The 115055-nt window shown below is 62.9% G+C and carries 104 protein-coding genes, 2 tRNA genes and 1 pseudogene (1 of these 107 running past the window's edge); 54 read left to right on the forward strand and 53 right to left on the reverse strand.

Features of this window, described 5'->3' with window-relative positions; genetic code table 11:
• Nucleotides 1-26 precede the first annotated feature (26 nt).
• The 3 genes from AC1DTQ_RS17530 (at nt 27) to AC1DTQ_RS17540 (ending at nt 5114) form a co-directional block, all read left to right on the forward strand.
• A complete protein-coding gene (locus AC1DTQ_RS17530; RefSeq protein ID WP_477851244.1) occupies nt 27-3536 on the forward strand; it encodes a YadA family autotransporter adhesin in 3510 nt (1169 codons plus the stop codon).
• Nucleotides 3537-3621: 85 nt separating this feature from the next.
• A complete protein-coding gene (locus AC1DTQ_RS17535; RefSeq protein WP_477851246.1) occupies nt 3622-4446 on the forward strand; it encodes an OmpA family protein in 825 nt (274 codons plus the stop codon).
• A 155-nt stretch (nt 4447-4601) separates the two neighbouring features.
• Nucleotides 4602-5114, forward strand: coding sequence for a DUF4019 domain-containing protein (locus tag AC1DTQ_RS17540; protein ID WP_477851248.1), 513 nt, complete (start codon nt 4602-4604; stop codon nt 5112-5114).
• 63 nt (nt 5115-5177) lie between these two features.
• Here AC1DTQ_RS17540 and AC1DTQ_RS17545 read toward each other — a convergent pair whose 3' ends face one another.
• Together AC1DTQ_RS17545 and AC1DTQ_RS17550 are read right to left on the reverse strand one after the other, a co-directional pair.
• Nucleotides 5178-5531, reverse strand: a complete 354-nt coding sequence (locus AC1DTQ_RS17545; protein WP_477851250.1) for a hypothetical protein — start codon at nt 5529-5531, stop codon at nt 5178-5180.
• Between the two features lie 201 nt (nt 5532-5732).
• Nucleotides 5733-5945 carry a hypothetical protein gene (locus tag AC1DTQ_RS17550; protein WP_477851252.1) on the reverse strand — a complete coding sequence of 71 codons (213 nt, stop codon included), beginning with the start codon at nt 5943-5945 and terminating at the stop codon, nt 5733-5735.
• Nucleotides 5946-6072: 127 nt separating this feature from the next.
• Here AC1DTQ_RS17550 and AC1DTQ_RS17555 point away from each other — a divergent pair, with 127 nt between their 5' ends.
• Nucleotides 6073-6987, forward strand: a complete 915-nt coding sequence (locus AC1DTQ_RS17555; RefSeq protein ID WP_477851459.1) for an alpha/beta hydrolase — start codon at nt 6073-6075, stop codon at nt 6985-6987.
• Between the two features lie 44 nt (nt 6988-7031).
• On the forward strand, nt 7032-9416 hold the full coding sequence (locus AC1DTQ_RS17560; RefSeq protein WP_477851254.1) for a ligand-binding sensor domain-containing protein: 2385 nt from the start codon (nt 7032-7034) through the stop codon (nt 9414-9416).
• Here AC1DTQ_RS17560 and AC1DTQ_RS17565 read toward each other — a convergent pair.
• Nucleotides 9357-10538 (reverse strand): sensor histidine kinase, encoded by a 1182-nt coding sequence (locus tag AC1DTQ_RS17565; protein WP_477851255.1) that lies wholly within the window; start codon nt 10536-10538, stop codon nt 9357-9359. The two genes, AC1DTQ_RS17560 and AC1DTQ_RS17565, sit on opposite strands and share 60 nt — an antisense overlap.
• 230 nt (nt 10539-10768) lie before the next feature.
• Here AC1DTQ_RS17565 and AC1DTQ_RS17570 point away from each other — a divergent pair, with 230 nt between their 5' ends.
• Entirely contained in the window at nt 10769-11521 is a 753-nt protein-coding gene (locus tag AC1DTQ_RS17570) for a response regulator transcription factor (RefSeq protein WP_477851257.1), read from the forward strand.
• A 93-nt stretch (nt 11522-11614) separates the two neighbouring features.
• Here AC1DTQ_RS17570 and AC1DTQ_RS17575 read toward each other — a convergent pair.
• Nucleotides 11615-11690, reverse strand: a tRNA-Ala gene (locus AC1DTQ_RS17575).
• A 439-nt stretch (nt 11691-12129) separates the two neighbouring features.
• Between AC1DTQ_RS17575 and AC1DTQ_RS17580 the strand changes: the two genes are divergently transcribed.
• The 6 genes from AC1DTQ_RS17580 to AC1DTQ_RS17605 all read left to right on the forward strand — a co-directional run bounded on the left by AC1DTQ_RS17580 (nt 12130) and on the right by AC1DTQ_RS17605 (nt 20783).
• Entirely contained in the window at nt 12130-13275 is a 1146-nt protein-coding gene (locus tag AC1DTQ_RS17580; RefSeq protein WP_477851258.1) for an efflux RND transporter periplasmic adaptor subunit, read from the forward strand.
• Entirely contained in the window at nt 13272-16379 is a 3108-nt protein-coding gene (locus AC1DTQ_RS17585; RefSeq protein WP_477851260.1) for an efflux RND transporter permease subunit, read from the forward strand. The genes AC1DTQ_RS17580 and AC1DTQ_RS17585 overlap by 4 nt, the downstream gene beginning before the upstream one ends.
• A 158-nt stretch (nt 16380-16537) precedes the next feature.
• On the forward strand, nt 16538-17218 hold the full coding sequence (locus AC1DTQ_RS17590) for a response regulator transcription factor (protein WP_477851460.1): 681 nt from the start codon (nt 16538-16540) through the stop codon (nt 17216-17218).
• Nucleotides 17211-18578 (forward strand): sensor histidine kinase, encoded by a 1368-nt coding sequence (locus tag AC1DTQ_RS17595; RefSeq protein ID WP_477851262.1) that lies wholly within the window; start codon nt 17211-17213, stop codon nt 18576-18578. The genes AC1DTQ_RS17590 and AC1DTQ_RS17595 overlap by 8 nt, the downstream gene beginning before the upstream one ends.
• A gap of 155 nt (nt 18579-18733) precedes the next feature.
• Nucleotides 18734-19549, forward strand: a complete 816-nt coding sequence (locus AC1DTQ_RS17600; RefSeq protein ID WP_477851263.1) for a MipA/OmpV family protein — start codon at nt 18734-18736, stop codon at nt 19547-19549.
• Nucleotides 19550-19835: 286 nt separating this feature from the next.
• Nucleotides 19836-20783, forward strand: coding sequence for an MlaA family lipoprotein (locus tag AC1DTQ_RS17605; RefSeq protein ID WP_477851265.1), 948 nt, complete (start codon nt 19836-19838; stop codon nt 20781-20783).
• A 100-nt stretch (nt 20784-20883) separates the two neighbouring features.
• Here the strand turns inward: AC1DTQ_RS17605 and rnd are convergent, their stop codons facing one another.
• Nucleotides 20884-21978 (reverse strand): ribonuclease D, encoded by a 1095-nt coding sequence (gene rnd, locus AC1DTQ_RS17610; RefSeq protein WP_477851266.1) that lies wholly within the window; start codon nt 21976-21978, stop codon nt 20884-20886.
• A gap of 111 nt (nt 21979-22089) precedes the next feature.
• On the opposite strand from rnd, the gene AC1DTQ_RS17615 reads away from it, so the two are divergent.
• From AC1DTQ_RS17615 to AC1DTQ_RS17625, 3 genes are all read left to right on the forward strand, one after another.
• Nucleotides 22090-24009, forward strand: coding sequence for a formylglycine-generating enzyme family protein (locus tag AC1DTQ_RS17615; RefSeq protein WP_477851462.1), 1920 nt, complete (start codon nt 22090-22092; stop codon nt 24007-24009).
• Nucleotides 24010-24022: 13 nt separating this feature from the next.
• Nucleotides 24023-24958 carry a M48 family metallopeptidase gene (locus tag AC1DTQ_RS17620; RefSeq protein ID WP_477851268.1) on the forward strand — a complete coding sequence of 312 codons (936 nt, stop codon included), beginning with the start codon at nt 24023-24025 and terminating at the stop codon, nt 24956-24958.
• 69 nt (nt 24959-25027) lie between these two features.
• Nucleotides 25028-25165, forward strand: coding sequence for a hypothetical protein (locus AC1DTQ_RS17625; RefSeq protein ID WP_477851270.1), 138 nt, complete (start codon nt 25028-25030; stop codon nt 25163-25165).
• A gap of 821 nt (nt 25166-25986) precedes the next feature.
• Here AC1DTQ_RS17625 and AC1DTQ_RS17630 read toward each other — a convergent pair.
• The 6 genes from AC1DTQ_RS17630 to gluQRS form a co-directional block, all read right to left on the reverse strand.
• A complete protein-coding gene (locus tag AC1DTQ_RS17630; protein WP_477851271.1) occupies nt 25987-26376 on the reverse strand; it encodes a hypothetical protein in 390 nt (129 codons plus the stop codon).
• A gap of 14 nt (nt 26377-26390) precedes the next feature.
• On the reverse strand, nt 26391-27362 hold the full coding sequence (locus tag AC1DTQ_RS17635; RefSeq protein WP_477851273.1) for a hypothetical protein: 972 nt from the start codon (nt 27360-27362) through the stop codon (nt 26391-26393).
• A gap of 209 nt (nt 27363-27571) precedes the next feature.
• Nucleotides 27572-28312 carry an acetoacetyl-CoA reductase gene (phbB, locus tag AC1DTQ_RS17640; RefSeq protein ID WP_477851275.1) on the reverse strand — a complete coding sequence of 247 codons (741 nt, stop codon included), beginning with the start codon at nt 28310-28312 and terminating at the stop codon, nt 27572-27574.
• Between the two features lie 84 nt (nt 28313-28396).
• Nucleotides 28397-28897, reverse strand: a complete 501-nt coding sequence (gene phaR / locus AC1DTQ_RS17645; RefSeq protein WP_477851276.1) for a polyhydroxyalkanoate synthesis repressor PhaR — start codon at nt 28895-28897, stop codon at nt 28397-28399.
• 334 nt (nt 28898-29231) lie between these two features.
• Nucleotides 29232-29972, reverse strand: a complete 741-nt coding sequence (gene phbB, locus AC1DTQ_RS17650) for an acetoacetyl-CoA reductase (protein ID WP_477851278.1) — start codon at nt 29970-29972, stop codon at nt 29232-29234.
• Nucleotides 29973-30017: 45 nt separating this feature from the next.
• Entirely contained in the window at nt 30018-30929 is a 912-nt protein-coding gene (gene gluQRS / locus AC1DTQ_RS17655) for a tRNA glutamyl-Q(34) synthetase GluQRS (RefSeq protein WP_477851280.1), read from the reverse strand.
• A 129-nt stretch (nt 30930-31058) separates the two neighbouring features.
• On the opposite strand from gluQRS, the gene htpX reads away from it, so the two are divergent.
• The gene (htpX, locus tag AC1DTQ_RS17660; protein ID WP_477851282.1) at nt 31059-31940 is read left to right on the forward strand and encodes a protease HtpX; all 882 of its coding nucleotides are present in this window, start codon (nt 31059-31061) and stop codon (nt 31938-31940) included.
• 354 nt (nt 31941-32294) lie between these two features.
• Here htpX and AC1DTQ_RS17665 read toward each other — a convergent pair whose 3' ends face one another.
• Nucleotides 32295-34370 (reverse strand): EAL domain-containing protein, encoded by a 2076-nt coding sequence (locus tag AC1DTQ_RS17665; protein ID WP_477851284.1) that lies wholly within the window; start codon nt 34368-34370, stop codon nt 32295-32297.
• Between the two features lie 114 nt (nt 34371-34484).
• A complete protein-coding gene (gene epmB / locus AC1DTQ_RS17670; protein ID WP_477851286.1) occupies nt 34485-35522 on the reverse strand; it encodes an EF-P beta-lysylation protein EpmB in 1038 nt (345 codons plus the stop codon).
• A gap of 100 nt (nt 35523-35622) precedes the next feature.
• On the opposite strand from epmB, the gene efp reads away from it, so the two are divergent.
• The 6 genes from efp to folE2 all read left to right on the forward strand — a co-directional run bounded on the left by efp (nt 35623) and on the right by folE2 (nt 40856).
• Nucleotides 35623-36189, forward strand: coding sequence for an elongation factor P (efp, locus tag AC1DTQ_RS17675; protein ID WP_477851287.1), 567 nt, complete (start codon nt 35623-35625; stop codon nt 36187-36189).
• Between the two features lie 4 nt (nt 36190-36193).
• Nucleotides 36194-37531 carry a TRZ/ATZ family hydrolase gene (locus AC1DTQ_RS17680; protein WP_477851289.1) on the forward strand — a complete coding sequence of 446 codons (1338 nt, stop codon included), beginning with the start codon at nt 36194-36196 and terminating at the stop codon, nt 37529-37531.
• 24 nt (nt 37532-37555) lie between these two features.
• Complete coding sequence (gene ubiG, locus AC1DTQ_RS17685; protein WP_477851290.1) at nt 37556-38293, forward strand: bifunctional 2-polyprenyl-6-hydroxyphenol methylase/3-demethylubiquinol 3-O-methyltransferase UbiG; 738 nt, start codon at nt 37556-37558, stop codon at nt 38291-38293.
• Nucleotides 38283-38987, forward strand: coding sequence for a phosphoglycolate phosphatase (locus AC1DTQ_RS17690; RefSeq protein ID WP_477851291.1), 705 nt, complete (start codon nt 38283-38285; stop codon nt 38985-38987). The genes ubiG and AC1DTQ_RS17690 overlap by 11 nt, the downstream gene beginning before the upstream one ends.
• A gap of 128 nt (nt 38988-39115) precedes the next feature.
• Nucleotides 39116-39829: a phytoene/squalene synthase family protein gene (locus tag AC1DTQ_RS17695; RefSeq protein WP_477851292.1), complete on the forward strand. Its 714-nt coding sequence runs from the start codon at nt 39116-39118 to the stop codon at nt 39827-39829.
• Between the two features lie 79 nt (nt 39830-39908).
• Nucleotides 39909-40856, forward strand: a complete 948-nt coding sequence (gene folE2, locus AC1DTQ_RS17700; protein ID WP_477851293.1) for a GTP cyclohydrolase FolE2 — start codon at nt 39909-39911, stop codon at nt 40854-40856.
• A 78-nt stretch (nt 40857-40934) separates the two neighbouring features.
• On the opposite strand, the gene AC1DTQ_RS17705 is transcribed toward folE2, so the two are convergent.
• Genes AC1DTQ_RS17705 through yidD form a run of 3 tightly spaced genes read right to left on the reverse strand, consistent with a single transcriptional unit; the run spans nt 40935 to nt 43374 of the window.
• Nucleotides 40935-41780 carry a M23 family metallopeptidase gene (locus AC1DTQ_RS17705; RefSeq protein WP_477851294.1) on the reverse strand — a complete coding sequence of 282 codons (846 nt, stop codon included), beginning with the start codon at nt 41778-41780 and terminating at the stop codon, nt 40935-40937.
• Nucleotides 41777-43123: a dihydroorotase gene (locus AC1DTQ_RS17710; RefSeq protein ID WP_477851295.1), complete on the reverse strand. Its 1347-nt coding sequence runs from the start codon at nt 43121-43123 to the stop codon at nt 41777-41779. The genes AC1DTQ_RS17705 and AC1DTQ_RS17710 overlap by 4 nt, the downstream gene beginning before the upstream one ends.
• Nucleotides 43123-43374, reverse strand: coding sequence for a membrane protein insertion efficiency factor YidD (yidD, locus tag AC1DTQ_RS17715; RefSeq protein WP_093279813.1), 252 nt, complete (start codon nt 43372-43374; stop codon nt 43123-43125). Before yidD ends, AC1DTQ_RS17710 begins: the two co-directional genes overlap by 1 nt.
• Nucleotides 43375-43493: 119 nt before the next feature.
• Between yidD and dksA the strand changes: the two genes are divergently transcribed.
• Nucleotides 43494-44624 carry an RNA polymerase-binding protein DksA gene (gene dksA, locus AC1DTQ_RS17720; RefSeq protein WP_477851296.1) on the forward strand — a complete coding sequence of 377 codons (1131 nt, stop codon included), beginning with the start codon at nt 43494-43496 and terminating at the stop codon, nt 44622-44624.
• Nucleotides 44625-45100: 476 nt separating this feature from the next.
• On the opposite strand, the gene AC1DTQ_RS17725 is transcribed toward dksA, so the two are convergent.
• The 4 genes from AC1DTQ_RS17725 to cysS are packed head-to-tail and all read right to left on the reverse strand — an operon-like array spanning nt 45101 to nt 48858.
• On the reverse strand, nt 45101-45742 hold the full coding sequence (locus AC1DTQ_RS17725; protein ID WP_477851297.1) for a CDGSH iron-sulfur domain-containing protein: 642 nt from the start codon (nt 45740-45742) through the stop codon (nt 45101-45103).
• Between the two features lie 53 nt (nt 45743-45795).
• Nucleotides 45796-47034 carry an MFS transporter gene (locus AC1DTQ_RS17730; protein ID WP_477851299.1) on the reverse strand — a complete coding sequence of 413 codons (1239 nt, stop codon included), beginning with the start codon at nt 47032-47034 and terminating at the stop codon, nt 45796-45798.
• The gene (locus tag AC1DTQ_RS17735; protein WP_477851300.1) at nt 47031-47468 is read right to left on the reverse strand and encodes a SufE family protein; all 438 of its coding nucleotides are present in this window, start codon (nt 47466-47468) and stop codon (nt 47031-47033) included. Before AC1DTQ_RS17735 ends, AC1DTQ_RS17730 begins: the two co-directional genes overlap by 4 nt.
• A gap of 22 nt (nt 47469-47490) precedes the next feature.
• On the reverse strand, nt 47491-48858 hold the full coding sequence (cysS, locus tag AC1DTQ_RS17740) for a cysteine--tRNA ligase (RefSeq protein WP_477851302.1): 1368 nt from the start codon (nt 48856-48858) through the stop codon (nt 47491-47493).
• Between the two features lie 141 nt (nt 48859-48999).
• Here cysS and AC1DTQ_RS17745 point away from each other — a divergent pair, with 141 nt between their 5' ends.
• The 11 genes from AC1DTQ_RS17745 (at nt 49000) to AC1DTQ_RS17795 (ending at nt 60024) form a co-directional block, all read left to right on the forward strand.
• Nucleotides 49000-49494, forward strand: a complete 495-nt coding sequence (locus AC1DTQ_RS17745; RefSeq protein ID WP_477851463.1) for a hypothetical protein — start codon at nt 49000-49002, stop codon at nt 49492-49494.
• Nucleotides 49495-49709: 215 nt separating this feature from the next.
• Complete coding sequence (locus AC1DTQ_RS17750) at nt 49710-50726, forward strand: N-acetylornithine carbamoyltransferase (protein WP_477851303.1); 1017 nt, start codon at nt 49710-49712, stop codon at nt 50724-50726.
• Between the two features lie 23 nt (nt 50727-50749).
• Nucleotides 50750-51946, forward strand: a complete 1197-nt coding sequence (locus AC1DTQ_RS17755) for an argininosuccinate synthase (RefSeq protein WP_477851304.1) — start codon at nt 50750-50752, stop codon at nt 51944-51946.
• A 97-nt stretch (nt 51947-52043) separates the two neighbouring features.
• Nucleotides 52044-53147 (forward strand): acetylornithine deacetylase, encoded by a 1104-nt coding sequence (locus AC1DTQ_RS17760; RefSeq protein WP_477851464.1) that lies wholly within the window; start codon nt 52044-52046, stop codon nt 53145-53147.
• A gap of 4 nt (nt 53148-53151) precedes the next feature.
• On the forward strand, nt 53152-54468 hold the full coding sequence (locus AC1DTQ_RS17765) for an acetylglutamate kinase (protein ID WP_477851306.1): 1317 nt from the start codon (nt 53152-53154) through the stop codon (nt 54466-54468).
• Nucleotides 54469-54471: 3 nt separating this feature from the next.
• A complete protein-coding gene (locus AC1DTQ_RS17770; RefSeq protein ID WP_477851308.1) occupies nt 54472-55095 on the forward strand; it encodes a GNAT family N-acetyltransferase in 624 nt (207 codons plus the stop codon).
• A complete protein-coding gene (argC, locus tag AC1DTQ_RS17775; protein ID WP_477851309.1) occupies nt 55085-56044 on the forward strand; it encodes an N-acetyl-gamma-glutamyl-phosphate reductase in 960 nt (319 codons plus the stop codon). The genes AC1DTQ_RS17770 and argC overlap by 11 nt, the downstream gene beginning before the upstream one ends.
• Nucleotides 56041-57342 carry an argininosuccinate lyase gene (argH, locus tag AC1DTQ_RS17780; protein ID WP_477851311.1) on the forward strand — a complete coding sequence of 434 codons (1302 nt, stop codon included), beginning with the start codon at nt 56041-56043 and terminating at the stop codon, nt 57340-57342. Before argC ends, argH begins: the two co-directional genes overlap by 4 nt.
• 3 nt (nt 57343-57345) lie before the next feature.
• Nucleotides 57346-57600, forward strand: coding sequence for a YciI family protein (locus tag AC1DTQ_RS17785; RefSeq protein ID WP_477851312.1), 255 nt, complete (start codon nt 57346-57348; stop codon nt 57598-57600).
• A gap of 9 nt (nt 57601-57609) precedes the next feature.
• On the forward strand, nt 57610-58758 hold the full coding sequence (proB, locus tag AC1DTQ_RS17790; RefSeq protein WP_477851313.1) for a glutamate 5-kinase: 1149 nt from the start codon (nt 57610-57612) through the stop codon (nt 58756-58758).
• Between the two features lie 12 nt (nt 58759-58770).
• Nucleotides 58771-60024, forward strand: coding sequence for a glutamate-5-semialdehyde dehydrogenase (locus AC1DTQ_RS17795; protein ID WP_477851314.1), 1254 nt, complete (start codon nt 58771-58773; stop codon nt 60022-60024).
• Nucleotides 60025-60066: 42 nt separating this feature from the next.
• Here AC1DTQ_RS17795 and AC1DTQ_RS17800 read toward each other — a convergent pair.
• Nucleotides 60067-60143, reverse strand: a tRNA-Pro gene (locus AC1DTQ_RS17800).
• A 139-nt stretch (nt 60144-60282) separates the two neighbouring features.
• Here AC1DTQ_RS17800 and hisS point away from each other — a divergent pair.
• A complete protein-coding gene (gene hisS, locus AC1DTQ_RS17805) occupies nt 60283-61665 on the forward strand; it encodes a histidine--tRNA ligase (protein WP_477851315.1) in 1383 nt (460 codons plus the stop codon).
• Nucleotides 61665-63563, forward strand: coding sequence for an HAL/PAL/TAL family ammonia-lyase (locus tag AC1DTQ_RS17810; protein WP_477851316.1), 1899 nt, complete (start codon nt 61665-61667; stop codon nt 63561-63563). The genes hisS and AC1DTQ_RS17810 overlap by 1 nt, the downstream gene beginning before the upstream one ends.
• 17 nt (nt 63564-63580) lie before the next feature.
• Here AC1DTQ_RS17810 and AC1DTQ_RS17815 read toward each other — a convergent pair whose 3' ends face one another.
• Both AC1DTQ_RS17815 and AC1DTQ_RS17820 read right to left on the reverse strand, forming a co-directional pair.
• On the reverse strand, nt 63581-64000 hold the full coding sequence (locus tag AC1DTQ_RS17815; protein ID WP_477851317.1) for an LIC_13387 family protein: 420 nt from the start codon (nt 63998-64000) through the stop codon (nt 63581-63583).
• Between the two features lie 31 nt (nt 64001-64031).
• A complete protein-coding gene (locus AC1DTQ_RS17820; protein WP_477851318.1) occupies nt 64032-65810 on the reverse strand; it encodes a sensor domain-containing diguanylate cyclase in 1779 nt (592 codons plus the stop codon).
• A gap of 266 nt (nt 65811-66076) precedes the next feature.
• On the opposite strand from AC1DTQ_RS17820, the gene AC1DTQ_RS17825 reads away from it, so the two are divergent.
• From AC1DTQ_RS17825 to AC1DTQ_RS17875, 11 genes are all read left to right on the forward strand, one after another.
• Entirely contained in the window at nt 66077-66400 is a 324-nt protein-coding gene (locus AC1DTQ_RS17825; RefSeq protein WP_477851319.1) for a YerC/YecD family TrpR-related protein, read from the forward strand.
• Between the two features lie 29 nt (nt 66401-66429).
• Entirely contained in the window at nt 66430-67344 is a 915-nt protein-coding gene (gene hisG, locus AC1DTQ_RS17830) for an ATP phosphoribosyltransferase (RefSeq protein ID WP_477851320.1), read from the forward strand.
• Nucleotides 67341-68651, forward strand: coding sequence for a histidinol dehydrogenase (gene hisD, locus AC1DTQ_RS17835; protein WP_477851321.1), 1311 nt, complete (start codon nt 67341-67343; stop codon nt 68649-68651). Before hisG ends, hisD begins: the two co-directional genes overlap by 4 nt.
• Nucleotides 68648-69730, forward strand: a complete 1083-nt coding sequence (gene hisC / locus AC1DTQ_RS17840; RefSeq protein ID WP_477851322.1) for a histidinol-phosphate transaminase — start codon at nt 68648-68650, stop codon at nt 69728-69730. The genes hisD and hisC overlap by 4 nt, the downstream gene beginning before the upstream one ends.
• The gene (hisB, locus tag AC1DTQ_RS17845) at nt 69727-70800 is read left to right on the forward strand and encodes a bifunctional histidinol-phosphatase/imidazoleglycerol-phosphate dehydratase HisB (protein ID WP_477851324.1); all 1074 of its coding nucleotides are present in this window, start codon (nt 69727-69729) and stop codon (nt 70798-70800) included. The genes hisC and hisB overlap by 4 nt, the downstream gene beginning before the upstream one ends.
• The gene (hisH, locus tag AC1DTQ_RS17850) at nt 70800-71399 is read left to right on the forward strand and encodes an imidazole glycerol phosphate synthase subunit HisH (protein WP_477851325.1); all 600 of its coding nucleotides are present in this window, start codon (nt 70800-70802) and stop codon (nt 71397-71399) included. Before hisB ends, hisH begins: the two co-directional genes overlap by 1 nt.
• Nucleotides 71396-72133: a 1-(5-phosphoribosyl)-5-[(5-phosphoribosylamino)methylideneamino]imidazole-4-carboxamide isomerase gene (gene hisA / locus AC1DTQ_RS17855; RefSeq protein WP_477851326.1), complete on the forward strand. Its 738-nt coding sequence runs from the start codon at nt 71396-71398 to the stop codon at nt 72131-72133. Before hisH ends, hisA begins: the two co-directional genes overlap by 4 nt.
• Complete coding sequence (gene hisF / locus AC1DTQ_RS17860) at nt 72127-72903, forward strand: imidazole glycerol phosphate synthase subunit HisF (RefSeq protein WP_477851327.1); 777 nt, start codon at nt 72127-72129, stop codon at nt 72901-72903. The genes hisA and hisF overlap by 7 nt, the downstream gene beginning before the upstream one ends.
• Nucleotides 72893-73495, forward strand: a complete 603-nt coding sequence (gene hisIE, locus AC1DTQ_RS17865) for a bifunctional phosphoribosyl-AMP cyclohydrolase/phosphoribosyl-ATP diphosphatase HisIE (RefSeq protein ID WP_477851329.1) — start codon at nt 72893-72895, stop codon at nt 73493-73495. The genes hisF and hisIE overlap by 11 nt, the downstream gene beginning before the upstream one ends.
• A gap of 93 nt (nt 73496-73588) precedes the next feature.
• Entirely contained in the window at nt 73589-75175 is a 1587-nt protein-coding gene (locus AC1DTQ_RS17870) for a calcineurin-like phosphoesterase C-terminal domain-containing protein (RefSeq protein WP_477851330.1), read from the forward strand.
• Between the two features lie 3 nt (nt 75176-75178).
• Nucleotides 75179-75754, forward strand: a complete 576-nt coding sequence (locus tag AC1DTQ_RS17875; RefSeq protein ID WP_477851331.1) for a YdeI/OmpD-associated family protein — start codon at nt 75179-75181, stop codon at nt 75752-75754.
• Nucleotides 75755-75886: 132 nt separating this feature from the next.
• Here the strand turns inward: AC1DTQ_RS17875 and yddG are convergent, their stop codons facing one another.
• The 6 genes from yddG to AC1DTQ_RS17905 form a co-directional block, all read right to left on the reverse strand.
• On the reverse strand, nt 75887-76762 hold the full coding sequence (gene yddG / locus AC1DTQ_RS17880; protein ID WP_477851332.1) for an aromatic amino acid exporter YddG: 876 nt from the start codon (nt 76760-76762) through the stop codon (nt 75887-75889).
• Nucleotides 76763-76772: 10 nt separating this feature from the next.
• The gene (mtnC, locus tag AC1DTQ_RS17885; protein WP_477851466.1) at nt 76773-77477 is read right to left on the reverse strand and encodes an acireductone synthase; all 705 of its coding nucleotides are present in this window, start codon (nt 77475-77477) and stop codon (nt 76773-76775) included.
• Nucleotides 77474-78031, reverse strand: a complete 558-nt coding sequence (locus AC1DTQ_RS17890; RefSeq protein WP_477851334.1) for a 1,2-dihydroxy-3-keto-5-methylthiopentene dioxygenase — start codon at nt 78029-78031, stop codon at nt 77474-77476. Before AC1DTQ_RS17890 ends, mtnC begins: the two co-directional genes overlap by 4 nt.
• A 252-nt stretch (nt 78032-78283) precedes the next feature.
• Nucleotides 78284-78931 carry a methylthioribulose 1-phosphate dehydratase gene (locus AC1DTQ_RS17895; protein ID WP_477851335.1) on the reverse strand — a complete coding sequence of 216 codons (648 nt, stop codon included), beginning with the start codon at nt 78929-78931 and terminating at the stop codon, nt 78284-78286.
• Nucleotides 78932-78977: 46 nt separating this feature from the next.
• Nucleotides 78978-80405 carry an amino acid permease gene (locus AC1DTQ_RS17900; RefSeq protein ID WP_477851336.1) on the reverse strand — a complete coding sequence of 476 codons (1428 nt, stop codon included), beginning with the start codon at nt 80403-80405 and terminating at the stop codon, nt 78978-78980.
• 114 nt (nt 80406-80519) lie between these two features.
• A complete protein-coding gene (locus AC1DTQ_RS17905) occupies nt 80520-82091 on the reverse strand; it encodes an amino acid permease (protein ID WP_477851337.1) in 1572 nt (523 codons plus the stop codon).
• A gap of 160 nt (nt 82092-82251) precedes the next feature.
• Between AC1DTQ_RS17905 and AC1DTQ_RS17910 the strand changes: the two genes are divergently transcribed.
• Nucleotides 82252-82809, forward strand: a complete 558-nt coding sequence (locus AC1DTQ_RS17910; protein WP_477851338.1) for an NUDIX hydrolase — start codon at nt 82252-82254, stop codon at nt 82807-82809.
• 38 nt (nt 82810-82847) lie between these two features.
• Here the strand turns inward: AC1DTQ_RS17910 and serA are convergent.
• Nucleotides 82848-84086: pseudogene (serA, locus tag AC1DTQ_RS17915) on the reverse strand (phosphoglycerate dehydrogenase); the annotation flags it as partial.
• 130 nt (nt 84087-84216) lie between these two features.
• Here serA and AC1DTQ_RS17920 point away from each other — a divergent pair.
• The 3 genes from AC1DTQ_RS17920 (at nt 84217) to AC1DTQ_RS17930 (ending at nt 87883) form a co-directional block, all read left to right on the forward strand.
• Nucleotides 84217-85605, forward strand: coding sequence for an FAD-binding oxidoreductase (locus AC1DTQ_RS17920; RefSeq protein ID WP_477851340.1), 1389 nt, complete (start codon nt 84217-84219; stop codon nt 85603-85605).
• A 140-nt stretch (nt 85606-85745) separates the two neighbouring features.
• Nucleotides 85746-86045 (forward strand): DUF2388 domain-containing protein, encoded by a 300-nt coding sequence (locus tag AC1DTQ_RS17925; RefSeq protein WP_477851341.1) that lies wholly within the window; start codon nt 85746-85748, stop codon nt 86043-86045.
• Nucleotides 86042-87883: a DUF7844 domain-containing protein gene (locus AC1DTQ_RS17930; protein ID WP_477851342.1), complete on the forward strand. Its 1842-nt coding sequence runs from the start codon at nt 86042-86044 to the stop codon at nt 87881-87883. The genes AC1DTQ_RS17925 and AC1DTQ_RS17930 overlap by 4 nt, the downstream gene beginning before the upstream one ends.
• A gap of 257 nt (nt 87884-88140) precedes the next feature.
• On the opposite strand, the gene AC1DTQ_RS17935 is transcribed toward AC1DTQ_RS17930, so the two are convergent.
• From AC1DTQ_RS17935 to AC1DTQ_RS17980, 10 genes are all read right to left on the reverse strand, one after another.
• Nucleotides 88141-88473, reverse strand: coding sequence for a hypothetical protein (locus tag AC1DTQ_RS17935; RefSeq protein ID WP_477851343.1), 333 nt, complete (start codon nt 88471-88473; stop codon nt 88141-88143).
• Nucleotides 88474-88492: 19 nt separating this feature from the next.
• Complete coding sequence (gene yeiP, locus AC1DTQ_RS17940) at nt 88493-89059, reverse strand: elongation factor P-like protein YeiP (protein ID WP_477851344.1); 567 nt, start codon at nt 89057-89059, stop codon at nt 88493-88495.
• Nucleotides 89060-89106: 47 nt separating this feature from the next.
• On the reverse strand, nt 89107-89877 hold the full coding sequence (locus tag AC1DTQ_RS17945) for an SDR family NAD(P)-dependent oxidoreductase (protein WP_477851345.1): 771 nt from the start codon (nt 89875-89877) through the stop codon (nt 89107-89109).
• 186 nt (nt 89878-90063) lie between these two features.
• Nucleotides 90064-90558, reverse strand: a complete 495-nt coding sequence (locus tag AC1DTQ_RS17950; RefSeq protein ID WP_477851346.1) for a GNAT family N-acetyltransferase — start codon at nt 90556-90558, stop codon at nt 90064-90066.
• Nucleotides 90551-93160, reverse strand: a complete 2610-nt coding sequence (locus AC1DTQ_RS17955; protein ID WP_477851347.1) for a putative bifunctional diguanylate cyclase/phosphodiesterase — start codon at nt 93158-93160, stop codon at nt 90551-90553. The genes AC1DTQ_RS17950 and AC1DTQ_RS17955 overlap by 8 nt, the downstream gene beginning before the upstream one ends.
• Nucleotides 93157-94086 (reverse strand): hydroxymethylglutaryl-CoA lyase, encoded by a 930-nt coding sequence (locus AC1DTQ_RS17960; RefSeq protein WP_477851348.1) that lies wholly within the window; start codon nt 94084-94086, stop codon nt 93157-93159. Before AC1DTQ_RS17960 ends, AC1DTQ_RS17955 begins: the two co-directional genes overlap by 4 nt.
• Nucleotides 94083-94700, reverse strand: a complete 618-nt coding sequence (locus tag AC1DTQ_RS17965; protein WP_477851349.1) for a hypothetical protein — start codon at nt 94698-94700, stop codon at nt 94083-94085. Before AC1DTQ_RS17965 ends, AC1DTQ_RS17960 begins: the two co-directional genes overlap by 4 nt.
• Before the next feature lie 91 nt (nt 94701-94791).
• The gene (locus AC1DTQ_RS17970; RefSeq protein ID WP_477851350.1) at nt 94792-96789 is read right to left on the reverse strand and encodes an acetyl/propionyl/methylcrotonyl-CoA carboxylase subunit alpha; all 1998 of its coding nucleotides are present in this window, start codon (nt 96787-96789) and stop codon (nt 94792-94794) included.
• A 4-nt stretch (nt 96790-96793) separates the two neighbouring features.
• Nucleotides 96794-97186, reverse strand: a complete 393-nt coding sequence (locus AC1DTQ_RS17975) for a VOC family protein (RefSeq protein ID WP_477851352.1) — start codon at nt 97184-97186, stop codon at nt 96794-96796.
• Complete coding sequence (locus tag AC1DTQ_RS17980; protein ID WP_477851353.1) at nt 97183-97980, reverse strand: enoyl-CoA hydratase-related protein; 798 nt, start codon at nt 97978-97980, stop codon at nt 97183-97185. The genes AC1DTQ_RS17975 and AC1DTQ_RS17980 overlap by 4 nt, the downstream gene beginning before the upstream one ends.
• Before the next feature lie 108 nt (nt 97981-98088).
• Here AC1DTQ_RS17980 and AC1DTQ_RS17985 point away from each other — a divergent pair, with 108 nt between their 5' ends.
• The 3 genes from AC1DTQ_RS17985 to AC1DTQ_RS17995 are packed head-to-tail and all read left to right on the forward strand — an operon-like array spanning nt 98089 to nt 100452.
• Nucleotides 98089-98337: a FeoA family protein gene (locus tag AC1DTQ_RS17985; RefSeq protein ID WP_477851354.1), complete on the forward strand. Its 249-nt coding sequence runs from the start codon at nt 98089-98091 to the stop codon at nt 98335-98337.
• The gene (gene feoB / locus AC1DTQ_RS17990) at nt 98334-100196 is read left to right on the forward strand and encodes a ferrous iron transporter B (protein ID WP_477851355.1); all 1863 of its coding nucleotides are present in this window, start codon (nt 98334-98336) and stop codon (nt 100194-100196) included. Before AC1DTQ_RS17985 ends, feoB begins: the two co-directional genes overlap by 4 nt.
• A 4-nt stretch (nt 100197-100200) precedes the next feature.
• Nucleotides 100201-100452 carry a DUF6587 family protein gene (locus AC1DTQ_RS17995; protein ID WP_477851357.1) on the forward strand — a complete coding sequence of 84 codons (252 nt, stop codon included), beginning with the start codon at nt 100201-100203 and terminating at the stop codon, nt 100450-100452.
• A 139-nt stretch (nt 100453-100591) separates the two neighbouring features.
• On the opposite strand, the gene AC1DTQ_RS18000 is transcribed toward AC1DTQ_RS17995, so the two are convergent.
• The 13 genes from AC1DTQ_RS18000 to AC1DTQ_RS18060 all read right to left on the reverse strand — a co-directional run.
• Nucleotides 100592-100966 carry a hypothetical protein gene (locus AC1DTQ_RS18000; protein WP_477851358.1) on the reverse strand — a complete coding sequence of 125 codons (375 nt, stop codon included), beginning with the start codon at nt 100964-100966 and terminating at the stop codon, nt 100592-100594.
• Nucleotides 100963-101502, reverse strand: coding sequence for a bactofilin family protein (locus AC1DTQ_RS18005; protein WP_477851359.1), 540 nt, complete (start codon nt 101500-101502; stop codon nt 100963-100965). Before AC1DTQ_RS18005 ends, AC1DTQ_RS18000 begins: the two co-directional genes overlap by 4 nt.
• A gap of 158 nt (nt 101503-101660) precedes the next feature.
• The gene (locus AC1DTQ_RS18010) at nt 101661-103127 is read right to left on the reverse strand and encodes a J domain-containing protein (protein WP_477851360.1); all 1467 of its coding nucleotides are present in this window, start codon (nt 103125-103127) and stop codon (nt 101661-101663) included.
• 3 nt (nt 103128-103130) lie between these two features.
• Complete coding sequence (locus tag AC1DTQ_RS18015; protein ID WP_477851362.1) at nt 103131-103847, reverse strand: J domain-containing protein; 717 nt, start codon at nt 103845-103847, stop codon at nt 103131-103133.
• Nucleotides 103844-105538 carry an Hsp70 family protein gene (locus AC1DTQ_RS18020; RefSeq protein ID WP_477851363.1) on the reverse strand — a complete coding sequence of 565 codons (1695 nt, stop codon included), beginning with the start codon at nt 105536-105538 and terminating at the stop codon, nt 103844-103846. The genes AC1DTQ_RS18015 and AC1DTQ_RS18020 overlap by 4 nt, the downstream gene beginning before the upstream one ends.
• A gap of 88 nt (nt 105539-105626) precedes the next feature.
• Complete coding sequence (locus tag AC1DTQ_RS18025; protein ID WP_477851364.1) at nt 105627-106373, reverse strand: SDR family oxidoreductase; 747 nt, start codon at nt 106371-106373, stop codon at nt 105627-105629.
• Nucleotides 106374-106377: 4 nt separating this feature from the next.
• A complete protein-coding gene (locus AC1DTQ_RS18030; protein ID WP_477851365.1) occupies nt 106378-107985 on the reverse strand; it encodes a carboxyl transferase domain-containing protein in 1608 nt (535 codons plus the stop codon).
• Nucleotides 107986-108108: 123 nt separating this feature from the next.
• Nucleotides 108109-108465: a hypothetical protein gene (locus AC1DTQ_RS18035; RefSeq protein ID WP_477851366.1), complete on the reverse strand. Its 357-nt coding sequence runs from the start codon at nt 108463-108465 to the stop codon at nt 108109-108111.
• 165 nt (nt 108466-108630) lie between these two features.
• A complete protein-coding gene (locus tag AC1DTQ_RS18040; protein WP_477851367.1) occupies nt 108631-108972 on the reverse strand; it encodes a hypothetical protein in 342 nt (113 codons plus the stop codon).
• Between the two features lie 139 nt (nt 108973-109111).
• The gene (locus AC1DTQ_RS18045) at nt 109112-110287 is read right to left on the reverse strand and encodes a thiolase family protein (protein WP_477851368.1); all 1176 of its coding nucleotides are present in this window, start codon (nt 110285-110287) and stop codon (nt 109112-109114) included.
• A gap of 174 nt (nt 110288-110461) precedes the next feature.
• Nucleotides 110462-113260, reverse strand: a complete 2799-nt coding sequence (locus AC1DTQ_RS18050) for a S8 family serine peptidase (RefSeq protein ID WP_477851369.1) — start codon at nt 113258-113260, stop codon at nt 110462-110464.
• Nucleotides 113261-113655: 395 nt separating this feature from the next.
• Nucleotides 113656-114843 carry an acyl-CoA dehydrogenase family protein gene (locus AC1DTQ_RS18055; protein ID WP_477851371.1) on the reverse strand — a complete coding sequence of 396 codons (1188 nt, stop codon included), beginning with the start codon at nt 114841-114843 and terminating at the stop codon, nt 113656-113658.
• A gap of 36 nt (nt 114844-114879) precedes the next feature.
• Nucleotides 114880-115055: the final stretch of a Glu/Leu/Phe/Val family dehydrogenase gene (locus AC1DTQ_RS18060; protein WP_477851372.1), read on the reverse strand. Its footprint extends 925 nt past the window's final position; the window shows 176 of its 1101 coding nt (coding positions 926-1101); its start codon lies beyond the right edge, outside the window; the stop codon is at nt 114880-114882.

Consider the following 115055-nt stretch of genomic DNA (forward strand, 5'->3'; position numbering starts at 1 on the left):
ACATCGCGCCGAATGAAACGTTGACGATGGCAGCGGGCAGCAACGCCACAGTGGCCTATGACGACACCACCGGCACCATGACCGTGGGCGTGGTGGCCAACCCCAACTTCACCAGCGTCACCGTGGGCGACACCCTGATCACCGACGGCAGCGTGAGCTTCGTCAGCGGCGGTCCCAGCATCACCAACGTCGGCATCGATGCTGGCAATACGACCATTACCAACGTAGGGGCCGCGGTCGATGGCGACGATGCGGTCAACCTGGACCAGGTGACCAACCTCGTGAACGGTGTAGCGACGCATTACTACAGCGTCAACGACAACGGCGTGCAGGGCGGCAACTACAACAACAACGGCGCCACCGGCGTCAACGCGCTTGCCGCAGGCGTCGGGGCAGTAGCCAGCCAGAACGACGCCACGGCAATCGGTGCAGGCGCGGTAGCGGGCACCAGCGTCGGCGATGTGGCGCTGGGTTCGGGTTCGGTAACGGCAGCGGCGGTAGCGACTACCGGCACGACGATCAACGGCGTGGCGTACAGCTTCCAAGGCACCGGGCCGACCAGCGTGGTCAGCGTGGGTGGTGTCGGCACCGAGCGGCAAATCACCAACGTGGCGGCCGGCCAAGTCACCAATACCTCGACCGACGCGATTAACGGTTCGCAGCTGTTTGCAACCAACCAGGCGGTCGAAGCGATCGGCGACGTCGCCAACGCCGGCTGGAACATCACCGACGGCACCAACACCGGCAACATCGCGCCGAATGAAACGTTGACGATGGCAGCGGGCAGCAATGCCACCGTCGCGTATGACGACACCACCGGTACGATGACCGTTGGGGTGGTGGCCAACCCCAACTTCACCAGCGTTACCGTGGGCGACACGCTGATCACCGACGGCAGCGTGAGCTTCATCACCGGCGGTCCCAGCATCACCAACATCGGCATCGATGCGGGCAATACGACCATCACCAACGTAGGCCCCGCGGTGAATGGCGGCGACGCGGTCAACTTGGATCAGGTCACCAATCTGGTGGACGGTTCGGCGACCCATTACTACAGCGTCAACGACAACGGCGTGCAGGGCGGCAACTACAACAACGACGGTGCCACCGGTCTCAACGCCATAGCGTCCGGCGTGAATACCACCGCGAGCGGCGATAGCAGCTTTGCTGCGGGTTCGGGGGCCAACGCCACTGGCGTCAACGCCGTGGCGCTTGGTACGGGAACCTCGTCCACAGCCCAGCACACCATCGCCATCGGTGTCGGAAGCAGCGCCTCTGTGCGACTGGGTATCGCCATCGGCGGCGCATCCAATTCCGCCGGCAATGGCGCGATAGCGATTGGCGATGCCACACAGTCGACGGGCTTCTCGACCGTTGCCTTGGGTCAATCGGCGAGCGCGACGGGGAATTTTGCGGTGGGTATTGGACGGCAGGCGAACGCCAGCGCGGAAGGTGGAGTCGCCATGGGCTTCGGCTCCCAAGCCACCGCACTCAATGGCGTGGCGCTTGGCCGCGCAGCGGTTGCAGACCGCGTTGGCATGAGCGGCGCGACTGAGCTGTTCTCCAATGCGGTCGTCGCATCGACCGAAGGCGCAGTGTCGGTGGGTCAGGCGGGTAGAGAGCGCCAGATCACCAATGTGGCGGGCGGCACGCAAGACACCGATGCGGTCAACATTCGTCAGCTGAGAGCAGTGGCCGATACGGTGGCCGCGACCGCCACGCACTACTACAGCGTCAACGACAACGGCTTAGTCGGCGGCAACTACAACAACGACGGCGCCACCGGCCTCAACGCACTGGCGACAGGCGTGAATGCGACGGCAGCGGGAGATTCCTCCGTAGCCGTCGGTCTCGGGGCAACTGCAGGCACCGCCAACAGCGTCGCTCTCGGTGCCGGTGCCCTGACCTCCGCAGCGGTCGCCACCCCCAGCGTCGTCATCCGCGGTACGACCTACAACTTCCAGGGTATCGCCCCGGTGGGTGTGGTCAGCGTGGGCAGCGCGGGCAACGAGCGCCAGATCACCAATGTCGCAGCAGGCCAGATCAGCGCCACCAGCACGGATGCCATCAACGGTTCGCAGCTGTATGCGACCAACTTAGCAATCAACAGCATCGTCTCCGGCGGCGGCATCATGTACTTCCACGCCAACTCGACCGATCCGGATTCCGTCGCCAGCGGCGTGAACGCGGTAGCCATTGGCCCCAACACCGTGGCCAGCGGCGACGGCGGCTATGCCGCAGGCGATGGCGCGACCGCTGTCGGCAGCAATAGCATCGCGGTGGGTACCGGCGCGTCGGCTACCGGCGACAACGCCATCGCCCAAGGCAACGGCGCCGTCGTCAACGGGACCGACAGCACTGCTCTTGGCAGCGGTGCCAACGTTGCCGCCGACAACGGTCTGGCTCTGGGTGCCGGCGCCACCGTCACCCATGCCAACAGCGTCGCGCTGGGCGCGGGTTCGGCCACCACCGTCGGCGCGCAGAGCGGGTACAACGCCGCCTATGTGGGTAGCAGCAACTCCACAGGTGAAGTGAACGTCGGCGGCCGCACCATCACCGGTGTGGCGCCGGGTATCGCCGGCACCGATGCAGTCAACGTGGACCAGCTGAACGCCGGCATCAACAGCATCACCGTCGACAACACCGCCCTCAACAACGCCATCACCAATCTGGACAACCGTGTCACCACCATCGAGGGCGATATCACCGACATCCAAGGCGACATCGTCGATATCCAGGGCGATATCAGCGACCTGACCGATACGGTGAACAACGTCACCGGCGACATCAACGCCGTACAGAACGGCGCCGATGGCATGTTCCAGGTCAGCCAGGAAGGCCCGATCGTCAAGCCGCTACCGACCGGTACCAATGCTTCTGCCGGCGGCAACGGGGCGGTCGCCAGCGGCAACAACGCACTGGCGGTGGGCAACCAGAGCCATGCCACCGGCACCAACAGCACCGCGATCGGTACCGGTTCCACCGCCTCGGCCACCAACAGCACCGCCTTGGGCAACAACGCCTCGGCCACTCACGGCAACAGCGTGGCGCTGGGCGCGGGTTCGGCCACCACGGTGGGCGCGCAAACCAACTACAACGCAGCTTACGTGGGCAGCAGCAACTCGACCGGCGAAGTGAACATGGGCGGTCGCACGATTACCGGCGTGGCGCCGGGCATCGCCGGGACCGATGCGGTCAACGTCAACCAGCTCACCGCGGGCGTGAACTCCGCCGTCACCCAGGCCAATCAATACACCGACAGCCGCCTGGCCGACTTGGACAACGACGTGTGGACGATGGAACGCAACTACCGCGGTGCGACTTCCTCGGCGATGGCGATGTCCGGCTTGCCGCAGGCGTACCTGCCGGGCAAGAGCATGCTAGCGGTGGGCTTTGGTGGCTACCAGGGCGAATACGGCATGGCCTTCGGCTTGTCGGGCATCACCGAGAACGGTCGCTACGTCTACAAGGCGCAGGCCAGCGGCAACACCGCCCGCGATTGGGGCTTCTCCGTCGGTGCAGGCATCCAGTGGTAACGGCTTGCGGGCCCTTCCTTCGCGGAAGGGCCCGCGCCTCCAGCATCGGGCATCCCGCCGCCACCATCTTCCAAGGGGAATACATATGAAACACAACTTGAAAATCACCCGCGCGCTGCTGCTCTCGGCAAGCGCCGCACTTCTGCTTTCGGCCTGCGGCACGCGCCATGTCAGCCGCGATATCAGCCCGCAGGGCGTCGCCGGCGAAGTCGTCTTCCCAGACCCGGCGCATATCGTGATGAAAGGCGGCACGTTTCCCAACCTGGGCGATCTGCGCCTGGTGGGACCGGGCATGACCAAGGACCAGCTCTACCAATTGCTGGGTCGCCCGCATTTCCACGAAGGCTATGCCGGCGTGCGCGAGTGGGACTACCTGTTCCACTTCCGCAAGAACGGCCAGATCATCACTTGCCAATACAAAGTCGTCTACGACAAGGACTATCTGGCCCAGACCTTTCATTGGGCGCCGGCTTCCTGCGCCGATCTGCTGGTGGACGCGGCGCCGGTGGCAGACGAGGCCAAGGAACGGAATTTCAGTCTGTCGGCCGACGCGCTGTTCGCGTTCGCCAAATACGGTGTCGACGACATTCTGCCCAGGGGGCAGGAAGAACTGACCGCCATCGCAGGCAAGCTCAAGGAAGCCGACAACGCATCGATCAAAGTCGTTGGCCATACCGATAGGATCGGCAGCGATGCAGCCAACCAGCTGCTGTCGCAACGTCGCGCGCAGACGGTACGCGAGTTCCTGATCGCTCGCGGCGTAACGGCGTCGGCCATTACCGCCGAGGGACGCGGCGAAAGCGAACCGGTCAAGGATTGCGAAGACCAGGCGCGTACGGCATTGATCGCGTGCTTGGCTCCGAATCGCCGGGTCGAAATCCGGGTCGATGCCAGCGCGACGACCCACTGAAGATTTTTTGACTGTGCTATAGCGTTCGCTGGCCTAGATTAGCGACCGCCCGTGAACAACGTAGGTCGGGGCTACGATTCCCGACCTATGTATTGATGGATTTCCTGCGTCGGGGGCGTAGCCCCGACCTACGTTCTTAATTTGGAGAATTGCGTATGAAGACTTCCAGGTTCGCACTCGCTTCGCTGCTGCTGGCATTCGCCGGTGTCGCTAGCGCGCAGCAGACGGCACAACCGGCGCGTGCGCCCGCCCCGAAGCCGCAGGTCACTCAGCAGCAGCAACTGACGCCCGAACAGCAGGCCCAGGTCGCACGCCAGGATGCCGAGATGACCAAGGCCGCGGCGCAGGTGGTGCAAATGGTGGACCAGAACAAGACCGCAGAAGTCTGGGCGGGCGCCTCTCCGGTGGCCAAAGCAGCGACCAACCAGGCTGAGTTCGTCAAGCAGGTCTCGCTGGACCGGCAAAAAGTCGGCGTCGTCGCCGAGCGTAAACAGGTGGCGGTCACTCGCGCTGTTTATCCGGCGGGCGCGGAGGTACCGGCCGGCAACTACGTCAATGTGGTCTACGCCACCAAGTTCGCCAACTCGCCGCAGCCGGTGCGCGAGCTGGTGTCGTTCCATCTGGACAGCGACCAGACCTGGCGGGTCTCCGGTTACAGCTTGCGCTGATCCGAAGGGAGCTTGCTATCGCACCAAGCTCCCCACCTAGATTAGCTCCCACCCATATGCCGGTTACGCCTGGCCGAATGCCGCCATCAGCAACAACACAAACGCGGTGACCGCCGCGATGGCGTGGGCGACGACCAGCCAAGCCGGCAATAGGCGTTGTCGCCACTTGTACGCAAGACTCATCACCGCGCCGCCTGCGGCCGCCAATAGGAACAGCGCCAACGCCAGCGTCGCCATCGCCGGAACAGGCTGCGTGCAGATCGCATAGAGCAGCAGCGTCAAGCCCGACGCAGCCAGCAGGCCATGCAGCATCGCTAGCCAGGCGGGTGGATTATGTTTGGTGGTGAAGCGAATGGTCGCCATGAGCAAACCGCCCAAAGCGGTAATCGCCAACAGAATCGTCGCGGTTTGCAGCATGGCAGCGGCCTGCAATTGGGAATTCAGGTTAGGCGGCCCCGAGTGAGTATCACGTCTTATTGGAGTTAATCCGGCGTGACGACATCGTGGGACGAATTTACCTCCGCCAGAAACCAACGGGCCACGGCGGTCGCCTCGCCTGCCAGCGAAGATCGACGCATTGACCGATGCCCCTTCCAGTAGACGTCCCTCCTGGAATGATCAGGAGAGCGAGCCTTTTTGCCTCCCCTTTGAAAAAGGGGGGGCGAGGGGGATTTGCTTTTGCTTTTGCCTGTTGCTTTTAGAAGCAAGATCAAGAGCAAATCCCCCGTAGCCCCCTTTATCAAAGGGGGCAAAGCCAGAGCACCGGAGCCGCTGATATTTTCGTTTTCTTGCCACGATTCGCATCAGCGCACGGAAGATTACCTCAGCCATCGAACGCGCGATTCTGCATCCGCAAGCAGGACCGGTTCTGCTAGTGTTATTCCTCAGTGACGCGGGCGCGATTGTCCGCAGGGGATGGGCTGTGAGGGCGTGGCTAACTGTTTTATTTCTGCTGGGCATGAGCGGAAGTGCGCATGCGCAATCAGTGGTCTGGCAACCTGCCGACGGACACACTCAACTGCCGTTGTGGCCTGGAACGCCACCGGATGCCCAGCCCGTCCCGAGCCCTGAAATCGAGACGTCCAGAACGGATCCTATGGTCGCAGGCAGGCCGTGGAAGGCGACTACCAATGTGACCCGACCTACCATTACGGTCTACGCGCCCAAGGAAAATAATACGGGAGCGGCCGCCGTGGTGTTTCCTGGCGGCGGCTTCCAGGTATTGGCCATGGACCTCGAAGGCACCGAGATCTGCGACTGGTTGAACGGCCAGGGAATTACCTGCGTGCTATTGAAGTACCGCGTCCCAAGCGCACCTTACCGTTGGCAATGCGAGTGCTATCCGAACCTCTACACGGAGTCCACCCTGGCCTTGCAAGACGCGCAGAGAGCAATTGGACTAGTGCGATTCCACGCCAAGGAATGGCACATCGATCCGCACAAGGTGGGAGTGGTGGGCTTCTCGGCAGGCGGCTATCTGGTGGCAGAGACCAGCACGCGGTTCAAGAACCGCCTGTATCGGGCCGTGGATGCGGCGGATAAGGAAAGCGCCCGACCGGACTTCGCTGTTGCCATTTATCCGGGGCGCCTTGCAACCAACGACGACAAGTTGAACCCGAACGTTCCGGTCTCCCGCGATACTCCGCCCACCTTCCTGCTGCAGGCGCAAGACGACTACACGGACGGCGTGAATCAGTCGCTGGTGTACTACGCGGCATTGCGGAAAGCCGGAGCGCCTGCCGAGATGCATCTCTACGCAGAAGGCGGCCATGCGTTCGGCCTGCGCCGATCGAAGTTCCCGATCACCGAATGGCCGCGGCTGGCCGAAGTGTGGCTGAAGTCGATTGGCATGATTCCTTCGAGTGACGGCTGATGGCCGGGAGCAATCGTTGCGAACGGCCGCTTTCGATGCAAGGCATGATTCTTGAGGTCGCTCGCCTTCGCTGGGTCCCTCGGATCGTGCTCGTATCCATTTTGCTATGCGCCAACAGTCTGGCCTCGACCACGGAAACGGCACCGACTGCCGAATACCAGAACATTATCCGCAACTACGGGCCCGAAGACGGCTTCTCGCAGAACGACGTCAGCGCGCTTTTGCAGGGCCGGGACGGGTATTTGTGGATCGGAACGTTCGGCGGATTGATGCGCTTCGATGGCGATAAGTTCACCCTGCTGCGTGCGGTTCGCGGGGATCCCGCGCAACGGGATCCGTTGAATAGGGGCGGCCCCGGCAGCGACCGCATCATGGCGCTACGCGAAGATGCCGACGGCCGTATTTGGATCGGTACCGAAGACGGCGGCTTGAGCCTCTACGATCACGGACGCTTCCAACAGCTTCCGATTTGTGGAGGAACCTGCGGGGTGCGCGCGCTCTCGCCGCAGGTCGCCGGAACCCTATGGGCGGCCACCGACGCGGGTCTATATCGCATAGCGACGAATACGCTTCGGGCAACGCTCATCAAGGGCCAAACAGCCGGGGTTTATGGCGATATCGCGATCGCGAAAGATGGTCGTGCCTACTTGACCGGGCCGGGAAAACCCATGGAAGTGGTGGTCGGCGAAGACATCGTCCCCGTTCCGCTCCCGCACGGCGTCGCTCGGGCGGGACAGATGGCTGCGATCGGGGAATCTATCTGGGTTGAGACCGATGCCGGACTTTATCGATTCGATCCCTCACAGGCTTCGTGGACGCTGAAGACTGTCGAGCCGATCCTGCATTTATTGGAATCCCCGGACGGACTTCTTTGGATATCCACCCAATCGGGGAAACTGTTGCGTGCCGATCCTTCGGGTGAATTGCGCCCTTTACCGGGCCTCCCCGCGATGCTGGTCAACGCGTTCTGGCGCGATCGCAGCGGCGTCCTCTGGATAGGCAGCGGAAAAGGCTTGTGGAGCGTGCGAACCAGTAAGGCGATGCTCCGCAACAATGTCGACACTCTTTTGCTGTATGGAGGGGCGGCAAGGGCGGTGGCCGGCGACGGCATGGGCGGTACTTGGCTCGGTTTTGCCTGCGGCGGTATTCGTCATCGCCTCGAAGACGGAATCTATGAAACGCCGCGCGCCTCCCTGGTAAGTAAAAACGAATGCATCACCAGCTTGCTGCACGACACCGATGGCAATTTATGGATAGGTACCGCGTACGCCGGATTGCTGCGGGTCGTCGAAGGGGCGAAGGAGACGGTCACGCTGGGGCCGGATCTGTTCAATCTACAGATCTGGCAGTCAGACGACGGTGAATACTGGCTGGCCGCCGATGGTCATACCTTCAAAGTCCGCAAAACGGACGCCGGGGCGTTCGCTCTGTCGCAACCTGTTGCGGCATTGGAAGGCCTTATCGTCCGGAAAATGGTCACGGCCCGCAAGGGAGGTGTGTGGTTTGTAGGGGACCACGGGGCAGTGCGTCTGGATAAGGATCGCGTCGTAGAGCGCTGGACGCCCGAGCAGGGCTTGTCGAGCCGTTTCGCCCGCTCCCTGTACGAAGACAGTCGCGGTGTGGTGTGGATCGGCACTTATGGCGGCGGCCTGAACCGGATCGAAAACGGCAGGATTACCCGCTACGACGAGAGCAACGGTTTGTTCGACGATACCGTGTCCTGCATCCTCGCCGACCGGACGGGGCAGATGTGGCTCGGCGGCAATCGCGGCATTTCCGTTCTACCGAAAGCGGCGCAACAGGGCGGCAAGTTCGAAACCATACCCTTCACCGTCAGTTCCGGATCGGTTTCGTTCGAACTCAATGGCGGAACACAATCCTCCTGTTACCAAGATGAGAAAGGACACCTTTGGTTTGCACTGGTGAAAGGATTCGCCGAGATCGATCCCGCCAACTTTGTCGAGGCTTCAACGCTTCAACCGGAAGTGCACATAGAACGGGTCACAAGCGCCGGCTTGAAACACGATCCGCTTAAAATGGTCGTGCTTGGCACTTCGGTCTCGCTTCTGGAGATCGAATATACCGCCATTAATCTCACCAGCCCGGATCAACTCAGCTTTCGTTATCGCATGTCGGGCGTCGATTCGAAGTGGACCAATGCCGGCTCGATCCGGAGCATCATTTTCCAGAATATGCCTTGGGGCGAACATTTATTCGAAGTGCAAGCACGGAATCGCGGCGGAACTTGGTCGCCATCGGCGACGCTGCGGATTTCACGCCCTATTCCGTGGTATCAGCGCCAATGGCTTTGGCCCTTGATTGCGTTGCTGGCCTTGCTGACGGTGATATGGCGCACACGTGAATACAAGTCATCCAGCAGGCATAACGAGCGCCTGAGCCGCATCACCGGAAGAAGTCAGCGCGGCTAGCCCATCGTTGCCCGGCGCCGGAGGATCGTCTTGTCCGGCCTCGGGTAGTTCTATGACGATGGTTGTGCCGTTGCGATCGCTGTTTTCCACCCTGACGGCTCCCCCCGCTTCGGTGATCGATTGATAAACCACAGCCATCCCGATTCCCGTGCCTAAGCCTTCCGGCTTGGTGGTATAGAAAGGCTCGAAAATCCGTTCGCGAACTTCCGCCAGCATGCCGTGCCCGGTGTCGGCAAGCGTCACTACGATGTGCGTTTCGCGCTTGTCGATAACCAACTTGAATGCCCCTTTCTCGGGCATGGCATCGCGCGCATTGCTTGCGATGTTGAGGACCGCCAAGTCGAACTCATGCCTGTCCATGTGGACGGGGAAGGCTCCCGCCGGAATATCGAGGAGCACGCGGGTTCTCTTGTTGAACAGCGACCGCAGCAGCGGTGCCAATTCGTTCAGAGCCGCGCCGGCATCGAAAGTAGTAATGGGGCCGGGAGTGCGGCTCAGGGAAAGCAGTCGCCGGGTAACCTCGCCACCGCGACGCGCGGCGTTTTCGATCGCTTCCAAGTTGTCTATAGCCTGCTCCGACCTGACTATATTCAAAGGGTCGGTGGCATAGCCGAGGATGACGCTCAGCAAGTTGTTGAAGTCGTGCGCTATCCCTCCCGCCAACTGGCCCAAGGCATCCATTTTCTGCGAATGGATCAGCTGCGCCTGTTTCTGTTCCTTGGCGCGGATCTCCGTCTCCAACTCATCGCAGACCAAATCCAGGTCCCGGCTGCGTTGATCGGCATGATTGGATTTGGCGATCAGGCGGTCCAAGATCAGCGCGATGATCAGGCATGCCAATGCGGGCTGGGTCACGTCCGTGAAGCTTTCGCTTAAGCCCGCTCCGGCGCTGCGCAGATCGGCTGCCGCGCCCATCAAGATCGCGCAAATGCTCGCCGTCGCTGTCAGCCATACCGCTCGCCTGCCCAGCATCAAGCCGGCGAACAGCAGCGGAATCATGTGGCTTAGCTGCAACAGTGCCTGGGCCTTGAGCCCGTAGTGCCAATAACTGGCGCCAATGAACAACACGCTTGCCGCGATCAGAAAGATCGCGACTAGGCGTGGATAGCCACGAAGCTCCATAGTTCTCGATCCGCCCGGAATGGGAAATGTCGATAGACAACAATTGCAAGCAAATATTTCAATCCATTTGTGACGCCGTGCGAAATTCAACGCATAGAGCGCCTCTTGCGTACGGTGAAAGCGAGCATTTCTAAATAGTTTGCACTATTTTTATATCGATCTACTTTCATTAGTATAAAGTTTGCGTTAAAGGAAACGCGCATTCCTACCTACTGGCATCCCGGGTCGTGATGCCGTCTTCAACCTCAATGACGGGAGAATCATGCGGAAAGTCGAAGGATGTTCCGGTGATTAAATCGGAACTCGAACGCGTTCTCGTCGTCGAAGACGATGTGGAGTTGCGCGATAAGGTTCTTCTTCCGGGCTTGCGGCGCTTCGGCTTCGAGCCCGTCGGCGTGGGGAGCGCCGTGGAGCTCTACAAATGGCTGGTGAGCAATTCGTGCGCATTGATAGTGCTGGATGTCGGACTCCCGGACGACGATGGCTTCACCGTAGCCAAACACCTGCGCGAAATCACGAATGCGGGGATCATCATGTTGACCGGCCGCGAATCCCAAGCCGACCATATCCGTGGATTGGCCGAAGGTGCCGACGTTTATTTCACCAAGCCTCTGGACGTAGAGTTGTTGGCCACCGCGCTTCACAGCCTGTCGCGCAGGATGTCGACCAGACCTCTTACTCAAGCATTCGCCCCGGCGGAACGATGGCGGATCGAAGCCGGCGGCTGGCGACTGGTCGCGCCTAATGGCAGCGTGATCGCGCTGTCGATGCCTGAGCGGGCGGTCTTGAAGAAGCTCGAGTCCGCCGATAAACCTGTTCCCAGAGAAGACCTGATCGCTGAATTGGACGAGATCATCGAAGATTTCGACCCTAGCCGATTGGACATGTTGATTCACCGCCTTCGGCGAAAAGTGGAAGCCAAGGCAGGCCACGAATTGCCGCTCTCGGCCGTGCGAAAGATGGGCTACATGCTTTCGTTCTGAAGGGAACCCTGGTTTGGATTCTCGCAGGGCATAAAAAAGCCGAAACCCCTTTTTGAGGATTCCGGCTTCTTTGGACTTCCCTGGACCACCTAATGGTGGAGCGGAGGGGGATCGAACCCCTGACCTCCACGATGCGAACGTGGCGCTCTCCCAGCTGAGCTACCGCCCCAGGTGCCTGCATAGTCTAGCTGTGTCAGGTGGGGCTGCGCCAGTCCGTCCTGAGCGCCCCAGGAGCTGCTGTGGCAGAAGAACCTTTGGCCTCAAAGACTTCCGGTCCCAGCACTTCCCGATGCGATGGCCCACATCCGGCCTCCCGTTCTGGGTCTCCGATACGTTGCGCTTACGGCCGAACACGGCTGCATTAATAGGTCTCCCGAATCGATCCCGATTTTTTCCTCGCCGAAGCTTCCTTCGTTGACTTGGGCCGACGTCGACCAAGTCGGCGCTCAAGCACCAACTTCTCAGGATCGGTTCAGCCATTGCACGCTTGAGGCGGGCCGCGTCCGCAAGACGCGACATTTCCACGACATCCGAAGCCGATCATCGACTGCGACTCGAAGGCGCGCACGCCATGAAAGGGCGCGCGGCGACCCTGGCCAAGGACACACGTGGATAAGAAACAACGTCGAATCGCTCTTATCGGGGCGGCGATCCTAGCGGTCGGAGTGCCGACAGCAGTTTATTTCGGAGGCGAGAGCGACACTGCTCAAGAGGAGGCGCCTGCAACGCCAGTGTTGGCGGTGGTCATGACACGGGCGCAGCTCACCATGCTTCCCAGGCGAATCCCGGCGACTGGCAATATCGCCCCCTGGCAGGAGGCCAGCGTGGGAACCGAAGCCGAGGGCCTGCAGCTCACTGAGGTGAGGGTCAATGTGGGCGACAGGGTTCGCCGGGGACAGGTCCTGGCTGTATTCAAGCCAGAGATGGTCGCCGCCGATTTGGCCGAGGCCCAAGCCTCTGTGGCCCAAGCCCAGGCACAGCTGATGGAGGCCGAGGCCAATGCGGAGCGCGCAAGAGGGCTGGATGCCTCGGGTGCGATGTCCGCTCAGCAGATCAATGCGTATGTGGTGGCGGCCAGGACAGCACGGGCGAGATTGGACGCGGCCAAAGCCATTGCACAACGACATCACCTTCGACTGGCGCAGACACGTGTGCTGGCGCCGAGCGATGGGATCATCACCGCGCGCACCGCCACCGTGGGCGCGGTGATGCCCGGCGGACAAGAATTGTTCCGCCTGATCAAGGAGGGTCGCCTGGAATGGCGGGCCACCGTTGCCATGTCGGATATGCCCCAACTGATGCCCGACCAAGTGGCCGAGATCAGCGTTCATGGCCAGCCGCCACTCCAAGGCCGCCTGCGAATGTTGGCTCCCTCAATCGATACCCAGACCCATAACGGCCTGGCGTATGTGGATCTTCCGGCCAACAGCCAAGTGCGAGCGGGCGCTTTCGCGCGAGGCTTTTTCGAAGTGGGTGAGGACCAGGCACTGACGGTGCCGCAGCAGGCCGTGCTGCTTCGCGATGGATTTAGCTATGTCATGCGCCTTGATCCCAAAGCAAAGGTCTTAATGACCAAAGTTTCGGTGGGCCGACGGGTGGAGGATCGCGTGGAGATCACCGGTGGCCTTAAAGCTTCTGAGCCTATTGTGGCTTCGGGTCTGAGCTTCCTGAGCGAAGGGGACACGGTCAAGGTTGTGCGCGCCCTCGTAGTAGGCGCACCTGCTAGAGCAATGCAGGCCGGAAGTGCGCCATGAACCTCAACGTCTCCACCTGGTCCATCCACAATCCAGTGGCGGTCATCTTGCTTTTCATCCTGCTGACTGTGGCCGGCATTGGCGGATTTTTCGCCATGAAAGTGCAAAACTTCCCGGACATTGATTTTCCGATCATCACCATCACGGCTGAGTTGCCGGGTGCCTCGCCGCCCCAGATCGAGAGCGATGTGGCGCGGAAGATCGAAGATGCACTTTCCAATATCCCCAAGATCAAACACATCAGCAGCACGCTGACCGATGGCACGGCGACCATCACGGCCGAATTCTTGCTCGACAAGTCGGTGCAAGAGGCGATGGATGACGTGCGCGATGCGGTCTCAAGCACACGCTCGGACCTGCCTGCGGATCTGCGAGATCCGGTGATCACCAAAAGCACCTTGGCCGATTCCCCGGTCATGACCTACACGATTACCTCGGTTCGCAGGGATGAGGAAGCGCTTTCTTGGTTCATCGACAATGAGGTGCGCAAGCGTTTGCTGGCAGTGTCAGGCATTGGCGCGGTCTCGCGCATGGGCGGTGTGGACCGGGAGGTGCGGGTTGAGCTGGATCCCGATCAGCTGCTGGCCCTGAATGCGACGGCGGCGGATATCTCAAGGCAACTTGCCGAACTCCAGCAAGAAGCCTCCGGGGGGCGCGTGGAAGTGGGCGGGGGAGAGCAATCGGTTCGCACGATCGCTACCGTCGCAACGGCGCAAAATATTGCCGCCTTGGACATCTCGTTGGGCGATGGACGCAGGATCCGGCTGGATCAGGTGGCCACCGTTTCCGATACCACCGCCGAGCCTAGATCGATGGCGCTGTTCAATGGAAAGTCTGCGGTGGGTTTTGAGGTCATACCCGCCAGGGGGGCAGGCGAGATCGATGTGGCCGAAGCTGCCCAAGCGGTTGTGGAGGAGCTCAAAACAGCGCACCCGGAAATCGAGTTCACCGAAGCCGTCAACTCGATTGACCCGATCGTGGACAACTACCACGGCTCAATAATGCTTTTATTGGAAGGCGCGGTGCTGGCCGTCATCGTGGTGTTCTTCTTCTTGCGCGACTGGCGGGCCACCTTCATTGCGGCGGTGGCGCTTCCGCTGTCTGCCATTCCCACCTTCGCCGTCATGTATCTGATGGGGTTTACCCTCAACACCGTCTCGCTGCTGTCCTTGTCCTTGGTGATCGGTGTGCTGGTGGACGATGCGATCGTAGAGATCGAGAATATCGAGCGGCATCTGCTCATGGGCAAGCCGCCCATGGAGGCATCCACCGAGGCGGCCAATGAAATCGGCCTGGCCGTGATTGCCACGACCTTTACGCTGATTGCCGTTTTCCTGCCCACTTCACTTATGAGCGGCATGGTGGGGAAATATTTCGTGCAGTTTGGCTGGACCGCGGCGGTGGCAGTGTTCTTCTCCCTAGTCGTCGCGCGAATGCTCACGCCTACGATGGCCGCCTATAGGTTGAAGGCGCCTGAGAAGAAGCCCAAGCCTCCGCGCTGGATTGAGAGTTACTTGGGATATGTGCGGTGGTGTTTGCAGCACCGGGGTCTGACGATGGCTGCGGCAGGCCTGCTCATTGTGGCTGGCATCGCCCTGGCCTTTACCTTGCCAGGCGAGTTTATTCCCGCAGATGATGGTGATCAGACCCAGGCAACGTTGTCCTTGCCTCCGGGGAGCACCTTGGCGGACACCCGCGCCTTGGCCGAGATTGCCCGTAACGTCATCGTTGAAAATCCCCATGTGCTGTCGGTCTACACGGCCATCGGTAGCAGTTCCAGTTCATCGGGCGGGCCGGGTGAATCCGGGTCCGCAGGGGGCGTGGGGACGGCGGTGCTGACCATGAACTTGGTGCCCCGAGGTGAGCGCGGTGGACTGGACCGCCAGGGCGTTGAGGGTCAACTCCGGAAGTCGCTCTCCTTATTGCCGGGCGCGAGGGTCAGTGTCGGCATGGGCGGTATGGGCGAGGGCTATTCGTTGTCGTTGGGCTCGGAAGACGGCGTTTTACTTGCCCAACATGCCGCGCGCGTGGAGCGAGAACTCAGAACCCTTCCAGGCATTGGCGCAGTTACCTCCTCGGCCAGCCTAGTGCGGCCCGAGCTGATCGTGCGGCCCGATTTCGCGCGCGCTGCGGATCTGGGGGTGAGCTCTGCTGCCATTGCCGAAACGCTGCGAGTGGCTACCTCAGGCGATTACAGTCAGGCGCTGTCCAAGCTAAATCTCAGTGAGCGGCAAATCCCCATCGTGGTGAGATTGGCCGACCGAGGGCGGGATGATCTGGAAACCCTGCGCCGTTTGCCCGTGCCGGGTGCACGCGGGCCGGTGCCGTTGGAAAGCGTGGCAGATCTGCAAATTCTGAGCGGTCCCTCTGAGCTCACGCGCTACGACCGCACACGCAACATCAATCTCACCGTGGAGCTCAATGGTGGGCAACCCTTGGGAGACGTGGAAAAGGCGGCCAACGACCTGCCGAGCCTGAAAAATCTTCCCAATGGGGTCAAAATCACGTCGACCGGTGATGCCGAGAACATGAGCGAGCTGGCTATCGGCTTTGCCATTGCCATGCTCTCGGGCGTCTTGTGCGTCTACATGGTGCTGGTGCTTTTGCTCAAAGACTTTGCCCAGCCCCTGACCGTGCTGGTGGCCCTGGTGCTCTCGGTGCCCGGCGCCTTCCTGGCGTTGAAAATCACTGGTTCCTCATTGTCGATGCCTTCCATGATCGGGCTGATTATGCTGATGGGCATCACCACCAAGAACGCTATCTTGCTGGTGGACTACATCATCATTGCGCGGCGGGATCATGGGCTGGACCGGCTGGAAGGCATTATCGATGCCTGCCGCAAGCGCGCCCGGCCCATCATCATGACCACGATCGCCATGGGCGCGGGCATGCTGCCCATCGCGTTGGGTCTGGGCGCCGACGCCAGCTTCCGCTCGCCCATGGCCATTGGGGTGATCGGTGGGCTTATTACCTCGACCGCGCTGTGCTTGCTCGTGATACCCGTGGCTTATAGCTATATCGATGATGCCGTCGGATCGATGAAAGCCCGTTTCAAGCACGACAACCGGACCTCGGCGATAGGCAGCTCTGAGAAATGGGCATAAACGTGTCGGTGAGCAGCCTGATGACGATCGTGCTCATTAGCCATGTGATGGCCAGCATTACTATGTCAACCAGGTGCGTGGTCTTATGCGCTATTCCAGTCTGCGGCAGTAACTGCGATTGAGCTTATGAGGAAGACAAGCACATGAATAACGAACCTTTGTCCATCCTGATCATTGAAGACAATGCCCAGCTCGCCGCGAACCTGTACGACTATCTGGCCGCTTGCGGACATAACCTGGATGCGGCGCCCGATGGACTGTCAGGGCTGCATCTGGCTTCCTCAAAGGACTACGACGCTATCTTGCTGGATTGGAACCTTCCCAGGCTCGATGGCCTCACGGTGCTGCGACGGTTGAGGCAAGAGGCGAAGAAGAAGGTGCCGATCATCATGCTCACCGCCCGGGATCAGTTGGCAGACAAGATCGACGGTTTCGAAGGAGGGTTGGACGACTATCTCGTCAAGCCAGTGGCCTTGCCCGAGATTGAAATCCGATTGCGCTCGTTGGTCAACCGCCTTAAACAATCGGCAGCCCCAGACGATGTGCTCACTGTGGGAGATCTGTATTTCGATATTAGAAAAGTGCAGGTGCGTCGCGGGGAGCGGAGCATTCCCATCACCCGCATTGGGCGTCGCCTGCTCGAAGTCTTGATGCGAGAAAGTCCCCATGTCGTAAGCCGGGCACGCTTGGAGCGGGCGGCGTGGGGAGACAGCGTGCCGGGCAACGACTTGTTGCGCTCGCACCTGTATGTATTGCGCCGGGCCATTGATCTTGAATCCGACAAACCGCTAATCCATACGGTGTCTGGTTCTGGCTACAGGATTTGCGAAGATGAGTAAGCTCACTACCCTGATCAGCAAACCGCGTAGTGTCCACTGGTGGATCAGTGTGGCGCTCATCGTCTTCGGATTGGCAATGATGGCGGCGTTGACCATCCAGAGCTTTAGTAGCCAACATCTGATTGAACACAAGTTCTGGGTAAATCTGCTCAAGGAAACTTCGGCTGAATATGCAGCGCGCGTGCGAGCGGGACAAAAAGACTCCCTCCCCAGTACTGGAATCATTCGATCCTGGTATGTCGAGAACAAGCAGGGTGCGTCGCAGGCACCCGACTATCTGGCTGATCTTTCCCCGGGGCTGTATTCGACCGAGGCTGGCTACACTCTGACTTCCTTTTTTACCGGCGAGACCACATTCACACAGAATGATGCGTTCGAGGACCATGGAAGTTTTCACGCCCTCATCGCCGACCTGCCTCCGGGCCGACTCATAACGATCATCGACGTAGCGCAGCTTGAGGATCAACAGAATAAGGATGCATTGACTGGTGTGCTCTGGGCAGGGTTCCTGGTCCTTTTTATTGGCGGGTTGATTTTCTGGCTTCATCTCAATCTTGTCAGGCCCGTGCGGGACTTGGCCCAGCGCATGCAAACCATCGTGCCGGGCGCTCCGGGTGCTCGTCTTCCCACGACCTATCCGCGGGAAGAAATCCAGCTGATCGCCCAGGCTAGTAATGCGCACTTGGAGCGAGTGGAGCAGTTCATCGAGCGCGAACGCAGCTTGTTGGATCAAGCGAGCCATGAGTTTCGGACACCGATCGCCGTGATTGCCGGAGCGGTGGACGTGCTCAAGCAGATTTCTCTTCCTGAGGCCTCCAAGCCCGTCCTCGGGCGCATTGAGCACGCGGTGGAGGACCTTTCGGAAACCATGGTGGCTCTGCTGTATCTGGCCCGCGAACCTTCATCGGGGCCTGAGCCGATGGAAATCACAGTGCTCCATGACTTGCTGCCTCGTTTGCTGGCCGACCATGAGCACCTTTTAGGCGATAAGCCGGCCAAGCTGCGCCTTGGCGATATGGAGCCCACTTTCATTGCCGCACCTGAGGCGATGGTGCGCATCGCGGTCAGCAACTTGATCCGCAATGCCGTGGAAAGCACGGAAGATGGCGAGATCGAACTCTCCTTGCGGGCCTGCATGATCTCCGTCACTGATTCGGGAAGCGGATTCAACCCGATTGAGGCGGCACGCCGCTATCGCGAAACCCTGCGCCAATCGGCGCCGATCCGGGGACAAGGTTTGGGTCTATTTCTGATTGGCCGGATCTGCGATCGGTTTAACTGGAAACTTACGATTGAACAAGCTGCTGGTGGCGGCACACGGGCAGCTTTGGATGTCTGCGCAAGCGTGGTCAATTTCTAAGCTGCCTAGACAGCGTTCGTTCAGTGGTTTGTGGGATTACGCGACATTTAGACGACATCGCCTCGTCATTCTGAGTGGGTTGGTCGCAGCGAACCGTGCCAAGGCATGGGGAAGCTCGCCAAGAAAGATCCCCCACCGAAGAGGTCTGGCGTCCCATGAAAAAAACACTTGTGGCTGTATTGTTGTTGGCTATGCCCTTTACCGCCCTGGCCCAGGTGGCTGATCCGCAGGAAGGCATTCCTGAGGAGGAAGGTCCGCATCAAGGGCCGCCCCGCTGGACGTTGGGCGTTGCCGCCGTAATCAATGACAGTCCATACGCTGGCGAAGGGACGCGCTTTATTCCAATCCCACTGATCGGCTTCCAAGGCGAGCATTTATTCTTCCGCGGGATGTCGTTCGGATGGCAATTTGTTGCGAACGATTCGTTCGAACTGGCTGCGGTGGCGAAGGGCAAGCTCGACGGTTTCAAAGTGAAAGATCTGGGTCGCAGTGAGCTGGCTGCCAACGGTATCGACTATCGGCTCTTAGAAGACCGCGACAGTGGCCTAGATCTTGGACTGAGTGCCAAGTGGAAGGGCGACTTCGGCGAGCTGGAAACCGAGATCGTAGCCGATGTGACGGACACGAGCGGTGGTCAGGAGGTCTCGCTGCAATACAGCTACGGTTTTGAAGTCGGCAAAGGCCAGCTGAGCCCGAATGTGGGCGCGAAGTGGTTGTCCGAAGACGCAGCCAATTACTACTACGGCACGCTCGATACGGAAGTGGCCCGCGGCGTCGTGGATTACAAACCTGGCTCGGTCGTCATACCCAGTGTCGGGGTCGCCTACTTCCGGCCATTGGGCGAGAAGTGGTCGCTGATGGGCTTCGCCAAATACGACTTGCTGCCTGATGAGATCACCGATAGCCCGTTGATCGAGGCCGACACCGACGGCTCATTCTCGGTCTTTGTAGGCTTCTCACGAGGCTTCTAAGTTGCGATTTGCCTGATGTCGATTTGAACAGAAACAAGAACAAAGCGCTTCTCCGCCGCTTTTGAGGAATTGCAATGCACGCTTACAAACTTAGCGGTCAAAACGAGCTAAGAAAAAGCCGCAACCTGCTTGTATTTCAAAACCTCCCCGATTTGCCCTCCTCTGGTTCCGACCGAAGCGGACCCGGCCACAATCTCTGGCTGCGGCGCGTGGCGTTGTGCTTCTTGCTGATCTCACTGGGCTTGGTTATCCACTCAGTGTGGAAAAGTCTGAGCGTAGTCGGCTAATGAAGCTGCTCGCCTGGAAGTTTGGTCTGTGCTTGACCCTAGCGGCAAGCTTGGTGGGCTGTGCGTCGGTTCCCGATAAACAACCGCCCGTAGCTAAGGTTTATATCGATAGCGCTGCGCTTTTGGTGGCCGGGCCGGAGCAGGCGCTGGGTGAGCCGCCTAGGCAGATCGAAGCCTACCCGGAACCGGTCGATCCCTCCCGCGAGGTTGACTCTGGGCAAACTGCCGAGACCGGGACGACAGCTGTGCTCCTGGGGCCTGTGGATCGCGAAGCTGTGGAAGACCCTGTGGCGCCATTAGTAGGGGCTGCAGCCGTCTATGATCCCTGGCAGCGCTTCAATCGCCGAATGCATCGCTTCAATAACGCGGTGGACAGGTCGGTGGCGCGCCCCGTGGCCAAGGTCTACGTGAACGTTGTGCCCGAGCCCGTGCGCTCGAGGGTCAGCAATTTTTTTGATAACTTGGGCCAGCCGGCCACTGCGGTGAATGCTCTGCTCCAAGGCAAGGTCAAGCATTCGGCCCAGGCGATGGGGCGTTTTCTCGTCAATAGCACGGTCGGTGTGGTCGGGTTCTTTGATCCGGCCAGCCGCATGAAAATTCCCGAGCGCGAGGAAGATTTCGGTCAGACCTTGGCGACATGGGGCTGGAGACGCTCTCGGTATCTCGAACTGCCCTTCTTTGGTCCCAGCACAGTGCGGGATGCGTTTGGCGTCGCAGGGGATTCGCCCTTGCAGCCGGTGTCGTATGTGGAGGCGGACAAGATCCGCATTGGATTGACGGCATTGAACCTGGTGGACATGCGAACACGTTTGATGGCCTTCGACTCGCTGCGGGATGAGGCCAGCGATGACTACCTGCTCGTTCGGGATACCTGGTCGCAGCGTCGCCATTTTCAGATAAGCGGAGACACGGACGGTGACGCGTCGCTGCCCGACTACCTGAAATAATGAATCGGTTCAGAGAGTCGGTGCTGTTGCCGTCGATCTGGGCCGTCAAGCATCTACGATGCAAGCGTAGCGCTCTCCCAGCTGACCCTAGGCGGCTGGACTAGCCCGTGACTTCACGCGGCGGACCGAGCAAAGGCGAAAGGAGAGGTTCCAGTTCGGCGCGACGCCAGCCGGATAGCGCGGCTGGCCAGTTTCCGGTTTCCTGCAGGGCTTCCAAATAGCGGCGCGACGCCAGGATGCCATCGGGCAGGCCGAGCTCCGCGCTGCGCGCCGAAACCGCATCCTGCAGGCGCTTCAGGGCATTCTTGTCGTCGCTGTTGGCGTTGCGTGCCCGCGGAGCCTGCAGCTCGTCGGCCAGCGGGGTGCTGAGCGCCTGCCAGATCGCATCGCCCAGTTTGCGTGGCGCCTTGGGGTGGGATTCGAGCTGCGCCTGCAGCTGGGCGCGGTCTGCAGGCGGTGTGCGCGCAAGGCCGGTGGCCAATTCGTTGTCCAGGATCCAGCTGCGCGGCTTGTCGCTGACCCGGGCCTGCGCGTCGCGCCAACGCAGCAAGCGCAGCAAGCGCAACTGGGCGTCGGCCTCCAGGAATTGCGCGCTGCGCATGGACAGGTGCGGCCAGCGCTCGCCTTCCTCGGTGGCGTTGGCCAGCATGCGCGCGCCGTCCTGATCCAACCATTCGCGCCGGCCCAAAGCGCGCAGGCGAGAGTCCAGCTCGCGATAGATCGCTCCCAGGTGCAGCACATCGTCGGCGGCGTATTCCAACTGCGAATCGCTGAGTGGACGGCGCAGCCAGTCGGAACGGGTTTCCCCTTTGACCAGAGCCACACCAGTGATTTCCTGCACCAGTTTCTGGTAACCCATGCCGCCACCCAGGCCGCACAGCGCGGCGGCGATCTGGGTATCGAACAGCGGCGCGGGCAGTACGCCGCAATCGTGCGACAGGGCGACCAGATCCTCGCTGGCGCTATGCATTACCTTCAGCACACCCGGATCGGCCAGCAGCGGCCGCAGCGCCTCGGCGATGCCGGGCGCCAGGGGGTCGATCAACAGTATTTCGTCGCCGATGGCCATCTGCACCAGGGCCAGCTGCGGCCAATAGGTGCGCTCGCGAACGAATTCGGTGTCCAGTCCCACCCAGGCGGGCGGGGACTGCAGGTGCACACGCAAGGTGGCGGGTTCATCTATCCAGAGGGGCACGAAATCTCCACGTGAATGCATCGGTTGCCGGCTCGGGCGACAATAGCCTAACTTCCGGCGTACCGTTCGGGGCCGATATTGTGGAGGAAGATGCACGCAACCCGGTACCCGATGCTGTTGGCGCTGCGCCTCGTGTCAAGAAGTGCGCTGTCAGCGGCTGCGCTGGCCTTATGTGCGCTGGCCGCGTGCACGCGCACGCCCGAAGCCCCGGTACAGCCGCCAGCTCATGTCGCCGAGGCCGTCGATCCGCGCCTGCCCAGCATTACCGTAAGCGGCGACGAGACGGGTGCGGGGGCGTGGAACTGGCAACCGCCTCGACGTGAACTGACCGCGCAAGACATTCCGGCGGCCAAGCGCGAGGCCGCAAGCGCGCTGGCGCAGAACCGGCTGTATGCCGAAGCCGGAGATGCGATTCCTTTGTACCTGGCGTTGAAAACGTTGGCGCCTGACGATCGCCAGGTCGCCGAGGGCCTGAAGAAGTCGCTGCGCGCATTGCTGAAACAAGGCGATGCCGCGCTGCGCGATGCCGGCGACGATGCCGATGCCCTGAGCCGAGCCGGTGAAATAGGAGCGGTGGCGCGGGCCCTAGCCCCGGACGAACCCACGGTCGCGGCCTATCTGGCGCAGGTGGATAACGCTGACCAGCTTTGGCGGTTGAATGCCGAAGGAGAGCGCTTGCTGCGCAGTGGGCAGATCGGTAAAGCGGGCGAGGCGGTACTGACTCCTTTCCGTGAGGTACTACGGTTGCAACCGGGGCAGGCACGCGCATTGCAGGGACTTGCGGCGAGCGAAAGCGCGATGATCCGGCGGGCCGAGGACGCGGCGGCGAGCAGCGACTTCGATGCGGCCTCGCGCTGGCTGGAGCTGGCGGCGGAGGTGCGCGGATCTTCCCCCACGAGATCGGCCCCCACTGGATCGACCCCGACAAGCTCGGCCCCCACCGTAGAAGACGCACGGCGGCGTGTCGGCGCCATTCGCGATGCGCGCATCGCGGCTTTGCGCGAACGCGGCATCGGCGATCTAGCCAGCATTCGCGGCCTGCGCACGGCAAGGGTATTGCTGGCTGAAGTGTTGCGCATCGCCGAGCCGGGCGATGCGGTGGCCGCCGATTTCCGGACGCGTATCGACCTGGCCACGCACTACGGTTTGTTCAGGCCCGGACAAGCGTTCACCGATGCCATGGCGGCCGGAGGGCGCGCCCCGGAAATGGTGGTGGTGCCGCACGGCGGTTTCCGCATGGGCGCAAGCGAAACGGAACTCGGTTCGGTGGAATCGGAGAAGCCCGCGCACTACGTGCGTTTCGACCGCGGTTTCGCCATGTCGCGCCAGGCCGTTACGGTGGGCGAGTTCCGGCGTTTCGTGCAGGCAACGCGTTATCGGCCCCGCGCCAGCCGGCGTGGGCATTCGGTCGTCTACGACGAGCGCAGCGGCAATTTCGCGCGCCGCAGCGGGGTGGACTGGCAATCGGACTATGCCGGAGCAAGGGCGGCCGACAGCCTGCCGGTGCTTCATGTCAGCGTGCGCGACGCCGAGGCCTATGCGCAATGGCTAACCGCGCAGACGGGTAGGAGTTATCGCCTGCCCAGCGAGGCGGAGTTCGAATACGCCGCGCGCGCGGGTACCCAGGGTCGCTACCCCTGGGGCAGCGGCGGACTGCCGACCGCGCGCTTCGGCAACCTGACTGGCGGCAATGATGTTTCGCCCAGTGGGCGGCACTGGAACAATGCTTTCGTTTCCTACGGGGACGGCTATTGGGGGCCTGCACCGGGCGGCAGTTATCTGCCGAACGCTTTCGGCCTGTACGACCTGGGCAGCAACGTCAGTGAATGGGTCAGCGATTGCTGGCACGCCAGTTACCGCCGCGCGCCGGCGGATGGCGCATCGTGGTTCAATCCCGGTTGCCGTTCGCGCGTGGTGCGCGGCGGGTCCTGGGCCAGCTCACCGACCCAGGCGCGTGCGGCATGGCGTTCGGCGTCGGATTCGGATATGACTAGTGCGCGGGTGGGTTTCCGCGTGGTGCGTGGCATCTGAACAGGAGAGGGAAATGAGGAACGACCCATTCGGCCAAGGCCGCTACGAGCAGCAGCAAGGCGCGCCGCGGCGACGCGGACTGTTCGGCAATGTGCGCTGGTGGATCCTGATCGCGTTCGCGGGTTATGCGGCTTTCAGCTGGTTCAGCAGTAAGGAGGTCGATCCTTATACGGGCGAAGACGCGCATTACGGCGCCACGCCGCAGGAAGAATCCGAACTTGGCACCCAGGCGTATCAACAGGTGCTCGGAGAAGCGCAGGCGCAGCGCGCGCTGTTGCCGGCCGACAACCAGACCAGCCAGCAGATCCGCCAGATCGCGCAGCGCCTGGTGGCGCGCGTGCCACAGGTAGCCGCGGACCTGGCCACTCTGCACCAGCAGCCGACGCCCGACCTGAGCAGCTACCAGTGGGACGTCAACGTCATCCAGTCCGACGAAGCGAATGCGTTCTGCCTGCCGGGCGGAAAGATCGCGGTCTACACCGGGCTCATACCCGTGGCCAAGAATGCCGACGCCATGGCGGTGGTGATGGGGCACGAAATCGCCCATGCCTTGCAACGGCACGGCGCGCAACGCATGGCGCAGCAAAAGCTGGTGCAGATGGGGCAAGTGGCGGCGGGTGTCTCCGGCATGGATCAATCCATGATGTCGGCCATTGGCGCGGCTACGCAGTACAGCATAGTGCTGCCTTACGGTCGCAAACATGAGAGCCAAGCCGATGAAGTAGGTCTGATGCTGGCGGCAGCGGCCTGCTTCAATCCGGAAGAAGCGATTCCATTGTGGGAGCGCATGTCGGAGCTGGGCGGGGGCGCACGTCCGCCGGAATTTGCCTCCACCCATCCCGACCCCGCCAACCGCATCCAGCATCTGCAATCGCTGATGCCGCAGGCCAAGCAGTTCTACGCGAAGTACTGCCAAGGCGCGGCAGCGGGTGCGACCGGCGGCAAGTGATGCGCGGCCCGCTCATGATCCTGACGTTGCTGCTTCTGCGAAATAAATGACGCGCAACAGGCCGGGCATATGATCGTGACCTTCGTCGATCCGGGCAAGCTGATGCGCATGACCGGCGGTTTGGGCCCGTTGCAGGGTATGGGCCTCAATGGCGCGCTGGAATGGCGTTTCGTGAAAGAAAAGGGCGGCACGCGCATCACCCTGTAGTGTCGCGCCGGCAGTTATACGCCGGACGACTTGAGCAAGTTCGTACCGGTGGTCGACCAGGTGCAGGGGTTGCAGCTGGGTGGATTGGCGAATTATCTGCGAAAACAGAATCCCAATCTGTAGGTCTCGCCGCTCCCTGCAAGGGCGAACGTAGGTTCTATATCCTAATGACGGCCAAGCACGCGCGCGAAGAAGCTTGAGTATGTATTCGTTGCGTGGCTCGCATTGTGTTTCTTGTGAAGGGTCAGACCGAACTTAGCGGGCACCGGTTGTAACCGGTGCCCGACGCCGTCTTATGGTCGGTGCGAAGTAGGGCAAGGACCGTCACCAAATTTCAGTCAGATTTTCACTTACGGTATTTTCGTAGTTATCCTTGGATACGGATAACGCGTTGTGCTCTGAGAGAACCAAGTCCATTTCGTTCCATCCCATCGAAAGACAGTTACCGTCTGGTCGCAATATCCAAGTAGTGCACTGCAAGTTGTAGCGGCAGTTGTAACGGTGTCGCCGACTGCCGGTGTTGCATATGCCAATGAGGGGGCAAGGCTCAACGCCAAGAACAATCCGAGAACAATTGAACGAATCGCGATCATGATTATCTTTCCTTGAAATTGGGGTTCGGCTCTTGACGTGTCTTCTGGGTGATCGTAAAAGTTCCATCCGCATTCTCGACCATGTAGGTTGTCGTCACATTGCATGTTGAACCACTACATACACGAATGACCATTACCGAGATGTCTCCAGTTGCGGCTATTGCCGCGCCGGACATGGCTACTAAGCCAAGCGTGATTGCTGCCGCAAAGCATTTTCCTCTCATTTCACTATCCTTCCGTTGGTGGTAAAAAGCTGTCTGTCGCACATGCATCGCTTGAACTGTCCGCACTTAAAGATTGAATCACTACTTCATGCCGATATGCAGATAAATGACCATATTTTCCTTCGGCCGACACGTTCACCTTAGCTAGCATCAATGTGCCGGGCTTGATGGCCTTCTTGGTGATTTCCTCTCTTGCCGCCTCTGGGTTTTTGATCCAGAAGGTATGAATTGGAGAGTTGCAATCAACAAATTCTTCTCTCTCAAATTCCTGCACATAGCGTCCTCGTAATATTGTGCCTGTCGGCTCAGGTTCGGTTGGCGGTAAGGAATTGGATTGGCTACATGCCGTGACCAAGGTCAAAAGAAACAAGGCCAAGGCCAATGAAATTCGCATCTCTCTCAATTCCTTCAATTAATTGGTTTTGCGAGGTTGTTTGACGCCACAACGCATGTCCCAGCTACGCGATCAGATGATCGAGCATCAACTAGCGCGCCCTCTGCCTCAGTGCTTGAGGGCACTCCTGACCAGTGCGTATGCTTGCGTTTTATCGATTCCCTTACCGCGCGTAATACCTCGGGCGAGGCCGCATCCATCGTCATCTGAGCAACGCGAACAAAATCGTTAGGCATAACAACGCCATTAGATTTAGCGATTGAATACAACGCCAAGAAGGTAGTTATGTCGTCCCTTCTATAAGGAGGCGTCCATAGCGACAGTTCGTCGGGTGCATATACATATAAGAGGGCCGGCATATTTTCCAAATCTTGGCGCTCGAGCATGTCGTTGACAATAGCGTTAGCCAGATTCCTGTAGTCGCTCCAATTCGAAATGTCCTCTACGAAATTTTCTCTGTCTAACAACGGATTAAATATAAGCCAACGCTTGAACCGAAAATCAGCGCCGGAAGCCAGCATCTTCTGATATTCGTAGCCCGCGTCCAACTCTTTTTCTGGCACTCCGGCACACATTTTTTCAATGCTTGTCTCTTCATTGAGCATGTTTGCTATCGCATCGATATGCGCGTCAGGAGCGTTGTCGCCAAGTGGCGCTATTGCGCCGATCATGGACGCAGATACCTTCGTTGCTCTTTTGCTCTGTATGCACCTTCCAAGATCAGTGGCAAGACGGCATGAGGCAGTCTTATCTCCAGCTAGCGCGCGTTGCTTTAGGGCGCGCACTACATTCATCACTTTCTCATCTGAAGGTGGCATCTCATAAGCAATTGGTTGTCTAGAAGTTGCTGCAGGTGGCGGTACTTCACGCACCACGCGAGGCGTTCCAAACAGGCTTGAAGCAGAGAAGTTCGAGTGCCTTCCCAGGAGAATTAAGACTATCGTGATCAGAATAATCGCAGCTGATACTGGTGCAAGTAGCTTCATTAAGTTCGCCTGAAGAATGCCAGCAATTTAGCTTTATACAGGAATTAGAAAGCCGTCAACATCGGCTTGGTAATGTGACTTTCTTATGCTTTCCATCTTTACGTCGCAGGCCACAAACTATCCGGTCAAGCTGTCTTGACAGTCGAGCTTACGTAGCCGACGCAGTACAACCCCGAGCGTGCACGGTCGTCGGGACGTAGTCCCGACTCCTAGAAGCTCATGAACAATCCGCCATTCACCGGCACGTTCGCGCCGGTGATGTAGCCGGCTGCGTCGTCGGTGAGGAATGCGACCGTGCGCGCGATATCGTTTGGCTTGCCCATGCGTCCGGCGGGAATGGCTGCGGTGATCTTGGCCAATACTTCGGTCGGCATCGCGCCGGTCATTGCGGTTTCTATGTAGCCCGGCGAAACGCTGTTGACGGTAATGCCTTTGGTGGCGACTTCGCGCGCCAGCGACATGGTGAAGCCGTGCAGTCCGGCTTTCGCGGCCGCGTAGTTGGTCTGGCCAAAATTGCCGGTCTGACCACTGACCGAGCTGATGTTGACCACCCGTCCGAAACCACGCGACTGCATGCCAGCCACAGCATGTCCGCAAAGATTGAATGCGCTGCCCAGATTCACGTCCAACACCGCATCCCACTGTCCGCGGTCCATCTTGCGCAAGGTCGAGTCGCGGGTGATGCCGGCGTTGTTGACCAGGATATCCAGCGAGCCGTGGAGGCTTTCGATATCGCGCACCAGCGCGCCGCAGCTTTGGTAGTCGGCGACGTCGGCCGTGGCGAAGTGGATGTCATGGCCTTCCACTTCCTGCCTGAAAGAAGCGATTCGCTCTTCCCGGGAGTCCAGATCGACGGCAATGACGGTACGCCCGGCTTGCGCCAGGGTCTTACAGATTTCCGTTCCCAAGCCACCGATGCCGCCGGTGACCACCGCTACACGCTTGCTCATGCTTCTATTCCCTTACTTCTATTTCTTCGACATTAAAAAAGCCCGCACAGCGATGTGCGGGCTTTGCGTGTGCGATTTGCTGCTTCAGCGCGTACGCGATTTCGGCGCTTCGCGCTGCGGCGTTTCCGGCTTTACCGTCGGCCGGCCCAGGCCGCCGCTCAGGTTGCGCTGGAATTCCTGCCACAGCTCCATGTTGCGTTCGGTCAGCTGGTTCATCATGGTCCAGGGTGTCTGTCCCAGCATGCCGCCCATCTGCTGGCGGAATTGCTGCTGCTGCTCCATGAACAACGTCATGCTGCGCTCCAGGTAGTTGCCCATGAAGCCCTGCATAGAGTCGCCGTAGAAACGGATAATGTGGCTGAGCAGCTGCGTGGACAGGATCGGCTCGCCGTCCTGTTCTTGCTCGGTGATGATCTGCAGCAGCACGGTGCGGGTAAGGTCGTCGCCGGTCTTGGCGTCGCGGACTTCGAAATCCTCGCCGTCGACGATCAGCTGGCGGACGTCCTCGATAGTGATGTAGCTGGAAATCTCGGTGTCGTACAGACGGCGGTTCGGATACTTCTTGATGATGCGGATCGCAGCCATTGAGCAATCACTCTAAATCGATTGAGGTGCAGCATGACGCAGCGCAGCAGTGCTTGCAACTGCCGGAGGACGGGGCTGGCCTGTTCAGGGAGGAGGAAAATGCTGCGCAGCATTTTTAGATCGATGTAGGCCCGAGAGGCAAGGCCGGGTAGCCGAATCCGCCGACATCGTCATCCCAGCGAAAGCTGGGATCCATCTTGATTTTGGGCTGAGGATAATCGGCGGTTTTGAAGCAAGGGCAAAATGGATCCCAGCTTTCGCTGGGATGACGGGGTCTCAAGATGGTAGGGCTGAGACAGGAGGGGGCTTGCGTAGCCCTCCCGAAAACGTGTGCCTACCAACCCATGTACTGCCCGCCATTGGCGGACAGGTTGGCGCCGGTGATCCAGCTGGCTTCATCGGGGATGAAGAAGGACACCGCGTAGGCGATCTCCTCCGGGCTGCCCAGGCGGCCAGTGGGAATTTGCGCGACGATCTTGTTGCGCACTTCCTCGGGCACCGCCATCACCATGTCGGTGCCGATGTAGCCGGGCGATACCGTGTTGACGGTAATGCCGAACTTGGCGTTTTCCTGCGCCAGGGAAATGGTGAAGCCATGCATGCCGGCCTTGGCTGCTGCGTAGTTGGCTTGGCCGTATTGGCCTTTCTGGCCGTTGATCGAACTGATTTGGATTACGCGGCCCCACTTGCGTTCGCGCATGCCCTCGATCACCGGACGGGTCATGTTGAATACGGAATTGAGGTTGGTGTTGATGACCTCGTTCCAGTGCTGCGAGGTCATGCGGTGGAAGGTGGTGTCGCGGGTGATGCCGGCGTTGTTGACCAGGATATCGACCGGGCCGAGCTTGGATTCGACCTCGCGCACCAGCCCTTCGGCTTCCTCCGGGGAAGACACATCGCCCTTGACGGCGGTGATGTCGTAGCCCTGGTCGCGCATCTGTTGCAGCCAGATTTGGGTCTTTTCCTCGTTGCGGTAGTTGGTGGCCACCTTGTGGCCCATGTCGGCCAGTTTCTTGCAGATGGCGCTGCCGATACCGCCGGTGCCGCCAGTCACCAATGCGACGCGTGCTGTCATGTGGGGGTTCCTGTTCCCGCCGGAAAGCGACGGTCTGCAAGGATTCTAGACAGCGTTGGCGTCAGGCGCGTTGTGCAGTGCAGCGAGTGATAAAGATGTCGCACGCGGCAGTCGTTCCGGGGCAAAGGACGCCCGTGCCGACGCCAGGAAGGAGGGCGCATCGACGCTCGTCTCGATCGCTGAGCAGGCCTGCCCCAGCGCTTGCCAGGCTGCGCGGAGTGCCGGCAGCGGATCGCCCGCATCGACGGCAGGAGCCTCGGACGACTTGGATAATTTCTGGCCGCCGGCATCGACGATGAGCGGCAGGTGCAGATAGCGCGGCGTCGGCAGTCCCAATGCCTGTTGCAGCAGGATCTGGCGCGGGGTGGAATCGAGCAGATCGGCCCCGCGTACGATATCGGTCATGCCCTGCGCGTCGTCGTCGACCACCACCGCCAGCTGGTACGCCCATAAACCGTCGGCCCGCTTCAGAACGAAATCGCCGACCTCGCGCCATACGTCCTGGGCGAGGCCGCCTTGCAGACCATCTTCGAAAGAAACCGTGGCGCCTGGTTGCACGCGTAGGCGGATGGCCGGATTCGCACGCTGCGCCTTGCCTACGCAGTGGTGGTGGATGCCATCGCTTGCCGCCAGATCGGTACGGCTGCAATGGCAGGCGAAGGCCTTTCCCTCGGCCAGCAATCGATCCAGCGCGGTCTGGTAGAGATACGAACGCCGGCTTTGCCATTCCACTGCGCTATCGGAGCGCAGGCCGAAGGCGTCGAGAGCGGCGAGTTGTTGCATGGCGGCGCCGGCGACTTCGCGCGGTGGGTCCAGGTCTTCCATCCGTACCCACCATTCCCCGCCGGCCTGGCGCGCCAGCAACCAGCTGCCCAACGCAGCCACCAGCGATCCGAAATGCAGCGGACCGGTCGGCGAGGGCGCGAAGCGTCCGCGGTAGGAGGAGGTGTAGGGCATGGAAAGTTATTTCGGAAAGCTGAATCGTCGGTCAGTAACGCGCTTGAATTCAACTGCCGTCAACCGCAGATCGGAATTCGAGCGGCCATCTTGGTCCGCGCTTGCCATACGAATCTCCCGGAGTCCGTCGTGTTCAACCGTATTGCGCTGTTCCTTGCCACCAACCTGGCGGTGATGCTGCTGGCGGGCGTGGTCATGTCGCTGCTGGGCGTCAATCCTAATCAGATGAGTGGATTGCTGGTGATGGCGGCGATCTTCGGCTTCGGCGGATCGATCATGTCGCTGCTGCTGTCCAAGACCATGGCCAAGCGTGCTACTGGGGCGCAGGTCATCGCGCAGCCGCGCAACGAGGGCGAGCAGTGGCTATTGGCCACGGTACAGCGCCAGGCGCAGGCTGCCGGCATCGGCGTGCCGGAAGTGGCGGTGTACGACGCGCCGGAGATCAACGCGTTCGCGACCGGCGCCAATCGCAACAAGGCATTGGTGGCGGTGTCGACGGGATTGTTGCGCAGCATGAGCCGCGACGAAGCCGAAGCCGTGCTGGGCCATGAAGTCAGCCATGTCGCCAATGGCGACATGGTCACCATGGCCTTGCTGCAGGGCGTGCTGAACACTTTCGTGATCGTGCTGGCGCGCGTGGTCGGCGGCATCATCGACAGCTATCTGTCCGGCAATCGCGAGAGCCGCGGTCCGGGCCTCGCTTACTACCTCATCGTCATGGCGTTGGAACTGGTGCTGGGTCTGTTCGCCACTATGATCGCGATGTGGTTCTCGCGCCGTCGCGAATTCCGCGCGGACGCCGGCGGCGCTTCGCTGGCCGGTCGCCAGAAGATGATCGCGGCGCTGGAGCGGCTGGATGCCAGTCATCGGCCGAGCACGTTGCCGGCGCAGGTGGAGGCTTTCGGTATCGCCGGCGGTATCGGCCAGGGCCTAAAGAAACTGTTCCTGAGCCATCCGCCGATGCAGGAGCGGATCGCCGCTCTGCGCAACCAGGCCAGCGTAGTCAGCTGATCCAGGCGGCTGCTTCGGTAAGAAAAAAGCCCGCTGCAAGGCGGGCTTTTTTCTGGGTATCCGGAATCCAATGTGCAATCGCACCCTTCTCCCGCTAGCGGGAGAAGGTGGCCGACAGGCCGGATGAGGGTAAACGGAGCCGCAAATGTTTGGCTTGGCGTCGGTGCATCGAGTGTGGAAAGGCCAATTCCACACTCGACACGATCTGGATACTGATAGGAATCGACTCCGGTTTTCCCTCACCCGCCTTCGGCACCCTCTCCCGCAAGCGGGAGAGGAGTTCGACTTCGATTTCACTTTTTCTTTCCCACACTTGAATCCAGATACCCGTTTTCTTGGCTCACGGCGCGAGAATCAGGAGAAGTCGTAGTTCATCAAGCCCGAAGGCGCGGCCAGGAAGAACCCTTCCACGTAGTCCACTCCCGCACCGAACAGGAAGCTCATGGTGGCCGCGTCCTGCACGTATTCGGCGATGGTATGCATGCCTTCGGCGCGGGCGCGTTCGGCGATTTCACGGATCTTGGGCTGGTGCTCGGCCATCTTGGTCTGGTCTTCGGTGAAGCCGCGGTCGATCTTGAGGAAGGTCGGTTTGAAATGCGCGAGCAGCTGGAACGAGTCCAGTCCGGAACCGAACTTCTCCAGCCCCACCTTGCAGCCCAGGCGCGAAGCGCCGGCCAGAAACTCCTGCGCTTGCCGCAGGTGGGTAAACACCTTGGCTTCCTGTACTTGCAGCCAGAGCCGTTCGCCGGGCACGCCATGTTCGGCAAGCTGCTGCTCGATCAGCGATAACAGGCGATCGTCGGCGAAAGAGAACGGGCTGACCTTGACCAGCATCCGCGCCTCGTGGCCGGCGCGCATGCGTTCGCCCAGTATCTGGATGGAGCGCTTGGCTACCCAGCGGTCCAACGCATCCAGCATGCCTTCGTCTTCGGCGATGCCAAGGAAGGCGTGCGGTTGCACCAGTTCGCCTTCGTTCTCCAAGCGCAGGAAAGCCTCATAGAACTCGCCCGGCTCGCCTTGTAGGCTGACCACCGGTTGGAAGTGCAGGGCGAAGCCGTCGTTTTCCAGGGCTTCCCGCATCAGTGTGACCCAGCTCTGCACGCGCTCTTCCTCGGCACGATCGACTGCGCCGGGGTCGAAGATCTCGCTGCGGTTGCCGCCCAGCGCGCTCGCGCTTTGCAGGCTTTCGTTGGCGCGGTTGAGCACCTGGCCGACGGTGGCGATCTTCTCGCCGATCTGCACGCCGCCGATGCTGGCGGTGATGACGGCCGAACGCCCGCCGACGCTGATCACGTGCGAGGCGAAGGCGGCGCGCACGCGCTCGCTGAGATCGTCGGTCTGCGCGTGGTCGCCCTTGAGCAGCACGGCGAAACTGCGTTCGCCAAAACGGGCAGCGGTGGTATTGGCAGGCAGCGTTTCGCTGAGGCGCGCGGCCAGTGCGGCGATCAATGCGTCGGCCGAATCCAGTCCAAAATCCTGCAGCAGGCGCTGATAGTGGTCCGGCTCGACCAACAGCAGGGCATGCTGGCCTTCGCCACGCGCGGCCTCGCTGACCACGTTTTCCAGCGCATGCAGGAAAGTCGAACGGTTCAGCAGGCCGGTGACCATGTCGCGCTGACGCAGACCTTCGACCTCGCGCGCCAGCTCCGGATCCTGTTCGAATTCGCGGCGGCGGAACACCACTTGCACGCAGGACTCGCCCTCGTAGCTGGCGGTGGCGAATTCGAGCGACGCGGGGAAACTTTGCCCTTCCAGTGTTCTCGCTTCCAGCTCGAAACGCGCCGGCGCCTCGCCCTTGCTGAGCTTCTTCAACAGTAGTTTGAAGTCGGCCACGTACTGCGGCGCGACCAAATCCAGCAGCGACAGGCCTTCCACGTCTTCGAACGACTCGAAGCCGAACATCTCCAGGTAGGCCTCGTTGGCGCGGATGTGCATGCCTTCATGGATGTAGGCGATGGGGTCGCGCGAGGAAGCGATCAGGGCGTCGCAGCGGCGCTCGGTCTCGCGCAGCTGGGCTTCCAGCAGACGCAGGGCGCGGCGTGCTTCCAGGTCCGCCCATTCCGACTGCAGCACCTTGAGCAGGTGTTCGTTGCGGCCGCGCAGGGCGATGGCGCGGGCACCCAAGGCCAAATCGCCGATAAGTCCGGCTTCGTCGATGGCATCCGCCAGCACGATCACCGGGATGTCCTTGCCGCTGGCGGCCACCTGCGCCAACACGGTTTCGAGCGAGATCGCACGCGAGGACTTGGCGGCCAGGACCATGTCGATGGGCTGGGAAGCCAGGGTCGCGGCCAGTTCGGCCACATCGAGCGGGCGGTGGGGACGGATGGCGATGCCGCCATTGCGGAATGCGCTGACGACCGCTTCGGCGTCTTCGCCGCTGTCGTCGACGATCATCAATCGAATCGTGGTGTCTTTGCCGATCTGCATGCAGCGTATCCGCCGGGGGAGCGGGTTTAATACACGATGAGTGCGGGGGCGTCCATCTTGGATATCGCCGAAGTGGGCGATCAGTCGCGCCTTGGGCGCTAACAGGCCCTAGGGTCAGAGCGGACGCTTTCCCGTATCCCCGGCTACCTCACGCACCAGCCTGGGTACCAGATAGCCGGAGACGCGGGCGGCGAGGGCGGCATGCAGACTTCTGGCTTCTTGATCCGGAACCTCGAAATGGGCGACGCCGGCCACCCGATCCAACTGGTGCAGGTAATAAGGCAGCACACCAGCCGCGAAACTACGCTCGCCCAATTCGGCCAGGGCTTCGACACTGTCGTTGACTCCGCGCAGCAGTACGGCCTGGTTGAGTAGCGGTGCGCCGGTACCGCGCAAGCCGGCCAGTGCGGCATCGACCTGGGCGTCGAACTCATTGGCATGGTTGGCATGCAGCACGACCGCTACCGGCCAGGGCAGACGGGCCAGCCATTCGAGCAGGCCGGCGTCTACGCGCTCCGGCAGGACGACAGGAAGACGGGTGTGGATGCGCAGGCGCTTGAGGTGCGGAATGGCCCTTAGCGCTTCGGTGAGTTCGGCCAGCTTGGAGGTGGCCAGCGACAAAGGATCGCCGCCGGACAGGATCACTTCCTCGATGCTGGCGTCGGCGCCGATCGATTCCACCGCCTCGCGCCAGCCTGCGCGCGCGGCGGTTTGTTCCGCATAGGGGAAATGGCGGCGGAAACAATAGCGACAGTTCACCGCGCAGCTGCCCGTGGCCACCAGCAAGGCCCGGCCGCGGTACTTCTGCAGCAGCCCGGTGCCTGCGCGCGCGGCGACATCGCCCACGGCATCGAGCGATGCGAAGCCCGCAACTACGCGCATTTCGTCGTCCAGCGGCAAAACCTGGCGCAACAGCGGGTCGCGGGCATCGCCCTTGCGCATGCGGGCCACGAATCCGCGCGGCACCCGCAGCGGAAACTGCGCGGCGGCCTCGTCGGAGATGCGGTCGGCGAGCGCCTCAAGCCCCAGCATTGAGAGCAATTCCCGCGGGTCGCGCACGGCTTCGCGCCACAACTGTTGCCAGTGGGCGGGCTGCAATGGGGTCGGCTGGGCAGGGCTGGCGTGTAAGGAAACGGTGGCTGCAGGTATCATGGCGGTCTGAAAGCAAGCGCCTGCCGGTCCCGGCGGGCTTCCCATTCTATCCGGCCGGCCGCTGTACGCGGCGGGCTTGCCACACCTCAGGAGTTTCCCCATGGCCAGCTATGGCATGAACGACGTCAAGACCGGTCAGAAGATTCTGGTCAACAACGAGCCCTGCGTCATCACCGAGACCGAATACGTCAAGCCGGGCAAGGGCCAGGCCTTCACCCGCATCAAGTACCGCTTCATCAAGTCGGGTCGTGTGGTGGAAATGACCATGAAGGCGACCGACGACGTGGAAGCGGCCGACGTGGTCGACACCGACATGCAATTCCTCTACGCCGATGGCGAGTACTGGCATTTCATGCAGCCGGAAACCTTCGAGCAGGTCCAGGCCGACAAAATCGGCGTGGGCGACGCGGCCAAATACCTGAAGGGCGAAGAGCAGTGCGTGGTGACCCTGTGGAACGGCGTGCCGATCCAGGTGACTCCGCCTAATTTCGTCGAGCTGAAGATCGTCGAGACCGACCCCGGCGTGCGCGGCGATACCTCCGGCGGCGGCGGCAAGCCGGCCACGCTGGAAACCGGCGCGGTCGTGCGCGTGCCGCTGTTCGTCGGCCAGGACGAGATCATCAAGGTCAACACACGTACCGGCGAGTACGAATCGCGAGTGAAATAAGCAAATGACAGAGGCCGCCCGCGAAACCTGCGACCTCCTTATCGAAGCCGGCTTCGTAGTGCCGGTGGAACCGCACGGCGTGGTGCTGGAAGACCACGCCGTGGCCGTTTCGGACGGGCGAATCGTAGCGATCCTGCCCACCGTCGAAGCGCGCACGCGTTTCGACGCGACCGAGGTCGTGTCGAGACCGGAAGCCGCGCTGATTCCCGGACTGGTCAACGCCCACGCCCACAACCCCATGACCTTGCTGCGCGGCGTCGCCGACGACCTGCCGTTGAAAGTCTGGTTGCAACAGCACATCTGGCCGATCGAAGCGGCGGTGATCGGACCCGAGTTCGTCGCCGACGGCGTGACCCTAGCCATCGCCGAGATGCTGCGCGGCGGCACCACCTGCTGCAACGAGAACTATTTCTTTCCGGATGTGCAGGCTGCCACCTACAAGCGCTACGGGTTCCGCGCGCGCGTGGGCCTGCCGGTGATCGATTTCCCGACTGCCTGGGCCAAATCGGACGACGAATACTTCGACCGTGCCGGCGAAGTCCACGACCAGTGGCGCGACGACGCGCTCATCGCCACCGCATTCGCGCCGCACGCACCCTATACCGTGTCCGATGCCAACTTCGAACACATTCGTATGCTGGCCGACCAGTTGGATCTGCCCGTGCACCTGCACCTGCACGAGACTGCGCAGGAAGTCGAACAGTCGCAGCAGAAACACGGCCAACGCCCCATCGCTCGCCTGGACCGGCTGGGGCTGATCAACGACCGCCTGATCGCAGTGCACATGACCCAGCTGACGGAAGCCGAAATCCATCTCTGCGCCGAACGCGGCGTGTCGGTGGTGCATTGCCCCGAATCCAACCTCAAGCTCGCCTCGGGTTTCTGCCCCGCCTGCGCCTTGCAGCGCGCGGGCGTGAACCTGGCCATCGGCACCGACGGCGCGGCCAGCAACAACGATCTGGATATGTTCGGCGAAACCCGCACCGCGGCGATCCTGGCCAAGGCCGTGGCCGACGATGCCGCCGGTTTCGATGCCTTCAGTGCGTTGCGCGCGGCCACGCTGGGCGGAGCCAAGGCGATGGGTTTCGACCACTTGGTCGGTTCGATCGAGCCTGGCAAACAGGCCGACTTGGTTTGCGTCGATCTTTCCGCGCTCGAGACCCAGCCGCTGCATCATGTGGTCTCGCAACTCATTTACGCGACCGGGCGCCACCAGGTCAGCGATGTCTGGATCGCTGGAAAGCCCAGGCTGGCCAAGCGCGAACTTGTCGATATGGATCTGGCCGGAATACTGGCCAACGCCCGGCAGTGGCAGGCGCGCATCGCCAAGATCGTGCGTTGACCCTAACCTGGAAGGAAGTTTCAGATGACTCGCTCCACCGCCGGCACCAACGACAACTTCGACCAGGCCGAGCTGGACAAATTCGGCGCGCTGGCCAATCGCTGGTGGGATCCGCAAGGCCCGCAAAAGGCGTTGCACGCGCTGAACCCAGTACGGCTGGACTATGTGAAGCAACGCATCGCCCTGCGCGACGCGACGGTACTGGACGTCGGCTGCGGTGCCGGCCTGCTCAGCGAAGCCCTGGCCAGGGAAGGTGCGCGGGTCACCGCGACCGACCTGGCGCCGGAACTGATCAAGGTCGCCAAGCTGCATAAGTTGGAATCGCAGATCAGCGTCGATTACCGCCTGCAGTCGGTGGAGTCGCTGGCTGCCGAGCAGCCGGGCTGCTTCGATGCGATCACCTGCATGGAAATGCTGGAGCACGTTCCTGACCCATCCGCCATCGTCGCCGCTTGCGCAAGCTTGCTGAAGCCGGGCGGACGATTGTTCCTTTCCACGCTCAACCGCACGCCGGTCGCCTTCGCGCTGGCCATCGTCGGCGCCGAATACGTGGCCCGGCTGCTGCCCAAGGGCACGCACCACTACCAGGATTTCATCAAGCCTGCCGAGTTGGCCGCCTGGTTGCGCGCGGCGGGCCTTCAGTTGGAGGACGTCAGCGGCCTGGCCTATGAACCCTGGCGCAACGCGGCGCGCATCATCGGTCGCACCGATGTGAACTATCTGGCCTGCGCGATAAAGCCGGGAATCGGAAATGGGGAATAGGGAATTGGGGAGGCAGGCGACCGGCTTTTCGTTCCCTCGCGCCGTATTGTTCGACCTGGACGGCACATTGCTGGACAGCGCGCCGGACATGCTGGCGACCGCCAACCAGTTGCGCGATGCGCAAGGACTGGCGCCGATGGCGCTGGCGCAGATCCGTCCGCATGTGTCCAAGGGTTCGCGGGCAATGCTGGCCGCGGCTTTTCCGCATCTGGCGACTGCCGAGCGCGAAGCGATGGTGCCGCTATTTCTGGAAATCTATCTGCAGCAACTGGGCAGGCACAGCGTGTTGTTCGCGGATATCGACGCGATGCTCGCGGCGCTGGAAGCCGATGGCGCTGCGTGGGGCATCGTCACCAACAAGCCCGAATACCTCGCCCGCGAAATCCTGCCGCAGCTCGGCTGGGAAACCCGCTGCGCGGTATTGATCGGCGGCGATACCCTGGCGGAGAAGAAACCGCATCCGCTGCCGTTGCTGGTGGCCGCCGAGCGCATGGGCTTCGCCGCCGGCGACTGCGTCTACGTGGGCGACGACGAACGCGATATCCAGGCGGCCCGTGCTGCGGGCATGCCTTCGATCGCCGCCCTGTGGGGATATCGCCAGGATCACGAGGATCCTGCGCAGTGGGGCGCGGACGCGACGCTGCAGTTTCCCTCCGACCTGCTGGATGTCCGCAACTGGCCGCAATCCGTGTAGGAGCGGCGTAAGCCGCGACCGAACGTCGGAGTGCCCAGTAAAGAATTGACGGGTTCGTATTCCACCGGTCGCAGCTTGCGCCCCGAAGGAAGTCCCCTTGGGGGACGCAGCTCCTACACAATCACACCATGACCGACTCGACCGCACTCGACAGCTTCCTGGACAAATGGCGCAGCCGCTGGCCGGAATGGCGGGTGGTCGAAGTATTCGTTCCGGCATCGCAACGTCAGCTCGCGGTCGCCTGGTTCGCCCTGCTGCAGGAGTTCACCGACGCGATGAACGTCGCCGGCGATCCCTTGCCCGCGGACGCCAAGCTGGCGTGGTGGGGCGAGGAACTGCGCGACTGGAGCAGGCAGCGTTCCCGGCATCCGCTGGGCCGCGTGCTGGAGCCCAACCGCGCGCCGTGGTTCGAGCTGGCGGAAGCGCTTCCAACCTTGATCCGGTTGCGCGAACGCCCACAGAACCCGGCGACGGCATTCCAGATCGTCGAGCCTCTGGCGATGGCCATCGCCGAGGTGGAATCGGCTTTGTTCGGCCCAGCGACAGGCCAGGTGCTGGTTCTTTCCATCAGCGCCCAATGGCTGGCGACGCGGCTGGACGAGGCCGGAGATGCGGCGATTCCGGTTCATTTCGCCGGGCAGGCCGATCCCTCCCAACAAGCCTGGTCGCGGGCTTTGCTCGGACAATGGCCGGTACGCAACGCCGGCGCCATTCCCCGCAAGCTGTGGTCGGCGCTGGCGCGCTCGCGTCTGCGGCGTTTCTCCGCAGCCGGAGAGGGATATGCGCCCTTGTCGCCGGCGCGCGCGCTGTGGCTGGGATGGCGCGCTGCCAGGCGGCGCTGACGTAACGGACCGTTGCAGGGGCGTCCAGTCCCGAGCCGGTACAATCGCAAGCCTGACCCGCCCCCCACGGTTTCCTTAGATGTCCGCTTCACGCCCCGATCTTCTACCTACCGTTTCTCCACGTACCGACCTTCCCGATGTCGCCGACCATGCCGTGCCCTTGGCGCGGGCACTGGACTGGGTAGGCATGGAGGGCATCGCCTTGCCGGTGCGCGTGTCCGATGGTGCGGGCGGGCAGCTGCAGGTCGCCGCCAGTATCGATCTGTCGGTGAATCTGACTAATCCGGAGGCGCGCGGTATCCACATGTCGCGGCTTTACTTGCAACTGCAGACGGGCCTGGCGCGCGAAGCCATCACTCCTGCCGGCCTGCGCCACCTGCTGCAAGAGAGCATCGCCTCGCAGTCGGGCCTGGCCTCGCAGGCGCGACTGAAGATCCGCTACGAAGCGTTGCTGCAAAGGCGCGCGCTCGAGAGCGAATACACCGGTTGGAAGCGTTACCCCGTCGAGATCGAAGCCACCCTGAGCGAAGGCCATTTGCAGCTGGCGCTGGGTTTCTCGCTGGAATATTCCAGCACCTGTCCGGCTTCGGCCGCGTTGTCGCGCCAGGCCAATGCCGAACGTTTCTCCGAGGATTTCGCCGCTGCGCGTCCGCTGTCGGTGGGCGTGGTCCACGATTGGCTCGAATCCGAGCGTGGCCTCGCCGCCACGCCGCACGCGCAGCGCAGCCGCGCGCAGATACGGGTGGAACTGCGCGCGCAGTTCGACGAATTGCCGCTGGTACCCTTGATCGACGCCTTGGAAGCGAGCCTGGCCACGCCGGTGCAGACCGCGGTCAAGCGCATCGATGAGCTGGCCTTCGCGCGTTTGAATGCCGAGAACCTGATGTTCTGCGAAGACGCGGCGCGCCGGGTGGCGTCGGTGTTATCGGCCGATCCACGCATCGAACGTTATCAGGCAACCGTTTCGCATTTCGAAAGCCTGCATCCGCACGATGCGGTAGCGCGGGTCAGCGGAGTGAATCCCTAATTTGTAGGTCGGGCTTACATCCCCGACATATCGCGAGTTGCGGCATGCAAGTTGGGCACGTAGACCCGACCTACCGCGCTATTTGCGCTCCAGCACCAACAGCGGATCGATCCGCACGTCGAACCAATTCATTCCCCAATGCAAATGCGGCCCGGTGGCACGTCCGGTCGCGCCCACCGCAGCGATGACCTGGCCCTGTTCCACGCGGTCGCCCACCTTCACGTCGATACGCGACAGGTGCAGAAAATTGGAGCTGACGCCGAAGCCGTGGTCTAGCAATAGCGTGCCGCCGGTGAGGTAGAGGTCGGGCGCGGCGAAAGTCACCACACCCGCTGCGGGCGCCTTGACCGGCGTACCGGCGGGCGCGGCGATGTCCATGCCGGAATGTCCCGCGCCGGGCTGTCCGTTATAGACGCGGGCATTGCCGAAGCGGCCGCTGATACGGCCCTGTACCGGCCATACGAAGGGCTTGGCGAAGTCGGTACGGTCGTCGTCGCGTGCCCGCGCGGCGATCACTAGCGCTTGTTCGCGCTTGATCCTGTCGGCGATGGCGGGTGGTGGGTTGACGGTCTTCGGCGGCACGCCGTTCACCTGTTCCTGAGGCCACTCCCGGGGCGTCACCATGATCTGCGCCGCATCACGGATGCCGTCAGGCCGCTTTATTTCGACTTCCAGCGGCCCCAACTCGTCGCGTCCCACGCCGAACACCACTGTGCCATATCCGCTGACCCGCAACTCGCGCCCCGCGTAGCTCACCGTGCTGCCGGGCGGCACCTTGCCCAGGACCAATCCCCCTTGGGGCACGTCGGCCGGAAAGACTATTTTCGTATCCAGCGAAGAGGAATTCTGTTGCGCGGACTGTTGAGCGAAAACGGAAGAGACGGAAAGGGCCAACCACAGCAGCAATGCGGAAGCCGTCCTCAACGATCGAACTCCAGACGCTGTCCGTTCGGCGTACCCATCAGATGCTCGCCATTCCATACCATGCGTCCGTTGACCCAAGTCGCGCCGACGCGCGACTGGAAAGTGGTGCCCTCGAAAGGCGACCAGCCGCATTTCGACAGCACGTCCTCGCGGCGCACGGTGAACGGTTCGTTTTCCACCAGCACCAGGTCGGCCCAGTAGCCTTCGCGCAGGTAACCGCGTTCCTTGACGTCGAACAGCTGCGCCGGCGCATGTGCGAATTTGTTGACGATCTGCGCGACGGTCGATTTCTTCTCGTGCACCAGTTCCAGCGCCGCCACCAACGCGTACTGCACCAGCGGCAAGCCGGAGGGCGCCTGCGAGTAGGGCCTGGATTTCTCTTCCAGCGTATGCGGCGCGTGGTCGGTGGCTAGTACGTCGATGACGTTGTCGGCCAGCGCGCGGATCAGGGCTTCGCGGTCGCTGGCATCCTTGATCGCGGGATTGCATTTGATCAGATTGCCCAGCCGCCCATAGTCGCTACGGTCGAAGCGCAGGAAATGCACGCAGGTTTCGGCGGTGATCCGTTTGCGCACGCCGTCGCTGCGGACCAGCGGACCGGCCTGGAACAGGGCCAGCTCGTCGGCAGTGGAGATATGCAGTACATGCAGGCGGGTGTCGTGCTTGCGCGCCAGCGACAACGCAAGCCGCGTGGATTTGATGCAAGCCTCGCGCGAACGGATGTCCGGATGGCATTCCACCGGAATGTCCTCGCCGTACTTCACCTTGAACAACGCCAGGTTGGCGTCGATGGTCGGCGTGTCCTCGCAGTGGGTGATGATGGGCGTGGGCGCTTCGCGGAAGATCGCGTCCAGCGTGTCCGGGTTGTCGACCAGCATGTTGCCGGTGGAGGCCCCCATGAACACCTTGATGCCCGGCGCAGTCTTCGGGTCCAGCGTGCGCACCGCTTCCAGGTTGTCGTTGCTGGCGCCCAGGTAGAAGCCGAAGTTGCTCCAGGCCCGACCCGCGGCGCTGCGGTATTTGGCTTCCAGCGCATCCGCATCCAACGTGGGCGGAGTGGTGTTGGGCATGTCCATGAAGGTGGTCAGGCCGCCGGCGGCGGCGGCCGCCGATTCGCTGGCGATGTCGCCTTTGTGGGTCAGGCCGGGTTCGCGGAAATGCACCTGGTCGTCGATCATCCCGGGCAACAACAAGCGCCCGCCGGCCTCGATCACCTGGTCGCCGGGTTGTGCGCTCAGTTGTCCGCCTACGTGGGTGATGCGGCCATTGGCGAAACGCAGGTCGCCGTCGAACTCACGGCCTTCGTTGACCAGACGGGCGTTGACTATCAAGGTGCCGGGCATCAGGGGGTTCCTGTGGACGGGGAAGGGTGGACGGGCTTTTCAGGCACGGGATCGTGCCCGCCCGGATGGAAGGGATGGCAGCGGCCGACGCGCCGCAACGCCAGCCAACTGCCCTTCAGCGGACCGAAGCGACCGATGGCCTGCATCGCGTATTCCGAGCAGCTGGGCGCAAAGCGGCAGCGCGGGCCTAGCAGTGGACTGATGAAGCGCTTGTAAAACCGCAGAATGAGAATGAGGAAACGGCCGACCATGTCCCGATGATATGCGAGTTGGTGGAAGAGGTCATTGAAGCAGTGGTTGCCGCACCCGACCGGGTAGGCTATAAAGACGCCCCCTTCCCGGGCCCGGGAAGTTGAAGGAAGCGCTTTTCGTGGCTGCAAAGAAACCTGCGAAGAAGGCCGCCAAGCCGGCCAAGAAACCCGCCAAGCCCGTCGCCAAGAAGCCTGTCGCCAAGCCGGTTGCGGCCAAGAAGCCGGCGGCCAAGCCCGTTGCCAAGAAGGCTCCGGCCAAAGCGGTCGCCAAGAAGGCCCCGGCTAGGCCGGTCGTCGCCAAAAAGGCGGTCCCGGCCAAAAAGGTTGTAGCCAAGAAGGCGCCCGTCGCCAAGAAAGCCGTGCCGGCCAAAAAGCCGGTTGCGCAAAAGCCCGCGCCCAAGCCCGCAGCCAAGGCTGCTGCGAAGCCTGTAGCCGCGAAACCCATCGCTCCGAAACCCGCCGCTCCGAAACCGGCTGCTCCGTCCAAATCCTCCGTCAAATCCGCACCGAAGCCGGCTGCCATGCCGGTTACGGCCAAAGCGACTCCTGCCAAGACCGCCCCCCCGGCCGCTGGCCGTGCCGAAGCGCCAGTTCCCAAGGCTGCTGCAAACCCGGCACCGGCGCCAGCCGTCAAACCGACTCCCATAAAACCAGTGCCTTCCCCCAAGACCTCTAAAAACACAAAATCCGCCGCCGCAGTTCCGGCCCCCGTCGCCAAGGCCCCCATCCCGCGTCCCGTGGGCAAGGTGGCCGTCGCTGTGGTTTCCAAGCCTTCGGCCACGCCCGCACCGCGCGGCAAGGTCAAGGTCGTGCCCTACAAGACCGATGAAGCCACCGGCCGTCCTCTTATCCCCAATGGCTACAAGCCGGCGGCGGACGAGGAATACATGAGTACGCTGCAACTGGAATATTTCCGCCAGCGCCTGCTCACCTGGCGCGCCGATCTGGTCGAGGAATCCAAACAGACCATCGAGAACCTGAAGGACGAAGTGCGCGACGTCGGCGACGAAGCCGAGCGTGCGACTCGCGAAACCGAGAACTCGCTGGAACTGCGTACCCGCGACCGCTACCGCAAGCTGATCGGCAAGATCGACAGCACGCTCAAGCGTCTGGATGGCGGGGATTACGGTTACTGCGCCGATACGGGCGAGGAAATCGGCCTGGAGCGCCTGGAAGCGCGCCTGACCGCCGAGCGCACCATCGATGCGCAGGAGCGCTGGGAGCACTTGCAGAAGCAGCAGGGCGACTAATCGCAGGCGTTCGCCAGAGTTAAAAAAGCCCCGCATCGCGGGGTTTTTTTATATGTCGTCATCCCAGCGTAAGCTGGGATCCATCTTGATCTTGATCTTGATCTTGATCTTGGATCTTGATTTCTTATCCTTGATCTTGATCTTCGTCATCCCCGCGAAGGCGGGGATCCAGCGACTTCGCTTTTGTTGCCGGAAGCAAAAGCGTTGACCAGCCGTTCGGCTGTTAAGAGCCGCGCGTTGCGCGAGTCACTTTTCTTTGAACGGCAAAGAAAAGTAACTAAAAGAAAGCCGCCCTAACGCCGCGCCCAACGATAGAGCCGTTGGGTCCGCAAATGAGCCGGGAATTTCCGGAAGGCACATCCATGTGCCGTCCGGAAACGGCGCACATCGTGCGCGCCGCCCCTTCGGGGTTAGACCCGGCTCATTTGCCGCGTCTCACGGGACAATGAAGCTAAAAACAAGAGTCGAATCATCTTTTAAGCTCCATCAGCCTGAAAACCGGCCTTCCTGTGCGAACCATCGCAATAAGGTTTGTTCTGCGAATGGCCGCAGCGGCAAAGCCAGGTTTCGCTGGTGCGGTTGATCGTGTGGCCCGTGCCGCTGACGATTTCCAAGTTGCCGCTTACTTTCAGTGGGCCATTGAGTTGCGGAGCCACTTCCAGCATGCCCGCGCGTGCGGTCAGTCCTTCGGAAGGCTTGATTGCCGGTTCGCCGGTGGCCACGAAACCGCCTTCGACATGACTGTTGTCGCAGTAGGGTTTGTTCTTCGAAAGGCCGCAACGGCACAGCGTCGCGCGAAGGCCTTCGTCTTCGCCAGCGATACGCAGCGGCGCGTTGAAGGCTAGCGGCCCGTCTTCGCGTATCCGGACCGTGTTGACCAACGGCGCCGGTTCCCCTGGCTGCCCGTCGAGACGCTCGTAACGGATCGCGCCGGAAGGGCAGATGCGGGCGGTAAGCGCCACTTCATCGGCGGAAACCGCATCGGGATGGATCCATTCGCCCTCCACGTTGGGGACGAACACATCTGGATGGGTCAGCACGCAATTGCGGGAATGGATGCAGCGTTCGCCATCGAAATGGATGACGACCTGCTTGCCGCGAACGGTTTCGGTACCCATGGCACGACTCGGCTTTGGGAAGGGTTCCAGTCTACGCCTGAGTCGCCGCCGGCTTACTGCAGGTCCTGCAAATCCAGCCGGCGCAGTTTCGGCGCCTTCCAGGCGGTCACGCCGACCACGGCCAGGGTCATGAATCCGCCGAACACCACCGAAGGTACCAGCCCCATCAGGCGTGCCGCCAATCCCGACTCGAACGCGCCCAGCTCGTTGGAGGAGCCGATGAAGATGCCGTTGATCGAGGAAACGCGCCCGCGCATTTCGTCCGGCGTGGCCAGTTGCAGGATGGTCGAACGCAGCACCACCGAGACGCCGTCGCACATGCCGGACAGCATCAGCATCAGCACCGACAGCCAGAAGTCCCGCGACAGCGCGAAACCGATGACGCACAGGCCGAAGCCGGCGACCGCATACAGCAGCAGGCGGCCGGCATTGCGCTTGGGCGGCCTGCGCGCAAGCCACAGCCCCACGAGCACAGCACCGGCGGCCGGCGCCGCACGCAACATGCCCAAAGCCTCGGGGCCGTAATGCAGGATGTCGTGGATGAAGGCAGGCAGCAGCGCCACTGCGCCGCCGAACAGGACCGAGAACATGTCCAACGCTTGCGCGCCCAGCACCACCTGATTGTTGAACACGAAACGCAGGCCTTCGCCGATGCTCTTGAAGATAGGCGCGCGTTCCGGCGATGCGGGCGGTTCGCTGACGCGCAGAGAGACGATCGCGATCGCAGCGGCCGCGGCGAAGCCGGCCGCCACCAGGTAAGCCAGCGTGTTGCCGCCCCAGGCCACCAGCAACCCACCCATGGCCGGTCCGACCACCAGCCCGGTCTGCATCACCACACTGCCGATGCCGGCCCCGCGTGCGTATTGTTCGCGCGGCAGCACGCGCGCGAATAGCGCGGTGTAGACGGGCGCCAGGAACGCGCGCACCACGCCATTGACCGCGATGGCGGCGTAGATGGTGATGGTGCCGAAGGAAGGGATGCGTCCGCTGGCCACGCCCGCCAGCGTCAACGTGGTCAACAGCAAGCCCAGGCAGGCGTACATGCCCAAGCGGCGGCGGCGCATGTGATCGACTGCATAACCAGCGAACAGCGCGAAACAGAAGTAGGGTATGACTTCGGTCAGCCCGATCAGGCCCAAGGCCAACGCATCGCGGGTGATCTGGTAGAGATGCCAGCCGACCGTTACCGCCACGATCTGGTAAGACAGCATCGCCAGCAGGCGGTAGACCAGCAGTCCGATGAAGCCCCGGTTGCGCAAGGGCGAAACGGGCAGGGGCGCCGCCTCACTCATGCATGGTTTCTTGCGGTGTCCTGAATGAAGGCCAGGATTGCGGCCAAGCCGTTGCTGCGTGTCGGAGACAGATGTTTGGCCAGGCCGATATCGGCGATGTAATCGGGCTGGGTCGCCAATATCTCGGCGGCGGGGCGCCCCGAATACACACGCAGTGCAAGATAGATTAAGCCGGAAACGATGGCCGAATCGCTGATCGCATTGAAGTCCAGCCGGTCCGCGTCGCCCTGCGGCACGATCCAGACTAGCGACTGACAACCCAATAGACGATGTTCCTCCGTCTTCCACTCTTCAGGGAAAGGAGGCAGCTTGCGTCCCAGGTCGATCAGGTACTGGTAGCGCTCGGACCAGTCGCTGAAGAAGCCGAACTCTTCTTTGATGGCGAGCTGGGCTTCGGCAGGAGTGGGTTCGAGCGGGAAAATACTTGTGTTCACAATTGGTGCTCAGGGTTCATCGTCAACCACGCTTCCAGCGTACGCCCTGCGCCGTGTCTTCCAGCAAAACGCCCTCGGCGGCCAGCTGATCGCGGATGGCGTCGGATCGAGCGAAATCGCGGCTCTTCTTGGCCTCATTACGCTCGTCGATCAAGGACTGGATGCGGACGTCGTCATCGTCTGAGGCGCCGCGGCCGAACCAGTCCGCTGCTTCTTGTTGCAGCAGGCCCAGAGCAAGGCCCGCACCCAGCAATTCGGACTTCAAACGCATCTTGTCTTCGGGCGCGACCGCCTTGCGCGCCTCGCCGGCGATACGTGCCAACTCGGCTAGCGCCTGCGGAGTATTCAGATCATCGTCCAGGGCGGCTTCCACAACGGCCGGAATTTCTGCTTCGGCCTGGATATCGACAAGGTCGCGCAGCGTTCCATACAACCGGTCCAGCGTACGCAGCGATTGCTCGATCAAGGCGTCGGACCATTCCAGTGGTTGCCGGTAATGCGCAGAAAGAAGCGCATAGCGCAGCGCCTCGGGCGGATGCTGCTTCAGCAGTTCGTGTACGCGCTCCACGTTGCCCACCGACTTGGACATCTTGGCGCCGCCGAAATTCAGCATGCCGTTGTGCACCCAGAACCGGGCGAATATCTTGCCGCCGTGCGCGCATTCGCTCTGCGCGATCTCGTTTTCGTGATGCGGGAACTGCAGATCCACGCCGCCGGCATGGATGTCGATGGTTTCGCCGAAGATCGCTTCGATCATCGCCGAGCATTCGATATGCCAGCCGGGACGGCCGCGGCCCCACGGCGATTCCCAGCCGGGTAGATCGTCGCTGGAAGGCTTCCACAACACGAAATCGCCGGCGTCGCGTTTGTACGGAGCCACTTCCACCCGGGCGCCGGCCAGCATTTCCTCCGGATCGCGGCGCGAAAGCTTGCCGTAGTCCGCAAAAGTGGCGACAGCGAACAACACATGGCCTTCGGCCACATAGGCATGGCCGGTTTCGATCAGGCGCTCGATCATGGCGATGATGTGCGGTACGTGGGCCGTCGCTTCGGGCTGCAAATCCTGCGGCACCACGCCCAAGCTCGCCATGTCCTCGCGATAGGCGGCGGCGTATTTGTCGGTGATCGTGGAAATCGGCATCCCGAGTTCCTTCGCGGCGGCATTGATCTTGTCGTCAATGTCGGTGATGTTGCGCGCGTAGCGCAGGCCGCCGAAGCGGCGGCGGAGCAGGGCGGCCAGCACGTCGAACACCACCGGGCCGCGCGCGTTGCCGATATGCACGTAGTTGTAGACCGTGGGGCCGCACAGGTACATGGTGGGGCAGCCGGGGACGAGCGGCGCGAAGGGTTCCACCTGTCGCGTCAGGTTATTGTGCAATCTCAGGGTCATGAGTGGGGTGAGGGAAGGATGCCGGTCGATTCTACCGGCCCCTATGCGCCTTCGACAGTATTCGCCTTCGACAGCATCGATTCAGCCCCTCTCCAGGCGCACTCCCTACACTGGAGGTTGGGATTCCAGACCAGTGGCCTCATGCGCCTGTATCGCCACACATTGCTCGGCCTCGGCCTGTCTGCCTTCGCATCGGTCTCGGCAGCGGCCCAGGAGACAGATCCAGTCACGGTGCTGCCGGTGGAAAACGTCCGCCTGGACTATGCGCAGGTACTGGCTGTCGACCCCGTCTACCAAACCCTGCGCGCTTCGCGCACCGAAATGCGTTGCGAGGAAAAACAGGCACCTAAGCCTGCCCCTCCGCAAGAAGAGGGCCGCTGGTCGAAGATCATGGATTCGGTGAAAGGCGTATTCACCCGCGACCCGGAGCCTGCGCCCAAGGCCGAACCCGCCAAGCCCAGCTGCCGCATGGTGCCGGTGGAGCGCGAGTTCCGCCGCCCTATCGCCTATGACGTGGATTACGTCTACAAAGGCTTCAAGTACCGCTCGCGCCTGGCCGAAGATCCCGGCAACCGGCTGCGGATCCGGGTTTCCGTGATGCCTTACATCCCAGGTCAGAACCTCGCCACACCCTAAGTCTTGCGCCAGGACACCCTGCGTGCGACGATGCGACCCAATGAGCATGAACGCACACCTGCACGCAAGCGCCGCCCGGATGGCCTCGGGAATGACGTCTCGTGCCCGCCGACCGGAACCGCTTATCTAGCTGGGTCGCCGGACGTTACTGCTTGTTCAACCGGAACCCAGCCTGGCGCTGGGTTTTTTCGTTTCTGGATCTTTGGGAAGTCGCAATGAAGCCGGTAATAAAGCATTTCTTGAATACGCAGGACTGGTCGCGTACCGAACTGGACGCGCTGCTGACGCAGGCGGCGTTGTACAAGCAGCACAAGCTGGGCGATGCGCTGAAGGGGAAATCAATCGCCCTGGTGTTCTTCAATCCGTCCATGCGTACCCGCACCAGTTTCGAGTTGGGCGCTTTCCAGCTGGGCGGCCACGCGGTGGTGCTGCAGCCGGGCAAGGATGCATGGCCGATCGAATTCAACCTGGGCACGGTGATGGACGGCGACACCGAGGAGCACATCGCTGAGGTCGCCCGCGTGTTGGGCCGCTACGTCGACCTGATCGGCGTGCGTGCCTTCCCGAAGTTCATCGACTGGGCCTATGACCGCGAAGACATCGTGCTGAAGAGCTTCGCGAAGTACTCGCCGGTGCCGGTGATCAACATGGAGACCATCACCCATCCGTGCCAGGAGCTCGCGCACGTACTTGCTCTGCAAGAGCACTTCGGTAGCCACGATCTCCGCGGCAAGAAGTACGTGCTGACCTGGACGTACCACCCCAAGGCGCTGAACACCGCCGTGGCGAACTCGGCCCTGACCATCGCCACGCGCATGGGCATGGACGTGACCCTGCTGTGCCCCACGCCCGAATACGTGCTGGACGAGCGTTACATGGGCTGGGCCGAACAGAACGTGGCCGAGAACGGCGGCTCGCTGCGCGTCAGCCACGATATCGACAGCGCCTACGCGGGCGCCGACGTCGTTTACGCGAAGAGTTGGGGCGCGCTGCCCTATTTCGGCAACTGGGAACCGGAGAAGCCCATCCGCGACCAGTACAAGCACTTCATCGTCGACGAACGCAAGATGGCGCTGACCAACAACAGCGTCTTCAGCCATTGCCTACCGTTGCGCCGGAACATCAAGGCGACCGACGCGGTCATGGATTCGCCGCAATGCATTGCTATCAATGAGGCGGAAAACCGCCTGCATGTGCAGAAGGCCATCATGGCCGCGCTTTCCAACCAGTAAACCCACGGAACCAACACTTCCCCATGAGCCAGACCAAAGACATCGTCCTCGCCTTTTCCGGCGGCCTAGACACCAGCTTCTGCATTCCCTACCTGCAGGAGCGGGGCTGGGCCGTGCATACCGTATTCGCCGATACCGGCGGCGTGGATGCCGAAGAGCGCGCCTTCATCGAGCAGCGTGCCGCCGAACTCGGTGCCGCCAGCCACGTCACCGTCGATGGCGGTCCCGCGATCTGGGACGGCTTCGTCAAGCCGTTCGTGTGGGCGGGAGAGGGTTATCAGGGCCAGTATCCTTTGCTGGTATCGGACCGCTATCTCATCGTCGATGCGGCGCTCGCACGCGCGAAGGAACTCGGCACCAAGGCCATCGCGCATGGCTGCACCGGCATGGGCAACGACCAGGTGCGTTTCGATCTGGCAGTGAAGGCATCGGGCGACTACCAGATCGTCGCGCCGATCCGGGAAATCCAGAAGGAACACACCCAGACCCGCGCCTACGAACAGAAATACCTGGAGGATCGCGGCTTCGGCGTGCGCGCCAAGCAGAAGGCCTACACCATCAACGAGAACCTGCTGGGGCTGACCATGTCCGGCGGCGAGATCGACCGCTGGGATGCGCCCGGCGAAGGCGCACGCGGTTGGTGCGCGCCGCGTAGCGCCTGGCCAGTCGAACCGTTGACCGTCACCCTGAAGTTCGAGAACGGGGTCGCGATCGAACTGGATGGCAAGCCGCTCGAAGGCGCGACGTTGCTGGCCAAACTCAACACGCTATTCGCCCAGTACGGCGTCGGCCGCGGCATGTATACCGGCGACACCACCATCGGCCTGAAAGGACGCATCGTGTTCGAAGCGCCCGGCCTGATCGCTTTGCTGACCGCGCACCGTGCGCTGGAAGAGGCGGTGCTGACCAAGCAGCAGAATCGCTTCAAGCCCGAAGTGGCGCGCAAGTGGGTGGAGCTGGTGTACGAAGGCTTCTTCCACGATCCGCTGAAGACCGATCTGGAGGCGTTCCTCGCTTCTTCGCAGTCCACCGTGAATGGCGAAGTCACGCTGGAGACGCGCGGCGGCCGGGTGGACGCCGTGGCCATCAAGTCGCCGCATATCCTCAATGCCAAGGGCGCGACCTACGCGCAATCGGCCGACTGGGGAGTGGAGGAAGCCGAAGGCTTCATCAAGCTGTTCGGCATGAGCAGCACGCTCTGGGCTGAAGTCAACCGCTGACCAATCCGTAGGAGCGGCCCATGGCCGCGAGCTCTTGCGCATATCGGACAAAAAACTCGCGGCCATGGGCCGCTCCTACGACAACACTGGAAACGCAATGCTGGAGTCGGTCCTCAATCATCTCGAAGCGCTGGTGTCCCACGACACCCGCAATCCGCCGCGTGCGATCACTACCGGCGGCATCTTCGACTATATCCGCTTGCAGCTTCCGGACTTCGCCGTTGAAGTCACCGACCACGGCGCCGGAGCGGTCTCGCTGTTCGCCGTGCGCGGCCAGCCGAAGCGGGTTTTCAACGTTCACCTCGATACCGTACCTTCGTCGCCGGCCTGGACGGCCGATCCGCTGAAACTGCGGGTGAACGGGGATCGCGCCATCGGACTCGGCGCCTGCGATATCAAGGGCGCCGCTGCCGCACTGATCGCTGCCGCGCAATCGACGCAGGGCGACGCGGCATTCCTGTTCACCAGCGACGAGGAAGCCAACGATCCACGCTGCATCGCCGCGTTTTTGAACAGGAATGCGCTGGCGCGCGACCACAGCTTCACCGAAGCCATCATCGCCGAGCCCACTCAGGGCCAGGCGGTGTTGGCCCATCGCGGCATCAGTGCGGTGAGGATGTTGTTCAAGGGCCAGGCGGGACATGCTTCGGCGGAAAACGCGCTGACCCTGAGCGCCGTGCATAACGCGATGCGCTGGGGCACCACCGCGTTGGATTACGTGCAGGGTCAGCATCACCTCCGTTTCGGCGGACTGACCGGATTGCGCTTCAATATCGGCCGGATCGAAGGCGGCATCAAGGCCAACATGATCGCGCCAACGGCCGAAGTGCGCTTCGGCTTTCGTCCGTTGCCGTCGCAAAACATGGACGCGCTGCATGCGCAGTTCAGGGAATTCACCGCGGCCGATGCGCTGGCCGAATACGAGGAAACCTTCCGCGGCCCCTCGTTGCCATCCGGCGACGTGGCCCGTGCGGAGGAGCGTAGGCTTGCGGCGCGCGATCTGGCCGACGAACTCGGCCTGCCTATCGGCAACGCGGTCGATTTCTGGACCGAAGCGTCACTGTTCTCCGCCGCGGGCCTGACCGCGCTGGTCTACGGCCCCGGCGACATCGCGCAGGCGCACACCGCGGACGAATGGGTTTCCCTCGAACAACTACAACGCTACGCCGAAACGGTGCAGCGGATCTTCGGACAGAACTGAGAACATGGAATCGCACAAGCAAACCCGGCAGACCATCATCCGCCTGCTGTCCAGCATGGCTAGCGCCAAGGAAATCTCGCAGTACGTCAAGCGCTTCTCGCAGTTAGACGCTAAGCGTTTCGCCGTGGTCAAGGTGGGCGGCGCGGTGCTTCGCGACGACCTGGAGGCGCTGACTTCTTCGCTGTCGTTCCTGCAGGAAGTGGGGCTGACGCCCATCGTCGTGCATGGCGCCGGTCCGCAGTTGGATGAGGAAATGACCGCAGCGGGCATCGAAAAGCAGACAGTGAACGGCCTGCGGATTACCAGCCCGGAAGTGCTGGCGATCGTGCGCAAGGTTTTCCTGCAGCAGAACCTGGCCCTGGTCGAAGCATTGCAAGAGTCGGGGGCGCGCGCGACCTCGATCGTGTCCGGCGTGTTCGAGGCCGAATACCTGGACCAGCAGACCTATGGCCTGGTCGGTGAAGTGAAACGCATCAACCAGTCGCCGATCGAAGCGAGCCTGAAGGCTGGTTCGATTCCGGTCATCGCAAGTCTGGGCGAGACCATGGGCGGCCAAATCCTCAACATCAATGCCGATTTCGCGGCCAACGAACTGGTGCAAGTGCTGCAGCCCTACAAGATCATCTTCCTCACCGGTACGGGTGGATTGCTGGACGATAAGGGCGCGGTGATCGATTCGATCAATCTGTCCACAGAGTACGACGAGCTGATGGCGCAGCCCTGGATCAATGGCGGCATGCGGGTGAAGATCGAACAGATCAAGGACCTGCTGGACAAGCTGCCGCTGACTTCTTCGGTCTCGATCACCAAGCCGGCGGAACTGGCCAAGGAGCTGTTCACGCACAAGGGTTCGGGCACGCTGGTGCGTCGTGGCGAGCGCGTACTGCGCTTCGATTCATGGGAAGGCGTGGATCTGGAACGGATGCGCGTGCTCATCGAATCGAGTTTCGGGCGGAAGCTGGTTGCCGACTATTTCGACAATGCCAAGCCTTACCGCACCTACATCAGCGAAAACTATCGCACTGCGCTGATCCTGACCCGGGAAGAAGGTTTCGCGTATCTCGACAAGTTCGCCGTGCTGGACGACGCGCAAGGCGAGGGTCTGGGTCGCGCGGTCTGGCATGTGATGCGGGAGGAAAATCCGCAGCTGTTCTGGCGTTCGCGCCATAACAACCAAGTCAATATCTTCTACTACGCCGAATCCGATGGCTGCTACAAACAGGAGAAGTGGAAGGTGTTCTGGTACGGCATCGAGGATTTCGCCGACATCGAGCGGTGTGTGGCGCATTGCCGCACGCGTGTTCCGACCCTGGTGGACTGAACCATGAACCTTTCGAATCTTCCCGCTAGCTGGCAAGCGCCGCGACTCGGTGGCCGGCATGTGGCGCTGGAACCCTTGGACCTCGAGCATGTCGGGGGATTGAGCCTTGCGCTCGAGGGCGATGAATTGTCGCGGCTCTGGTACACCAACGTGCCCAAAGCCACGGGTGCGGACGCCTGGGTGCGCACCGCTTTGGATAAGCAGCAGCAGGGTCTGGAAGTGCCGTTCGCGGTGCGCGATGCCGACGGCGCGGTGGTCGGCAGCACGCGTTTCTACGATATGGATGCGTCCGTGCCCAAGCTCAGCATCGGCTACACCTGGTACGCACCCAGGGTGCAGCGCAGCGGTTTGAACACGGAAGCCAAGCTGCTTCTGCTCACCCATGCGTTCGAAACGCTCCAATGCGCCTCGGTGTACCTGGAGACCAGTTGGTTCAACCATGCCTCGCGCACGGCTATCGCGCGTTTAGGCGCCAAGCAGGACGGAATCCTGCGCAACCACCGCCGCCATGCCGACGGCACGATGCGCGACACGGTGGTGTTCTCCATCATAGACAGGGAGTGGGCGGCCGTGAAAAGCAACCTGTCCTACAGGCTTGAGCAGGGAGGACGCACGCATGGCCAGTAAGACGGTCGGTCTGGTTGGTGCGCGCGGACATACCGGCGCAGAACTGATCCGCCTCATCGCCCGACATCCGCACCTGGAGCTGGCATTCGTGTCTTCGCGTGAACTGGTCGGACAACCGGTCAGCGCGCATATCGAGGGTTTCGCCGGCGAGCTTCGCTACGAGAACTTGGGCCACGAGCAGGTCGCCGCCAGGGGTGTGGATGCGGTGATTCTGGCCCTGCCCAACGGCAAGGCCAGCGACATCGTCGCAGCATTGGGAGCGCAAGCACCCGATACCGTGATCGTGGACCTGTCTGCCGACTACCGCTTCAACGAAGACTGGTACTACGGACTTCCCGAACTTACCCGCGCAAGTTATGCGGGGCAAAAACGCATCAGCAACCCGGGTTGCTATGCGACCGCCATGCAGCTCGCCATCGCGCCCTTGCTCGATCGGTTGGCCGGTCCGCCGCAATGCTTCGGAGTTTCCGGATACTCGGGGGCCGGCACCACGCCTTCCGATAAGAACGATACCGACAAACTGCGCGACAACCTGATGCCTTACGCGCTGGCCGACCACATGCACGAGCGCGAAGTCTCCCGTCACCTGGGCGTGCCGGTGGAGTTCATGCCGCACGTGGCGCCGCACTTCCGCGGTATCACCATGACCGTGAATCTCTGGCTCGACCAAGCGATGGACGTAGAAGCGATCCGTGATCTCTATCGGCAACGCTATGCGGGCGAGCCACTGATCCGCATCCTCGACGAGGCTCCGTGGGTCAGCAATATCGCCGGCAAGCACGGCGTAGAGATCGGCGGCTTCACCGTTGCGCCGGGCGGCAAGCGCGTCGTCGTGGTCGCCACGCTGGACAATTTGCTGAAGGGCGCGGCCACCCAGGCGATGCAGAACCTGAACCTCGCTTTCGGCTTCGACGAATTCACTAGCATCCCGATGGGAGAGGGCGCATGAGCGACCTGTTGTGGCAGAAACCCGGCGTAACCGTGGACGCCCGGATCCAGAAGTTCCTGGCCGGCGACGACGTGATCCTGGATCGCGAGTTCTTCCTGCACGACATCACCGCCAGCAAGGCGCATGCCGAAGGGCTGCAGCGCATCGGCATTCTCTCGCCCGAAGAGTTGACGGGCTTGAACCGCGAGTTGGATCTGCTGGCCGAAGACTTCCGCAGCGGCGCTTTCGTGCTGGACGATCGTTTCGAGGATTGCCATTCGGCCATCGAATCGCGTTTGACCGAACGTTTGGGCGATGCGGGCCGCAAGATCCACACCGGCCGCAGCCGCAACGACCAGATCCTGGTGGCGACGCGCCTGTGGCTGAAAGAGAAGCTCTTGCGAGTCTCGGAATTGAGCCGCCAGGTCGCCAAGATAGCGCTGGATCGCGCCGAGGCCGAGCGGAGTCTTCCCCTTCCAGGCTACACGCACATACAGCACGCGGTGGTTTCGTCCGCGGGCATGTGGTGGGCGGGCTGGGCGGAAGCCTTCATCGACAACGCCATCCGTGCCAACGACACGCATCGTCTGATCGATGCCAATCCGCTGGGCACCGCCGCCGGTTACGGCGTGAATCTGCCGTTGGATCGCGATCACACCACCCGGGCTCTGGATTTCGCGCGCCTGCAGGTGAGCCCAATCTACGCGCAGCTTTCGCGTGGAAAGTTCGAGATAGCAGCGCTTGAGGCCTTGGGAAGCGCGACGCTCGATCTGCGCAGACTGGCCTGGGATCTGTCGTTGTTTACCAGCGCCGAATTCGGTTTCGTGTCGCTGCCCGCGCAGTACACGACCGGTAGTTCCATCATGCCGAACAAGCGTAATCCCGATGTGATCGAGTTGATGCGCGCCACCCATGCCAGCGTGGCGGCGGCGCGCACCGAAATCGAGCAGTTGTTGTCGCTGCCCTCGGGTTATCACCGCGACCTACAGGGCAGTAAGGGCGCCATATTCCACGGCTTCGGCCGCGGGTTGCCTGCGCTGGAATTGCTGCCGGATCTGCTGGCGAACCTGGAATGGCGCGAGGACCGGATGCGCGCCGCCATGGATTCGGGCATGTACGCCACCGACGTGGCGATGGAGCAGGCGGCGGCAGGCGTTCCTTTCCGCGAGGCCTATCGTGCGGCGGCGGCTTCGGCGGACCAAGCCGGGGCAGGGCGGACGCCGGAATCAAGCCTGGCCGCCCGCGTGTCGCCGGGCGCCGCGGCCGATCTGCGGCTGGACGAACTGCGTGAGCGTTGGCATGCGCTCGGGGGTCGATAACGAATGAAGCGCTACCTGGTCATGGCCATGCGCAAACCGGACTTCAGTGATGAGGCGATCGCGCCGCACCTGGTCTTCCTCGATGCGTTACGGGCTGACGGCAAGCTGGAGATGACCGGCGGCTTCAGCGACAAGTCCGGCGGAGCCTACGTGCTATTGGTCGGCACGCTGGAGGAAGCGAAAGCCATCGCCGTCGCCGACCCGCTGGCCACTTCCGGCTCCTCGGATCTCGTGGTGTACGAATGGAATGCCCGCTGAGGCGATGGAATGAACACGACCGAATCGCCCTTCGCCCAACAAACGCTGCCCGCCTGGCGCCGCGCCGTGCTCAAGGTCGGCAGCAGCCTGCTGGCCGCGGAAGGCGAAGGTCTGAGTCCACGCCACGCGTTGGGGCTCGCGCAGTTCGTTTCCGCGAGCCTGGCGGCGGGGCGCGAAGTGGTGATCGTGTCCTCCGGTGCGGTGGCGGCAGGACGTGCGGTCATCCATCGCAAGGCCAATGCGGGAGCCGCCATGGCCGAGCGCCAAGCCCTCGCCGCATTGGGCCAGGCCCAACTGATCGGCTTGTGGCAACGTTTCTTCGAGCGGCCGGTGGCGCAGGTGCTGCTGACCCACGACGACTTGCGTAATCGCCGTCGCTATCTCAATGCGCGCGCGACATTGAACGAATTGCTGGCGCTCGGCGCATTGCCGGTGGTCAACGAGAACGACACGGTCTCGGTCGACGAGCTGAAACTGGGCGATAACGACAATCTGGCGGCGGTGATCGCCGCCCTGGTCGATGCCGATGCCTTATTCATCGCTACCGATATCGACGGTTTCTATACCGCCAACCCGCGCATCCATGCCGATGCAAAACCGATCGAAGATGTCGAGGCGTTGACGCCCGAGTTCTTCGCCATGGCCGGCGATGCCGGCAGCAGCGCGGGAACCGGCGGCATGCGCACTAAGCTGGAAGCTGCGGCGAAAGCGGCCGCCGCGGGCATCGAAACCTTCCTCTTCAACGGCACTCGCGCTGAAGCGGTGCGCGCGCTGGCGCAGGGCCAATTCAGCGGTACTCGTTTTCGCCCTTCCCAGAATCGCGTTGCCGCGCGCAAGTACTGGCTGCGCAATGTACCGTTGGAAGCTGGCGGGGTGATCGTCGATGCCGGTGCGGCCCGTGCGATGGCCGAGAAAGGCGCGTCGTTGCTGCCCGGCGGCGTGATCGTGGCGGAGGGAGATTTCAGGCGCGGCGACATGGTCGAGGTGCGCTTGCGCGACGAAAACGGCGATCGCAGCATCGCTCGCGGCGTCAGCCAGTACTCGGCTGTGGACATCCGCCGCATCGCCCGGCGGCATTCGCGCGATATCGAATCCATTCTCGGTTACAACTATGGCGAGAACGTGATCCACCGCGACGATCTAGTTCTTCTGCAGTAACGAGATTTGGCAATGACCGACATCAAGCATCAAGCCATAGAGTGCCGCGCAGCCGCACAGCGTATCGCGCAGCTCGCCACGGCCGAGAAGAACGATCTTCTGCGTGCGATGGCGACCGCGTTGGAAGCCGACGAGGCCTCGATCCTCGAAGCCAATGCCGCCGATCTCGCCGCAGCTCGCGAGAAAGGCCTCAGCGGGGCCATGCTCGACCGCTTGAAGCTGGATTCCCGAGCTCTGGTCGCCGTTGCCGATGCGCTGCGCGAAGTCGCCGATCTGCCCGATCCTGTCGGCCTGGTTACACGCCGTGATGTGCGCCCCAACGGCATCAGCGTCGAACGCGTGCGCGTGCCGCTGGGCGTGATCGCGATGATTTACGAGGCACGGCCCAACGTCACTGCCGATGCCGCCGCGCTGTGCCTGAAGGCCGGCAACGGCGTGATCCTGCGTGGCGGTTCCGAGGCTATCCGCTCCAATACCGCTATCGCCGCATCGCTGAAACGCACGCTGCGCCAAGCCGGATTGCCGGATGCGGCGCTGACCCTCGTCACCGATCTGCGCCGCGAGGCCATGCTGGAGCTATTGCAGCTCACCGATATCGTCGATCTTGCCATCCCGCGCGGCGGCGAAGGCCTGATCCGTTTCGTCGCCGAGCACGCCCGCGTACCGGTGATCAAGCACTACAAGGGCGTCTGCCATTTTTTCGTGGATGCCAGCGTGGACCTGGAACTAGCCTTGCGTCTGCTGATCGACGGAAAAGTCTCCAGACCAAGCGCCTGCAACTCGCTGGAAACGTTGCTGGTGCATGAAGATATCGCCGGCGATTTCCTTCCTGGCGCCGCATCAGCACTGGCGAAATATGGCGTGGAGATGCGGGGCGACGCGCGCAGCAGCGCGTTGATGGCGGGAGCCAAGCCGGTCACCGAGGACGACTACGCCGCCGAGTTCCTCGACCTGGTGATCGCCGTGCGGGTCGTGGACAGCCTGGACGATGCCATTGCCCATATCCGCCAATATGGTTCGGACCATACCGAGGTCATCGCCACGCGGGATGAGAGCAATGCGGAGCGCTTCGTGCACTCGTTGCGTTCAGCGGTGGTGATGGTGAACGCGTCCTCGCGTTTTTCCGATGGCGGCGAACTGGGATTGGGCGCGGAGATCGGCATTTCCACCACCCGCCTGCATGCGTACGGTCCGATGGGCTTGGAAGCGCTGACGGTGGAGCGTTTCGTGGTGCGCGGCAACGGGCAGACCCGGAATCTGCCCTGAGGGGCAACAAAAAACCGGCGCGGGGCCGGTTTCTGGTCTTCTTGGTCGGGGAGACAGGATTCGAACCTGCGACCTCTACGTCCCGAACGTAGCGCTCTACCAGACTGAGCTACACCCCGATGAAGCCGCATATTGTATTCAGTCGCCCCCCATCCGAGCAAGTAGCGCGCGCCTTACCGCCTGCGTCGGCCGTTCAGCCGCTAAAATGATGGCTTGCCTCAATCTGCCGCCCTGCGGCCGCAATCCAGGAGTTTTCGCTTGATCAAGCCGCGCACGCCGCCAGGGGTCATGGAGCTGTTGCCCCGCGACCAGATCGCCTTCCAGCGCATGCTGGACACGATCCGCCGCAATTACGAGCGGTTCGGGTTCCTGCCGGTGGAGACGCCGGTGTTCGAGCTGTCCGAGGTGCTGCTGACCAAGTCGGGCGGGGAAACCGAGCGTCAGGTTTATTTCGCCCAGTCCACGGGCGCTCTGGAAAAGGCCGGTGAAGGTCTGCCGGAGCTGGCCTTACGCTTCGACCTGACCGTGCCGCTGGCGCGCTACGTGGCCGAACACGAGCATGAGCTGGCCTTCCCATTCCGCCGCTACCAGATCCAGCGCGTCTACCGCGGCGAGCGCGCCCAACGTGGCCGTTTCCGCGAGTTCTACCAGTGCGACATCGATGTGGTGGGCAAAGACGCGCTGAGCATCCGCTTCGATGCCGAGATCCTGGCGGTGATCCATGCGGTGTTCTCCGAACTGGGCATCGGCGATTTCACCGTGCAGCTCAACAATCGCAAGCTGATGCGCGGTTTCTTCGAGGGCCTGGGAATCGCCGACGGCAGCCGGCAGATGGATGTGCTGCGCGAAGTGGACAAGCTCGACAAGCGCGGCGCCGATGCCGTGCGTGAGACGCTGATCGGCGAGGGCTTCGGACTCTCGGCAGAGACGGTGAAGAAGATCCTCGATTTCGTGGCGGTGCGTTCCACCAGCCACGCGGATGCGCTGGCGCGTCTGGACGCATTGGGGCAGGGCAGCGATACCTTCAATCAGGGCCTGGCCGAGCTGCGCGAGGTGTTGGAACTGGTGCATGCGCTTGGAGTGCCGGAAAGCGACTACTGCCTGAATCTGTCCATCGCGCGTGGCCTGGATTACTACACGGGCACTGTCTACGAAACCCAGTTGGACGGCTATCCGCAGATCGGCTCCATCTGTTCGGGCGGGCGCTACGACGACCTTGCCAGCCACTACAGCAAATCGAAGTTGCCTGGGGTGGGTATTTCCATCGGGCTCACGCGCCTGTTCTGGCAGTTGCGCGAAGCTGGCCTGGTGGCGGGCGTCGACGAAAGCTCGGTGCAGGCGATGGTGGCGTTGATGGAAGAGAACCAACTTACCGAATCGCTGGATATCGCGCGGCGCCTGCGCTCAGGCGGCATCAACACGGAGGTTCAGATGGAACCGAAGAAGCTCGGCAAGCAGTTCCAGTACGCCTCGCGGGCGGGCATCCGTTTTGTGGTGCTTGCTGGCGAGGATGAGCTCGCGCGCGGCGTGGTCACGGTGAAGGACCTGGCGCGCGAACAGCAATTCGAAACGACTCGCGACCAGCTCGCTTCCACTCTGCGTGTCGAGCTCGAGCAGACTCGCGCACTGGCGGGTCGCTAATGAAACCGATCCGTCTGGATGGCCAGTCGCTGACCCGCGATCAGTTGGTCGAGATCGCCTACGGCGCCAGCATCGGCCTGGACCCGCAAGCGCTGAAAGCGGTGGCGCGCGCCGCCGATTTCCTCGCCGAACAAGTGCGCCGCGAGGAACCTATTTACGGCGTCTCCACCGGCTTCGGCAGCAACGCCGACAAGTTGCTGGGTGCGCATCCGTTGCGCGACGAGCTGCCCGGTGCGGTGAAGTCCGGCCGCTCGCTGCATGAAGAACTGCAGCACAATCTGATCATCACCCATGCCGTGTGCGTGGGCGAGCCGATGGCGCCGGAAGTGGTGCGCGCCATGCTCGGCATCCGCATCAACACGCTGCTGCGCGGCCATTCCGGCATCCGCGTGCAGACCCTGGAAGCGCTGGCAGCGATGTTCAATGCCGGCATCGTGCCGGTGGTGCCGGAACTGGGGTCGGTGGGCGCGTCCGGCGATCTGGCGCCGCTCTCGCATCTGGCGCTGGTGCTGCTCGGCGGCGGCGAAGCGTTCCTCGAAGGCGAACGCATGCCCGGCGCACAGGCACTGCAGCACGCAGGTCTGACCCCCGTGAAGCTTTCCTACAAGGAAGGCCTGGCCTTGAACAACGGCACCGCGCAGATGCTGGCGATGGGCGTGCTGGCGGTGCATAAGCTCGACGCGTTGCTGGACACCGCCGATCTGGCCGCAGCGATGACGCTGGACGCCTTTGCCGGCCGCCTGGGCGCTTTCGCCGAAGAGGTACATGCCCTGCGTCCGCATCCCGGTCAGGTGCATGTGGCGGCGCAGCTGCGCCGGTTGCTGTCCGGCTCGACGCTGGCCGATATTCCGTATCACCTGGTGCCGAAGTTCAGGCAGTGGCTGCCGCACAGCTGGGATACGGAGGCTTCGCGCGAACTGCGTTTCGACATCGGCTGGGACTGGGTGCCCAGCGACCAGCGCCACGGGCGCGAAAAATTCTACGAACGCTTCCGCCCCTTCCGCGGCGGCAAGAAGCATCAGCCGCAGGACAGCTATTCGTTACGTTGCATCCCGCAGGTGCATGGCGCGGTGCGCGACGCGGTGGCGCAGGCCAAGCGCGTGCTGGAAATCGAGCTGAACGCGGTCACCGACAATCCGTTGGTGTTCCCGGACAAGGTGGACGCCGCTCACGTGGAAGAACAAGTCATCTCCGCCGGCCACTTCCACGGCATGCCGCTGGCGCTGGCGATGAGCTACGTGAAGGCCTCGATTCCGGTGCTGGCGTCGATCAGCGAGCGAAGACTCAACAAGCTGGTCGATCCGGCCACCAACGACGGCTTGCCGGCCTTCCTGATCGGCAACGAAGATGGCACCGAGTCGGGCCATATGATCGTGCAGTACACCGCCGCGGCCATCGTCAACGACCTGGTCAGCCGCGCACATCCGGCGTCTGTGTTCTCCATTCCCACCAGCGCCAACGCGGAAGACCACGTCTCGATGGGCGCCAATGAGGCGCGTCAAGTCCTGGCGATGACTCGCGACTTGACCAAGGTGTTGGCGTTGGAGATCTACACCGCAGCGCAGGCGCTGGACCTGCGCCGCGACATGATCAATGCCGCGCGAGAGCTGGCGGGTCGCACGGATGCCGCGGCCTTTGCGGTGAAGGTGCAAGGCGGGCCGGTCGGCGGCGCTGACGGAGCAGGGATCTTTCGCGAGGAAGTGGAAGGCTTGCGTGCAGAGCTTGCGAAGTCCGGGGAATTTCACCCAGGCGATGCCGTTTCCGCTGCGCATGCGGCTTTGCGTGGCGAGATTTCGTTCCTGGAGCGCGACCGCGCGATGGATGGCGAGGTCGCTGCGGCCGTGCGCCTGGTCGAATCGGGCAAACTGCTGGATGCCGCGCGCATCGCGCTGTCCTGAGCGATAGCGCCGCGCAGTCAGACTCGCGCCAGCACCAGCGCGGCCGCATAGAATGCGGTCGCGATCAGAATGCAGCGGTAGGGAACGGTGAACCAGTAGCGCTTGCCGAGGATGGCATAACCCGCGAGCATCGCCAGCCCCGCCAATTGCAGGAATGGCGATTCGAATAGCAACTCGCCGCGGACCAGCGCCAGGTACCCGTAGATCAGGCCGAAGGAAATCGCGCCCTGGCTATGGCTCGCGTTGAAACCTATCCAGCTTTTCCACATAGTGGTTTGGCGGGTCAGCACGGGATGCACTTCCTTCATCCGGACTTCCAGCGACGCGTCCCTCGGCCGCAGCTTGGGGCCACGGAAGGTGTATAGCAGGTGCAGCGCACCCAGCGTCAGGATGATCAGCGCGCTGAGCGCGATCAGCCAGGACGCCAGCGAAATCATGCGCGTATGAATCTCTGTGCAGAGTTCCTAATCACAACGTGCGTACGCAGTCGCGGCCTTCGGCCTTGGCCGCATACAGCGCCTGGTCGGCGACTTGCAGGGCCGATTCGATGCTGTCCTTGGCCGCAATGTCGACCGAATGCACGCCGATGCTGGCCGACACCCCGATCACCAGATCGCCGCTCACGCAAGGCCGGTCGTGCAGGCTTTGGCGCAACTCCTCGGCGACGGCGCTGGCCCGGCTGAGGTCCATGCCGGGCAGGGCGGCGATGAACTCCTCGCCGCCGAAACGGGCCAATAAGGCGTTATAGGGCGCCAGTATCTCGGCCATGGTGTTGGAGGTGCAGCGCAAGCAGTCGTCGCCGACCAGATGGCCGTAGGTGTCGTTGATCTTCTTGAAATGGTCCAGATCGATCATCAGCAACGAGATAGGCCGGCAGCTGTTCCTGGCTTCCGACAGTAGATGTTCGAAAGCCTCGCGGAAATGCGTGCGGTTGTACAGTTCGGTGAGACCGTCATGGCGGCTGGACTCGCTCAGTTGATGGTGCGCATCTTCCAGTTGGACCAGCGCGTTGCGCAGCTCCGAGGTACGCACTTCGACCTTCTGCTCCAGCTGGTCGCGCGCTTCGCGCACGATGCGTTCGTTCTCGTTGCGCAAGGCGGCATAACGGTAGCCCAGAGCGACGGACAGCAGCAGCATTTCCAGCGCCGAACCTATCTGCACGCCGTATTCGGTGATGAAGTTCTTCGGCAGCAGATCGAAGGCGATCGCCGAGAACATGCCGGTGCCCAGCAGGAACAGGAACCACGCCAGCAGGAATAGTTTGGCCGGCTTGTAGCCGCGGCGCAGCACGACCACGGTTTCGATCAGGATCCAGCAGATGCTGGGGAACACCGCCGCCGAGGCCAACGGCGTCACCTTGCTGTAGGGAAGCACGGTCGCCGCTATGCCCAGCAGCACGAAGAACGCGATGATGCCCAGCGCCACGCGGTCGCCGAAACGCCATCGTTGTTTCAATTCCAGGAAGTTGCGCGCGAACTGCTGCATGCCGATTAGCGCCAGGCAGATCGACAGCGGCACCATGTGGTCGGCTAGCCACGCCGACCTGGGCCACAGGTATTCGAAGCCGAGACCGTTGAGGGTGAACAGCACCAGGCCGAAGGCGGTGATATGGAACAGGTACCAGAAATAGCTGGCGTCGCGCAGGGTCAGCCACAGCACGAGGTTGTAGGTGAACAACGCCAGCAGGATGCCGTAATACAGGCCGATCGCCAGCTGCGCGTCGCGCGACTGTTCGATGAAAGCGTCTGAGGCATACAGCGTCAACGGTACCTGCATCGAGCTTTCGCTTTGCACGCGGATCAGCAGGTCCACTGTCTGCCCTGGCGGAAGATTCAACCAGAAGTTCGGCTGCCGGTAGCGGATGTTGCGCTGATTGAAGGGCAGGTGGTCCCCTCCGGCGCTGTGGACCAGGCGGCCATCGCTGTATCTGGCGTAGACGTCGATGCGGTCGCTCAGTGCGTACTCTTGCACCAGCAACCATTTGCTCTCGGGATTGCCCTGGTTATGGACCGCGGCATGGAACCAATAGGCGCCGTCCTGGAAACCGAACGAGGCGTTGTCGCCCGGCAGCGGCTTGAACGCGCCTTGTTGCAGATGCCGGCTGGCGGCGGCGAGGTCGTCGCTGCCTTTTTCGTCATGATAGAAACTGGTGTGCGGCGCCAGCGACAGTTGCGACGAAGCGGCGGTGATTTCCAGCGCGGCACGCGCGAACGCATCCGGGACCGCCAAGGCCAGCAATAGCAACAAGATCCGAATCGATCGGCTCCGCCAACACAGCATCCTGCCCACTCCCCATGCGCGTTTCCGCGTGATGGCCCTCCATGAGGGCCGATCCGGAAGTCTACTCCCGCCGGAATGCGCCACTCGTGGATTCCCTCTCAGTTTCCGTTTCACCACTTCAACGCAATAAGCCCGGTAGCGGGGACAAAGGCCGCGGAATTCGCCGGGTTGACCAACCGTATGACGATGGGTTAATGTAATAGCACATTAATACATTAATACGACCCATATCCATGAAACGCCGCCCTGCCGTCAACGAACAAGCCGCCTCGGCCGCGCTGCAGGCCTTGTCCCGCGCCCTGGCCGGCTTGGCCAAGGCAGAGGAGGTAAGGGCCTTCCTGCAGGACCTGTGCACGCCGGCCGAGCTCGAGGCCATGGCCGACCGCTGGCGCGTGGTGCCCCTGCTGCTGAAGGGGGTGCCTTATCGCGAAATCCACGACCTGACCGAAATCAGCGTCACCACCATCGGACGGGTGGCCCGCACGCTGGAAAGCGGCACTGGCGGCTACGCCTCCGCCCTGCGGCGCCAGCAATCCCGTTCCTCCACCGCTTCCTAGTGATTCAACCTTAATTGAGCCAGTCTTCCATGAGCCCCATAGTCGCCAGCGCGACGCGCGATCGCTTGCGCATCGCCATCCAGAAAAGCGGACGTCTCGCCGAGCCGGCGCGTGCGCTGCTGTCTGCGTGTGGCCTGAGCTGGCGGGAAAGCCGCGACAAACTTTTCTGCTACGGCGAATCGCTGCCGGTGGACCTGCTGCTGGTTCGCGACGACGACATTCCGGGTCTGATCGCCGACGGGGTTTGCGATTTCGGCGTAGTCGGGCGCAATGAATTGAACGAGCAGGCGGCGGCACGGGCGCGGTTCGGCCTGTCCGACGCCTACCGGGAAATGCACGCCCTGGGTTTCGGCGGCTGCCGCCTGATGCTCGCGATTCCCGAAACCTGGGACTGGCAAGGTCCCGCGCAGCTGGAGGGTATGCGCATCGCCACCAGCTATCCCGCGATCCTGGGCGACTGGCTGGAGAAACAGGGCGTGCGCGCCAGTGTGGTCGAACTGTCCGGTTCGGTGGAGATCGCGCCCAAATTGGGCACGGCCGATCTGATCTGCGATCTGGTTTCCAGTGGCGCCACCTTGCTGGCCAATCAACTCAAGCCGGTCGAGACCTTGCTGGAAAGCGAGGCGGTATTGGCGGGACCGGCACGCGAACTGGAAGACCAGCGCGCCGATCTCGCCGCGATGCTGCTGCGCCGGATGGAGGGCGTGCTCAAGCTCAAGGACAGCAAGCTGCTGATGTTCCGCGCGGACCGCGATACCGTGCCGGCCCTGCTGCGACTGCTGCCCGATGCGGATCCCCCGACTTACTTGGCCGCTGAAACCGGCGGCCCGCTCTCGCTGCAGACCATGTGCCACGGCTTGGTGACGTGGCAGCGGCTGGAGGAGCTGGAACGCGCCGGCGCGCAGGGCTTGATGGTCTTGTCGGTGGAAAGGTCGCTGGCATGAGCAGGCTCGTCGTAAACAGGATCGACTGGTCGTCGCTGGATCAAGCCGCCCGGCGCCAGGCCTTGCTGCGGCCCGTGCAACAGGTCGCCGAAGATACGCGAGTAGCGGTTGCCGTCTTACTGGCCGAGGTGAGGGAGCGTGGCGACGCAGCCCTGCGCGAAATCACGGCGCGCTTCGACAAAGTGGCGCTGGAAAATTTCGAAGTCAGCGAATCTGAATTCGCGACCGCCGAACGGGAAATCGCCGAAGAGCTCAAAAGCGCAATGCGGGAGGCTGCGCAACGCATCGAAATCTTCCATCGCGCGGGCATGACCCAGCCGTACGCAGTCGAGACCGCCCCGGGTGTGGTGTGCGAGCGTGTGGTACGGCCGATCAGGCGCGTCGGGCTGTACGTTCCCGCAGGCAGCGCGCCGTTGCCCTCAACCGCATTGATGCTTGGAATCCCGGCTCGACTGGCTGGCTGCAAGGAAGTAGTGCTGTGTACGCCGCCCCGCCAGGACGGCAGCGCCGATCCTGCGGTGCTGGTCGCCGCGCGTCTCACCGGAGTCACCCGCGTACTGAAACTGGGTGGCGCGCAGGCCGTTGCGGCCTTGGCGTTCGGCACTGAATCCATCGGCAAATGCGACAAGATTTTCGGGCCAGGCAACAGTTACGTGACCGAAGCCAAGCAACAAGTCGCGCGCGGCGGCATCGTCGCCATCGACATGCCCGCCGGCCCGTCGGAAGTACTGGTGATCGCAGATGCGGGCGCCAATCCCGCCTTCGTGGCGGCCGATCTGCTGTCGCAGGCCGAACACGGACCGGATTCGCAGGTCTTGTTGCTCTCCGACGACGATCGGCTGTTGGCCGCTGTCGAGAAAGAGATCGAATCGCAACTCGCGGCGCTGCCACGTGCTGGGATCGCCCGGCAGGCACTCGCCGGATCGCGGCTGATCAAGGTCGAAGCGCTAGAACAGGCGTTCGCGATCAGCAACGACTACGCGCCCGAACACTTGATCCTGGCACTGCGCGAACCGCGCGCTTGGCTGGACAAGGTGGAAGCGGCGGGCTCTGTGTTCCTCGGCGACTTCACTCCCGAAGCGTTGGGCGACTACTGCAGCGGCACCAACCATGTATTGCCCACCAATGGCGCAGCCGCGGCGTACAGCGGGGTCAGCGTGGCGAGTTTCCAGAACCTGGTCAGTGTGCAGTCCGCAAGCCGTGTCGGCATCGCAGCTATAGGCGCATGCGCGGTCACGCTGGCGCGCGCCGAAAGCCTCGATGCGCACGCCAACGCTGTCGTTTTGCGCATGGAGGTGGCGGCGTGAGCGCGTTGCTTGAATTGGTACGCGAAGATCTGCGCGGTTTCGGAGGCTACAAGTCCGCCAGAACCGAAGCGCTCAAGGGCGATGTGTGGTTGAACGCCAACGAATCGGCCTGGGCCAACCCTGCCGATAGCAGCGCCAGCAGCCGCCGCTACCCGGATCCGCAACCGGCCGCCTTGCGCAGCGCGCTCGCCGAACTGTACGCGTGCGAAGAATCGCAGTTGCTGATCGGGCGGGGCAGCGATGAGGCGATAGATCTCCTGGTCCGCGCACTATGCAATCCGAGCCAGGATGCCATCGTCGTCACACCGCCGGTATTCGGCATGTATTCGGTCTGCGCGCGCCTGCAGAACGCGCCGGTCATCGAAGTGCCTCTTCGCGACAGCCCCGACGGCTTCAATGCCGAGTTGGAGGCCATCGGCGATGCCACACTCAAGGCAAGGGCGAAACTCGTCTTCCTGTGTTCGCCCTCCAATCCCGCAGGTTCGGCCATTCCACTGGACGGGATCGAGTCGCTTGCAAGACGCCTGCAGGGGACGGCCTTGGTGGTGGTCGACGAGGCTTATGGGGAATTTTCGGATCTGCCGTCCGCCACCGCGCTGCAGGCACGCCAGCCCAACATCGCGGTCTTGCGTACCCTTTCCAAGGCACATGCGCTGGCGGCAGCACGCATCGGTGTAGTCATCGCCGACCGCGAATTGATCGACGTGCTGCGCCGCTGCCAGGCGCCATATCCGGTTCCCACGCCCTGCGCCGAACTTGCGCTCGCTGGCCTGTCGCCGCAGGCGCTAGCCGAAACCCGTAGACGCGTGGTTGTGGTGAAGTCCGAACGCAGCCGCTTGCAGGCTGCGCTCGCTGACTTGCCGGAAGTGCTACGGGTCTATCCCTCACAAGGGAACTATCTACTGGTTCGTTTCCAAGACGCGGAATCCGCCTTCCGCGCGCTGTTGTCCGCCGGGGTGGTGGTTCGCGACCAGCGGGCAGCGCCGCAGCTGGGCGACGCGCTGCGCATCACCATCGGCTCGCCGGAGCAGAACGATCGCGTGATTTCCGCTCTGCGCCTGCAGGAGGCCGCCGCATGACTCCGATCCTGTTCATCGATCGCGACGGAACCCTGATCGAGGAGCCTGCCGATTTCCAGATCGACGCCTATGAGAAAATCCGTTTCGTGAAGGACGTGGTGCCTGCACTGCTGAGGCTGCGCGATGCCGGATACCAGTTCGTGATCGTCACCAATCAGGACGGACTCGGGACCGACGCCTATCCGCAGGCCTCCTTCGACGGCCCCAACAATCTGATGCTGCAGATCTTCGAGAGCCAGGGCATCGTGTTCCGCGAGGTGCTGATCGATCGCAGTTGGCCGCAAGAGAACAAGCCCACGCGCAAGCCGGGCATCGGCCTCATGCTGCCTTACTTGCAGGATCGCAGCGTCGATTGGGCGCGTTCGGCGATGGTCGGCGACCGGGAAACCGACGTCGCCTTCGCCGCGAACCTGCGGATCCGCGGATTCCAGCTCAAAACCGCGCAATTCGGCGGCGAGTGGGACTGGATGGGCATCGCCCACGATTTGGCCGACACGCCGCGTCGCTCTCTCGTGCAGCGGAACACGAAAGAGACGCGGATCAGGGTGGACGTGGACCTGGATCGTATTTCCGAACCGGCCATAACTACCGGTTTGCCTTTCTTCGATCACATGCTGGAGCAGATCGGAAAGCATGGCGGCTTCGCCTTGAGCATACGCACCGAGGGCGATCTGCATATCGATGAGCACCACACGGTGGAGGACACCGGCTTGGCGCTGGGACAGGCGCTGAAAGAGGCCCTGGGCGACAAGCGCGGGATCGGCCGCTATGGCTTCACTTTGCCGATGGATGAGACGCTGGCCACTGCCGCGCTGGATTTCAGCGGCCGGCCGTACTTCGTGTTCTCCGGCGAATTCAAACGCGAGCGCGTCGGCGACCTGCCTACCGAACTCGTTCCGCATTTCTTCCGCTCTGTCTGCGATGCCTCCGGCCTTAATCTCAACCTGCAGGTGCAGGGGGAAAACGACCACCACAAAGTCGAGGCCTGTTTCAAGTCCTTCGCTCGCGCGCTGCGCCAGGCGATCAAGCGCGAAGGTCTGGAACTGCCCAGCACCAAGGGCGCGCTTTGATGCGGGTGGCGCTAGTCGATGCGGGCGGTGCGAATATCGGTTCGGTGCTCTTCGCGCTGCAGCGTCTTGGCGCGGAAGCGACATTGACTGGCGATGCCCGAATCATCCGCGATGCCGATCGCGTGATCCTGCCCGGCGTCAGCACGGCGGCGATGGTGATGGGGCGGCTGCGCGAACTCGATCTGGTGGAGACCCTGCGCAATCTCGAGCAGCCGCTGCTGGGCGTCTGCGTGGGCATGCAGCTGTTGTACGAACGCTCGGAAGAAGGCGATGTGGAATGCCTTGGCTTGGTTCCTGGGAAAGTCGCGAAACTGCCGGCGAGCAGCGCGATCCGTATCCCGCACATGGGCTGGAACACTCTGCAGCCCCTGCGCGCCAGCTCGCTCAGCGAGGGAGTCGAAGCGGGCGACCGCGCTTATTTCGTGCACAGCTACGCGGCGCCTGTGACCGCGGACTGCGTGCTTTCCAGCGACCATGGTGTTCCTTTCGCGGCAGTGGTGCAGCGCGGCCGCGTGTCCGGCGCGCAATTCCATCCGGAGCGGTCGGCCAAGGTGGGCGCACGGCTGCTGCAGAATTTCCTTGAGCGGGGTCTGGCATGAGCGGATTCACTGTCTATCCGGCCATCGACGTTCGCGAAGGGCGCGTGGTGCGGCTGGCGCAGGGCGATTACGAGCGGGAAACCACCTACGGGCACGATCCGCTCGACACCGCAAGCCGCTATGCGGCGCAGGGCGCGAAGTGGTTGCACCTGGTCGACCTGGATGCGGCAAAAGCAGGCGGCTATACGCTGGCACCGCTTTTGCGAGAGATCTGCGCCTTCACCGGCTTGAAGGTGCAGACCGGCGGCGGCGTGCGTTCGCGCGACGATGTAATTCGTATGCTCGCGGCGGGAGCATCGCGCGTGGTGGTGGGTTCGCTGGCGGTCCAGCAACCGGATCAGGTGCTGGAATGGGTCGCAGAATTCGGCGTCGAGCGGATTACCGTGGCGCTGGACGCGCGCCAGGACGAACAGGACGTGTGGCGGCTGCCGGTTCACGGCTGGACCGAAACCGCTTCGGCCACGTTGGATATGCTGGCGGTGCGCTACGCCAGCGGTGGTCTGAAGCACCTGTTGAGCACGGACATCGCCCGCGACGGCATGCTGTCGGGGCCCAACGCCATGCTCTATGCGCACCTCCAGGCGATCGCGCCCGCGCTGCAAGTGCAGGCCTCAGGCGGCGTTCGCGAAATCGCCGATGTGGTGGCGGCCAAGCAACAGGGTTGCGCGGGCATCGTGCTGGGACGCGCCTTGCTGGAAGGAAAACTCGACCTGGCCGAGGCGCTGGCATGCTGAGCCGCCGGATCATTCCCTGCTTGGACGTGCGCGACGGACGCGTGGTCAAGGGCGTGCGCTTCCGCGATCACGTGGATATGGGCGATATCGCCGAACTGGCGCTGCGTTATCGCGATGAAGGCGCAGACGAACTGGTCTTCTACGATATCGGCGCCAGCCCGGAGGGGCGTTCGGTGGATCACGCCTGGGTCAGTCGCGTCTCCGCATTGCTGGATATCCCGTTCTGCGTCGCAGGCGGTATCCGCGATGTGGAAACCGCACGCGCCGTGCTTTACGCAGGCGCGGACAAGATATCGATTAACAGCCCCGCCTTGGAACGGCCTGCCTTGATATCCGAACTCGCCGATGCGTTCGGCGTGCAGTGCATCGTCGTCGGTGTCGACTCGGTCCGCGAAGCGGACGGTCAATGGCGGGTGCGCAGCAATACCGGCGATCCGTCGAAAACGCGGGCGCTGCCAATCCGCACCTTGGACTGGGTGGTCGAAGCGCAACGGCTGGGCGCTGGCGAGATCGTGCTGAACTGCATGGATAGCGACGGGGTACGGCGGGGCTACGATGTCGGGCAGCTCGAGGCGGCGCGAGCGCTTTGCGCGGTGCCGCTGGTGGCTTCCGGAGGGGCGGGTACACCCGAGCACTTCGAGCAGGTCTTCCAGCAGGCCGATGTCGATGGCGCGCTGGCGGCCAGCGTTTTCCACAGTGGCGAGATCGCAATCCCGGAACTCAAGCGCTACCTGCGCTCACGGCAAATCGAGGTGCGTGATGTCGGATGACCTGCAAGCGCTGGATTGGGCCAAGGGCGATGGTCTGCTGCCCGCAATCGTGCAGGATGCCGGCAACCTGCGCGTGCTGATGCTGGGTTACATGAATGCCGAGGCGCTGGCGGCCACGCGGAGCAGCGGCCATGTCACCTTCTACAGCCGCAGCAAGCAGCGGCTGTGGAAGAAGGGCGAAACCTCCGGCCACGTGCTGGAGCTCGTTTCTATTCAGGCCGATTGCGACAACGACACGCTGCTGGTGCTTGCGCGTCCTCAGGGACCCACCTGCCACCTGCAGCGCGACAGTTGCTTCGCCGGTGCTCCTTCTTCGTTCATCGACGACCTCGATGCCTTGGTCGCACAGCGCGAGCGCGAACGTCCTGCAGGAAGTTACACCACCAAGCTGTTCGACGAAGGCATACGCCGTATCGCGCAGAAGGTGGGAGAGGAGGGAGTGGAAACTGCGCTCGCCGCCGTCATCCAGGACGATGCGGCTGTACTGGGCGAATCGGCGGATCTGGTATTCCACCTGCTGGTGTTGTTACGCGCCAGGGGCCTGTCGCTGCGGGATGTGTCGTCCTTGTTACAGGATCGGCATAAACCCTAGAAGGCCGGGTTCTGGTCGGAGCGATGCAAGCCGCACTCCGAATGCGGCGAACGTACGCGATAATCCCGGTCGATCTTCTGTTCGGAGTCGCCGATGCATCGCCTGCTCGCCGTGTTGGTCCTTTTCTCGCTTGGCAGTCCCGCCTGGGGCAGGTCTGCTCCCTGCAGCCAGGGGAAAGTATGGGAAGACGGCAATCGCAACGGCCTCATCGACGCGGGCGAAAAGCCGCTTGCCGGCATCAAGGTTTCCGACGGGGTGGGACTGGCGCTGACCGACGACGCTGGCGTGTATCGGTTGTCATCGGTTGAGAGTCGTACGCTGTTCGTGATCAAACCCGCTGGCTACGACCTAGCGGAACGTAAGGACGGCCTGCCGGATTTCTGGAGCAACCTTCGCACCGAGAACGGGCCCGCTCTGAAATATGGCGGCATGCCCGGGGCTACTCCCGCGTGCAAGAATTTCGGCTTGCTACCCAGGTCCGCATCCGTGGCCGGCAAGGCACCGCTCGAAGTGCTCGTGTTCTCCGATACCCAGACCAAGAGCCCGGCCGATGTCGATTACTACAAGCGCGATATCATCGAGCCGTTGGTCGGGAAGGAGCGCGCTCGTTTGGGATTGACGTTGGGCGACGTGGTCCACGACGACTTGTCGCTATATCCGCGATTGAACCAGGTAACGCGCATGCTGGAGACGCCGTGGCTGCATATCGCGGGCAACCACGATCTGGATTTCGACGCCCAGCGCGATGAAGATTCGCTGCTCACTTTCCGCAATACCTATGGACCCGATACGTTCGCATGGGAGGAGTCGGAGGCGGTGTTCCTCGGCTTGGACGATGTGATCTATCTGCCAGGGCAGAAACCTTCCTACATAGGCGGTCTGCGCGAGGAACAGTTCGTTTTCCTGCAGGCCTATCTGCCCACCGTTCCCAAGAATCGCCTGCTGGTGATCGGCGTGCACATCCCATTCTTCGATGCCAGGCCTGACGCGGAAACCTTCCGCCATGCCGACCGCGCGCGGCTGTTCGCATTGCTCAAGGACTTCCCGCATGTGCTGCTGCTCAGCGGTCACAGCCACACCCAGCAGCACGTGTATCACGGCACGGCCAGCGACTGGCACGGCAGCGTGCCGCTGCACGAATACAACGTCGGCGCAGTCTGCGGCGCGTTCTGGTCGGGCGTGAAGGATGCGCAAGGCATCCCGGACGCCACCATGGCCGATGGCACTCCGAACGGTTACGCCAGCCTGCAGGTGCGCGCCGGCGGCGCTTACTCGCTGGCCTGGCATCCCGCCCGCGATCCTGGCCGTGCGCTATCCCTGCATGCACCCAAAGTGCTGAGAAAGGGCGCCTATCCCGCGTTCGCAGTTTATGCCAACGTGTTCATGGGCCAGGAAGACACGAAGGTGGAATACCGCGTCGATGGAACATCATGGAAGCCGATGTCCCCCGTTCGCCAAGCCGACCCGAACCTGCTGGCGGAAAACGCCCGCGACGACGGCGCCGATGCGCTGCGCGGCTATGATCGCTCCCCCGAAGCCGAGCCTTCGAAGCATCTGTGGCGCGGCGCCTTGCCTACCGACCTGAGCGTGGGCGAACATCGGATCGAAGTACGCGTGCGCGATCAAGGGCGCGAACAGACGGCCACCACTGCGTATCGATTGCAGAAAGCTGCGGAGTAAGCCATGCCCGTACCCGACGACTTGCCTATCCAGCATTTCAAGGACCAGAAAGCCTGGGAGAAATGGCTGATCGCGAACGCAGGCGGGAAAGGTATCTGGCTGCAGATCGCTAAGAAGGATTCGGGCATCGCCTCGGTGGACTACGCCCAAGCCCTGGAGATGGCGCTATGCCACGGTTGGATCGATGGGCAGAAGCGAGGGTACGACGAGCAGTTTTTTCTACAGCGTTTCACTCCGCGCCGGCCGCGCAGCCTATGGTCAAAGATCAACATCGGCCATGTCGAACGGTTGATCGCCGCAGGCCGCATGCAGCCTGGCGGCCTGCGCGAGGTCGAAGCAGCGAAGGCCGATGGCCGTTGGGAAGCCGCCTACCGCAGCTTCTCCGATATGGAAGTGCCCGCCGAACTGGCCGCCGCATTGAAGAAGAACAAGAAGGCCAAGGCGTTCTTCGATCAACTCGACAAGACCAACCGCTACGCCTTCTGCTGGCGCGTGCATACGGCGAAGAAAGCAGAGACGCGTGTGGCACGCGCGGAGAAATTCGTGGAAATGCTGGCTAGGGGCGAAAAAATTCACTGAGCAAGCATTGCCTTGTAGAGCCGAGCTTGCTCGGCTGCTCTCCGTGCGGAATCAGAGGCAGCCGAGCAAGCTCGGCTCTACAAGGTTGCATGTCCGGCGCATAGTCTGGCGGGATAATTCGGACCAGATTGATCAAGGCTGTCCGGATACCGGCCTGCGCAGACTCAGCCAGGCGCCCAGCATCAGGAGCGCTATGGCGACCGCCTGCGACCAATGCGGCTTGGCGCGCCCGGCCAACACCAGCAGCAACGTGGAAAGCAACGGCGCCAGATAGGAAAGGCTGCCCAGCACCGCGATGTCGCCATGCTTGGTGCCGTGATCCCAGGGCAGGAAGGCCGCGCCGACCGGGCCGACGCCCATCAGCGCGAGCACCAGCCACTGTGTGAAACGGGGCATGACGGTCTGCTCGAATCCGAGATGGGCCAGCAGTCCGAACAACGCCACCATGACGCAAGCCACGATGATCGCTTCGCTCGGCACCTGCGCGTGGCGGCGGTTGAGCACCGAATAGGCGGCCCAGATCACCGCCGCACCCAGCGCAGCGAGATAGCCGGGCAGATAAAGGGGCTGTATTTCGATGCCGCTCCCACGGGTGACCAGCACGACGGCGGCGAGCAGGCCCAGCAGCGTTCCCGCGATCTGCAGGCCGCGTATACGCACGCCAGGCAATAGCGCGGCGAACAGCACTATCAGCAGCGGCCACAGGTAGTTGAGCAGGTTGGCTTCCACCGCCGGCGCGCGTTTCAGTGCGATGAAGTAGAGCGCGTGGTAACCGAAGAGCGCCGCAGTGGTGAGGCCCAGCGCGGACCACGGTTGGCGCAGTTGCCGCCAGCCGTCGCGACCGCGAAGCGTGGTGCGTACAAAGCCGAAAACGGCGGCGAAGCCGAAACCGAGCGTCAGCACCTCGAACGGCGGCAGTCCGTCGGTCGCAGTGGTCAGCAGCGCCAGGGACGACCACAGGACGATAGCGAGCAAACCGCTCAGCGTCGCCGCTCTCACGGAGTGCATCGGAGCCAACTCAGGCGGGGAGCAGAATATCGGCGAAGCTGGCGACGCGCGGATGGTCGTGCGCGGCGGCACCGTCGCGCGGTTGCGGATAGTCCTCGCGCCGGTCCACCAACACGGTCTGCATGCCGGCGATGCGTGCGGCGTCCAGCTCTTCCACCACATCGGAAAGGAACAGGATCTCAGAGGCATCGAGACCGATGCGCCCGGCGATCGCTTCGTAGCTGCCGGCCTCGCGTTTGCCGCCCACTTCGGTATCGAACCAGCCAGAGAACAGCGGAGTCAGATCGCCCGTGTCGCTATGGCCGAAGAACAGTTTCTGCGCCGGCACCGAGCCGGACGAATACACGTACAGCGGCAGTCCCGAGTCATGCCACTGGTGCAGCGCGGGCGCGACATCGGCATAGATGGGGGCGGTGAATTCGGCATCGCGGTAGCCCGCTTCCCAGATCATGCCCTGCAAAGCCTTGAGCGCGGTGTGCTTGCGATCCTGGTCGATCCAGCCCTGCAGCGTTTCCACGATCACCTCGTCGCTGCAGATACTGCCGTGCTCGATCGCCACTGCGTCCAGCCAGCGCCGTACTTCTTCTTCCTTGCCGTGCCTGGCGACGAAGCCGGGCAGAGCGTTGCGCGCGTAGGGGAACAACACGTCCTTGATGAAGGAGATGCTGCTGGTAGTGCCCTCGATATCGGTGAGGATGGTGCGCGGTGCGTTCAGGAGGGTTTACCGGGTTCGTAACGGGGGAATTTCTTGGCGATCTCTTCGCCGGTGAAATGGCCTACCCAGCCGTCCGGCTCGGTAAAGAAGCGGATGGCGATGAAGCTGGGCTGTTCGCCCATGTCGAACCAGTGCAGCGTGCTGTCGGGTACCGCGATCAGATCGTCCTGCACGCATTCCACTTCGTAGACCTTGCCGTCCACATGCAAGGTGAATAGGCCGGAGCCGGCGACGAAGAATCGCACTTCGTCTTCCTTGTGGTAGTGCTCGTCCAGGAACTTGGCGCGCATGGCCTCGCGCTGCGGATGGTCCGGGGCGATGCTGACCACGTCCACACTCTTGAACCCGCGCTCGGCCACCAGCCGGTCGATATCGGTCTTGTACGCCGCCATCACTTCCTCCGGGCTCGCGCCGGGCGGGAGCGGATGCGCCGCCTTCCAGCGCTCGAAAGTCACGCCGATCTTATGCAGTTCGGTAGCGATGAAGTCGGGGTCGAAGCTGGCGAATTCCGGCGTAGTCGGATTGTTCTCGTCGAAGATGCGCAGACGGCTCATGGCGGGGGCTCGAGTGTCGTGGGTTGGCAAAGGGTAGCAAATCAGCTCTTCCTTCTCCCCTTGTGGGAGAAGGTGCCCGAAGGGCGGATGAGGGGTGGGCGGAGTAGGGACGTGACAGACTTGATGTTCGTAGCAGCGAGCTTTGTGAACGCTACTCGCTTGCTACAAGCTGATCCAATTACTTCTCCGCCAAACCCCTCTCCCGTCGCGCAAGCGCGCCGACCTCTCCCACAAGGGGAGAGGTGGGGTTGTTCACCCCCGACACCCCAGCTTGCGCAGTTCCAGTTCGCAGTGGAACAGGAATTCGAACGCTTCCAGATGCCTGCGCGCTTCGGCCATGTCGCGGCCCCAGGCGTACAGGCCATGGCCGTCGATCAGGTAGCCCCACAGCTGCTTGCGGTCCAGCAGGGCGTCCACCTGGGCGGCCAGGGTGTGCATGTCCTGGGTGTTGGCGAACACGGGCACGTCGATGGTGTCGTCGTGGGTGGTGTTGCCGTGGAAGGCCTTCAGTAGTTCGTAGCCCTCCAGCCGGATATGGCCGGCGCCGGCATACAAGCGCGAGGCGATGGTCTGCACCGGCGAATGGGTGTGCAGGACGCAGCCGATTTCCGGGTAGCGCCGGTAGAGTTGGGTATGCAGCAGGGTTTCGGCGGAAGGGCGGTGTTCGGTGGCCACGCCCTGGCCATCGAAGTCGACCACCATGATGTCGTCGAGCGTAAGCCGGCCCTTGTCGCGCCCCGAAACGGTGATCGCCGCGTGACGCTCGTCCAGGCGTTCGGAGAAATTGCTGCTAGTCGCCGGCGTCCAGCCGGCCTGCGCCAGCTCGCGCACGTTGGCGATGATGTCGCCGGCCAGCCGGCCCAGGAGTTCGACGTCATAGGGGGCGGTTTTTTCGTCCATGCGCACAGTGTACCGCGCGCATGGCGCGCACAAAAAACAAGGCTTGTCAGCGGCCCCGCAAGCGGCTGTGACGGATCCCGTACAGGAAGTAGATCAGCAAGCCGATGGCGGTCCAGACGACCATCAGGAACCAGTTGTGCGCGGTCATCGTGGACAGCAACGCAAAGCAGCTGAAGATGCCTGCCAGGCAGATGCCCCAGGCGAATGGGATCTTGAATGGACGCGGCAAATCGGGCTGGGTGCGGCGCAGGATCAGTACGCCGGCGCAGACCGCCGCGAAGGCGATCAGTGTTCCCATCGAGGTCAGCTCGCCCAGCACATCCAGTGGGAATAGCGCCGCCAGCAGAGCGATGCCTATGCCGGTGATGACGGTGTTGATGTGCGGGGTGCGGTACACGGGATGGATCTTGGTGAACACCGGCGGCAGCAGCCCGTCGCGGCCCATGATCATGAAGATGCGCGGCTGGCCGATGATCATCACCAGGACCACCGAGGACAGACCGATCAAGGCGCCTATTTCGACCACCACCCGCAACCAGCCCAGCTGCGGATGGGCCGCCACCGCGGTCACCACCGGTTCGTCGGTGCCGAGCTGGGTGTAGGGCACCAGGCCGGTCATGATCGCGGCCATGGCGATGTAGAGCACGGTGCAGATCGCCAGCGAGAGCAGCATGCCGATCGGCAGGTCGCGCTGCGGTTTGTGCGATTCCTGTGCCGCCACCGATACCGCCTCGAAACCGATGTAGGCGAAAAACACCAGCGCCGCGCCGCGCAGTACGCCCTCGAATCCGTATTTGCCGGGCCCCTGGTTTTCCGGAATGAAGGGGTGCCAGTTGGCCGGGTCGATGTATTTCCAGCCCGCGAAGATCACCAACAGGATCAGGCCGGTCTTGAGCGCCACCATGGCCATGTTCATGGCCGACGACTTGCGAATGCCGACGTAGCACAGCCAGGTCAGCAGCAGCACGATTCCTGCGGCGGGCAGATTGGCGATCGCCCCGGTGGGCCGCAGCTGGGCGTCCAGCGGCGCGCTGACCAGGGCATGCGGCAGATGGATGTCGAAATGGTCGAGCAGGCTGAGGAAATAGCCGGTCCAGCTGACCGCGACCGCTGAGGCGGAGACGCCGTACTCCAGCACCAGCATCCAGCCGATGAACCAGGCCGCCAATTCGCCAAGGGTGGCGTAGGTGTAGGAATAGGCGCTGCCGGATACCGGCACCATCGCCGCGAATTCGGCGTAAGCCAGAGCGCAGAAGGTGCAACAGATCGCCGCCAGCACGAACGAAAGCATGATCGCCGGGCCTGCATGATCGGCCGCGGCTTGGCCGGTGATGACGAAGATGCCGCCGCCGATGACCGCGCCGATACCCAACGCGGTGAGGCCCCAGGGGCCGAGCGTACGGTGCAGGCTCAGGCTCTCGGCATCGGTGTGCGCCGCATGAGGGTGTTTGGTTGCCCAGAGTTGCTTGAACATCGGATTCATCCCGGTCCGGCGTCGGTGTACCGCCGGGTCTGTGAAGACTGGTCTGGATAGAGAGAGGCCGGCGGGTAGGACCCGCCGGCCTTCATGTGGTGATGCTCGAACCGCTTACGGACCCGGGTCCGGACCTTCGTGGAACGAGGGCGCCGGTTCCAGTTGCGGACCGCCGTGCAGCGGCTTGTGGCCGGGCGCCAATTGGCTGCGGCGGTAACCGTACAGCCGGTACAGGACCAGACCGATTACCGCCCAGACCACGAATACGATCTTGGCCGTCATGGAGAGGTTGACGAACAACAACAGACAACCTAGCACCGCCAACGGACATACCAGCCATGCCATCGGCGTGCGGAACGGGCGCGCGCGGCCGGGTTGTTGCTTACGCAGGATCAATACGCCGATCGATACCATCGCGAAGGCCAGCAGCGTTCCGGAATTCGACGTATCCGCCAGCTTGCCGACGGGGAACAAAGCCGAGCACAGCGCCACCACGACGCCGGTGATGATGGTGATGACATGTGGCGTGTGGAAGCGCGGATGCACCCGGGACAGGACTTCGGGTAACAGACCATCGCGCGACATGGTGAAGAAGATGCGGGTCTGGCCGAACATCATCATCAGAATCACCGACGGCAGCGCTAGGATTGCGGCGATACCGATCCAGTTGCCCAACATCGGGTGGCCGATCAGGCGCAGCACGTGCGCCAGCGGCTCTTTGCTGCAAACCAGCGCTTCGGAACCGACGCAAGCCGCGGCCATGGCCTCGCTGCCCGGGTCCAGTGGCATGCCGTTAGCGCCCAGCATCGGCTGCGCGCCGACCGCGCCCGCGGCGCCATAGCCGACCAGCAGATAGAAAATCGTGCAGATGCCGAGCGAGGCGATCAGGCCGATAGGAATATTGCGATTGGGGTTCTTGGTTTCTTCGGCTGCGGTGGAAACCGCGTCGAAGCCGACATAGGCGAAGAAGATCGACGCCGCGGCGCCCAGCACGCCCACGCCGCCGAGCGGGCTGCCCCAACCACCGGGCAAGAACGGCTCGAAATTGGTGCTCTTCACCGCCGGCAGTGCGATGAAGACGAACATGGTCAACGCAAGGATCTTGATGGCAACCAGGACCGCGTTGACCTTCGCACTTTTGGAAGTGCCGACGATCAGCAGCACGGTCACCGCGAACGAAATGAGGAAAGCCAGCAGATTGAAGCTGCCGCCCGCAAACGGCCCGGAGCGCAGGAACTCCGGCAACGCCAGGGCGCCGGGTTGGACCAGCCCGAACAAATCGCTGTGCGCCAGCAGGCCATTCATGTAGCCGGACCAGCCCACCGAGACCACCGATGCGCCGACGCCGTATTCCAACGCCAGCGCCCAACCCACTACCCAGGCCATCAGTTCGCCGAACACGCCATAGGTGTAGGTATATGCCGAGCCGGAGACCGGGATCATCGAGGCAAGTTCGGCGTAAGCCAGGGCGGCCAGTGCGCACACCACCGCGGCGATGACGAAGGCGATCATCAAGCCCGGCCCCGCCTTCTGGCCGGCTTCGGCAGTGAGTACGAAAATACCGGTGCCGATGACGGCACCGACGCCCAACAGGGTCAGTTGCGTTGCGCCAAGCTGGCGTTTGAGCGATTTGCGCTCGGCGGTTTCAAGAATCTGGTCGAGCGGCTTGACGCGCCAAAAGAGCATTACGGTATCCCCATGTTCGAAGCTGACTGGCTGGACCGCGCCGGTTGGGGCGACGCGGACGGATTTGCCGAACCTTACCCGTCACCTCCTGGTCGCACAAGCGCCGGTATGGCCGCGACGGCGATAATGCGAGCCTGAATGGGGTTGGAGAGCGAGCTGGATGGGCGATTACGAAACGGGTGAACTAACGGACTTGGCGGCGCAATTGGTTCGTTATCGGCAACGATGGCCGGGCGAAGGGAGCGTGGTGGAAGAGTTCCTGGCGCTGCTGGATGATCCGTGCGGTCCTTTCGAACGCAACCGCCTGGCCGGCCATTTCACGGCCGGGGCTTGGCTGGTCAGCGCCGATGGAGCCCGCATCCTGATGACCCATCACCGCAAGCTGGAACGCTGGCTGCAGCTGGGCGGGCATGCCGATGGCGACCGCGACATGGCCCAGGTGGCGCTGAAGGAGGCTGAGGAAGAATCCGGTTTGCCGGGATTGTCAGTTGAGGCCGATGCGATCTTCGACCTGGACCGGCACTGGATTCCCGAACGCAAGGAAGTACCTGGTCACTGGCATTACGACGTGCGCTATGTGGTGCGCGCCGGCAGCGACGAAAATTACTCGATCAGCGACGAATCGCACGATTTGGCCTGGCGGCAGATCACTGAGGTAGCGCAAGAGCCCGACGAATCGCTGAGCCGCATGGCCCGCAAGTGGTTGGATAGGTTGTAGGAGCGACGCGAGTCGCGAAGCCGTGGAGAATTGAATTGATACGAGCCGCGGGTGCGCAGAGTGCCGGGAATGGCCATCAGTGCTTCCTTCAGGTCCACCGCTTGCAGATCGGTGGCCGAAACGTCGATCACCACGTAGCCCACCTTGGCATCGGTGCGCAGGAACTGGCCGTCGATGTTGATGCCGTGCTTGCCGAAGATGTCGTTGATCTGCGACAGGATGCCGGGCACATTGCGATGGATGTGCAGCAGGCGGTGGCTGGCCGCATGCTCGGGCAGCGTCACTTCCGGGAAATTCACCGCGGACAGGGTCGAGCCGTTGTCGCTGTAGCGCACCAGCTTGGCCGCTACTTCTATCCCGATGTTGTCCTGCGCTTCCAGGGTGCTGCCGCCCACATGTGGGGTCAGTATCACGTTGTCCTTGCCGGCCAGCGGCGAAACGAAGGCGTCGTCGTTGCCTTTCGGCTCCACTGGGAACACGTCGACGGCGGCGCCGCCCACCTGGCCCGATTCCAACGCCGCGCTGAGCGCGTCGATGTCTACCACGGTGCCGCGCGAGGCGTTGATCAGGTGTGCGCCGCGCTTCATCTTCGCGATCTGCGTTGCGCCGAACATATCCTTGGTCGCCGGTGTTTCCGGTACGTGCAGGGTGACCACGTCCGAGCGTTCCAGCAGGTCGTCCAGGCTCAGCGAAGAACGCGCATTGCCCAGCGAAAGCTTGGTCTCGATATCGTGGAAGACCACGTTCATGCCGATGGCCTCGGCCAGTACGCCCACCTGGGTGCCGATGTGGCCGTAGCCGACGATTCCCAGTGTCTTGCCGCGCGCCTCATGGCTGCCGGCGGCGGATTTGGACCAGCCGCCGCGATGGCATTCGGCGCTCTTCTGCGGAATGCCGCGCATCAGCATGATCGCCTCGGCGATGACCAACTCGGCCACACTGCGGGTGTTGGAGTAGGGCGCGTTGAACACGGGTATGCCGGCCAATTCCGCCGCGTCCACGTCCACCTGATTGGTGCCGATGCAGAAGCAGCCGATGGCCATCAGCCGCCTCGCATTGGCCAGCACCTCTTCCGTTAGCTGGGTGCGCGAACGGATGCCGACGATATGGGCGTCGGCGATGCGTGCCTTCAGCTCGTCCTCAGGCAGCGATTTGGCATGCACCTCGATCTGCGAATAACCCGCGGCGCGGAAGGTGTCGATGGCGGTCTGGCTGACGCCTTCCAGCAACAGGATGCGGATGTCCTGCTTGGGGTACGAGGTCTTTTTCTTTGACATGCGGGCAGGCAGGCGTCCGACGGCGGGGCGGTCACTATGCCAGAAGGGGCGGGCCTTTGCTGCGCTGCGGAACTGGACGCTGGCGGCCCCGGCTGGCACGCTGTCGGACCCGTTTTCGCATCGGTTTCCCATGAGCGACCCGCGCCTGACCGACCTGTTGCAAGCCATGCCGGCGCTGCGCGTGAAAACCGATCCCGCCGATCTGGAGCACTACGGCCGCGACTGGACCCGGCGCTGGACACCGGCGCCGTTGGCGATCGCGCTGCCGGGTTCCATCGAGGAAGTGCAGGCGGTCGTCCGTTGGGCCTACCGGCATCGGGTTGCGATCGTACCCTCCGGTGGGCGCACAGGCTTGTCCGGCGGCGCGGTGGCAGCGAACGGGGAATTGGTGCTCAGCCTGGAACGAATGAGCCGCGTGCTGGACTTCAACGCGGTCGATCGCACGCTCACCGTGCAGCCGGGAATCGCCCTGGAAGCGGTGCACAACGCCGCACGCGAGCACGGACTGGAGTATCCGGTGGATTTCGCTGCGCGCGGTTCATGCTCCATCGGCGGCAATATCGCCACCAATGCCGGCGGGATCCGTGTGATCCGGTACGGCAACACGCGCGAATGGATAGCCGGCATGAAAGTGGTGACAGGTACCGGCGAATTGCTGGATCTCAACCGGGGCCTGGTCAAGAACTCCAGCGGCTACGACCTGCGCCACCTGATGATCGCTTCGGAAGGCACGCTGGGCATCGTGGTGGAAGCGACCCTGCGCCTGACCGATCCGCCACCGCCCTCCAATGTGATGCTGCTGGCGCTACCTTCGTTCGAGGTGTTGATGCAGGTGTTTTCCGCCTTCCGCGAGAAGCTGCAGTTGGAGGCCTTCGAATTTTTCACCGACCGCGCGCTGCATCACGTGCTGGCGCACGGAGCGCAGAAGCCTTTCGAGGAAACGCATCCGTACTACGTGGTCACCGAGTTCGCCTCCGGCGACGAGACGCAGGAAGCGGCGGCGATGGCCGCGTTCGAAACCTGCATGGACAACGGCTGGGTCAGCGATGGCGTCATCAGCCAGAGCGATGCGCAGGCCGCGCAGTTGTGGCGACTTCGCGAGGGCATCACCGAAAGCCTGGCGCGATATAAGCCGTACAAGAACGACGTGTCGGTGCGCATTTCGGCGATGCCCGCGTTCCTCGAGGAGACCCAGAAGCTGCTGGGCGAGGCTTATCCGCATTTCGATGTGGTCTGGTTCGGACACATCGGCGACGGCAACCTGCACATCAACGTGCTGAAGCCGGACGGCCTGGACGACGCGGAGTTCGTAAGCCAGTGCGAACAGGTGACCAAGCTGCTGGCCGAATCGTTGAAACGCCACGAAGGCAGCATCTCGGCCGAGCACGGTATCGGCCTGGTGAAGAAGGGCTATCTGCAAAGCACGCGCAGTGCGGTCGAGATCGAGATGATGCGGGGCATCAAGCGGGTGCTGGATCCGGAGGGGTTGATGAATCCGGGTAAGCTTTTCGACGCCTGAGAAGCGGTACCGATGTGTCGGAATTTCGCGTTGGAATTTCGGCAAGGTGACGGCGGTTCAGCTCGGGTGGCGAGCGTGCAGGTAATCTTGCATGGCTCGTCTTTCCGGCGGCCTTTTCCCCCACTCTGCGGAATTAAAAGATGATTCGAACGATTCTGATCTGCTCGTTGCTGGCGCTTTCCGCCCCGGTTTTGGCTTCCAGCTTCGCGGGCTCTTCCGCTGGCGCCTCCTCCGCCGGCTCCTCGGCCTCCTCCGGAAGCACCTCCGGCGACGATAAAGTGGTGCTGCGCGCGCGCGATGACGCGGCCAGTTTCGTCGCCAGCGAAGGTCGTATCCGCGGCGCCCGGCTGGAAGCGGCGCTGCGCCAGCTGCGCGAGCGCGATCCGGCCGCGCGCGCGGCCAGCGATATGCAGCTCGCGCAGGCCATCCTGGCTTTGTGAGTCCGCGTCGCGGGCTGGGGTTGTGGCTAGCGTTGTGCATGCTGGCCAGCGCGGGGAATGCGCAGGCCGGACTGCAATTGCTGCCCGAAACCGGGGCGCTGACTTCTAAACAAGCCGCGGCCACCCAGCAACTGCTGGATGCGGCGGTGCAGCGGCTGCCTCCGGCATGGATAACTGCTCTGGATCGCATCCCAGTGGCCTGGCGCGATGATTTGCCCGCGCAGATCCATGGACGCGCTAGGGCGCGACGTTTGCTGTTGAATCGTGCGTTGCTTGACAATTGGATGGCGCGTCCGGCAGGCGCCGGAGCGGATGAACCGGCTACGCGCGCGGCACTGTCGGCCGTAATCCACGAACTCGCGCATTTCTACGATCGCACGACGCAAGGTCGATTGTCGCGCGCACCACGCCTGCTGGACCTGGCTGGTTGGCAGGTGAGTCCCCTGCGATTAGGCTTGCGGACCTCGCATAACGCTTTCAGCGACCGCAGTCCTGATCGTTATGAACTGACTCGGGCATCGGAATTCGTTGCCGTCAACCTCGAGCATTTCCTGCTTGATCCGGACTACGCATGCAGACGGCCGGCTCTGCATCGCTTTTTCTTCGAGCACTTCGACTGGGCGCCTGCGCAGGCCAGTTGCGCGCCAGGGCAGGTGTTCCTGCAGGCCGACGCCGATGACGGTGAGACGGCGCTGCTGCAACTGGATACGTCGCGCGTATACGCGGTGGACTACCTGTTGGCCGAGGCCAACGAGGAGCCCATGAGCCGGTGGGGCCACAGCATGCTGCGCTTGGTGATCTGCGCGCCGGGCCGTCCGCCGGGGCCGGATTGCCGTCTGGATCTGCGTTATCACCGCGTGTTGTCGTTCCGTGCCTTCGTCGACGATGTGCAGATTTCCAGCTGGCGCGGGCTTACCGGTTCTTATCCATCGCGACTGTTCTTATTGCCGCTAGAACAGGTGATCGACGAATACACCAAGATCGAACTGCGCGGCCTGCAGTCGATTCCGTTGCGGTTAGACCGAATGGAGATCGCCAGCCTGCTGGAACGCGCGGCACAATCGCACTGGACCTACGACGGCCGTTACTACTTCCTCAGCAATAACTGCGCGGTGGAAACCTTCAAGCTATTGCACGATGGCGTACCGCGCTTGGCTGGTGAAGCGCTCGCTAGCATCACTCCGACAGGTTTGCTGCGACGATTGAAAAAGGCCGGCGTCGCCGATACCAGCGTGTTGGACGAGCCGAAGGAAGCTGAGCGCATGGGTTTCCGCTTCGCGCCGGCGAGCGCGCATTATCAAGCGATGTTCGAAGTGGCTCGAGCCGGGTTGGCGCTGCCACAGCAACGGGTGCAGGAATGGCTGGAGCTTCCCCCCGTCGAACGCGTGCCCTGGCTGGAACGCGCGGACCTGCGCGCAAGCGCAGCGCTGTTGCTGCTCGAAGAAGCGGCGCTGCGCCAGCAGGAACTATTGGTACGCGACGAACTCAAGCGTCGTTATCTGGGGCAGGGCGGGCGACAGGATGCGGATGGCTTCATCGGGGATACCGCATTGCGGGATTTCTTGCGTCTTGAGGGTTTTCTCAGCCGTCCGGGGACGTTATTGGCGAGCGGCGGTTACGGGCTACCGCAGGCGGACGAGCGCAAAGCGTTGGAGCGGGAAGGCGAAAAGTACACAAAGCAGCTGAAGCAGCAGGGTGTTGCCTTGCATGCCGATGCTCGCCAGTGGCTGTCGCCCGAGCGTAGGTCGATACTGGAGGGAGCCGAAGCCAACATCGCCTTGCTGGGTGAGCGGCTGCGTCGGTTGCACAAGGAGGAGGGCGGACTACAGTTGCAGTAAGCGACGGGTCGCTCAGCGACGTTGAAGTAAAGTGCTTTCTCCTCTCCCCTTGTGGGAGAGGATGCCCGAAGGGCAGGAGAGGGGAGCGCGAGCGAAGCGACGCGTGCTTTTAGGCTTCACCTCACTTGAGATCTCTTCAGCAATTCACTATCGACGGCTCCGGCTCACCCTCTCCCGGCCTTCGGCCACCCTCTCCCATCAAGGGAGAGGGGGAGCAATCCGTGAGCTGTGATGAGAATGGGGAAGCTTTTTCATGGTTACTCTGTATCGGCGTCCATCTCGAATTTGTTCAGAACTCGCGTAATCTCGGCGTCGCCAGCATAGGCGGACCTCAGCTTCCGCAGCTGCCTGTCGTTGCCGGTGCAGGTTTCGTCGATGGATTTTTCGAGGAGCCGGCGACGCTCATTGTCGTAAGGCTCTTCGCCGCGAAAATGCTGGCAGGCGTCATATCGATCGGCGAAGACGCGCACCTCGCGTGGCCATTGGCACCAGTCCGGCCGTGCGACCGGACCTGCGGGTGGCTCGCACAATGAGATCTCCTTCAGGGTCGGGCGCGGATCGTGCGTGGCGCAACCCGCGCACGAGGTCATGACTAGCAGTGCGGCTAGATCAATCCGCACGCCCGCCGAACTCGCCCGTGGTCGTATTCACCAACACGCGCTCGCCGTTGACGATGTATTCCGGGACCATGATCTCCAGGCCGGTGCTGAGCTTGGCCGGCTTGGGGCGCTTGGTGGCGCTACCGCCTTTCAGCTCTGGCGGGGTTTCCACTACTTCAAGGGTCACGTGCTGCGGCAACTGCAGAGCGACGGGTTGATCGTCGATGATCTGCACGTAGCTGCCGATCAGGCCGTCGGCGATGTATCCGGCGTCGTCGCCGATCACGTCGGCGTCGAAGGTATAGGGCGTGTAGTCCTCGTCGTCCAGGAACACGAAGGCGTCGCCGTCCTTGTACGAATACGTGGCTTGGCGGCGCGACATCTCCACTTCCTTCAGTTCGTCGTCCGCGCTCACGCTGAGGTCGTATTTCACCGCGCCCGGCACGCTGTACAGGGTGAAGCGGTATTTGACGTTGCCGCCACGGCCCTGCGGCGAGCTGCGCTCGATGTCGCGTACCTGGTAGACGGTGCCGTTGTGTTCGAAGACGTTGCCTTTCTTGATTTCGTGGGCTTTCATTGTTTTCTATGTCGTTGATTGTTGTCGGGGTGCAGAGGCGCGATGCGTTACTTGGGCGCCAGTCGGACGGCGCCATCCAAGCGGATGGTTTCGCCGTTGAGGTAGCGGTTCTGCACGATGAACGCCACAGTCTCGGCGAATTCTTCCGGTCTGCCCAGGCGCGCCGGAAAAGGAATCGAGGCGCTAAGCGATTTCTGCACTTCCTCGGACATGCCGTCGACCATGGGCGTCCAGAAGATTCCCGGAGCTACCGTCATCACGCGGATGCCGAAACGGGAAAGTTCGCGCGCCATCGGCAAGGTCATGCCGACTACGCCGCCCTTGGATGCCGAATAGGCCGCTTGGCCGATCTGGCCTTCGTACGCGGCCACGCTGGCGGTATTGACGATGACGCCGCGCTCGCCGTCTTCACCCGCGGCGTTGTGCTGCATCAGGTTGGCGGCGGCCTTGGCCACGTTGAAGCTGCCGACCAGATTGACCATCACGGTCGCCTGGAAATTCGACAACGGCATCGGCGCTTCTTTTCCCAGCACGCGCCCGGCACCGAGGATGCCGGCGCAGTTGATAGCGGCATTCAGTCCGCCCAGGAATTCTCCGGCGGCGGCGATATTGGCCGCTACTCCGGCCTCGTCGGTGACATCGGTGCGGAAGTAACGCGCGTTGCTTTCGCCCAGCTCCGCGATGGCCTCTGCACCCTTGCCATCGTTGACATCGAACAAGGCGACTTTGCCGCCCTGGGCAACCAGTCGCCGGGCGACGGCAAGACCCAGGCCGGAAACGCCGCCGGTAATGACGGCGCGGGTATCGGAAAGCTGCATGGAAGAGCCAGATTCGGGAAAACCGGCATTTTACGCGATAGCGGTGTTTCCTTCTCCCTCCGGGAGAAGGTGGCGCGTAGCGACGGATGAGGGAGGGAGAATGACTAGACGACGAACCTTCACTATGGCCTGAAAGTCCATTCCCTCATCCGCCCTTCGGGCACCTTCTCCCGAGGGGAGAAGGGATCAAAGGTTGAGAAGGTAGAACGCGTTGCAACCGCCATGACCCGTGGCGCCCAGCGGCGCATCCAGCCGGCGGAACCCCGTGCGTTCGTACAGGCGCTTGGCAGCATCCATGCCGCGCAGGGTTTCCAGGTAGCACTGCCGGAAACCGAACTCGCGTGCGGCTCGCAGGCAACGGTCCATCATCGCCGCACCCGCGCCAATGCCGCGGGCTTCGGGCAAGAAGTACATCTTGCGCAGTTCGCAAGTACCCTCATCGCCGCCGGCCAGCGGCGCGACCCCGCCGCCGCCGATGACCTCGCCATCGCGTTCGACGACGAAGTAGGCCGAGCGCGGTTCCGCATAGGCACGGCTCATCCAATCCACTTCGGGGTCGTTGATGGCGAAGCCGCTGCCGGTAGCGCCGAATTCCGGCATCACCGTGCGGATGATGCTGGCCATCGTCGCGTCGTCTTTTGTTTCGATAGTACGCAATAGATACGGTGCGGCTTCAGGCATTGGAAACGCGTTCCTCTGGCGATCTCAGGCGGCTGGCGAATTCATCCGGCGACAATCCGGGCGCGAACAGAAAGCCCTGGCCCACGGGCACGCCCAGCTGCAGCAGGAATTGACGCTGCGCCTCCGATTCCACGCCTTCGGCTACCAGCGCCAGGCCTAGGCTGCGCGCGATCGCCGAGACTGCTTGGCAGACCGCCACATCGGAACGGTTGTTGGGCACGCCCTCGGTGAACAGCTGGCTGAGCTTGAGACCATGGATGGGCAGGCGGCGCAAATAGTTGAGCGCGCTGTAGCCTTCGCCGAAATCGTCGATGGTCAGCACTACGCCCAACTCGCGTAATTCGGCGAAAGTCTTGAGCGTGGCCGGGGCGTCTTCGATCAGCACGCGTTCGGTGAATTCCAGTTCCAGTGCGGAGCCGGGAAGGTCGTATTCGGCCAATACCGCACGCACGTTCTCTGCCAGCTCGTCGCCGGCGAACTGGCGATAGGAAACGTTGACCGCCACGCGCACGATGCCCAGACCCTGGTCGTGCCATTCGCGGACCTGCCGGCAGGCTTCGCGCAGCACCCAGCTGCCGATGCGCACGATATCGCCCGTGGTTTCGGCGTGACTGATGAAAAGATCTGGACGTAGTTCGCCCAGTTGGTGGTTCTGCCAGCGGATCAGCGCTTCGGCGGCGACGATGTGGCCGCGCCGAAGGTCGACCTGCGGCTGGTAGACCAGCCGGAATTCCTCGTTGTCCACCGCCCGCCGCAGCTGCGTTTCGATCTGCAGGCGGTCCTGCTGCCGGCGCGCGAGTTCCGGAGTGAACGCCTGCCACGCGTTGCGCGCGCGATGCTTGCTGTCGTACATGGCGATGTCGGCGTTCTGGATCAGCTGCTGCGGGCGCAGCCCGTCGTCGGGCGCGCGCGCGATGCCGATGCTGGCGGTGATGGCGAACTCGTCCTTGCCGAAGCGAAAGGAGTCGGCGAACGCGCCAAGCACCGCATCGGCCAGGCGTTCGGGTTGCGCCGGATCGCCACTGGCGTCGCAGACCACCAGGAACTCGTCACCGCCGAAGCGCGCCACCAGGCCTTCGGTGCCTACCGCGGCGAGGATGCGGGCGGCGGCCTGCATCAGCAGTTCGTCGCCTGCGCTATGGCCAAGCACGTCGTTGACGGTCTTGAAACGATCCAGGTCGATGTACAGCAGGGCGACCTGCGCATGCACGGGATCGATCAGGCGCGTGCCCAGTTCGTTGAGCACGGCATCGCGATTCATCAGTCCGGTCAGCGGATCGGTGCGCGCCTGGATGCGCAGAGTCTCCTCGGCGCGCTTGTCCAGCGAGATGTCCTGCAGCGTTCCGGTGATGCGGGAAGCGGTGGGGTCGCTGGCTTCGGCTTCGCCGATGACGCGGATCCAGAACGGATGTCCATCCAGACGGCTGCCCTGCAGTTCCAGGTCGAAACCGCCGCCGGTCTCCACCACATTCTCCATCGCGGTGCGAAAGCGCCGTCGGTCCGGTTCGCGCAGGCTGGCCAACATGGCTTCGACGTTGTCGGGGGTCTGCGCCGGTCCGAGAATGCGTATGGCTTCTTCGGTCAGGTAGACCCTATCGCGGCCGGCATCCCACTCCCACCCGCCGATATGGGCCAACGACTGGGCGCGATCGAACAACGCGCTGTCCCGCTTGAGGGCGGTCACGTCGCTGAAAAGAGAAGTGACCTGGGCCGGCTTGCTGCCGCCCGGCGCGAACTGCGGCACCGAGGTGACCGTGAGCCAAAGCAACTGCTTGTGTTCGCGGTGGTACAGCCCCAGCAGCATGCTTTCGATGACCTGGCCGGTGGCCAGAGCGCGATGCGCCGGCAGCGCGTCGCTGGTCATTTCATGGCCGTGCTCGTCGACGATCCGCCAATGCTCTAGGTTGAGATCGTTGGTGCGCTTGCTTTCGCCAACGCCGAAAATGCGCATGGCCGCGCGATTGGCGTAAACGATCTCGCGCGCCTGGTTCTGCACCACGATGCCTTTGTCTATGACCTCCATCAGCTCGCGGTAGCGCAGTTCCGCTTCGTGCCGCTTGCTCAGGTCGCGGGCCACCGCCACCAGACTCTTGCGCCCATCGAAGACGAAGTTGGCCGAATGCACTTCCACCGGAAAACGGGTGCCGTCGCCACGCATGTTGGTGACTTCGATCACGTAGCTATCGCCGCGGTTGAGGCTTTCCCAAACCGGGTCCATGTGATCGTGCGGCAATTCCGGATTGAGGACGTTGATGTTCTGGCCGATGATCTCCTCGCGCTGCCGCTTGTAGGCGGCCATGCCCGCCTTGTTGAGATCCAGTACGGTGCCGTCCTCGGCCAGGATGCTGACCGGATCGGGAACTGCGTCGAACAAGGCGCGGTAACGCAGCAACGCCCAGTCTTTTTGCGTGGTGGTTACGCGCAGCAGTTCCAGCGCCTGTTTCATCAGCTGGCGGGTTTCGTCGTCCAGCGAGGCGTCGTCACTCGCCTGGCGCAAAGACTCCAGCAGCCTGGCCGCATCCTCATGCAAGGCCTCGCTGGAAAGGAAGCCCGCTGCGCCAGCGTCAGGCGAATACAGATCCGCTGGCGGTGTCCCATTCATTCGGCGGACAAGGCTCTCGCCCTCGCCACCTTGCTGCCCGTGTCTCGGCCCAGCAGTGCGGATAGCCACAAACCGGTCTCGCTCAACCGATCCAGGTCTATTCCGGTTTCGACGCCCAGGCCGTGCAGCAGATAGACCACATCTTCGCTGGCGACATTGCCGCTGGCTCCCTTCGCGTAGGGACAGCCGCCAGTGCCCGACACCGCCGAATCCACTACGGCCACCCCTTCTTCCAGGCAGGCCAGGATATTGGCCAGCGCCTGTCCGTAGGTGTCGTGGAAATGCACCGCTAGCGCGGGCATCGGGACTTCGTTGGCGACGGCCTTGAGCATTGCGCGGGCCTGATGGGGAGTACCTATCCCGATGGTATCGCCCAGCGAGATTTCGTAACAGCCCAGCGCATGTAGGCGCGCCGCGACCCGGACCACATCCGCCACTGGCACCTTTCCCTGGTAGGGGCAGCCCAGCACGGTGGAGACGTAGCCGCGCACCTTCACTCCGTCGACGCGGGCGCGCTCCAGTACCGGGCGGAAGCGCTCGATGGATTCGTCGATGCTGGCGTTGATGTTCTTCTGGTTGAAGGCTTCCGAAGCGGCGGTGAACACGGCCACTTCCTGCGCTCCGACTTCGCGCGCGCGTTCGTAGCCTTTTTCGTTGGGCACTAGCACCGGATAGGAAATACCCGGCATGCGGTCAATGGCGCCGAAGACTTCGGCCGCATCGGCCAGCTGCGGGATCCACTTGGGGCTGACGAAGCTGGTGGCTTCGATGCTGCGCAACCCGGTCCGCGACAGGCGATCGATCAGTTCGATCTTGTCGGCGGTGGCGATAATGGTTTTTTCGTTCTGCAGACCGTCGCGCGGGCCGACTTCGACGATGCGGACGAGATTTGTTACGGCGTGATCTGTTACAGCGTGCGCGGTCATCGAGCGCGCTCCGCGGCGGCCCGCTTCATCTTCATCGGCGGCGAATCGCTTTTTTCGAAAAGTTCGGGGTGGCCGAGCAGGACGTCGCGCAAAGTCGCCTCGTCGCCGGGGATCAGATAATTGAACTGGTCGAGCGCCGTTGCGCTCAGGCGGCGTTGCTCGATCATTTTCTTGACGGTGTCGGGATCCACCGTGGCCAGGGTCAGTACATCGCCTTCGATGCGGTACCTGACCAGGGTAACGGCGGTGGAGGGCAGTTTCGTCTCCTGCGCCAGACCGGCCGATCCTCTTGCGAATAGCCGGGCGACGCTTTCCTCGTTCAGGACGAAGTAGTGTTCACCGCCGAGTTCGAAGCCGGAAACCTCGATCTCGGCCTTGCTTGCCGGGTTATTGCCGACCTGGCTCATCGAGACCGTCGCATGGCATCGCGCGTCGACCAGGGCGTAGTCCTCTGCTGTCTGCTTCGCCGCTTCCTCAGGAGTGTTGGCGATCGGCAGCCAGCGACCCTCGAGACGCGCATCGCACGCAAGCGGAGCGGGGGCCCGCTCGAATACCACGCAGCCGCTCAGCCAGAGCGGTAGCAACAGCAACACAGATCGTAGGGGTTTGCTCATGGTCGGCATGGTTCCTGACTGATGCAAACGCAAAAAGCCGGCAACGCAGGACTGCTGGCGAGCGGATCGAAGCTGATGGTCCGGAAAGCCATTATTGCGGTTCCAGTGTGGCAAGCACCGAATCGGCCTCCACGAAATCGCCCGCCGCGGCGCGCAGTTCGGCCACGACGCCGTCGCGCGGCGACTTGATCGCCAGCTCCATCTTCATCGCTTCGATCACCAGCAGTTCCTGGCCGGCAGCGACTGCTTCGCCGGGTTTGGCCTTGATCATGACCACGCGGCCCGGCATCGGCGCGACGATGCGGCCATCGTTGCCGGAAACGGAGGCGTTTTTCGGCCGGTAGGCCGATACCAGCGCAAGATCCAGGCGTTTGTCGCCGTCATGCACGCTGACCCTGTGCGGATCGATACGAACCAGGAACCGACGAGCCTGCGATTCCAGGCGCAGGCTCAGTTCGCCCGCGCACAGTTGCGCGCCAGCGACCGCATGGATGCGATCGACGGATTCGATGCTGTATTCGCCATCGGCGCCGTGGGCCACCAAGCCCAGCTCCTCGCCCCGATGCAGGAAGGCCAGAGGACGGCGGCCCGCATGCCCCAGGCGCCATCCGTCCGCGATCGCCCAGGGAGAGCTGTTGTCGCCGGAAAGCGCGGCGGCTTCGCGGGCGTCGGCTTCCTGCATCAGCAAGGTCGCTGTCGCTGCGGCCAGCAAGAGGGAAGGGTCCACGGCATGCGCCGGCATGAACTCATCGAGATGCCGATCCAGATAGCCCGTATCGATGCTGCCCTCCACGATGGACGGGTGGCGCACCAGTTGTTCGAGGAATTCGATATTGGATTTCGGCCCCACGATCTCGCATTGGGACAACGCATCGCGCAAGCGGGCGAGGGCGGCAGGACGATCCTGATCCCAAACGATCAGCTTGGCGATCATCGGGTCGTAGAAGATGCTGACGGTATCGCCTTGCACTACGCCCGAGTCGATGCGCACTTGCGGAGAGGGCGTGGGCAGGACCAGTTTTTCGAGCCTGCCGGAACCGGGCAAAAAACCCGCTTCCGGATCTTCCGCATACAGCCGCACTTCGATGGCGTGGCCATGCTGCGGTACCTGTTGCTGGGTGATCGGCAACGCATCGCCCGCGGCGACGCGCAGTTGCCATTCCACCAGGTCCAGGCCGGTGGTCAGTTCGGTGACCGGGTGCTCCACCTGCAGGCGGGTGTTGATCTCCATGAAGTAGAACGCGCCGCCCGGGTCGACGATGAATTCCACTGTTCCCGCATTCACATAATCTATGGTGTGCGCCGCCTTGACCGCCGCGTCGCCCATCGCAGCGCGCAGTTCCGGGGTCAGGAACACGGAGGGAGATTCTTCCAGCACCTTTTGGTAGCGGCGCTGAGCGGAGCATTCGCGCTCGTTGAGATGGAGAGTGTTGCCGTGCGCATCGCCGAAGACTTGGATCTCGATATGCCGCGGCGATTGCACGTAGCGTTCCAGCAGCACGCGGTCGCGACCGAAGGCGTTGCTGGCTTCGCGCTGGCAGCTTTCCAACTGGGCGATGAATTCGTCCAGCCGATGCACGATGCGCATGCCTTTGCCGCCGCCGCCGTGGGCGGCCTTGATCATCAGCGGAAAACCGATCCGCGCCGCTTCACGCGAGAGTACGTTGGGCGACTGGTCTTCGCCGGTATAGCCAGGCACCACCGGCACGCCGGCCGCCATCATCAGATCCTTGGCGCCGGCCTTGCTGCCCATCTTGCGCATGGAGGCGGCTTTGGGCCCGATGAAGGCGATGCCCGCATTCTCCACGGCTTCGGCGAAGTCGGCGTTCTCGGACAGGAAACCGTAGCCGGGATGGATCGCCTGCGCTCCGCTGCGCTTGGCGACTTCGAGGATCGCATCGCCGCGCAGGTAGCTCTCCGCTGGGCGGGGGCCGCCGATCGGATACGCCTCGTCGGCCTGGCGCACGTGCTGGGCATCGGCATCGGCTTCGGAGTAGACCGCGACCGTGCGGATGCCCAACCGGCGGCAGGTGCGGATCACACGGCGGGCGATTTCGCCGCGGTTGGCGATGAGGATCTTGGAAAACATCAATTCATTCCGGCAAATGGCACACCGCCTCGACATTGTGGCCGTCGGGGTCGGTGATGAATGCGCCGTAGTAGTTGGGGTGGTAGTGGGCGCGCAGGCCCGGCGCGCCGTTGTCGCGGCCTCCCGCGGCAAGGCCGGCGGCGTGGAAGGCGTCCACCTTGCCGCGGCTGTCGGTAACGAAGGCGATATGGGTATGCGCCGCAACGTCGCGAGCGTCGCTGCCGATCCAGAAACTAGGCTTGCCGTCGCGTCCGAAGCCGGCCGCCCAGGTGCCGTCGCCGGTCTGCTCGGGCGTGACTTCCATCAGCAGCGTTGCGCCGATGGTGGCGAACAATTGTTCGTAGAACGCTTTGCTGCGCGCGTAGTCCGAGACCGGAATGCCGGTGTGGTCGATCATCGTTTCTCTTCCTTGTTTGCCCATGAGGGAGTTCGCTTATCGAGGAAGGCGGACAGGCCTTCCTGTCCTTCCGGTGAAACGCGCAAGCCTGCGATCAACGCGGCGTTGGCCTGGTCCTGCGCTTCGCCATCCGACGTCGCTATGACGCGGGCGATCAGCGATTTCGCGCCAGCGGCGGCCAACGGACCGGCTTTCAGCAGTAAATCGATCTGGCGCTGCACGGCCGAATCCAGCTGTTCCGTCGCCACCACCTGGTGCAGTAGCCCTATCTGCAACGCGGTCTGCGCGTCGAATATCTCCGCAGTGGCGAACCAGCGTCGCGCCTGGCGCGCGCCGATGGCGGCGATGACGTAAGGCGAGATCACCGCCGGCAGCAAACCGAGTTTGCTTTCGGTCAGGCCGAACTTCGCCTCGGGCACGCCGATGGCGATGTCGCAACAGGCGACCAGGCCGACGCCGCCGCCGAAGGCTGCGCCATGCACGCGGGCAAGGGTGGGTTTGGGCAGTTCGTCCAGCGTCCTCATCAGGCGGGCGAGGGCCAGCGAGTCCCGGCGGTTCTCCGCTTCGCTGGCGGCGGCCATGCCGCGCATCCAGTTGAGGTCGGCGCCGGCGGAGAACGAAGCCCCGGCGCCTTCCACCACCACCACGCGAACGCTGCCGTCCGCTCCGGCCGTAGCCAGGGCAGCGGTCAGCTCGGCGATCAATTCGGCGTCGAAGGCGTTGTGCAGGGCTGGCCTGTTCAATCGCAGGCGCAGGACGCCGCCTTCCTGTTGCTGTTCCAGCATTCCCGGCATCACAACCCTTCCCAGCGGCGAGGCTGAATGATAGCCGGTCGGTCAGGCCAGGCGTTCGTGTGCTGTAGCGGTGATAGAATGAGAATAATTCGTATTTGAGAGCGTTTCGTGACGCTGAACGACCTGCCCCGACGCACCCCTGCCATTGTCGAATCCGTGAACGACCAGAGCCCAAATGACAACATCGCCCGCCGCCTGCGCGAGCTGGGTTTTGTCGCCGGCGAGCAGGTGGAAATCGTGGCCGAGGGACCGATGGGCGGCGAACCGCTGCTGGTCCAGGTGGGGTTCACCCGTTTCGCGCTGCGCCGCACCGAGGCCTTGCGCGTGCAACTGCGCAGCGCGGAGATGCCGACATGAACGCTGTCGCCCTGCCTCCGCGCCTGGCCCTGGTCGGCAGCCCCAACTGCGGCAAAACCGCGTTGTTCAACCAGCTCACTGGTAGCCGCCAGAAGGTCGCCAATTACGCTGGCGTCACTGTGGAACGCAAGGAAGGCCGCCTGCACAGCGCCGCCAGCGGACGCAGCTACGCCGTGCTGGATCTACCCGGCGCCTACAGCCTGCACGCGGCCAGCCTGGACGAGGCCATCACCCGCGACCTATGCCGCGGCTTCCTGCCCGGCGAACCGGCGCCTGACGTGCTGGTTTGCGTGGTCGATGCCACCAACCTGCGCCTGCACCTGCGCTTCGCGCTGGAAGTGCGCGAGCTGGGCAAGCCGATGATCCTGGCGGTGAACATGGCCGACGTCGCGCGCCGGCGCGGCGTCACCGTCGACCTGGAGGTGCTGGAACGCGAATTGGGCGTGCCGGTGGTGGAAACCGTGGCGGTCAAACGTAACGGCGCCAAGGCCCTGATTGAACAGATCGACCGCCTGGCCGCCGAACCGCACGCACCGCACCAGCAACTGGCCCAGGGCGCCGACCTGCACCGGGAAACCCGCCGCCTGCTCTCCATTGCGGTGAGCATGCCCACGCGCACCGCCAGAGTGGACGATGCGCTGGATCGGTGGCTGTTGCATCCAGTACTCGGTCTGCTGGCGCTGTCGGTGGTGATGTTCCTTATCTTCCAGGCGGTCTATGCCTGGGCCACGCCGATGATGGACGCCATCGACGCAGCTACCGCCTGGCTAGGCGCGACCGTGGGCACTGCGCTGCCGCCCGGGCCACTCAATAGTTTGCTGGTTAAGGGCATCATCGCCGGCTTGGGCGGGGTGATCGTGTTCCTGCCGCAGATCCTGATTCTGTTCGCCTTCATCCTGGCGCTGGAGGAGTCCGGCTATTTGCCCCGCGCGGCCTTCCTGCTCGATCGGATGATGGCTTCAGCCGGTTTGTCGGGGCGTTCCTTCATCCCGCTGTTGTCGAGCTTCGCTTGCGCCATTCCCGGGATCATGGCCACACGCTCCATCCAGGACCCGCGTGACCGCCTAGCCACGATCCTGGTGGCGCCCTTGATGACCTGCTCAGCGCGCCTGCCGGTGTATGCGCTGCTGATCGGCGCCTTCATTCCACAAAAACAAGTCTGGGGTGTGTTCAACCAGCAGGGGCTGGTGCTGTTCGGTCTGTACTTCGCCGGCGTATTCAGCGCGCTGATCGTGTCGTGGGTGATGAAGAAATGGCGCCGCGACAAGAGCGAACATCCGCTGTTGCTGGAACTGCCTTCCTATCGCATTCCGCACCCGCGGGATTTGCTGATCGGCCTGTGGGAGCGCGCCTGGATCTTCCTGCGCCGCGTCGGCGGCATCATCCTGGCGCTGACCATCCTGTTGTGGTTCCTGCTGTCGTTCCCCGGTGCGCCCGTCGATGCGACCATGCCGGCGATCGACTACAGTTTCGCCGGCCGCATCGGCCATGCGATGACCGCGATCTTCGCGCCGATCGGCTTCAACTGGCAGATCTGCATCGCGCTGATACCGGGCATGGCCGCGCGCGAAGTGGCGGTGTCTTCGCTGGCCACCGTATACGCGCTGTCCGCCGCAAACGACGAAGCGGCCGCGCAGGCGCTGACCCCGCTGATTTCCGATGGTTGGTCGCTGGCGACCGCGCTATCGCTGCTGGTCTGGTTCATCTATGCGCCGATGTGCATCTCGACCTTGGCCACGATCAAGCGCGAGACCAATTCGTGGAAGAAGATGTCCTTCGCCACGATCTATCTGTTCGCGTTGGCTTATGGCGCGTCGTTCGTGACCTATCAGGTCGCTGTGTTGCTGGGGGCAGGGTGAGCGCATGACCGCTTCGCTACTCCTGCAGTATTTGGTCATTGCCCTGGCGGTGTTGCTGAGCGCGTGGGTGGTGGCGAAGAAACAGTTCCCGGGCAGCGTGCGCAAGCTGCGAGTGGCTCTGGCGTTGCCGCTGTTGCGTGAAGGCAGGCCGCCGTGGATGCGCACGATCGGTCTGCGTGTCTCGCCGGTCGCGCAAGCCGGCGATGCGGCTTGCGGTGGTTGCGACAACTGCGGGCCCAGCACGCCCAAGCATTGATCAGGTGCGGAGTTGGGACGACGTAGGAGCGACGTAAGTCGCGACTGAAATCGCAGATTTAGAAACTTATTTCGCGACTTACGTTGCTCGACTTACGTCGCTCTTACATAGCCCTTACACAGCCTATGCACTCATGATGCTAGTGGCTCCTGCCGCGCGATCCCTTAAGGTCGTTGCGCGGAACCGCTTCGACCGCCAGGGTGAAACTGCGCTCCTCGTTCACCTGCATCGCCCCCACGCCGACCACGTGGCGCGCGATCTCATCGCCACGGTCGTTCTTGATGGTCAGCACCACGGTGTATTCCCATGGACCGCCATCGGGCGGATGCCGCACCGTCCCCTGCACGCGCAGGGGAACGATGGTGTCGGCGGCACGCTTGGCGGTGACCGCCGCTTCGTCGAAGCGCAGGTGATGCTTGCACGCCGGGCAGACGCTCGCGCTCTCCAGGATGGTGGTCTTGCAGTGCGGGCAACTGCGCGTCGCGCCGGCAGTGCCCGGGCGCGGCGTGCTCATGAAGCGGCGTCTTTCTCCGCGTCCTTGGAACCGCTGGATTTGGATGCGGTCGCCACCTTGCTGTCGTCCCAGCCGAAGTCCGCCTGACCACGCATGCGCGATCCTGCAGCCACGGTCAGCGATCCGGCCTTGAGATCGCCGATGATCACGCCCGAGCTCAACAACTCAACGCGCGAAGCGGCTTCTATATTGCCTTCCAGTTCGCCGGCGATGGTGACCTTCTTAGCGCGCACGCCGCCATTCAACTTGGCGCCGGTTTCTATGGTCAGGTCGCCCTGCACGTTGACGTCGCCCTTGAACTTACCGGCGATACGGACATGGCCGGTGCCTTCGATCTTGCCTTCGATGGTCAGGTCGGCGGCGATCAGCGATTCCTTCGGCTCACGCTCATTGGTCGCTGCGGGCACGGCACGCGGGGGAGCGGTGGTCGTGGGAGAAAAATCGGCAGCGGCCGGCGCGTCGCGAAGAGGCGCAGGTTCGGGCGGCGGCGGGATCGAATCCTTTCGAGTGGAGTTCTGATCCTTCCAAATAGACATCGGCGTGGTCTCCAGCAATGTACGGGGGATTGCAGACTATCGCGATCCGATGACGGTTTTGCTGTGATCACGCTCACCAAAACACTAATGAAATCCAATAGTTGTTAAGCATTCTCCAAGTCCGACAACGTGTCGGCAGGGCTGGGAGCCGGTGCCGGTCAGGCCGGACTGCCCCCGACGAAGGCCAAAATCGCCACACCGACCAAGTTGCAACCCAGCAGCCATCCCAGCCAAGCAGGTCCCCTGCGGGCCAAGAAAAGCGCAATGCGCTTGCTGCGAGCATGCAGCAGGTCCTGCAGGACCAGCGATGCCATCACCAAGGCTACGGTCAGTGCCCATTTCCATTCCAGATCCAGCGAAAGAGGGGCCACAATCGTCCCCCACAAGATCGCACCGGACACTGCGGTCGCAATCCCCAGCCACAGAACGGCAACCCCACGCCCGGCCAGCCAAAGCAAGATCGCCAGGCCGAGTAGGGGCAGCAATGCCAATGGCCAGAAAGGCAGCGCTATTGCAGAAGCGACGGCAAGCATCGCCGCCAGCTGGATGTGCCGATCCCATTCGAGGCGTAGGGCTGTCCAGCGATCGAGCCGGATCAGTCCGACCAGCCCTGCCGCATAGATCAGCCAGGCTGCGGTGAAGATACCGAGCGACTTGAAGAACACGGTCACCTCGGACAAGGGGCCAGCGGCGAAGTTGGCCAATAACGAAGCGATCAGCGCATAGACGGGAATGCGCAGCGCGGCCACGGCAAGGCGGGGACGGGCCAACTGGCGCTTGTCGGCGGACTGATACCAGAAGCGAATCGCAGCGGCGTCGAAGCGCGCGTGGGCTTGCACCGAGTCCAGCTGCAGGAAAAGTTCGGCCAGAGACTTCAGCCTGCCCGGAAATTGGGGCAGCAACATCAACAGCACGCGCCGCCACCGCGAGAAGGGGCCTTCCAGTTCACGCATCAGGACTCGCTCACCCCAGGGCAAGTGCCAGGAGCGACGATTTCGCCAGTTGCGTTCGAACGCGTCTGCGGCCTCGCTGCGTTGCATGGCCCGGAAAACCTCGTCGGCGATCGGTCCCCGGGACAATTGATCGAGGGCGAAAAACTCCAGTGCAACCTGCATCGAAGGCGGGTTGGCCGGGCGTTCCATACCGGCCAGGAACTGCGCCATCCAGGGTCGCAAGGACTGTTTCAGCGGCAGCGAGTAGAAGGCTTCCAGCGAATGCAGCCATCGATCCAGCGCACGGGGGTCGTCGGCCAGCAGCCGCGGGCTGAATTGTTCGATGAAGCTGGAAAGGTCGAAGTCCAAAGCTGGGGATCGATTGACGGCCGGCAACGGATCTGCAGGCAAGAAGCCGGCCGACGTATCTTCTGGGAATTCCGCCTGCTCCAAAGCCGTCTCAGGCGGCGGTTCGGTCTCGCTGTCGGCCAATGTCTCCGCTTGGCTTACGCCATCGCCGTCGTACTGACGGCGTCGAACCCAGAGCAGGCACTGGTTATAGGTCTCCTGCAACTGTTGGAAAGCGACAGGGTCGCCGTCGGGTCTGTTGGCTTTCAACAGACGCGCATAGGCGCGCTTGACCTCGGCTTCGGTCGCGCCGTCCTGCAATCCTAAACGTGCGAAGACTGTCATCGGTCAGGTGTGAAGGCAGCCGCGGCCGAAAATCATGAACATGAAGAAGAGCCAGAGCGCTGTTCTCAGCCAGATCGGATCGTACGCATCTTCAGAAATGCGCGGCCTGCCTTCGGGTTGGAATTGCAGGCTGGCCCAAGGCTGATAGGCCTGCAAGGACCGTTCCCGAAGCTCCTCGACGTCCTCGGACAACCAGCCGAACTCGCGATTGACCATGCCGATGCCGAAGAACGAAAACAGCGATTCAAGAATTTCCGGAGGCACTGGCGGACGTTGCAAGAGGTCGTCGACGAGCCCAGGCGTGATCGACCTTTTCAATGAGAGCGAATACAGGGCCGGCTGTTGCCGGAGCCAGGTATCGACGTCTGCCTCCGGATTGTCGAGTAGAGCATGCAATCCATCGAGAAACGCCGGCAGATCGAACGATCCGGGTGCGAGCTCGTGCGCTGGATCCGCCTGCGGATCGTCCGGGTCCTGCGCCATGCTGACGCTGCTCGTTGATGGCTGCACGAAGCCGATGACCGACGGATCGGTGATCTCGTCCGTCATGAGCGACTGCTGCGCCCGGATGGACAGCGCCGCAACATAGGCTTCGTGCAACGCCTGGAATTCCTGCGGATGTTCGTCCGGGCGCGTTTGCTTGATCCCACGCGCGTACGCGCGCTTTATCTCTGCTTCGCTGGCGTCGGCCGGCACGCCCAGGGTATTGAACGGATTCACCAGCGACGGCTCTCCAACTCATCGAGCGCACGGGTCAGTTCTCCTCGATGCCGCGCAATCTGGGCTAGGTCTTGGCTTTCAAGGATGCCCATAAAGTTCGCCAACCATTCGTGCACCGTCTGGCGCAGATCCAGGTTTTCCTCGTAGACGCGCTCGGTCCTAGCGATGACGGCCAGGTTGGCCTGGTCTTCGCGGGGATGGATCTTTAGCGACTGTAGCTGGGCCAGGCGTTCGCGGATTTCTTCCTTAGTCAACACGCCCGGCGTACCCTCCAGGATCAATTCCTGCCGTTCGCCAGTGGCGAGCAACTTGGTCTCGACCTGCAACACTCCATTGACGTCGTAGGTAAAGCGGACTTCGATCGAATTGTTCTCGCGCTTCTGATTGCGCGGCAGGGTCACGTGGATGTTGCCGAGCAACACATTATTGACCGTGCGCGGGCTTTCGCCCTGGAAGATTTCCAGGTCCACCACGTTTTGCCCGTCCTGCAAGGGTGCGAAGACTTCGACGCGGCTAACCGGGACAGTGGTGTTGCGTTCAATCAGCGGACTGAAATAGCCGGTCGTCACGCGACCATGCTCGTCGGTGCGGCCGGTACCAATACCCAGCGTGTAAGGGCATACGTCGGTAAGGACGATCTCTTCCAGTGCATGGTTCCGGGACTTCATCCCCGCGACGATAGAGGCGCCCAAGGCAATCGCCTGGTCGGGATTTACGTGGCGCAACGGCAGCCGTCCCAACATGCGGGTAGCCAGCCGCGTGAACACGGGCATACGCGATGCACCACCGACCATGACGACTTCTTGCAGTTGCTCCGGTGCCAAGTGCGCATCGCGCAGCGCCCGTTCTATGGGCTGGCGGAGTCGCTGTACCAGCGGATCCGCCAGATTCTGGAAGCGCGCCTCGTCCATTTCCCATTCGTACTCTTTTTCGGACACATTGAATTTCAGCCCCGCGCGTTCCCGGTTGCTCAGCTGCTGCTTCAATATCTCCATGCGACCCTGCAATTGCGCCAGTTCCTGGCGCGAGAGGGCTTCGCGTTTGAGCTTGTGGTCGTTGCAACAGGCAGACACCAGCAGATTGAGGAAATCCTCGCCGCCCAAGTGATTGTCGCCTGCGCTGGCATGCACTTGGATGACACCGTCGAATATCTCGAGAATCGAAACGTCGAAGGTTCCGCCGCCCAAGTCCAGGACGATGAATGTCGAGCCGTCGACCCGCTCCTGCAACCCGTAAGCGACAGCCGCCGCCGTGGGTTCATTGATCAGGCGCTCAACGCGGATGCCCGCCAATTCGCCGGCCGCGCGGGTCGCCTTGCGTTGCGCATCGCCGAAGTAGGCCGGCACGCTGATGACGGCCTCGGTGACGTCCTGGCCGAGCTGGTTGCGCGCATCGTCCAGCAGCGAACGCAGCACTAGCGCGGAAAGCTCCTCCGGACGGTACTGCCGTCCGCCCAACCTGGTTTCCCGCTGCGTGCCCATCCATCGCTTGAAGGTGGCGACGCTGTTTTCCGGATGACTGAGCAGACGCTCGTGGGCGACCCGGCCGACCATGAGCCGGCCATCTTCGTCCACGCTGACCGCCGACGGCGTCAGTAGCTCACCCAGTGCATTTGGTATCAGTCGCGGCCCGTCCTGCTCATAGACACCCACCAGTGAATGGGTGGTCCCCAAATCTATTCCAACAATCATCCTGCCCCCCGGCAACGCGTGCAGGTGCAAAGTTTACATGCGGAACACGCCGAAACTCGCCGGCGCACCGGACACTTTGGCGTCTGGGTCAGCGACCGCCCGCAATGTCGATGAACGCGCCTGTGGTGTACGAAGCCTCGTCCGACAGCAGCCACAGGATTGCGTGCGCGACTTCCTCGGCAGTGCCGCCCCGCTTCAGCGGCACGTAGGCTTTCACTCGTTCGATCCGGTCCGGTTCGCCACCGCTGGCGTGCATGTCGGTGTCGATGAAGCCCGGACGCACTGCATTGACGCGGATGCCCTGGTCGGCGACCTCTGCGGCTAATCCTCGGGTGAAGCTGTCGATAGCCCCCTTGCTCGCTGCGTAGTCCACGTACTCATGCGGCGACCCGGTGCGCGCGGCCAGCGAAGACACGTTGACGATGGCGCCGCCTTCGCCACCCTGGCGGCTGGACATGCGCTTGATGGCCTCGCGGGCGCACAGGAAACTGCCGAAGACATTGGTGGCGAATACGCGCTGCCAGCGTGATATTCCCATCGCCTCGATCGGCATTTGCCTTTCCAGGATGCCGGCGTTGTTGACCAGTGCGGTGAGCGGTCCGAGCTCCTGGTCGATGGTGGCGTATAGCCGCAGGACATCGGTCTCGATCGATATATCCGCGCCCACGGCGATGGACTGCCCCCCTAAACCGCGAATGGTGCCGACGATGGCCTCGGCCGCGTCTCGGTTCTTCAGGTAATTCACGCAGACCGCGTAGCCGCGTTGCGCGGCCAGCAGCGCAGTCGCTGCGCCGATGCCACGTCCAGCGCCGGTAACCAGGGCTACGGGTCTCATCCGCCTACATCCGGAACACGCCGAACTTCGCCGGCTCTATCGGCGCGTTCAACGAGGCGGAGATCGCCAGCCCCAGCACGCGGCGCGTATCGGCCGGATCGATGATGCCGTCATCCCACAGGCGCGCGGTCGCGTACCAGGGACTGCCCTGAGATTCGTACTGTTCGCGGATCGGCGCCTTGAACGCTTCTTCTTCCTCGCCGCTCCATTCTTTGCCCGCGGCCTCGATGCCGTCGCGCTTGACCGTGGCCAGCACGCTGGCGGCCTGTTCGCCGCCCATCACGCTGATGCGCGCGTTGGGCCACATCCACAAGAAGCGAGCGCCGTAGGCGCGGCCGCACATGGCGTAGTTGCCAGCGCCGAAGCTGCCGCCGATCACCACCGTGAACTTGGGCACCGACGAGCAAGCCACGGCAGTGACCATCTTGGCCCCGTCCTTGGCGATGCCTGCGTTCTCGTACTTCTTGCCGACCATGAAGCCGGTGATGTTCTGCAGGAACACCAGCGGGATGCCGCGCTGGTTGCACAGTTCGATGAAGTGCGCGCCCTTCAGCGCGCTTTCTGCGAACAGGATGCCGTTGTTGGCGATGATGCCGACCGGGTAACCGTGCAGGTGGGCGAAGCCGGCGATCAGGGTCTTGCCGTAGCGCGCCTTGAACTCGTCGAAACGCGAACCGTCGACGATGCGCGCGATCACTTCGCGGATGTCGAACGGACGCCGGGTGTCCTTCGGCACGATGCCATAGAGCTCCTGCGCTGCGAACAACGGTTCCTGCGATTCGCGCACGGCCAGCGGAAGGACTTTGCGGCGGTTGAGGTTGCCGACCAGATTGCGCGCGATCTGCAGCGCGTCGCGGTCGTCTTCGGCGAAATGGTCGGCCACACCGGACACGCTGGTGTGCACGTCTGCACCGCCGAGCGCTTCGGCGTCTACCACCTCGCCGGTCGCGGCCTTCACCAGCGGCGGACCGCCCAGGAAGATGGTGCCCTGTTCCTTGACGATGATGCTTTCGTCGCACATCGCCGGCACGTAGGCGCCGCCGGCGGTGCAACTACCCATGACCACGGCGATCTGGGGGATGTTTTCGGCGCTGAGGCGGGCCTGGTTGTAGAAAATGCGGCCGAAATGCTCGCGGTCCGGAAACACCTCGTCCTGCAGGGGAAGAAAGGCCCCGCCGGAGTCGACCAGGTAGAGGCAGGGCAGGCGGTTCTCGCGTGCGATTTCTTGCGCGCGCAGATGCTTCTTCACCGTCATCGGAAAATAAGTGCCGCCTTTTACCGTGGCATCGTTGGCCACGACGACCACTTCCAGGCCCTGCACCCGGCCGATGCCGGCGACCATGCCGGCGCCCGGCGCCGCATCGTCGTACATGCCTTCGGCAGCGAGCGGAGCTATCTCCAGGAAAGGAGAACCCGGGTCGAGCAGGGCGGTGATGCGGTCGCGCGCCAACAGTTTGCCGCGTTCGGTGTGCTTGTTGCGGGCCTTCGCACCGCCGCCGTCGGCCGCGCGAGCAAGGCGACGGTCCAGTTCTTCCACCAAGGCACGGTGGTAGGCGACGTTCTCGGCGAATTCGGTGGAACGCGGATCGAGTTGCGAAGTCAGTACCGACATGCCGTCGACGCCTGCTGAAGGAATGCACAAGGATACAACCCGTCCCCAGCAAACCCCCAGACGCGACAAGGCCCGCAGAAGCGGGCCTTGTCGGTCTGGCGGTCGTTGGCCGAAGCCAGCGGATTACTTCTTGGCGGCTTCTTCGGCCTTGTCGGCGACTTCAGCGGCCTTGTCGGCGGTGGCCTGCGCAGCGTCGGAGACCGCGTCAGCGGTCTTCGCCGTCGCTTCCTGCGCCGCGTTTTCGGTGGCTTCGGCAGCCGAGCTGGTGGCGGCGGCGGCATCGGTCGCAGCAGCGGCGGTCGCATCGGCAGCGGCGTTGGCGGCATCGCCAGCGGCGGTCGCGGCTTGGCCGGCTTCAGTGGCGGCCTGGTCGGCAGCGGCAGCAGCGTCGTTCGCGGCGGCGTCGGTCGATTCGCTCTTCTTGCAGGCGCTCAGGGCCAGAACGGAAGCGGCGAGCAGGACGATGAACTTGGTCTTCATGGGTTATCTCCGGAGGTGGATGGGGGTAAGTTGATGAGAGCAACAGATCGGCAATGCAGGCGGAGTCTGGTGAGCCATCCCCTCGGCCTGTTACTGAAAAAGGCCACCGGTATGCACCGGTGGCCTTTCGCATTTTACGCTAGCTTGAAGCTATACCTTTCGGTATTACTTCTTGGCTTCTTCGGTAGCGTCCTTAGCCTGCTCGGCAGTGTCCTTAGCAGCTTCGGCCGTGTCGGCAGCAGCGTCGGCGGCAGCGGCGGTCGGAGCAGCGGCGGCGTCGGTAGCGGCAGTGGCAGCAGCGTCCGCAGCCTGAGCGGCGGCGTCAGCGGAGGTCTGGGCGGCATCGGCCGTGGCAGCGCCGGTAGCGGCGGCGGCGTCAGCAGCAGCCTGGGCTTCGGTAGCCGTGGCAGCAGCGTCGGTCGCGGCGTCAGCAGCCTGCTCTTTGTTCGAGCAAGCAGCCAGGGCCAGGCCCAGAGCCAGCGCGATCAGCGTCTTGTTGATGGTCATTTGTGAATTTCCTCGTCGTTTAGTTGGCAACGCGCTATTGCGCGCCGGTGACATGATGACAATCCGGATTGGGCTGTCAAGCGGTTGCGCAGTTATTTTTGTCAACGCTTCGTTAAACGTATCACAACACCTTGTTTTCTCACAATACCTCGATTGCGATAGCGGTCGCTTCGCCACCGCCGATACACAGCGAGGCGATACCGCGCTTGCCGCCCCGGTTGCGCAGCGCATGGATCAGGGTGACTACCAGCCGGGCGCCCGAAGCGCCGATTGGATGGCCCAGAGCGGTGGCGCCGCCGTTGACGTTGACCTTGGAATGGGGGATGCCCAGCTCCTTGATCGGCGTCATAGCCACCACTGCGAAGGCTTCGTTGATTTCGAACAGGTCCACGTCGTCGACGGTCCAACCCACCTGCTTCAGCAGCTTTTCGATGGCTCCGACCGGCGCGGTAGTGAACCACTGCGGCTCCTGGGAGAAGGTGCTGTGGCCGACGATGCGTGCCAGCGGGGCGATGCCGCGCTTGGCTGCCTCTTCGGCGCTCAGCAGCACGGTGGCCGCCGCGCCGTCGGAAATGCTGGAGGAACTGGCCGCGGTAACCGTGCCGTTCTTGTTGAAGGCGGGCTTCAGGGTCGGGATCTTGCTGATGTCGGACTTGCCGGGTTGCTCGTCAGTAGCGAACTCGACTTCGCCTTTGCGGGTGGTGACCTTGACCGGGACGATTTCGTCATCGAACGCGCCGGACTTCTGCGCAGCCTGGGCGCGCGTCGCCGACTCGATGCTGTAGGCATCCTGCTGCTCGCGAGTGAACCCATGCTTTTCCGCAGTGGCGTCGGCGAATACGCCCATGGCCTGACCGTCGTAGGGATTGACCAATCCGTCCCAGGACATATGGTCCACCGCTTGGAAGTTGCCGAAGCGGTTGCCGGTGCGCGAGTTGGGGATCATGTGCGGGGCGTTGGTCATCGATTCCATGCCGCCGGCGACCACCACCGTGGCCGAACCCGCCTTGATCAGATCGTGGCCCAGCATGATCGCTTTCATGCCCGAACCGCAGACCTTGTTGATGGTGGTGCAGCCGGTGGACGTCGGCAGGCCGGCGGCCAGCGAGGCCTGGCGAGCGGGCGCCTGACCCAGGTTGGCCGGCAGCACGCAGCCCATGATCACTTCGGAGACATCGGCAGCGGGCACGCCGGATTGCTCAAGCGCGGCCTTGATCGCAGTGGCGCCCAAGGTAGGCGTAGGTACGCCGGTGAACTGACCAAGGAAGGAACCTATCGCGGTGCGCTTGGCGGCGGCGATGACGATGTCGGACATGGGGGAACTCCATATGTTGTTGCTGCGGCACTACCGCGGTATCCGTGGATTATGAAGGAAGCGGCGTTATACGGCACGGTTACCCTGGTCTGGGGATGTCGCTGTTTTGGCGGTGCCGCCCAAAAAAAGGGCCCGGATTGCTCCGGGCCCAGTCGTTAAGCTTTGCTTCCCCGGTTACTGGTAGCTGCCGGTGAGGGTCGCGCCTGAATACGCGGCGAAACCTTCGATGCGCACGTAATAAGTGCCAGCCCGCGCAGGCAGCGTGCAGGACTCGTTGTTCGAGCCGCCGGCGGACACGCAGTCGAACGAGGTGGTCGGTGCCTCGCCCCACTTCACGAACAGGTCGGCATCGCCGGTGCCGCCCTGTAAGACGAAGCTGACGCTGGTGGCGCCCGCGGGGACCACCAGGTTGTAGTAGCTGTTGCTACCGGCGGCGCCCGCGACCGCGAGGGGCACACCATTCGCCAACGTCGTCGAAGGCGGCGGCGGCGGCGGTACCCGCACGGCGATCGGCATGTGCAGGGTGGGCAAGGACTGGTTGCCGTTGGCCGAGTTGTGCGGTGCGATCACCAGCGATCCGTAGCGGTAACTGCCGTCGGCCGCCTGTGCCGCGTTGTTGATGACGACCAGGATCTGCCGCGACTCGCCGGGCTTGAGCAACAGGGCCGCCGACCCGGCGGAACCGTTGACGCTGCCGTTGACGCCTTGCAGTGTCAGCTTCCACTGGTGTTTGTACGGCAGCGTGTTGCGCACGGTACGGACGAAACTGCAGGTCCCTTGGCAGTTGGCCTTTTCGAAGCTGGCCAGGTTCAGGGTGGACGGATCGCCACCGATCGTCGGATTGGCTGCCAGATAGTTCGCCTTGGTCTCATTGAGCACCAAGCCCGCACGTGCGGCGCGGTCGACCTGAAGCCGGCCGGAGCCGGCGGCATGCGCATTGGCCGGTGTGGTCTGGTCTTCCAGCAGCACGCTCTCGTTGGCCGTCATCTTCAGCGCGGACTGGATCTCCGGCACCGTCCACGACGGATGCAGCTGTCGCATCAGGGCCGCCGCGCCTGCGGTGTGCGGCGAGGCCATAGAGGTGCCGCTGAGGGTGGTCGTCAGGTTCTCGAAGCCGGTGAGCGTGGTGCCGGCATAGGCCGCCAGCACATCGACACCCGGTGCGCTGAGGTCGGGTTTCAGCATGTCGAATCCGCCCGGGCCGCGCGAACTGAAGTCGGCAAGCGCGTCGATGGCATTGGGCGCCACGTTGATGGCCGCGGTGGCGCCGCCGTTGGCTTGGGCAAAATCGCGAAGGGCATTGCCGATGGCCTGGGTCACGCCGAACGCCGGGATTGTGGTTCCGGGAACGCTGGGGCTGATACCGCCCGTTGTGTTGTTCGCGAGCACCACCACCAGCGCGCCTGCGGCGGCCGCATTGTTGGTCTTGATCGAGAACGAGCAGGTGCCTCGGCGGATCACCGCGATCGCATTCTGGAACTGACCGGCGGCATAGGCAGCGCAGCCGTCGTTGGCGGCATTGATCAAGGGGCTGATGATCAGCGGAGTCGTTGCGGGCAACGGTGCCTGCAGGCCAACGCCACCGGAGCCCGGGCTGAGCAAGACTCGCTGCAGGTTCGCTGGCGGGGCGCCGGGGCCGCTGACGGCAAGCACCGAGGTGAACCCGCCAAGGCGATGGCGTGTGGCGGCAGACGAGGTGACCCAGGGCTGCACGTTGCCGAGGGTGGCCGCGCCCGGTCCGGAGTTACCGGCCGAAGCAGCGACGAACACACCGGCATCGGTGGCATTGAGGAACGCTAGCGATACGGCTTCCGACCACGGCGATGCGCCGCCGCCGATCGAGAAGTTGATGACGTCGACGCCATCTGCGATGGCCTGGTTCACTGCCGCCGCTGAGGACACATTGGGGCAGGAACCCTGGCCAGTGGAGATGGTGGTGTAGCAGACGTCGTAGGCGATCAGATTGGCGCGGGGTGCCATGCCGGAAATCGTGACCTGGCTTCCGTTGAACACCGTGGGACGACTGTTGCCGGCAGCGGTCGAGGCGGTGTGGCTGCCGTGACCGTTGGTATCGCCGAAGCCGGGTTCTTCGCGCAGGCCGGTGACGCCACAAGCGTTCGCCGGTGCGCCAACACCGCAGATGAAGTCGTAACCACCGATCAGCTTGTCGTTGCAGCGACCGGCATCCACGCCACCGGGGGCGCAGGTGCCTAGGTAGTTGCCCGAGCCGTTCGGATTGGTGTGCACATAGCCGTCTACCGGATCCGTCGCGGCGAACGATGGGCTGCCGAAATTGATGCCGGTATCGATGATTCCGACCACCACGCCTTCGCCGCGGGTGCGGTCCGGGCCGTCGCCCAGCGGCAAGGAAACGCCATTCCAAACCGTGGTCGCACCAATCAGCGGCGGGCTGACATCGGTATCCAGCGCATATTCGCGATAGGCTTCGACCAGTTGCACTTCGGGCAGCCGGCTGATGGCCTCGGCCTCCAGCGGCGACATCGAGGTGACGATCGCGTTGAGCGCGTGCTGCATGCGCTGGGTCACCTTCACCTGACGGCCCAACGCCTGGTCGATACGGCCCTCATAGCCGCGCTGTTTGTCTTCCAAATGTTTCACGTAGGCGCGCGCCTGCGGACCGGCGACGTCGATTCGGCCACGCCCGTTGCCCTTGCGGGCGGGTTTGGCGATGCCGGCGACGTTGCCTTGATAGGTGGCCAGGGGCGCGTCGCGGAACACGACGATGTGCGTCTGTTGCCGGTCGTCTACCGCGGTCAAAGCCGCATCGCTGCTTCCGCTCGTGTTACCCGCAGCGGTTGCGGAGAAGCCCGTGCCGCCGTCGAATCCGTCAGAAGTAGAAGACGTGCCGAATGTGCCGCCCGAGAGGGAGGCCGCCGCCCAAGCGGCGAGACAAGCCAGTCCGGTCAACGCGGTCGCCAAGGCGATGCGCTTTTTACGTAAAGAGAGGGACATCTTCATTCCTTGAGTGTCGGCCCATCAGCTCGGGGGAGCCTTAGGCGTTGAGGGAAAGTTCTGTCTTGCGCGAGTGCGTAACTTTAGAAACAAGCCGCAGGCCGAAATTGTGACGGGCGGCACGTAAAACGATGTCATGGAACGGGGGCTGAATCCAGCCGCGTTGCAACATGTTTCGTTCAGCTTCGTCCTAAATGTGATCGGCACGCACGCCGGGTGCTCGGCTGACTATGCGGCATGCCGCGTAAGCAGGTCAGCCTCGGTCCGGCCTAGCGAAGCACGCCGGGCGCTCGGTTGATCCGCGCGGCATGCCGCGTAAGCAGGTCAACCTCAGTCCGGCCCGGCGAAGCACGCCGGGCGCTCGGCTAACCCGCGCGGCATGCCGCGCAAGCGGGTTAGCCTCGCCCATCGAACAGTTCGCGGCCTATTAGCATGCGGCGGATCTCGTTGGTGCCGGCGCCGATGGCATACAGCTTGGCATCGCGCAGCAGACGTCCGGTGGGGTATTCGTTGATGTAGCCGTTGCCGCCTAGCGCCTGGATGGCTTCCAGCGCCACCTGCACGCAGGCTTCCGACGCATGCAGCAGACAGCCGGCGGCCGCGGCGCGCGACTGGTGACCAGCGTCGTAATCGCGTCCCACCTGATAGGCGAAGGCCCTGCTGGATTGCAGGGCGGTATACATGTCGGCGATCTTGCCCTGCATCAGGCCGAAGGTGCCGATGGCGGCGTCGAACTGCTTGCGTTCGCGCACGTAGGGCAGGGCGGCATCCAGCGCCGCTTGCATCAGCCCCAATGGGCCGCCGCTGATTACCAGGCGCTCGGTATTGAGGCCGGCCATCAACACTTTGACTCCATTGTTCACTTCGCCCAGCACGTTTTCAGCGGGGATCTCGCAGTCCTCGAACACCAGTTCGCAGGTGTTGCTGCCGCGCATGCCCAGCTTGTCCAACTTCTGCGCGGTGCGGAAACCTTTCATGCTTTTTTCGACGATGAAGGCGGTGACGCACTTGGAACCGCATTCCTTGCCGGCGGTGCGCATGTATACGACCAGCACATCGGCCTCTGGGCCGTTGGTGATCCACATCTTGCTGCCGTTGGCGACCCAGACGTCGCCGCGGCCCGCAGTTGAACGAAGCTCGGCGCGGCAACTCATCGAACCGACCACGTCCGAACCGGCGCCCGGCTCGCTCATCGCCAGCGCGCCTTTCCACTCGCCGCTGCACAGCTTGGGCAGATACCGCTGACGCTGCGCTTCGGTGCCGTTGGCGTACAGATTGGACACGCACAAGTTGGAGTGAGCGACATAGCTCAACCCGACCGAGCCGGAGGCGCGCGAAATCTCTTCCATCGCCACCAGATGCGCTAGGTAGCCCATGTCGGTGCCGCCGTATTCTCCCGGCACGGTCAGGCCCAGCAACCCCAGTTCGCCCAGCTTGGGCCACAGGTCCTGCGGAAAAATGTTGTCGTGATCGATCGCTTCGGCGCGCGGCGCGATCTCGCTGTCGGCGAAGCGGCGTACCGCCTCGCGCAGGGCGTCGATCTCTTCGCCTAGCGGAAAAGCGTGGATTGAAACGGGTCGCATTCGGTCCTCCCTCCTTTTGCGGCCGGCGTGGCGAGATTAGTGCTCGCCGCGCAGGTGTCCCATGAAACGGGGTGCGGTACGTCCCAGCGGCAGCTTCAGTTTGCCGATCGAGGCGATGCGCGCCTCGGCGATGCGGTCTGCGGCGTACTGCGGCGCGATGCCTTCGCGTTCGGACAGCTCGAAGATGCTGCCGACGTTGTGGTAGATGTTGC

Source organism: Pseudoxanthomonas sp. P4_B2, from assembly GCF_056402315.1.

Coding starts and splice junctions, on each gene's coding strand:
- feoB (WP_477851355.1), top strand. CDS start 98,334: ATGAACGCTGTCGCCCTGCCTCCGCGCCTGGCCCTGGTCGGCAGCCCC.
- AC1DTQ_RS17810 (WP_477851316.1), top strand. CDS start 61,665: ATGAAACCGATCCGTCTGGATGGCCAGTCGCTGACCCGCGATCAGTTG.
- gluQRS (WP_477851280.1), bottom strand. CDS start 30,929: ATGCCCTACACCTCCTCCTACCGCGGACGCTTCGCGCCCTCGCCGACC.
- efp (WP_477851287.1), top strand. CDS start 35,623: ATGGCCAGCTATGGCATGAACGACGTCAAGACCGGTCAGAAGATTCTG.
- AC1DTQ_RS17760 (WP_477851464.1), top strand. CDS start 52,044: ATGCTGGAGTCGGTCCTCAATCATCTCGAAGCGCTGGTGTCCCACGAC.
- AC1DTQ_RS18030 (WP_477851365.1), bottom strand. CDS start 107,985: ATGTCGGTACTGACTTCGCAACTCGATCCGCGTTCCACCGAATTCGCC.
- yidD (WP_093279813.1), bottom strand. CDS start 43,374: ATGGTCGGCCGTTTCCTCATTCTCATTCTGCGGTTTTACAAGCGCTTC.
- AC1DTQ_RS17725 (WP_477851297.1), bottom strand. CDS start 45,742: ATGGGTACCGAAACCGTTCGCGGCAAGCAGGTCGTCATCCATTTCGAT.
- argC (WP_477851309.1), top strand. CDS start 55,085: ATGGCCAGTAAGACGGTCGGTCTGGTTGGTGCGCGCGGACATACCGGC.
- AC1DTQ_RS17550 (WP_477851252.1), bottom strand. CDS start 5,945: ATGGCTGAGGTAATCTTCCGTGCGCTGATGCGAATCGTGGCAAGAAAA.
- yeiP (WP_477851344.1), bottom strand. CDS start 89,059: ATGAAAGCCCACGAAATCAAGAAAGGCAACGTCTTCGAACACAACGGC.
- ubiG (WP_477851290.1), top strand. CDS start 37,556: ATGACTCGCTCCACCGCCGGCACCAACGACAACTTCGACCAGGCCGAG.
- AC1DTQ_RS18025 (WP_477851364.1), bottom strand. CDS start 106,373: ATGAGACCCGTAGCCCTGGTTACCGGCGCTGGACGTGGCATCGGCGCA.
- AC1DTQ_RS18020 (WP_477851363.1), bottom strand. CDS start 105,538: ATGATTGTTGGAATAGATTTGGGGACCACCCATTCACTGGTGGGTGTC.
- AC1DTQ_RS17750 (WP_477851303.1), top strand. CDS start 49,710: ATGAAGCCGGTAATAAAGCATTTCTTGAATACGCAGGACTGGTCGCGT.
- AC1DTQ_RS17965 (WP_477851349.1), bottom strand. CDS start 94,700: ATGAGCAAACCCCTACGATCTGTGTTGCTGTTGCTACCGCTCTGGCTG.
- AC1DTQ_RS17545 (WP_477851250.1), bottom strand. CDS start 5,531: ATGCTGCAAACCGCGACGATTCTGTTGGCGATTACCGCTTTGGGCGGT.
- AC1DTQ_RS18055 (WP_477851371.1), bottom strand. CDS start 114,843: ATGCGACCCGTTTCAATCCACGCTTTTCCGCTAGGCGAAGAGATCGAC.
- AC1DTQ_RS17770 (WP_477851308.1), top strand. CDS start 54,472: ATGAACCTTTCGAATCTTCCCGCTAGCTGGCAAGCGCCGCGACTCGGT.
- cysS (WP_477851302.1), bottom strand. CDS start 48,858: ATGACCCTGAGATTGCACAATAACCTGACGCGACAGGTGGAACCCTTC.
- AC1DTQ_RS17730 (WP_477851299.1), bottom strand. CDS start 47,034: ATGAGTGAGGCGGCGCCCCTGCCCGTTTCGCCCTTGCGCAACCGGGGC.
- AC1DTQ_RS18000 (WP_477851358.1), bottom strand. CDS start 100,966: ATGAGCACGCCGCGCCCGGGCACTGCCGGCGCGACGCGCAGTTGCCCG.
- AC1DTQ_RS18010 (WP_477851360.1), bottom strand. CDS start 103,127: ATGACAGTCTTCGCACGTTTAGGATTGCAGGACGGCGCGACCGAAGCC.
- AC1DTQ_RS17745 (WP_477851463.1), top strand. CDS start 49,000: ATGCGCCTGTATCGCCACACATTGCTCGGCCTCGGCCTGTCTGCCTTC.
- phaR (WP_477851276.1), bottom strand. CDS start 28,897: ATGGCTGCGATCCGCATCATCAAGAAGTATCCGAACCGCCGTCTGTAC.
- AC1DTQ_RS17560 (WP_477851254.1), top strand. CDS start 7,032: ATGATTCTTGAGGTCGCTCGCCTTCGCTGGGTCCCTCGGATCGTGCTC.
- AC1DTQ_RS17870 (WP_477851330.1), top strand. CDS start 73,589: ATGCATCGCCTGCTCGCCGTGTTGGTCCTTTTCTCGCTTGGCAGTCCC.
- AC1DTQ_RS17785 (WP_477851312.1), top strand. CDS start 57,346: ATGAAGCGCTACCTGGTCATGGCCATGCGCAAACCGGACTTCAGTGAT.
- AC1DTQ_RS17570 (WP_477851257.1), top strand. CDS start 10,769: ATGCCGTCTTCAACCTCAATGACGGGAGAATCATGCGGAAAGTCGAAG.
- folE2 (WP_477851293.1), top strand. CDS start 39,909: ATGTCCGCTTCACGCCCCGATCTTCTACCTACCGTTTCTCCACGTACC.
- phbB (WP_477851275.1), bottom strand. CDS start 28,312: ATGAGCAAGCGTGTAGCGGTGGTCACCGGCGGCATCGGTGGCTTGGGA.
- AC1DTQ_RS17565 (WP_477851255.1), bottom strand. CDS start 10,538: ATGGAGCTTCGTGGCTATCCACGCCTAGTCGCGATCTTTCTGATCGCG.
- hisH (WP_477851325.1), top strand. CDS start 70,800: ATGCGGGTGGCGCTAGTCGATGCGGGCGGTGCGAATATCGGTTCGGTG.
- AC1DTQ_RS17530 (WP_477851244.1), top strand. CDS start 27: ATGGCAGCGGGCAGCAACGCCACAGTGGCCTATGACGACACCACCGGC.
- AC1DTQ_RS17630 (WP_477851271.1), bottom strand. CDS start 26,376: ATGCGAATTTCATTGGCCTTGGCCTTGTTTCTTTTGACCTTGGTCACG.
- proB (WP_477851313.1), top strand. CDS start 57,610: ATGAACACGACCGAATCGCCCTTCGCCCAACAAACGCTGCCCGCCTGG.
- AC1DTQ_RS17755 (WP_477851304.1), top strand. CDS start 50,750: ATGAGCCAGACCAAAGACATCGTCCTCGCCTTTTCCGGCGGCCTAGAC.
- AC1DTQ_RS17875 (WP_477851331.1), top strand. CDS start 75,179: ATGCCCGTACCCGACGACTTGCCTATCCAGCATTTCAAGGACCAGAAA.
- AC1DTQ_RS17625 (WP_477851270.1), top strand. CDS start 25,028: ATGATCGTGACCTTCGTCGATCCGGGCAAGCTGATGCGCATGACCGGC.
- hisF (WP_477851327.1), top strand. CDS start 72,127: ATGCTGAGCCGCCGGATCATTCCCTGCTTGGACGTGCGCGACGGACGC.
- AC1DTQ_RS17995 (WP_477851357.1), top strand. CDS start 100,201: ATGACCGCTTCGCTACTCCTGCAGTATTTGGTCATTGCCCTGGCGGTG.
- AC1DTQ_RS17765 (WP_477851306.1), top strand. CDS start 53,152: ATGGAATCGCACAAGCAAACCCGGCAGACCATCATCCGCCTGCTGTCC.
- AC1DTQ_RS17710 (WP_477851295.1), bottom strand. CDS start 43,123: ATGCCCGGCACCTTGATAGTCAACGCCCGTCTGGTCAACGAAGGCCGT.
- AC1DTQ_RS17535 (WP_477851246.1), top strand. CDS start 3,622: ATGAAACACAACTTGAAAATCACCCGCGCGCTGCTGCTCTCGGCAAGC.
- AC1DTQ_RS18035 (WP_477851366.1), bottom strand. CDS start 108,465: ATGAAGACCAAGTTCATCGTCCTGCTCGCCGCTTCCGTTCTGGCCCTG.
- AC1DTQ_RS17555 (WP_477851459.1), top strand. CDS start 6,073: ATGAGCGGAAGTGCGCATGCGCAATCAGTGGTCTGGCAACCTGCCGAC.
- yddG (WP_477851332.1), bottom strand. CDS start 76,762: ATGCACTCCGTGAGAGCGGCGACGCTGAGCGGTTTGCTCGCTATCGTC.
- phbB (WP_477851278.1), bottom strand. CDS start 29,972: ATGACAGCACGCGTCGCATTGGTGACTGGCGGCACCGGCGGTATCGGC.
- AC1DTQ_RS17900 (WP_477851336.1), bottom strand. CDS start 80,405: ATGTTCAAGCAACTCTGGGCAACCAAACACCCTCATGCGGCGCACACC.
- AC1DTQ_RS17825 (WP_477851319.1), top strand. CDS start 66,077: ATGAAACGCCGCCCTGCCGTCAACGAACAAGCCGCCTCGGCCGCGCTG.
- AC1DTQ_RS18045 (WP_477851368.1), bottom strand. CDS start 110,287: ATGTCCGACATCGTCATCGCCGCCGCCAAGCGCACCGCGATAGGTTCC.
- AC1DTQ_RS17925 (WP_477851341.1), top strand. CDS start 85,746: ATGATTCGAACGATTCTGATCTGCTCGTTGCTGGCGCTTTCCGCCCCG.
- AC1DTQ_RS17950 (WP_477851346.1), bottom strand. CDS start 90,558: ATGCCTGAAGCCGCACCGTATCTATTGCGTACTATCGAAACAAAAGAC.
- AC1DTQ_RS17895 (WP_477851335.1), bottom strand. CDS start 78,931: ATGGACGAAAAAACCGCCCCCTATGACGTCGAACTCCTGGGCCGGCTG.
- AC1DTQ_RS17795 (WP_477851314.1), top strand. CDS start 58,771: ATGACCGACATCAAGCATCAAGCCATAGAGTGCCGCGCAGCCGCACAG.
- AC1DTQ_RS17910 (WP_477851338.1), top strand. CDS start 82,252: ATGGGCGATTACGAAACGGGTGAACTAACGGACTTGGCGGCGCAATTG.
- AC1DTQ_RS17690 (WP_477851291.1), top strand. CDS start 38,283: ATGGGGAATAGGGAATTGGGGAGGCAGGCGACCGGCTTTTCGTTCCCT.
- AC1DTQ_RS17920 (WP_477851340.1), top strand. CDS start 84,217: ATGAGCGACCCGCGCCTGACCGACCTGTTGCAAGCCATGCCGGCGCTG.
- argH (WP_477851311.1), top strand. CDS start 56,041: ATGAGCGACCTGTTGTGGCAGAAACCCGGCGTAACCGTGGACGCCCGG.
- epmB (WP_477851286.1), bottom strand. CDS start 35,522: ATGATACCTGCAGCCACCGTTTCCTTACACGCCAGCCCTGCCCAGCCG.
- AC1DTQ_RS17615 (WP_477851462.1), top strand. CDS start 22,090: ATGCTGTTGGCGCTGCGCCTCGTGTCAAGAAGTGCGCTGTCAGCGGCT.
- AC1DTQ_RS17970 (WP_477851350.1), bottom strand. CDS start 96,789: ATGTTTTCCAAGATCCTCATCGCCAACCGCGGCGAAATCGCCCGCCGT.
- AC1DTQ_RS17975 (WP_477851352.1), bottom strand. CDS start 97,186: ATGATCGACCACACCGGCATTCCGGTCTCGGACTACGCGCGCAGCAAA.
- AC1DTQ_RS17595 (WP_477851262.1), top strand. CDS start 17,211: ATGAGTAAGCTCACTACCCTGATCAGCAAACCGCGTAGTGTCCACTGG.
- AC1DTQ_RS18040 (WP_477851367.1), bottom strand. CDS start 108,972: ATGACCATCAACAAGACGCTGATCGCGCTGGCTCTGGGCCTGGCCCTG.
- AC1DTQ_RS17815 (WP_477851317.1), bottom strand. CDS start 64,000: ATGATTTCGCTGGCGTCCTGGCTGATCGCGCTCAGCGCGCTGATCATC.
- AC1DTQ_RS17960 (WP_477851348.1), bottom strand. CDS start 94,086: ATGACCGCGCACGCTGTAACAGATCACGCCGTAACAAATCTCGTCCGC.
- AC1DTQ_RS17635 (WP_477851273.1), bottom strand. CDS start 27,362: ATGAAGCTACTTGCACCAGTATCAGCTGCGATTATTCTGATCACGATA.
- hisIE (WP_477851329.1), top strand. CDS start 72,893: ATGTCGGATGACCTGCAAGCGCTGGATTGGGCCAAGGGCGATGGTCTG.
- AC1DTQ_RS17680 (WP_477851289.1), top strand. CDS start 36,194: ATGACAGAGGCCGCCCGCGAAACCTGCGACCTCCTTATCGAAGCCGGC.
- AC1DTQ_RS17905 (WP_477851337.1), bottom strand. CDS start 82,091: ATGCTCTTTTGGCGCGTCAAGCCGCTCGACCAGATTCTTGAAACCGCC.
- AC1DTQ_RS17935 (WP_477851343.1), bottom strand. CDS start 88,473: ATGACCTCGTGCGCGGGTTGCGCCACGCACGATCCGCGCCCGACCCTG.
- hisB (WP_477851324.1), top strand. CDS start 69,727: ATGACTCCGATCCTGTTCATCGATCGCGACGGAACCCTGATCGAGGAG.
- AC1DTQ_RS17600 (WP_477851263.1), top strand. CDS start 18,734: ATGAAAAAAACACTTGTGGCTGTATTGTTGTTGGCTATGCCCTTTACC.
- hisG (WP_477851320.1), top strand. CDS start 66,430: ATGAGCCCCATAGTCGCCAGCGCGACGCGCGATCGCTTGCGCATCGCC.
- AC1DTQ_RS18005 (WP_477851359.1), bottom strand. CDS start 101,502: ATGTCTATTTGGAAGGATCAGAACTCCACTCGAAAGGATTCGATCCCG.
- AC1DTQ_RS17980 (WP_477851353.1), bottom strand. CDS start 97,980: ATGCCGGGAATGCTGGAACAGCAACAGGAAGGCGGCGTCCTGCGCCTG.
- hisD (WP_477851321.1), top strand. CDS start 67,341: ATGAGCAGGCTCGTCGTAAACAGGATCGACTGGTCGTCGCTGGATCAA.
- AC1DTQ_RS17605 (WP_477851265.1), top strand. CDS start 19,836: ATGAAGCTGCTCGCCTGGAAGTTTGGTCTGTGCTTGACCCTAGCGGCA.
- AC1DTQ_RS18050 (WP_477851369.1), bottom strand. CDS start 113,260: ATGTCCCTCTCTTTACGTAAAAAGCGCATCGCCTTGGCGACCGCGTTG.
- AC1DTQ_RS17620 (WP_477851268.1), top strand. CDS start 24,023: ATGAGGAACGACCCATTCGGCCAAGGCCGCTACGAGCAGCAGCAAGGC.
- AC1DTQ_RS17695 (WP_477851292.1), top strand. CDS start 39,116: ATGACCGACTCGACCGCACTCGACAGCTTCCTGGACAAATGGCGCAGC.
- AC1DTQ_RS17890 (WP_477851334.1), bottom strand. CDS start 78,031: ATGAGCCGTCTGCGCATCTTCGACGAGAACAATCCGACTACGCCGGAA.
- AC1DTQ_RS17945 (WP_477851345.1), bottom strand. CDS start 89,877: ATGCAGCTTTCCGATACCCGCGCCGTCATTACCGGCGGCGTTTCCGGC.
- hisA (WP_477851326.1), top strand. CDS start 71,396: ATGAGCGGATTCACTGTCTATCCGGCCATCGACGTTCGCGAAGGGCGC.
- AC1DTQ_RS17585 (WP_477851260.1), top strand. CDS start 13,272: ATGAACCTCAACGTCTCCACCTGGTCCATCCACAATCCAGTGGCGGTC.
- AC1DTQ_RS17665 (WP_477851284.1), bottom strand. CDS start 34,370: ATGCAGATCGGCAAAGACACCACGATTCGATTGATGATCGTCGACGAC.
- AC1DTQ_RS17955 (WP_477851347.1), bottom strand. CDS start 93,160: ATGAATGGGACACCGCCAGCGGATCTGTATTCGCCTGACGCTGGCGCA.
- AC1DTQ_RS17540 (WP_477851248.1), top strand. CDS start 4,602: ATGAAGACTTCCAGGTTCGCACTCGCTTCGCTGCTGCTGGCATTCGCC.